This window comes from Mucilaginibacter litoreus, from assembly GCF_042676805.1.
Lineage (GTDB): Bacteria > Bacteroidota > Bacteroidia > Sphingobacteriales > Sphingobacteriaceae > Mucilaginibacter > Mucilaginibacter litoreus.
The window spans coordinates 403,700-514,786 of sequence record NZ_JBHTHZ010000014.1 but is presented as its reverse complement, the minus strand read 5'-3'; the positions used below and the strand labels follow the sequence as shown (position 1 = coordinate 514,786).

The following is a 111,087-nucleotide window of genomic DNA, read 5'->3' as shown; positions in this document are numbered from 1 at the left end:
TATTTAAGCTTAGTATTGTAATATCAGTTACCTGTTGGGCATAATGCCTGATATCCAATATTTAATATATATTTTACAAGCTTTTTTACTATCCATTTAATAATTATACCACCTGGAATAATACTTGCTATTGCTTCCAAAATTTTGTCTATAATATCAGATGCGGTAGAATCTGCCGCTAAAAAGCCGCATATAAATTTCCGTATCCTTTCAAAGATAGTTTCGCCCATATTAGCGGCTTTGTATGCAAGCGATTCCATTTGATAAAGTCCCTTCTCCTGGGCATCTGCCTGTACATAATAATCCGCCAGGTCTGACTCAAGCTCCTGTTGTTCAGGCACAGCTATAGTGTCTAATCCTGTAAGTAATTCTTGTTTTAATGCTGCAATTTGAGCTTCGCTCAATTGCTGAAGGTTTTCGTCGTATAATAACATGGCCTTGTTTTCTGTTGCCTACTCTTATCCGTTTTCGGCTTTCCCGGTAATTATAACACAACAAAATTGGCGCATTCTATAAGCAACACAAACAGGCCATTCGCCCTAAATATATCTGTAAAATAGCGTGTAAAACACCGTGTTTTCACGGTCTGTTTAATATCATACCGGGCATATCTTAGCCATTGATTACAAGTATTTACGGCTTAATTATTAATGCTTATATTTATCATAAATAATATTTAACCTTAACCTTATTACAATGAAAAAAAACCTATGGATTATTATCGCCGTTGTCTCGGCGTGTTTGTTTGCTTTTACCGGCTGTAAAAAAGATAAAGATGATTCCTCGCCCAATGCCTCTAAAAGCAAAATTGTTGGCAAATGGTATTACGACAGAAGCATTGAGCGGGATAAAGATGACAACGAAACAGATACCGAGGTATTTACAGATGGCGAATACCTGATGTTTAACGAAGACGGTACGGCATACGACAGTTTTGATGGCGATTATGCCAGTTGGCGTGTATCAGATAATCAGCTGATTTTGACAGTGGCTGGCGATCAGGCCGTGCTCGAGATCAAAAAACTTACAAACAATCAGTTAGTACTATATCACAATAGCTCGGAAAGTGAGGGGACTTTATATTTAAAACGATAATTAATAAATAACCCTAATAATTAACTACTAAGCCCTTAACCACATGAAAACGATTTATGCAATGGCCAGCGCAATGCTGTTTTTTGCCGCCAGTACCGGCTGCGGTGACAATGGAAAAAAAGCATCATCTGCTACAGACACTACAACAACGGCTGGAGCCCGATCAACTGCTACTGTTCACAAAAAAACGCTTAACGGAGTTGACCAGCAAACTGCCGGGCAGATGATCAGAAACTTCGAACAGCAAATGACTACCCTGCAACAAGCGCCAATCACATTCTTTATTAATAAAGACATGGTTGCAAAAATTGTAAAGGTATTAGATGCCGACGCAGCAAGCACACCTGCCGGATCACCAAAGCCAGACGGTGTAAGAGTTTATTTTGCAAAAAAATCGGCAGCAGAGCCTTTAACCTTATTAATAATTGCGACAAGGGAGTTCAAATCAGCCGCACAACCAGATAAAACCCATGATGATTATTATGAGCACTCATCGGCAGCGGCAGATGTACTTTTTAACCCGCAGCAAACAAAACTTGAAATAAAAGCGACATATAACGACCCTGGAGCAACGCTGTTTAAACGGTGCACTACCTGCACAGATGACACATCTTGCGGAGAGGATGCTCATTATCTGAGAAGAAAGGATGCTGAAGACATGGTAGCAAATTATACCGCTCATCCTTTTAATACCCGCGCGGAGTGGTTTGATACCGAAATGCTAAGAGATATGGTAAAAGATCAGCAATGCGATGGCATACGTGTGTATTTAGCGCGCCACTTACCAAATGATCAGGTTGCAAGGAACAGAAACAGAGATACCTTTATTTTAACCACTACAAAACTGGTAACGCCAGGGAATTATTATGAAGATTACTTTGACTGCCATACGCTGAAAAACTTTGTTAAAAAATATGAGGATAAGATTGGCCATGGTATGTTCCCGCCTCCTTTTGATAACGGAGAACTATGCCCAACCAACTGTAACTAATTAAAAATGCTGTTCTACTTTACGATAAATACTATTGTTGAGCTGCTATGTCTGATCATGGCCATTGGTTGCCTGTACAGGCAACCAGATACCGTGTGGAAAAACATGATTTTTTTCATGCTGGTTATTGTGGTTGCTGAGTTTACAGGCAGGCACGTAAAACGTATTTATCTGCAGGATGTGCAGCATAATTTAAGTAATGCCTGGGTATATAATGTGCTTTTAATTGCCCAGGCATTATTTTTCTCTGTTCAATTTAAATATCTTATAGGCAAGCATAAGGCAGCGACTTATGTAATAGGCTGCGGGCTTGCACTTATTGCGGTATTATACGGCTTTGAGCTGCATAAACATGGCTTTTATGTATTTAATAATGATACTTACACAGTGCTGTTGGTAATGCTTATTTGCTACAGCTTATATTACTATTACCTGCTGCTTAAAGATGAAGATTACATTGAGCTAAAAACATCTGCTGGCTTTTGGTGGGTTACAGGCATATTATTTTTTTGCTTTGGTACAATAATATCCACGTTATTCAGAGATAAGTTATCCGCTATATTGGTTACATCTCATAATCCTTTAACTTATTATATTTATAATGCGCTGAACGTTATTTTATACGGGTGCTGGAGTTATTCATTTTTATGTAAGAGATGGCAAACACCGATATTAAAGAGCTCATACTGATAGCAACCTTTATTTTTTTATTAGCGCCGGCATTTATTGTGCTTTATGTAAACCTGTATAATCAGCGCAAAAAAAGGCATATAGAAGAGAAGGCTTTGCTCGAATCAAAATATCAGCAAGAGCTTTTAAAAGCACGTACGGAGATCCAGGAGGAAACCCTTACGCATATCAGCCGCGAGATACACGACAACATCACCCAGGTGCTGTCATTCGTTAAGCTAAACCTGGCCTTACCGGCCAAATCCACCAAGCAGCAAACCGAACAACGGATTGAAGAAAGCCGTGCATTGGTAGCCCAGGTAATAACAGATCTGCGCGACCTTTCAAAGAGTTTAAGCCTTGAGCATATCATGCATTTGGGCCTGGTAAAAACTATTGAGCTTGAGGCCGAGCGGATCAATAAAATCGGCATCATCAATGTAGATATTTCTGTGGGGGGCGATGCCCATAGTTTAGGCGAACAACGCGAACTGGTTCTGTTCCGTATTTTCCAGGAAGCTTTAAATAATGCTTTTAAACATTCGCATGCAACAGACCTGAAAATACGTTTGGATTATTTTGACCATTTGTTTAATTTAACCATCCAAGACAACGGGGTTGGTTTTTATGCCGGTGCACTTCCTAATAGTGGATCGGGCCTTAAAAATATAGTGAACAGGGCTGCCTTGATCGGTGCCGAAGCTGCAATTGAAAGCTCGCCGGGAGAGGGTTGTTTTATAAAAGTAACTATTGATCCGCTTACCAGGTTTACCCATGCCCACGGAAGTTAAAATTGCCCTTGTTGATGACCATCGTCTTTTCAGAAGCGGTATGGTTTCGCTGATAGGAAATCTTTCCGGATATAAGATCCTTTTTGAAGCCGCTAACGGCGAAGAACTCACGCGTAAATTATCTCCAAAATTTAAACCGGACATTATTTTACTGGATATAAATATGCCGGTAATGGATGGTGTAAATACAGCACAGTGGCTGCAAAAAACCTATCCCGAAATTAATATCATTATACTTTCGATGTTTGAAGATGCCGAGAAGGTACTTACAATGGTGAGATTAGGCGTTAAAGGCTATTTGCTTAAAGATGCCGAACCGCAGGAATTTGAGCAGGCGCTAAAAAAAGTGTCTCAAGGTGAGCTATATTATCCTGAGTTTGTAATGCGGCACCTTGTACATAATTTCAATAAAAATGCAGAAGCTGTTAAGCTGAACAGCCGCGAAATTGAATTTTTAAAACTTGTTGGAACAGAACTTACTTACAAGGAGATTGCCGATCAGATGTGCATAAGCGCCCGAACCGTTGATGGCTATCGCGATCAGCTTTTTGAAAAACTGCAAATAAAAAGCAGGGTCGGCCTGGTTTTGTATGCCATAAAAAACAATTATATACAGTTGTAATTTGCTAAAAATATTAGCAAATTTGCTGTATGGCACATGAGGATAATCCGGAGTTTTTTAAGGGCAGAGGGGCACAGGTAAACACACATAACAGGTTTCTGCAAAATAAATATGTTACCGAGCACATAGAAGGGCTTGATGAACAATTGCTTGAAAATACCCGCACACAACTTTTTGAGGAGAGCCCGAAAAAGATAGTAAGCGAATCTAACAGTCCAGACCTTAGCCATTTTGTATCCATTAACCCTTACCAGGGATGTGAACATGGTTGTATCTACTGTTATGCCCGCAATAGTCATGAGTACTACGGCTTTAGTGCCGGGCTTGATTTTGAGCGGAAAATAATTGTAAAACGTAATGCGGCCGAGCTGCTTGAAAAACACTTCAATAAAAAAGGCTACAAGCCAGTGCCTATTGTATTATCCGGAAATACAGATTGTTACCAACCTATTGAGCGCAAATTAAAGATAACACGATCATTGCTTGAAGTTTTTCATCGTTACCGTAACCCGGTCAGTATCATCACAAAAAACAACGTAATACTGCGGGATATTGATATTTTAAGCGAAATGGCCCAATTGCGGCTTGCGCACGTAAATATTTCCATCACATCACTTAACGAATCGTTAAGGCAAAAGCTGGAACCCCGCACAGTAACCGGCATGAGCCGCCTGGGCGTTATACAAAAATTATCTGAAAAAGGCATTCCGTGCAGGGTAATGGTTGCGCCAATTATCCCGGGTTTAAACAGTAATGAGATACTCGATATTATTAAGGCCGCTGCAGATAGGGGGGCTGTTTCTGCTGGGTTTACTATTGTAAGGTTAAACGGCGCTATTGCCGAAATATTTACCGACTGGATTCATAAAGCTTTTCCGGATAGTGCTGAAAAAGTACTTAACATGATCAAATCCTGCCATGGCGGCAACTTAAACGATAGTGATTTTGGCAGGCGGATGAGTGGCGACGGACATATAGCCAGTTCAATTCATCAATTGTACCGCATGGCTTGTGTGCGCTTTTTAGCAGGCAGAGATATGCCGGAATATGATTTGAGCCTATTCACACCAAAGGGTGGCAAACAAACTGCTTTGTTTTAACTTGTTGTTACATCCTTAATCTTAAGGATACCGACCGCCCTAAAGCCTGAATAAGATCAGCGTCGAGCTGCAGGTCGCCATCTTTTAGCTTCCAAACTGCATTTTCTTTCGCAAGTATAACTTTTTCTCCATTGAGCATCAGTTCAAGCTCGGTGGTATTTTTGTTTATTAAGTTGCTGTTTATTATCTGATAAACGTAATCCTGTTCGTTAAATGTCATCCTCAGCGGCAGTCCCATATCTCTGTAATTCTCTTTGTAAAGATAACAGCCGGCGCGGATTGAAAAAGTTTTATTTTAAAATTAAAAGTGGGTTAATGCTGACGCTGAAATCGACATAATAAATATGGCTTTACATGGTTGATATCACTTTAAACAGTATATTTATTAAAAAAACTAAAAAATGGAAGTGACAACGGTACTTGGCTATATTCTGTTATTTTTTCTGATCATTGTTATTTTTTCCTCTTTCGTTACCGTAAAGCAAGGTACAATTGTGGTAATAACCGTATTTGGCAAATATCGCCGTATACTTACGCCAGGCCTTAATTTCAAGATCCCGTTAATAGAAAACATTTATTCAAAAATATCCATACAAAACCGCTCGGTAGAACTGGAGTTCCAGGCCGTTACTTACGATCAGGCCAATGTTTACTTTAAAGCCATGCTGCTATATTCGGTATTGAACCAGGCAGAAGAAACCATAAAAAACGTTGCCTTTAAATTTGTTGACGAACGGAACTTGATGCAGGCGTTGATACGTACCGTAGAAGGATCGATACGTGCTTTTGTAGCTACAAAAAAACAAAGCGAAGTACTTATACTACGCAGGGATATCGTAGAACACGTAAAAGAACAATTAGATGCTATACTGGAAAGTTGGGGCTATCATCTGCAGGACCTGCAGCTTAACGATATCACGTTTGATGATGTGATCATGAAATCAATGAGCCAGGTTGTAGCATCAAATAACCTTAAAGCGGCTGCCGAAAACGAAGGACAGGCATTATTGATCACCAAAACTAAAGCGGCCGAAGCAGATGGAAACGCAATCAAGATATCGGCAGAGGCCGAGCGCCAGGCTGCGCAACTGCGCGGGCAGGGTATCGCCCTCTTCCGTGAGGAGGTGGCAAAGGGTATGACTATGGCCGCCAAAGAGATGCAAACGGCTAACATGGATACCTCTGTGATACTATTTACCATGTGGACAGAATCTATCAAGCACTTTTCTGAAAACTCCAAAGGAAACGTTATCTTCCTGGATGGCTCGAGCGATGCCATGCAACGTACCATGAAAGAAATGATGAGCTTAAACCTTCTGCATACAGACGCAGTCAAAAAGTAAAGTTTTACTTTACTAAGGTTTAGATGATTTATAAGATTTTTCGGACAATTAGCCTGATTGCCTTACTGTGCTTTACAACTAATTTGATATCGGCGCAACCGCATCTAAGATTAACGGAGGCTGATTTTTTAGGAACGCCAAAGCCAAACGGCCGTGGTGTTGTAGCCTATACTAACTGTACTATTGATTTTAAGTTTCAGGCGAGTCGTCGCGGCGGCGATTATCTGCTGCACTTCAACGTACGGTTATTTATGAACAAAGACAGATCGTGGATTGACCGTAGCCGCATTGTTAATGCTTCGCAAATGGCAGAAATATTGAAACACGAACAAGGGCATTACACCATAGCCTATCTGGAACAGCAGGAAGTGCTGCGAATCATGAGTCAAACACGGTTCAGCGCTAATTACCAGGCCGAGGCTATGAATATCTTTAACAGTATCGACAATAAATATAAGCAGCTAAACCGCGACTACGACGAAGATACCGCCCACATGGTTAACCGCCAGCAACAACATAGCTGGGATATTTATTTTGCCAAACGGCTGCAGTTTATGCCGCAGGAAAGCGCAAGTTTATAACAAAGGAGGGGAGGGTTTATCACCCTCCCCTCCTTTGTTACATGTCCATCATGCTATGGTTCATCTTCTTTCTTCCACCCATTTGCATAAGAGCAGGCGTTATGCGCAGGTAAATCTCAAAGCCGAGTGGCGCAGTGCCATATAACGGCTTTAATGCTTGTGGCGAGAAGTTAAGTGTGCCCTGTAGGCCTGCTGTAAAGTTGGTATGCTTAACGGTAGTAAGGATGCGGTTAACGCCAAGTGTAAGAGCATTAATGTTAAAGTTTGGATTAGTTGGAAACATTGCCTCCAGATCTAACTCGCCTGCATCCTTTTGCACAAACTCATACCGGCCATAAACCGCAGTTTTATTTAACTGCAAGCTGTTTTCTAACAACACAGCGGGTTGGGTCTGTCCATGATGCCTGTTTTGGCCATACACAAGGGTTGTTGCGATATAACTGTTGCTGCCCAGCATTTTGGTATGTATGGCTGATGCTGTAAACCTGTTAACATTTTCGTCCGGCTCGGCTTCCTCCGGGCTATGCAGCCAGCCATTTGACACCTGCAAAGCCCATTCTTTTGAAGGGTTTACAGATAGACGAACGGAATAAGAATCAAATTTTGACTTATCAAAATCATAACGATGTTCGTCAGGTTCTCTTCCGGTGAAAACAGAACCTTCCAGTTTTACATTTTTATACCTGAAACCAAGCGTTGCCGTACCAAATGTAATGTGGGTAGCATCGGCATAATGATGGCTTAAAGGAGCGTCAGGCGTATTCATGGCAGATAAACGGTGCATAAATACCGGTGGCCCGAGCGCCGGTTCGCCGGGCATACCTACACTTAAATATACATCCGTGTTTTTTGCTATGCGCTGGGTATAAGCAAGGCTTAGTTCGGCAAACAGGTCGTGCGGGTGTTGTTTATCTACAAGTTTTCGGCCTTTATATGATTCTCCTGTTTGGTACAAAAGCGGATAACCGCCGGCACCAACCGTAAAAGGATCAAAAGAAAGCATGGTGTTTATGGCAAATAAACCGTTAGTGCCAACTTTGCGCTGGGCCATATACATAAACCAGTTTGGCGCGTCAAATTTGTTAGCGCCTCGGCTGCCTTTGTTAAACAGATCCTGACTATTGTAGCGGGCGAAAACGCTTCCATGAAACATGTGCATCCATTTTTTACCGTGTACCATATACATATACATGGGCGTTTCATCAGGTACCCATGATGTTCCGGAACCATCACGGTTCATCGGGAGATCACGCGAAAATTGGCTGCTCATCATTGGTTCCCTGCTGGTGTCCTGATGCATTTCTGCCATCATTTTAGCGTGATTATGCTTCATAGGCATCCTGGCTGCAGTGTCAGTTTGAGCTGATGATACAGTCGCTATTGAAACTGTAAATATTATCAGAAGAAGTTTTTTCATAATTCAAAAAAGTTATACTCAAAACGCAGTAGATACATGTTTGCACTGTTGCGCTGCATTTTATTGTAGAGTGGGGTACGGTAAGAAAAATCTATGCGACAGGTACTGTTAATGATCAATTGCAACGCAGGTGCCACATCAAGGTAACTTTGGTTATATCCCGGATTGGATTTACCTAACAGCTCGGCATATATATTTAAGTTAAGTTGTTCATAGCTTCTGTAGGCTTTAGGTAATAGCAGGTACCCGGCAGATAAAGTGTATGCAAGCGATTCTCTCGATCCGGTGATTGCACCTCTGTCATTGGCGCTGTTAAGCCCACGCAGGTAACTTGCCGAACCCGATACGGCCAGCTTATGTATCAGTTGTGTAAATACAATGCCACCCTGCAAGCCGGAATTATCTCCTTCTAAAGCAATTTCCTGCATCCCATATGGATTACGACTGACAGCAGCCTTGGCAAATACAGATCCCCTGAAATGTTTCTGAACACTGTCAACCGATAGAAAGCGGTATTTAGCATAAATACTGCCACCTTCAAAGCGTTGCTGTGGTTGATAAAAATCAGAAAGATAAGCCGAACCGTGCACCATCACTTTTCCGGATACACCATACATTGCCTCTAAAGTTGTACGATTTTTATACGATGGCGAAAAGAACCCCTGGTTCTCCAATCGTACCCCGAGCGAGTGCGCGGCCATATTGCTGGCAGGTTCTGTATTTACATACAGTTCCTGGCCAACAGCAAAGCAGGCGCATGCCATAAGGCATAAAGCCAATATTATTGCCCTCATTATTAAAAAATAAAAGGGCCCTTAAATAGCTAAATGATAGGTGCGGCCGCCTGATGTAGCAGTTTCTGCAACGTCCTTCCCCAGATGTTTTTTTACAACCGAGTTTGGTGCAAAACCTTTATCAACAATGGTTACTACTACAGGTCCGGTCAAAGGCTTATCGGCATTAAGCAGCTTATAAGTATTGCCGCCATAAGTAAACGCGTTGTCGGCCACTTTGATCTCATCGAAATTAAAGGTCGGCTTTAGATAATTAACAAAAAAGCCCGAGCTTTTCACCTTTTTGCTTATCTGTTCAAAATCTACCGGGACATCATTTTTAAAAGTGATCATGTAAACATTGCGGATAAGATCTGCTTTGATATCACTGATGAACGGAAGGGCTTTTAATGACTTTTCGGTTGTTTTAGCACACAACGAGCAGGTTAAACCGCTCACCTGTAATTCGGCTTTTGTTGGTTGTGCTTTGGCAGCAAATGCTGATATAAGAAGAATAACGAATATTTTTAAAGTTTTCATGTTGTTAAAAATTGAAGATAATTGAAATAGACTTGAATATGGAGTCAGGTCTTTTCAAATCCTTAGATTGCAATTTTTTATGAAAACAGAAACAGTTGGCTTACTAACGTCCGGAGGCCCTCTGTCAAATAACTTTTCCATTATTGCCTGCTGTATAGGCAGAAAAAAATCATCAAAAGAAAGTTTGGGAACTTCAACGGCCGGGGCTTTAAGTAGTAAAGTGTTAGCCTGTGCTTCGTGGCTATCCTTTACTTTGACGCTTATTTTATTATCCTTACAACATCTGTCCTTGCTTTTTGCCATTGGCTTAGCACAGCTTTTAGCAGGAGCGTTGATTTTTATATCGGCTATTGTATTACCGCAGTAATGCAGGTTCAGGCTAAAGCCGGAAGCCGTAACCGTGTACAGCAACACCAAAAGCAATATACCTGTCCTTTTCAACATATAGCAAATTTACAGTTTAAGTTATTGATTACAAACTATTAAATATTTTACAGGTAAATTTTTGGAAGAAAAAATTTTATATCGTTACTTTGTTTAGAATTAATCTAAATTAAAATGAAAAAACTCATCCTTATCCTTTCACTGGGGCTATCTGTACTTACAGTAAGTGCTCAATCAAAGCTCGACCAGGACCGTGCGGCTATCAAATCGCTGGCCGGGTATTATAAAGTTACCTTTAATTACGCAGAAACATTTGCGCCTGATACCGCTTACAAATTTCATCCGCGCTACCATTCCTGGGGTTATGAGTGGGCAACTATTGTAGAAGATTCTCCAAAGAAAATAGCTATTCAGCACCTGCTTGTAGTTGGCGACAGTACAGTGATCAAACACTGGCGCGAAGACTGGGTATATGAGCAGCCAACCATCCTGCAATATGATAAAGACAATACCTGGAAAAAAGTAGCTCTTAAACCATCAGAAGTAAAAGGCCGCTGGACCCAGAAGGTTTACCAGGTAGATGACAGCCCGAGGTACGAGAGTATTGGCACCTGGGTACATGTAGATGGCCGTCATGAATGGCAAAGCAAAGCAGACTCGCCACTGCCGCGCCGCGAGTTTACCAAACGCAATGATTACAATGTACTAAACCGTGGCAACCGTATTTACCTTACACCGCAGGGCTGGATGTTTGAGCAGGACAACAACAAAGTGGTACGCTCTGCGGACGGCGACAAAATAATCGCCCAGGAAAAAGGCTATGAGGAATTCACCAAGGTTGATGAAGCCAAATTTGCTTTTGCTAAAAAATGGTGGGCTGGCCAGCAAGGGTATTGGGCAGATGCACGTGCTGCCTGGGATGATGTATTCGCCAAAAACGGCACCATAAAATTAGCAGGCAAAAAAGATGGCAAACTGCTTTACGAACAGTTGTTTGACCTGGCTGAAAAATCTGAAAAAGAAAAATGGAACTCCGCCAGGAATAAAGCCGAGACCATAAAAATCATCAACGGGTATATCTCAGCATCATAATAATAGTACGTATTTATAGTTAGTAGTAACGGGCGTGGATAACCACGCCCGTTTTTGTTTTTGAGGTGTTTGTTGCCCACAAAAACTATAAACGCTACTTTAGCTTTATGCCGGCATTAAATTTAAACCTTAGTAAGCTTTTTAACATCGCCCAAAAAGAAGAAAGGCTTTGCATTGGCCTGATGTCGGGCACCTCGCTTGACGGGCTCGATATTGCCTTATGCCGATTCAAAGGGCATGGCATCGGCACACAATTCCGGTTGCTGAATTTTATGACCATACCGTATCCGGATGTATTTAAGGACGAAGTAAAGCAGGTATTTGCTAAACGCAATGCCGACCTGGAAAAGGTTTGTTTGCTGAACGATTATATTGGCGGTTATCACGCTGATTTAATATTGCAGGCCTTAAAACAATGGGAAATTGCACCTGCTGATGTCGATTTTATTGCCAGTCATGGCCAGACTATTTATCATGCGCCACAGCATCAGCATAAACAGGCCGGACATGGTAACGCTACGCTGCAAATTGGCGACGGCGACCATATAGCCGTAAAAACCGGCATTATTACCATAAGCGACTTTCGGCAAAAGCACGTTGCTGCTGGTGGAGAAGGCGCGCCGCTGGCCCTCTACGGCGATGTGATACTGGGCAGCAAAACCGGTAAAGACAGGGTGTTATTAAATATCGGCGGCATCGCTAACCTTACTTACCTGCCTGGCGACGGGGATCTGGCAAAGGTCATGTCTACAGATATAGGCCCAGGGAATACTTTGATCGATGCAGCCTGCCGCGCTTATTTCAATAAACCTTTTGATGAGGACGCGGCAATAGCCCTATCTGGTGAAGTAAATGATGTTTTATTGGAGGCATTATTACAACATCCCTTTTTTAACGAACAGCTACCTAAAACTACAGGCCCGGAGCTATTTAATCTTGATTATGTTGCCGATGCGCAGCAGGCAACCCGTACCCTTAACATCAACAAAGCTGATCTGATTGCTACACTAAGTGCGTTTACCGGCAGAAGCATTGCTCAGTTTATTGGAAAGAATTACCATTCAAACAGGCTTAAGATATTTGCCAGTGGTGGGGGCGCCAGGAATCCATATATACGCAGTTATCTGAAAAAAGCCTTGCCTGCTGCCATAATTACTGATACGGATGAACTTGGAATAAACCCCGATGCCAAAGAGGCCATATTATTCGCTTTGCTGGGTAACGAAGCCTTATGTGGCGAGCCGCTTAATATTGGCAGGAACCCAGCTATCCTCATGGGCAAGTTTAGTTTCCCACTTTAATAGAATTATTAAAAATGTTGTTTATTCTTCCTCTCCTTAATGAGAGGGCTGGGGTGAGGCAAAATTTATCCTTATATTCGAAGCAAATTTACGCTCATGAACGCTTATAAGTTTTTTCTGGAATTTCATTCCGGCCTAAGGTATATCGTCCTTGTTTTAATAGTAGTAGCCATTTTAAGGGCCTTTGCTGGCTGGCTGGGTAACCAAAGTTATACTGACGGAAACCGCAAATGGAACTTGTTTACCATGATATCGGTACATACGCAATTTTTGCTTGGTTTGATATTGTACTTTTTAAGCCCCAATGTAAAATTTGTTAGTGGGTTTATGAAGGATGCTTCTTTACGTTACTGGGCGGTGGAGCACATCAGCATGATGCTTATTGCAGTAGTGCTTATTACCATCGGGCACAGTAAATCTAAAAAGGCGCTTAACCCTGCAAACAAGCATAAAGCCATAGCAATATTTTATACCATTGCTACGGTGATTATTATTGTAGCTATAGCACTAATGACCAAAGATGTACCCGGCCGTACATTTTTTGGGATTACCCACTAAAAAAGTAGTCGAAAACTTTGCAAATTCAATTTTCTTTATAAATTTGTTGCCGCGATGCAAAAAACTATCTACAATAAAAGTTGGTGGCACCATGTAAATACATGGCAGCCGGATAATTTTTTGCATATGCAATACTAATCAAATGTAAACCTATTTTAAAAACCCGGCGACAGCTCAAAGCGCCGGGTTTTTTTGTTAATAACAGTTCCAGATTCAACAAATGAAAAAATATAAAATAACTACTACTTATAAAAAACTTCTTGCCGATACCACTACCCCGGTAAGTATCTATCTGCGCCTGCGCGATGTGTTCCCTAACTCACTGTTACTGGAAAGCTCTGACTACCATAGCCGCGAAAACAGCATGAGCTTTGTTTGCTGCGCCCCGTTTAGCGGCATTGTGCTTAATGAGGGCTTTTTAAAAAAGCATTTCCCGGATGGCACGGAAGAAGTTAAAAATGCCGTGGCATTTGAGCTTACGGAAGAAATCAACAGTTTTATTAGCTGCTTTGAGGTAGAAAGCAACAACTCAAAAGTGCTATCTAACGGGCTATTTGGTTATTTTACTCATGAGGCGGTTGAGCACTTTGAGACCATTAAGCTTAAAAGTGTTGAAGCCGACCCGCGTAAGATACCGGTGATGCAATACCATATTTACAGGTACATTATCGCCATAGATCACTTTAAAAACGAGCTATATATATTTAACAATGAGTTAGAGGGCCATGACCATACGGGTGGCTTATCGCGTGTTGAGGATCTTATCAAAAACAAAAATTTCCCTGAATATAGTTTTACTGGCAGCAATGCAGAGCAAAGCAACCTTACTAACGAGGAGTTCATAGCTATTGTAGAGAAAATGAAGCAGCATATTTATCGTGGCGACGTTTTCCAGATAGTGCCGTCAAGGGCTTTTTCAAGGCAGTTTCAGGGCGATGAATTCAATGTTTACCGTGCCTTGCGCTCTATCAATCCATCACCATATCTTTTTTATTTTGATTACGGTGACTTCCGGATCTTTGGATCATCTCCCGAAGCGCAGATCACTATTAAGAACAATGTAGCAAGCATTTTCCCTATTGCCGGCACCTTTAAACGCAGCGGCGACGATGAGAAAGACGCCGAGATTGCCCGCCAGCTGGAAAACGACCCTAAAGAGTCGGCAGAGCACGTAATGCTTGTAGATTTGGCGCGTAATGACCTGAGCCGCCATTGCGAAAATGTAACCGTAAAGGCGTTTAAAGAAGTGCAGTTCTACTCGCATCTCATCCACCTGGTATCGCATGTTAGCGGTACTTTAAAAAAGGGCACTTCATCGTTTAAAATAGTGGCCGATACTTTTCCTGCAGGTACCCTGAGCGGGGCGCCAAAATACCGCGCGATGGAAATCATAGACGAGAACGAAAAAAGCAAACGCAGCTTTTACAGTGGAGCGATCGGCTTTATGGGTTTTAATGGCGACTTTAACCATGCCATCATGATCCGCTCGTTCCTGAGTAAAAACAATACGCTACATTACCAGGCCGGGGCTGGCATAGTAGCAGGGTCGGTAGCCGAAAGCGAACTAAAAGAAGTTGATAACAAAATAGCGGCGCTGCGCAGGGCAATAGAATTAGCACAAGAGTTGTAAAACTCCTATACATAGGAGGTGAATTAAATTAAAGACAATGAGTACACAGGAAAATATAAACGCCACCAACTCCCCTTTTAATGGGCAGGAGGGGAAACACATCCTCATCATAGACAATTATGATTCTTTTACCTATAACCTGGTACATCTGGTTAATGAATTGGGTTTGGAGTGTGAGGTTTGGCGGAATGATCAGTTCAAACTGGAAGATATAGACAGGTTCAGCCATATTATTCTTTCACCAGGGCCGGGTATACCTTCAGAAGCAGGGCTTTTGCTCGATGTGATCAAAACATACGCGCCTACAAAAAGTATGTTCGGCGTGTGTTTAGGCCAGCAGGCTATTGCAGAAGTTTTTGGCGGAAGCCTTTATAACCTGCCGCAGCCTATGCACGGCATTGCCACGCCCATAAAGGTGACGAATGGTTTGGAACCATTATTTAACGGCTTACCAGATACTTTTAAAGTTGGGCGCTACCACTCATGGGTAGTAGAGAAAGAATTACCTGAGGAGCTGGAAATAACCGCGATTGATGAACAGGACGGATCGGTAATGGCGCTTAGGCATAAACAGTATAATGTGCGCGGTGTACAGTTTCATCCTGAGTCTGTACTCACAGAGCACGGAAAACAAATGTTGGAAAACTGGCTGAACGCTTAATCATTGGAAATGACGATACTTGATAAAATAGTAGAACATAAGAAAAAAGAGGTTGCCGATAGTAAACAGCAGAGGTCCATTGCTCAATTGGAAGCATCTGCGCATTTCGGCAGAACGCCCTATTCGTTCAGGGAGTTTTTGCTTGCTCCTGACCGTACCGGCATAATTGCAGAGTTTAAACGCCGTTCGCCCTCTAAAGGTATTATCAATGCGGATGTACTGGTTGAAGATGTTACCCAAGCTTATGCGGCGGCCGGAGCTTCAGCATTATCCGTTCTTACCGACGAAAACTTTTTTGGCGGAAACAAGCAGGATGTGATAGCAGCAAGGACGGTTAACAATATACCTATTCTTCGCAAGGATTTCATGATAGATGAATACCAGGTGATAGAGGCAAAGTCTATCGGGGCAGATATCATTTTGCTGATCGCTGCGATACTTACACCTGCAGAAATAAAGCAGCTTGCAGCACTCGCAAAAAGCCTTGGATTAAATGTATTATTAGAGGTACATAACCTTGAGGAATTAGAAAGGAGCATTGATGATAACCTTGATGCCATCGGCGTGAACAACCGTAACCTGGCTGATTTCACGGTATCGGTTGAAAATTCATTTAAACTTGCAGCGCATATACCCGATAGTTTCATGAAGATATCAGAAAGTGCTATTAGCGATACTGAAATTATTAAGGACTTAAAACAGGCCGGTTATAATGGTTTTCTTATAGGCGAAACCTTTATGAAGCAACCCGATCCCGGGTTGGCCATGAAAGCGTTTGTAAAGGGGCTGTAAAAGAAAAGGCGCATATGTTATTGCGCCTTTTCAACTCTTAATCCGGCATCGGTAACCTCTCTTAGCGGGTTATCGCGCATATTTTGTTCTATCTCAAAATGCCATGTCCCAGCAGCCGGAAACTTGAAGCCTTTGCGCAGAGGTATTTGGTAACTATACATATTACCACTGCCGCTGCCCAGCCATTGCCCATCGTTATTGGCCAGTTTAAATTCATACCGTGTGGTCAATGTTTTTTTGCCCGGCGATGTCATTTTTACCAAAGCGAACATATTTGAATACCGGTAATTGCCTGTAACCCTTACATTAAAGTACAAATTATAGGGTACTGTATTATCCTCTATTTTCACATTATATTTTACCCTGTTAACGTATGTCCAGTTATGGTTCGGTATCTCCATGTTCTGGTCTATAACCATTGCGGGGTCACTGCAACCCTGCAGGGTAAAACATGCAACAGCTATAAATCCTGTTAATAATGATCTGATGAGCTTCATTATTCTGGCCGCGCTTGGTTATTGTTCCTTTGATCGCCCCCTCTGCCACGGTTTCTCCTGTTACGGTTGCGGTTATTGCCGCCTCCTTCAGGACGTTGTACAGGCTGGCCCCCTTCTGGCTTAGCTGCCTGCTGTTGCGGGCGGTTATTACCATTAGGCTTATTATTTTGCTGTTGGGGCCGTGGCTGGCTGGCTGGCTCTGCTTTAGGCGCCGCCTCGGCGTTACCGCCACCTTGTTTGTTGCGGTTGCGATTTTTGTTCTTGTTTTTATTTTTATTGCGGCGTTCGTCCAGGCGGGTCAGGCTGTCCTGGCCAACAACATTTTCATAATCAAATGCTTTTGCCGGTTTGGTTTCCACCTCTATTATTTTACCCAGGTCTTCCGGTAGTACACCCTCCCGGTTCATTTGCTGAATTTCCTTAACCCGATTGATCGGCAGGGGCACCCATGATTCTTCACCAGGGTAGCTAAACCACATCACACGTTTAAAAATGTCCGTTTTTTGCAAACGGGCATCGCCTTTTTCTGTACGAAGCAAATTAACATTATCCGGAATGTGCTTAAGCGCATCCATATAAGTATCAAGCTCGTAGTTAAGGCAGCATTTTAATTTACCGCATTGGCCGGCAAGCTTAAGCGTGTTTAACGACAGGTTTTGGTAACGTGCAGCCGCCGTAGAAACGGTTTTGAAGTCGGTAAGCCAGGTACTGCAACACAACTCGCGCCCGCAGGAGCCAATGCCTCCCAAGCGGCTTGCCTCCTGGCGCATGCCTATCTGCCGCATTTCTATGCGTATACGAAAAGCCTCGGCCATTTTTTTGATCAGTTCCCTGAAATCCACACGCCCCTCGGCAGTGTAATAAAACGTCGCCTTGGTTTTATCGCCCTGGTAATCTACATCGCTTATCTTCATGGATAAGTTAAGATTAAGCGCCAGCGTACGCGAGCGGTGCATGGTTTCCCACTCCAGGTCTTTAGCAGCCTTCCATTTATCTACATCTGCGGGTGTAGCACGACGGTAGATCTTTTTTACCACATCGGCCTCTTTTACGTGGCGCTTATGCATTTGCATACGCACCAGTTCGCCGGTTATAGAAACATGGCCGATATCATATCCGCCGGTTGTTGTTTCAACGGCAACAAGGTCGCCGGCTTCCAGATAGATGTTATCGTTATTATGATAAAATTCTTTTCTTGACCCTTTAAAACGCACTTCAACAATAGAAAAGGGCTTATAATTAGTTGGCATATCCATATGCGACAGCCAATCGTGAACATCGAGTTTGGCGCAACCATTAGTAAGGCACGAGCCATTACTTTTGCACCCTGCCGGCGTACATCCGCCGGATGAGCAACTTCCGCATCCCATATTAATTTGGTATATAATGATTCCCCTGGGGGACAATTTTTAAATGTAATATTTTTATAATCTGCAAAGATACGTCTAAAAACAAGATTTTAGGATTTGCATTTCTTTCTATATGATAATGAGCTTTTTCCAGCTCGCTGATAACCGCCTGGGCCATGGGCATATTAATAACCGCCGACATTTTCCGGGCTGTTTCCATCTCGCTTTCGGGCAGTTTCACAATTCGTTCGGCACCTGCACGCAGCAGGCAACATTCGCGTAAAAAGCTGATGCCATAGCGTATAAAATTCTTTTGGTTCTCACGGCCCATTTTTGCAGCCTGTTCAACAAAACTCAATACCTCAAGCCCCTTGTTTCCAACACATAAACGCAGCCACTGTACAAAAAGTGTATGGTAGCTTTTACCATCCTGCTGCAGCATGGCTAATGCCTCGGTCATATTGCCATTGCTTAAATAGGCAATCTCTGCAGCTGCGGTTTCGGTTTGATGGTGATGGCTGATCATCTCCGTTTTGATGTCCTCAAAATTCAAACAAGGCACTTTAACAAGCTGCGTACGCGACAAAATAGTATTCAGTATCTGGTCTTGATTTTGGGCAACTAATAAGAACAGCGTGTAAGGTTGCGGCTCTTCAATCACCTTAAGCAGCGCGTTTCCCTCTTTATCCAGGTACTCGGGCAGCCATAATATCAATATTTTGTATGCCGATTCAAACGGTTTGAAGCTTAACTTTTTAATAATCTGATGGCACTCTGCAATATTAATGTTGGCCTGCTTATTCTCGGCATCCAGGTAACCCCGCCAGGTATCCAAATTTAAATATGGATTGGATATAAACGCCTCGCGCCATTGTTCAATAAAAGTCAGGGCGTTATCGTCCTTATGCTTGGCAAAAAAAGGATAGGAGAAATGCAGGTCGGGGTGCATCAGCTTTTGATATTTACGGCATGATGCGCAAACGCCACAGGAGTCGACCGGCTGCTTATCCTCGCAGGATAAATATTGCGCATAAGCAACAGCCAAGGCCAACGCCCCGGATCCCTCCGGTCCTAAAAAAAGCTGCGCATGGCTCACCCGGTTCTCTGTCACCGAGTTGATCAATCGTTGCTTTACTTCGCTCTGCCCTATAATCTCTTTAAATTGCATTTGTTGCAAGGTAAAAATTAGATGTGAGATTTGAGATATGATTTGAGACCAGACATCGATTCCCGTATCTTTGCTCAAATTATTAAGATTGAAATGACAAACTATCTTATATCTCAAATTTCATATCTCCTATCTGCGAAGCAATGCGCGTAATGGCCTTCGACTACGGTACCAAACGTATAGGTATTGCCGTTACCGACCCCATGCAGATCATCGCCACAGGGCTGGATACCATACACCCGATGCACATTATCGACTACCTGAAAAAGTATCTGCAAACAGAGGCTGTTGAACGGTTTATTGTAGGGGAGCCAAAGCAAATGGATAACACCCCCTCGCAGTCGGCCATGCATGTTAAAGGGTTTGTAACTTTGCTGAAAAAGAATTTTCCGGATATGCCGATCGAGATGCTGGACGAGCGCTTTACATCAAAAATGGCATCAGCGGCTATCGCCCAAAGCGGCATGGGTAAAAAGGCGCGCCAGAATAAAGCCCTGGTTGATAATATATCGGCAGTGATACTTTTACAAAGCTGGATGGAGCAACAGCGCTTTTAGCTTACTCTAAAAAAGTTAATAACGCGTGCTGGCTTGCCGTATGTATATCGCGCCAAACGCGATTAATTTCGGTATCCGGCGATGCAGCTAACAACCCGCAGTAAGGGTACAGTTCATCAACGCACTCGCGTGATACTTTGGCGAGCATACGGCTTGTACTGCTTACAGTTTCTAAAATTTTTTGATCTTCCGGCTGCTGCCAGGAAACTTCTATTGCTTTAAAAAATGATAACCTTGCCTCATTAAGCAAAGTTGTGGCATCCTTTAAAGCGCCGTACATCGCTTCAATATTTTTTGCGTTTACCCTGCGGACATTTGTTGCCTTGTTGGCAAAAGCAGGCTCACACAGATCGATAAAATGCAGCGCCATACCAGAGAGGTTGGCGGCTAACGTAGCCTCTGCGAGCTGAAGAAACGGATAGCGATAAATGGTTGTGTTTACCACAGCCGCTTCAGTGTCAATCTTAAAACAGCGGTTTTTGTTAACAAAAAGATTATTTACTGTATAAGCATCGCTGCCGGTGGCAATCATGCCCATATACTTCCAGCCGCTTTGCAGTTCAACGTCGGCTCTGTCTAACACAAATGGTAAAATCAAGGAGCCGCCGTCTTCCGTTAAAAGGTTTTCTCCGTCATTTACTATCTGGCAATTTACAGTGATATGCGTGGCGTGGTGTACACCACTTGCGTATTTCCAGTTCCCGTTAATGATATACCCATCGCTCGATACTTCGGCAGTTCCAGTAGCTGCGCCGCTGCCGGCAAGGCATACTTTTTTATCACTAAAAATTTCGGCTGCGATGGTTTCATCAAAAAATCCGCCAAACCAGCCCGCCCCGCAGCATAATGTAACCACCCAACCCAGGCTACCATCGGCCCAGCTTAAGGCTTCTTCTGTTTTGATCAAGTCAGGCAAGTTTGTTTGTAAACCGCCGTAACGGGCAGGAGCAAGTAAATTAAACCACTGCTGATCGTAAACAAGCTTAAGTTGTTCGGAGTGTAGCTTGCCTGAGCGTTCTGCATCGGCAGCATAAGCGCGGATGGTTTCGACCCATTCAGGTTTTAGCACCTCTGTAGGATGATGTATTAAACTCATGCTTTACCAAATTTTGCTATCCTGCGCCAATCGTAATAACCAAAAATGGCGACGATGAACAGGATCAAAGTTAATACAGAAAACATTGCCAGGTGCTTATGGAAAAGCAACGGGATAGCAAACAGATTGCTAAGATTAAGCAGCAGCCAGTTCTCTACCTTTCGCCGGGCCAGCAGCCACATGCCCGCCCACGCTGTTGACGACACCCATGCATCCCATACCGGCACTGTAGACGGTGTATAATGCGCCAGCAATAAGTATAATATGCCCCATCCTGCAAAAACTATTAATAAAGTAACCACCCGCTCTTTCCGTGTAGTAAACGTGACTTTAACCTCCGGCTCGTTACGCTTTTTAACCCAGTGGTACCAACCATAAACGCTCATCACCACATAATAGCCATTTAGCAGGCACTCGGCATATAAAGCGGCTATCCATAGCAAGTAGATGGATATTAAAGTAGCGGCTATACCTGTTGGGTACAGCCACACTTTGTTGGCCCGGGCCAGCAGTACTTCGGCAACGCCTAATATCACTGCAAACCACTCTAAAAGGGTTGTTGCTTTGAGCTGCTCAATAAACAAATCGGCCCAGCTTTGCATTATCAAAAACTTAGGGTTACTGAGGCCATAAAGTTGCGTTTTGCCTGCGCAAAAAAGTAATTGTAGTTAATTACCTGTCCGCCTTCTATGTCAGGGTAAGTTGCACCGTTTGCTTCATACTCTTTGTTAAAGATATTGTTAACCTGTAAGCCTAAACCAATGTTTTTAACATGCTTAACTGCAAAACTGTAACGCAGGCGCAGATCACTCACAAAGTAATTTTTTAATAACCTGTCGCGCACATAACGGTTATCGCCGGTTACCGGGAAGCCATTGGGGTTGGTATTCATTGTATTGTCCAGGTATTGGCTGCTGATGTATTTGCTAAGCAAAGCGATTTCGCCACCCTTAACCGGACTGTAAGCGATCTCTCCTGAGCCAATGAAAGATGGCGAATAAGCGATATCCGTTTTTTTCAAAAATATCGGCACCAACGATTCGTCGTCCCAATTGGTCAGATACTGTGTGTAATTTTTTATCTTGTTGGTGCTTAAAGTGGCTGTTGCAGCAATGCTTAAATGTTTTGTTGCCTGTACACGCCCATCAAACTCAATACCTGCTCGGTAGCTTTTATCCACGTTTACACGAACAGGCGTACCAACATCATTTAGCGCACCGGTTAATATCAACTGGTTATTATAAAGCATATAAAACAAGTTTACTCCGCCTTTAAACACATCGCCGCCGGTGCGGTAGCCTGCTTCAAAATCGTGCAATGTTTCCGGCTTCGGCCTGTTGGCAGGAGTGGAGTTGGTGTAGTCATCGCGGTTAGGCTCATGGTTGCCAACAGCGTATGATGCATAAACATTGCTGTTCTCATCAATAACATAAGTTATACCTGCCTTTGGGTTAAAAAAGTTCAGGGTGGCGTTTTGTTGAACATTGTTCAGGTTGCGATCTAAACCAAAAAACGAATAATATATGCGGCGGTATTGCAGGTCTGCATTCAGGATAACATCACCTAAGCGCCACTCCCCGCGGCCAAAAATATTGAAGTCTGTTTTCTTTGCATCATCACGGTAGTACTCATAATTAGGGGGGATACCGGCGCTTTGCTCGGTATACAAAATATTGCCGTAATGCGCGCCCTTGTATTCATTATAAGCACCGCCCAAAGTAAAATTCAGGTTACTCTCTGGCTTGTATTTTAAAGCGTAAGTTACACCGTAAAAATGGTTATCCAGCCAGCGGCGGCGCACAAGATTTGTGCTGTTGATAGTTTCATCTCCATATTTTACCGGCGTAAGGCCATAATCGGTTACATCTGCATCCTTTTTATATTCTTCATAATAGCCTTTTCCGCGGGTATAATGTAAAGCGCCGCTAAAAGATAGCTTGTCAGATAAGGTTTGATCATACAGTAACTGATAATGGTTTTGCAAATAATCATCTACCTGGTCGGGGTAACGCTTACCGTTTGGCATCAGGCCAAGTTCATTGTAGGTACGGTGGTTGGGCAGCGTATTGTCGCTGATAATATAGTCGGGGATACCGTTCCATGCCTGGAAAGTACGCTCCTTACCCGAAAAGATATTGGCTCGTAAAGTGTTATTTTTCCCGTAATATGCACCGCTTACAAAATATGATTTCAGGTTGGATGAAGCATCATCGATATAACCATCAGATTTAATTTGTGACAAACGGCCATCAACCGAAAATTTGCCGCCAAGTAAGCCGGTGCCCAGGTTTATAGTGTTCTTAAAAGTATTATAAGAGCCTGCAGAGCTGCTGATATCTGTGTAAGCCGTATCACGGCGTGTGGTGGTTTGGATATTTATGCTGCCACCAAAAGCACCGGCACCGTTAGTTGAAGTACCCACACCCCGCTGCACCTGTATGTTATTGATAGATGAAGCGATATCTGGCAGGTCTACAAAAAAAGAGCCCTGGCTTTCCGAGTCGTTATAGGGTATGCCGTTAATGGTAACGTTGACGCGGGATGCATCGCTCCCCCTGATGCGTATGCCGGTATAGCCTACACCAGCGCCGGCATCAGATGTAACTACTACCGATGGGGTCTGATTAAGCAAATACGGCAGGTCCTGCCCGAAGTTGTTTTTCTGCAGGTCCTTTTTACTTACGTTAGTAAAGGCTGTTGGAGATGTTTTATTGGCGCGCGTTGCTGTAACGGTCACTTCTTCAGCCCCTATCGGGCTGCCTTCCAATACAAAATCTGCGGTTGTGCTGCCCTTTAAATTAATTGTTTTGGTTAACAGCTGATAGCCTACATAACTTGCTTTAAGCGTATAGTTACCCGCCGGCAGGTTAATAAGCTGATAAGCCCCCTGCGCATCAGTTTGCGTGCTGATGCTGGGGTTTGTTATGCTAACGGTTGCTCCAGGTAGCGCCTGGCCGGTTTGATTGGTGACTTTCCCGCTGATGGAAAATTGTGCCGACGCCATATAAGGCAACAGCAGGGCAATGATTGCCGCGAATAAATTTTTCAAAATGTTGAACAATAAATGAGTTAAACTTACTGCGCGCCAGGGTAAAGCCGCAGAATACTTAACTTTTTACCTCTCCCTACGCCGGCATTACCCGGATCAGGTGCATGTTAAGTCTTTATTCGTAAGTTTTTAGTCAAAAGCCGGACCCCGACTTAGAACTTAGAGCTTTGAATTCAGTACTCAACAATGGGTATGATCTCAGCCTGTCTTTCAGTTTGATGTTACTCAAAGCAAGGCACCCCTTGAGAATTATTGCGCAAATATAGTTTTTGCTTTTGTAAATGCAAGTATTTGCAATTTTTGTTATGCGATGTAAAACGCCGGTATCAGGTAAATTGACTACAGATTTACCTTGACAGATCAATTATGGGAATTTATATAATATCCCCAAGGCAAGCCCTTCGGTGCCTTGCAGGTCATTTATACCTGTATTTTTATCAAATAGCAACGTCCCATTAATAGATACATTTATCAACCGGTTAACTTTGGCTGCCAGTACAGCATCTAAACGGTGGCGGGTATAGCTAAGCGGTTGCCCATAAGGAATAAACATTTCGTAACGGGCGTTAAGGTGCATGTTTTTGGCAATGTCTTTATCAAATATACCCACTATTTGGAAGGCTATATCAGTACGGACGCTTTTATCCCGCTTTACCCCATAAGCCTCCAGTTGGTCGGGGGCATAAACATTATCGTCCAAAACAAACGTCTGGCGGGCAGTACCAGTACCTAAGCGCAAATCAAAATAAGGAACGGGTTTATACTCAAAACCGATAGACTCGGTAAGATAACCTGGCGCCATAAAGTTTGATATTAAAGTAGGTGGCAGCACGTTGTTAGGGTCATAGTTATAACCCTTATCGAATTGCGACTCAAAGCTTAACGAACCGAAGAAAAACCAATGGGTAGACATTTGGGTAGCCAGCTTGTTATCCCAAAATATACGATCGTTTGTTTTGCGGGAAGACTGTCCTTTATTTTTTGATTTACCGTATTGTAAATTTAGCTCTGAGGTATAGCTAAGCGGGGCTTTATTGTACTCCAGCCGGTATACAAACGTTGAACCCAGCGCTACCGATGATACACCGCCCGCCGCATAGTTATTGCTAAAAGCTGACTGATTAAAGTTTAATCCGAATGTAACAAACTTACGCCAGTAGCTTACTTTATAATCAAGCATGGTAACCGGTATCAGCTCCTGCTGAATTTGCAGGGGTGTTGGCGGAACGGGTATAATGTTTCTTCTGGTTTCTATCCGGTATTTGTTAAGGATAGCCGTATCAATTTTTACCGTATCTTTTTTTACGGTGTCAATTTTTACGGTGTCTGTACGGAGCGAGTCTGTTGTTTGCCCTTGTGCTGTTAACGTGATGATGAACGACAGTAAGAAAAAAAGCCTGATACCTGTTCTTAACATATAACACAAATAAAAAGCAAAATTCTGTTATTTCATTACTTTAATTAAAAATACCTCAACCAGCTAAAAGCCTTACGGCTATTCAGATAGCTTAAGTTTTGCTCATTGTTATACGCTTCTTTTTCAAAAGCAATGTGTAAATACGCCTTGTTGTGCTGCCCGTATCTGCCCAGATTAGCCAGATAGTTTAACAGATAGAGCACATAAAACGGCAGTACCAAAAGCTCGGCCTGCTGGCGCAAATGAATCCGCTCATGGTTAATAAGCGCCTGGTCGTGTTTCATCCGCTGATCTTTAACCAGGATAAACGGAAAAAGCGCCATGCCGCTAACCTTCATGAACGGGCATACTACTATCAGTTGTTTTCCCATTTTACTGGCGGAAGCGCAGGAAGTTCATAAGCTTTTGGATGGCGCAGATAGCGTTTAAGGTTTGATTTTATATAACTGATAAATTCATAGTCGCCGGCGGTAGTCACCAAAAAGTAACCCGGCCGGTATTTTTGCATAAAATCAGTAAGTTGGGGCTCCTTTAAACGGGTTACGCCTTGCACAAAGGTTTTGTTAAAGCGGTAATCGATTATTTTTTCCCGGTATTCCGCATCGATAATGTTACGCAGCTTTTCCGCGTTATGCGCCGATTTACTAAAAGCATTGTACAGCGCGTCGATGCTGAAACCCACCCCTCCGGGGCCAACATTCAACAGGTCGGGGTTGGCACTGCTTCCATAAATCTTACTGTATTCGCTTTTTGTTTTGGCTAATTGTCTTTCTGGAGATAAAAAGCTATCACGAATAGTAACCTCTGCCAACGGTATTGCTTTTGGTTTTAAGTAAACCGCAAGGGCCTGATAGTCCTTTATTTTGATAGTATCCGGATAGTAATCGGCTTTGTTGCAAATTAAAAAATCGCCAGGCTTCACCTCAATGCTAAACTCGCCTTTAAACGTATTGTAAACAGCCTTACCTGTTGCAGTATTGGTTATGCTTACTTTCGCAATCCTGCCTTTGGTGTTACTGTCAAACACAATACCGGTTACAGCACGCTCCTGAGCAAAAGCGCTTAAACTACAAACACATAAAATGGTAAAAAACCATAACTTCATTGCAAGCATTAAAGTTATAGTTTTTAAACAGGGATTATACTTCTTTAACAATCTTTAACACGCTATTTCACTACCACAAGTTTCTGGCCTATACGTATATCATTACCTGGTAACTTATTAAGCTCCCTAAGGTCATCAACTGTGATACCAAAACGCTTGGATATATTATATAGTGTATCGCCCTGTTTTACGGTATAAATCTTATCATCAGGCGAGGCCTGGCTTGTCGTATCTTCTGAAGGGTTGTTTGCCTTTTCGCTGATCTCTGCCAGTACCCGGTCTTCACGTTTGATCTTGGCAATTTCACCTTCAGGCCTGTCGTACTGATCTAACTGATACTTATTAATGATATTAAGCAGCAATTGCGGATATTTTGGATTGGTTGCATAACCGCAGGCTTTTAAGCCATACGCCCATCCGGTAAAATCATTCCTGTCGAGCTCAAACAGGCGGGCATAGTTTTTCTTCTTCAAAAATTCTGAATGGTCCCGGAAAGATTCTTCGGCACTGTTGTAGACCCTAAAACAATCGTTCTCATTATCATCATTTTTGTAGTAGGATTCTCCGGCCCAGTTAAATCCGCATTTTATACCAAAATGATTGTTGGCAACCTTAGCCAGTTCGCTGTTACCACTGCCCGATTCAAACAGCCCCTGTGCCAGTGTGATACTTGCCGGTATGCCGTATGTATTCATTTCCTGAATGGCAACATTCTTATAGAGTTCGATATACTCTAACGACGAAAGGTCTTTATGCGCTGCTATAGTAGCCCGGTTCCGTTTTTGTATGGATTTGTTGTTTTTGCGGGCTTTGCTGCTGCTTATGGCGCCTTTGTGGGCCGAACATGATGTAAAACAGAAAGCGGCAATTAATAACGTAACTATCCTGCGCATGCTTTAGCTTATAACTGAGCCAAACTTAAAGTAAAAAATACAATTATTAATCGTTACTGGCTATTTCCTGCTTCCTGGTACTATCAGGAACAGGTGAATTATCCAGCTCGTTAAGGTCGTACTTTTTGATAATGCCCATTACCTGCGCCGACCATTTTCTGCTGCTGGCATAACCGGCACGCTGAATGCCGCGGGCCCAGCCTTTATAATCATATTGGGTTAGCTTATCAGCCAGGTGGCTGAATTGCTTGCGCTCTGTCATGATGCGTGCAAAATCCTTGAAAGAATCTAAAACGCTATCGTACCGTTTGTACGCGCTGCGTACTTTTTTATTGTTTTTGTAGTACACGGCACCACCGCCGCCTTTAACTCCAAACTGATTGTTAAGATTTTTTGCTATGGCGCTTTTGCCACTTCCCGACTCGTGCATGGCAACACCAAGAATAATGCTTGCCGGCACCCCGGTTTCATGCATGATACGAATGGCATTATCTTTGAACTTATCGATGTAGGATTGTGAAGCGCTCTGAGCTGAAACAGCTGAGGTAGATGCAATAAATACTAAAACTGAAAAAATAGTAACAGTTAAGAGTTTCTTCATAATTTACTTTTTTCTGATGATCAAGAGGCCATCCCGCACAGGCAGAATTAATTTTTCAACCTGTGTGTTAACAGCTATTTGTTCATTTAGTTTGCGAAAACTTTCTGTATCGGCATCTTTTTGATGCTCATCATACACTTTTCCTTTCCACAAAACATTATCAATTATTATTAACCCTCCGGGCCTTACTTTATCAAGTATTAACTCAAAGTACTTAAAATTATTTCGTTTATCCGCATCAATAAACACAATATCGAAGTTATTATACTCAAAATCAGCTATAACAGCCTCGGCAGCGCCAATATGCAGCTTTATTTTTTTATCCACATTTGTTAGCTTGAAATGTGAATTCAGCATCTCCTCATACTCTGCGTTCACTTCAATAGTGTGCAGCACCCCACCTTCTGCAAGGCCTTCAGCAAGGCAAATTGCGGAATAACCTGTAAACGTACCTATCTCTAATATGAGTTTAGGCTGCATCATTTTGCTGAGCATGCTAAGTACGCGACCCTGGTAATGCCCCGAAAGCATGTTTGCTTTCAGCATTTTCAGATGAGTTTCCCTGTTGATTTTTTGCAAGCCGGCGGGCTCGGGGTCGCAATGGTTATCAAGGTAAGCCTGTAAAGCCGTGTCCAGAATTTCCATGCTACAAATGTAAGCATTTTATTTTCAACCCTTTTTAGGGCAGTAACTGTCTAAAAAACAGCACAAATAAAAAGCTCTGCATCAATTACGACGCAGAGCTTGCAAGAATATTTATAGAATTATCTACCACCCGGAGGGCAGTGTTCTTTTATATAATTAGTATATAGCGTGCGCAAATGCGTGGTGGTACCCGGCCCTTCAGATATACCATGTGTGCGGTTAGGGTACGACATCAGTTGAAACTGCTTATTGTATTTAACCAACTCGTTGATCAACTCTTCCGCATTTTTATAATGGACGTTATCATCGCCGGTGCCGTGGATGTAAAGTAAATTACCTTTTAAGTTTTTTGCATAGGTAATTGGCGACCCTTTAATGAAAGGCTCACGGCCTTCGGGCGTTGTAGGCACACCCATATAGCGCTCCTGGTAAATGTTGTCGTAAGTTAGCTGATCGCCAACTGCTGCCACGGCAATGCCTGTTTTATAAATTTCAGGATATTGGAACATCAGGTTAAGCGTAGACGACCCGCCACCGCTCCAGCCCCAAACCGCTATCCTTGTGCTATCAACAAACGGCCATTTCATAACTTCTTTTGCACCCATCGCCTGATCTCGGATATTGATAGTTCCTATATTCTTGTAAATAGCCTTGCGCCATGCCGCGCCTTTAGGTGCAGGGGCGCCGCGGTTTTCTAAAGACATATAAATATATCCGTCGGCAGCCATATCACCGGTGTATAAAAAGTTTCTGCCGGCGCCATATGTATCGGTAACTGTTTGAGAGGCCGGTTCACCGTACACGTAAAATACAACAGGATACTTTTTATTCGGATCAAAATTGGCCGGTTTTTTCATCCAGCCATCCAGCTCAATACCATCAACTGTTTTTACTTTAAAAAACTCGGTTTTATTTTGGGCATTAGCATCTAAAGCAATAGCTTCGCCGGCAATATGCTGATGATCGGGCAGGCTGATCACTTCGCTTTGCGGACGTGTATAAGCATTTGAAAAATTGTGGATGGCTAATTTCGCGTTAGGCGATACTTCATAACCATGTGTGCCCGGTTGGCTGCTCGGGGACAGGCGCTCCTCTTTGCCGCCTTTTATTTTGATGCGATACAGATAATTTTGAGTAGCGTTGTTTGGCGAGGCATTAAAGTATATATAGCCGCCGGTTTCATCTATCAGTTCTATACCGGTGATGTCATAATTGCCTTTGGTTATCAGGGTTTCCTTACCTTCGCGGGTAATTCTGTAAATGTGCCTCCAACCATCTTTTTCGCTCACCCACAAAAATTCTTTACCATTATTAAGCCACTCCCAACCTACCGGATTGCCATTGTTCCAACGCGATTTTCCGTCTATCCAGGCGTTGTTGTTTTCCTGATGTATGGCCCTGCTGGTGCCATTGGATATGTTGGCAATAAATATCTTGCTTTCTGTTTGGGCGCGGTTCAGTTGTTCTAATATAATTTCATTCGGGCTTTTAGTCCACTCCATGCGGGTTACATAATGTTGCACAGGGTCGCCGGGGATATTCATCCACTTTGTAATCGCGGTATTTATATCAACTACGCCAATTCGGCACCGGCTTGGGTCTTCACCTGCAACCGGATACTCCACCGGTACAGTAAATGAGTAAGTAGAGTCGGTAGTGTTCAGCATCAAATAATTCTTTATTTTGCTTGCATCTATCTGCCAGTAGGCGATGTTGCGTCCGTCCGGCGCCCAGCGAAAACCGTCGCGGCAATCAAACTCTTCTTCATAAGCCCAGTCGAACGTGCCGTTAATCAGTCTTTTGGTGCCATCTGTAGTTAGCTGTTTAATTTTGCCGTCGGCAAGGTTTTCTACATATATATTATGTTCGCTAACATATGCTACTTTGCTGCCATCCGGAGAAAACTTGGCAAACATCAATGATGATGCCGGCAAGCCCTTGCCCAGCTTAACCAAAGTTTTGCTGTTTGTATCATAAACCCAGTAATCGCCGCGAGTATCGTAGCGCCATACCCTTTTTGTATTGTTGTTGATCAGCACTTTCTGCCCATCGTCGGAAAGTCTGAACCTGCGGACAGCAATTGGCGATTGCCCCTGCGGCGTAAGCATCTGCCTGGTTATCCAGGTTGTTTTCTTGCTATCATCGCGGGCATCAACCAGCATTATTTCGCCATCTTTAATTTTATAATACTGGTTGCCATCTTTTGTCCAGTTTGTTGCCTGTGCGCCGGCTGTACCATGCCAAAGCACTGCCAGCAATAACGCTACAGAAAATAATCCTGTACGGTAAAACTTTATATTCATACTGTTTATTTAAGAGTGGTTATAAATAACCGGTAAATTTTGCGTTAAATTAGCATTTAAAAGCCTTCTGTATTATTTCTCATGAAAAAATTACATATCCTGTTAATCTCTCTTTTTTCAGCATCAGTACTCAACGCCCAAAACATCGACAGGAGCAAGTTTATTACCGACAGCCTTGATAATTATATTAACCGGGCGCTCACTAACTGGCGCGTACCCGGAGCGGCGGTTTGCATTGTAAAAGACGGAAAGATTGTGTTGATGAAGGGATATGGGGTAAAGGAGTTGGGCCTGACCAATAAAGTTGATGTAAACACGCTATTTATGATAGGCAGTAACACCAAGGCTTTCACAGCAACTGCTTTGGCTATGTTACAGGCCGAAGGTAAGCTTTCCCTGGATGAGCGGGTAACAAAATACATTCCTGAATTTAAACTGGACAACCGCCTGGCAGGGGAACAGGCTATAGTTAAAGATCTGCTGTGCCACCGACTTGGCTTTCGTACGTTTCAGGGAGATTTTACTTTTTACAATAGCAACCTGAACAGACATGAGGTGATAGAAAAGCTTGGAAAAATGAAAGCTACCTATCCGTTCCGTACCACCTGGGGATATACCAACTCGGCTTTTTTGACAGCCGGCGAAATAATACCCCGTGTTACCGGTAAGCAATGGGAACAATATTTAAAGGAAAGTATCTTTTCTCCACTTGGCATGAACAATACGCTGGCGTTAACCGCAGATATGCCTAAAGCGCTCAATCGTACCGCTGCCCATACGCTGGTTGACGGACGCTTAACCGCCATTCCATACTGCAACATAGATGGTTTAGCACCGGCTGGAAGTATAAGCTCATCGGTAAGCGATATGGCTAAATGGGTAATGGCACTGCTTGATAACGGCAAAGTAGGCAACAAACAGGTAATACCTGTTGCGGCAATAACAGCTACCCGCCAACCCCAGGATGTGGTAGGAAACGTTAATCACCTGAACGGCGACAGTGGCTTTCAGCTATATGGCTTAGGCTGGTTTCTGCAGGATTATTGCGGCCGCCGCATCGTTATGCACGATGGGGGCGTAAATGGCTATGTATCATCAGTAACCTTGGTACCTAAAGAAAAACTGGGTATTGTTATACTCACAAATACTGACCAAAATGCATTGTACGAGGCCTTAAGATGGGATATAATGGATGCTTACTTTAAAAACAAGAACTACCATTACAACGATACCTATCTTCAATTTGATAAAACTAACACTGCACGAGAGCTTGCCCGGGATAAAAAGATGCGGGATAGCACTTTGCTTAATTTAAAGCCGGCACTTAGCTTAGGAAAGTATACCGGTAAATACATGAATGACCTATACGGAAACATGGAGGTGACCAAAGGCGATGGCAATAATGAGCTGGAAATGCGCTTTGAACATCATCCACGGATGTTTGCCAAATTACAGCCGCTGGGCGGAAACCGTTTTTACGTAACGTTTTCAGACCCGACACTGGGTAAGGCGGTATTTCCATTTACGATAGCTAACGGCAAGGTTACCAGCATACGCGTAAAAGTAGCCGACTTTGTGGAATACAACCCTTATGATTTTAAAAAGATGGATTGATGTTGCTGGATTTCCTTATAAATCATAAGTAATCTGAAAGGGCGGCTTTTAAGAGAGCAATCAGATCCGGGTCATTGTACTGATATTCATCATCAATATTTAAAACAATAAGCGGTTTGACTTTAAGATTAAATTGCTGTTTCAGGATATCCCGGTGTTTATATTCCATCACCAAAATAATCTCGGCCCAATCCACCAGTTTTTGACTTACTCTTATACGCGCTTTATCACTTGTTCCTGCGGATCTTGCAGTGTGCTGATGATTGCTTTTAAACAATAGTTCGGCAGTAGGGCTACGCCATTTGTTTTTACTGCAGATAAAAAGAAGGTTGGCTAATTGGTGGTCTTTAAAACAGCAAAGAGATAAAATTAATTTTATCTCTTTGCTGTCAAATATTCTTTTAGATATTTATTCAACACTCTTTACCGTGACAGTGAATATAAGTATTGAGTTTGCAGGTAAAGTGCCTGTTTGCAAATTTCCATAAGCTAATCCAGAGGGAACAATCAATAATATTTTACCTCCGCTTTTTATTTTCGGCAATCCAATTTTCCATCCGTCTATGATGTTGCTGTTAATGGAAAGCCCGGTCACAAAACTATTATCTGCACCTAACTGCTTATCTTGTATGTTTTTTAAAATATAATCTGTAGTAACAATAGAGTTGGTTGTTACCTGTGCACCCGTACCAGGATCCAATATTTGAAAATACAAGCCAGTCTCATCTTTAGTTGCATTGATATTTTGATGAGTATCAAGGTATGCTTTTATCACTTGATCGTCTATTTTAGCCTGCTCAACCGGATCGAAAGCTTCAGGAGGCGTATCATCGTCTTTTGAACATGATGCAAACCCAAGTGCAAACATGCTTAATATCAGTATAAATCTTTTCATGTTACAATTAACGTACTAAAGACTGATTATGATACAACAGATTTAATTTTTAATTCATTCAGCTGCGCCTCGGCAATGGTTGATGGAGAGTCGATCATAATATCCCGCCCGGAATTATTTTTGGGGAAAGCGATTACATCGCGGATAGAATCCAGCCCTGCAAAGATCGACGCCAGCCTGTCAAAACCGAATGCTATACCACCATGCGGAGGTGCACCGTATTCAAATGCGTCCATTAAAAACCCAAATTGCTTTTGCGCTTCTTCGGGTGAAAAGCCCAGATGCTTAAACATGAGTGATTGCAACGCTCTGTCATGTATACGGATAGATCCGCCGCCAATTTCAGTACCGTTTATGACCAGGTCATAAGCATTGGCGCGCACATTACCCGGATCTGTATCCAGCATGGCTATATCCTCTGGCTTTGGTGAAGTAAACGGATGATGCATGGCATGGTAGCGGCCAGATTCCTCGTCCCACTCCAAAAGCGGAAAATCAACCACCCATAACGGCGAGAATTTATCTTTATCCCTTAATCCTAACCGGCCGCCAATTTCCAGTCGCAACTCGTTAAGTTGCTTACGTACTTTATCCGTTTGGCCTGCCAAAATCAAAATAAGGTCGCCCTTTTCAGTTTCAAATGCAGCCGACCATTTTGCCAGCTCTTCTTCGTTATAAAACTTATCTACTGATGATTTTATGCTGCCATCATCGTTATGGCGGGCATAAATAAGGCCGGTAGCACCAATTTGCGGGCGTTTAACAAACTCGGTAAGCTCATCCAACTGTTTACGCGTATAAGCGGCACAGCCTTTTGCGTTGATGCCTACAACCAATTCGGCATTATCAAAAACCCCAAAACCTTTTCCCTTAACAATATGGTTCAATTCAACAAACTGCATCCCAAAGCGAGTGTCGGGTTTGTCCGATCCATACAGGCGCATCGCATCGGCATATTGCATGCGTGGAAACTCATCAAGCTCCAACCCTTTTACCGTTCGGAACAATTGCCTTGTAAGCCCTTCAAAAATATTCAGAATATCCTCCTGTGTGATAAAAGACATTTCGCAGTCTATTTGTGTAAACTCAGGTTGTCTGTCCGCACGCAGGTCTTCGTCCCTGAAACATTTTACTATCTGGAAGTAACGGTCAAACCCGCTCACCATCAACAGCTGCTTAAAGGTTTGCGGCGATTGCGGCAGGGCGTAAAACTCACCAGGGTTCATGCGGCTGGGCACCACAAAATCACGCGCACCTTCAGGGGTCGACTTGATAAGCACGGGGGTTTCCACCTCAATAAAATCAAGCTCTGACAGGTATTTACGTACCTCCTGGGCCATTTTACTGCGGAGCACCAGGTTATTGCGTATCGGGTTGCGGCGCAAGTCAAGGTAGCGGAAGCGGGCACGCAGTTCTTCGCCCCCATCGGTTTCATCTTCAATTAAAAACGGTGGTATCTTTGCCGCATTAAGTACCTCGAGTTCTGTAACGGCAATTTCAATTTCGCCCGTTGGTATTTTAAGGTTTTTGTTAGAACGCTCTAATACTTTGCCTGTAACTTTAACAACAAACTCGCGGCCCAGTTCACGGGCCTGCTCACGCAGCTGCACATCAGTATCGGTATTAAAAACCAGCTGGGTTAAGCCATAACGGTCGCGTACATCTATAAACGTAGTGCCGCCCAGATCGCGCGATTTCTGAACCCATCCGCAAAGGGTGACAGTTTCACCTAAATTGCTGATATTTAATTGTCCGCAAGTATGTGTTCTTAGCATATCAATTTATTTGAAAATTCAGCAAAAGTACATTTTTGGCCCGAAAGCCAAAAGGTTTTTACCGTTAAACCCAAAACCAATTATTGCAGCTTCAAGCCCTAACCAATCAAAAATAACTTACATTTGATATATGATACAACAGCTTGTTTATGAAGACCAGCTTTTTGAAAAGCTCAATTTTGAAGGCAACCATGCAAGGCAAAAAGAGTATCAGAGCTGCACATTTAAAAATTGCAATTTTACAGAGAGTGATTTTATGCGCAGCCGTTTTTTAGATTGTGTTTTTGAAGACTGCAACTTAAGCATGGCAAAATTTGAAGGCACGACCTTGAATGATGTGCTTTTTAAAAATTGCAAAATGCTCGCAGTCAATTTTAGCAAATGCGATGATTTTTTATTCAGCACAGGCTTTGAATCATGCATTCTGGATTACGCCTCATTTGCAGGCAAAAAAATGGTTAAAACACTTTTTAAAAACTGCGCTTTAAAAGAGGCAAGTTTTACGCAAACCAATCTAACCGGTTCTGCCTTTGATAACTGCGATCTGGAAAACGCCGTATTTAACCGTACAGACCTTTCATCCGTAAATTTTGCATCGGCTTTTAATTTTATTATAGACCCAGAGATAAACGTGTTGAAAAAGGCAAAATTTGCATTGACCGGGCTGGAGAATCTGTTGACCCGCCATCAGATCAAAGTAGTATAAATCAAGCGCTATTCTCCTTTAAATTCCGGCTTGCGTTTTTCTAAAAATGCAGAGACGCCTTCAGTAAAGTCCGCTGTAGAGAAGCAGCCTGCAAATTGTTCAATTTCTGTTTCATAGCCGTTAACGCCATCTGTAAAGGCGGCATTTATCGCTTTGATTGCTGCAGACAGGGCAAGGGGAGCGCGTGTAAGCATTTTCTCCATGATCTCGTCAGCTTTGGGTAACAGATCGTCCGGAAAAGTGACGTGGTTAACCAACCCAAATTGGAGTGCGTCTGCCGCGGTGATCATATCAGCCGTCATGATCATTTCGAGCGCCCTGCCACGGCCAACCAGTTGGGTTAATCGCTGTGTGCCTCCGTATCCCGGTATCAATCCTAAAGTAACTTCAGGCAGGCCCATTTTCGCGCTATCAGCAGCAATGCGTATATGGCAGGCCAATGCCAGTTCTAAGCCGCCGCCAAGGGCAAAGCCGTTGATAGCTGCAATAACCGGTTTGCTGGCATTCGCTATCACATCAAATACTGTTGTTTGTGCATTCTGCGCGATTTCTTTTCCTGCGGCGGCATCCTGTCCTCCAAATTCTGCAATATCAGCGCCGGCAACAAAAGCTTTTTTACCGGCACCTGTAATAATGATACCGCCAACCGCTTTGTCTGCAAGGGCTGTTGTTAATGCCTCATGTAACTCGGCCAATGTAAAGCGGTTTAAAGCGTTAAGCTTTTTTTCACGGTTGATGGTGATATATTGTATCCGGTTTTTTACCTCAACAAGAATGTTTTCAAATTCCATTTAATGTCAGTTTAAAAATTACGGTGGGCGTATACCCAATTAGTAATATAGTCTACAATCCGGGCGGTACTTGTCCCGGGAGGAAAAAGCTCGCCCACACCCATTTTTTTCAGCTCGGCCATATCATCAGCCGGGATGATGCCCCCGCCGGTAATTAAAACATCATCCATCTGTTTCTCTTTTATTAAGGCAAGCACCTTTGGAAAAACAGTCATGTGTGCGCCGGATAGTATGCTGATCCCAATAACGTCCACATCTTCCTGCAGGGCGGTGTTCACTACCATTTCGGGCGTTTGGCGCAGGCCTGTATAAATTACTTCCATACCCGCGTCCCTTAGGGTAGTGGCTATGATACGAGCGCCACGGTCATGCCCGTCCAGGCCAACCTTGGCAACTAAAACGCGTATTGGGCGGTTAAACTGGGTATCACTCATTGTGAGCCGAAAATTGGTTGCTGTAAATGTAGGAATTTTTAAACCTGAGGCCAATTTATTCACTAAGCCTCAACCAGCGTGTTCACGAACACACAGGTGAACACCGTGAACATGCGTAATTTGCTAATAATCAGAGCCATTTAATTTCAGGTGACATGACATTGTCAGTACATGTTCTGCTGCCGGGGAAAACAAGGGCAAACAGGGAGCGCCTTACATGCAATCCTTTTTAAAACACATTTATGTTTGGGAATGACGGGTTTGTATAAAAATGTATAATTCTGCGTACTTTTACACCTCTTAGTATTATCATGAGCGAAGAAAGATCACTTAACTTTATAGAAGAAATTGTTGAAGAAGACTTAGCCAATGGCAAGCATGCCGGCAGGGTGTTAACCCGTTTTCCGCCGGAGCCTAATGGCTATCTGCATATTGGCCACGCAAAATCTATATGCCTTAACTTTGGGCTGGCGCAAAAATATAACGGCAAAACCAACCTGCGTTTTGACGATACCAACCCCGTAAAAGAGGATGTTGAATATGTTGACAGCATCAAGGAAGATGTAAAGTGGCTGGGCTTTGAATGGGCACAGGAGCTTTACGCCTCCGATTATTTTGATAAACTTTACGATTTTGCTGTTGAGCTGATAAAAAAAGGCCTTGCCTATGTTGACGATAGCACAGCTGAAGAAATTGCCGCACAGAAAGGCACCCCTACAGAGCCTGGCACGGGTAACGAATACCGAAATCGCAGCGTAGAGGAGAACCTGCAGCTTTTTGCCGATATGAAAGCCGGTAAATATGCAGATGGCGAAAAAGTACTCCGCGCTAAAGTAGATCTGGCATCGCCAAATATGCACCTGCGCGACCCGCTGATGTACCGCATCAAGCATGCGCATCACCACCGCACAGGCGACAAATGGTGTATTTACCCCATGTACGATTTCGCCCACGGCCAAAGCGACGCGATAGAAGAAATCACGCATAGTTTATGCACGCTTGAGTTTGTTCCCCACCGCCAGCTTTATGAGTGGTTTATAGAGCAGCTGGAAATTTTCCCAAGCAAGCAATATGAATTTGCCCGCCTTAACCTTAACTATACCGTGATGAGCAAGCGCAAGCTGCTGCAACTGGTAGAAGAGGGACATGTTGACGGGTGGGACGACCCCCGCATGCCTACTATCAGCGGATTGCGCCGCCGGGGTTACACACCGGCCAGTATCCGCGAATTTTGTGAGCGTATAGGCGTTGCCAAGCGCGAGAACATGATTGATGTGAGCTTACTGGAGTTCTGTATCCGCGAGGACCTGAACAAAACCGCATGGCGCCGAATGGCTGTGTTAGACCCTGTAAAACTGATTATTGATAATTATCCCGATGGCCAAACAGAAACTTTTAGCGGCGAGAATAACCCCGAAGCAGAAGGCGGCGACGGCAGCCGTGAGTTTCCATTTAGCAAAGAGTTATGGATTGAGCGTGACGACTTTATGGAAGCGCCAACTAAAAAGTACTTCCGCCTGGGTGTAGGCCTGATGGTACGCCTCAAAAATGCTTACATCATCAAAGGCGAAAGCTTTACCAAAGACGCAGAAGGCAATATTACGGAGATACATTGCAGCTACCTGCCCGAATCAAAAAGCGGTAACGACACCAGTGGTATCAACGTAAAAGGGACCATCCACTGGGTAAGCGCGCAACACGCTAAAACAGCCGAGATACGCCTGTACGACCGCCTGTTTAAGGTAGAAGACCCAAGTAATGAGGAAGGCGACTTTAAAGATTACATTAACCCGGATAGCCTGCAAATCATATCAACTGCCTATATAGAGCCTGATCTGGCGAACGCTGTTGCAGGCACCCCTGTACAGTTTATGCGCAAGGGCTACTTTACACTGGATAAAAATTCGACGCCAGACAAACTGGTGTTTAACCGCACGGTGACGCTAAAAGATAGCTGGGCGAAAAAATAGTGCAGTTATTAGTATGCGGTTAGCATTGAAAATATTGCTAACCGCATTTACAAACTGCTAATTCACAACCATTAACGTCGATCTCAATATTTCTTATAAACATTATACAGTACATCCAGGTCAAACTGGGTTAGCCGGGATGAACCCTCGCGTTGCACAAAATGTCGTTTAAAAGCGCCGATAGCGGCAGGCAGGTTGCTGGTGTCATAACCTATCAGGCGCAAGGCCGTAGCGTAATCAAAATTAACCGGCGCGGGAACGATAATAATGTCCGAGTAATAACCAAAGCCTTTTTGAGCTAACAATTCCCACGGAAACCGTAACCCCGGGTCTATTTTTCTGCCGGGGGCAACATCGCTGTGTCCAATAAAATTAGCGGTTGGTATGTTGTAATCTTTCTTGAGCTTTGCCAATAAAGCCAGCAGGCTGTTGATCTGGGCTGTTGAGAACGGCTCGTTCCCTTTGTTATCAATCTCGATACCAATAGAGCTGCTGTTCATATCTGTAACATTTCCCCATTTACCTGCGCCGGCATGCCAGGAGCGCATATAATCGTTCAGCATATGTATCACCTTGCCATCTTTGCCAATCACATAATGAGCGCTGACCTGCGGCTTAACCATTGTAAAGGTGCGTATGGTTTGCTGCACCGAATCCTGCGCGGTATAATGAATAACTACATAGTTTGGCTTACGCAGGTTGAAGTTTACCGTCCCGATAAATTCTGATGGAATTGGCCGGCCAGCGCTGTCTACCAATGTAGCAGGCGTTTGCGCCAGGATCATACGGCTAAGCGTATCGGCATGCTCGGTATAGATCTTGTTGGTCGATGCATACGGCGAAACTACCTTTTTTGAGCACGATGATAATATGGCTGTACCCCCCAGCGCCAGCAACAGTAAGAGTTTTTTCATAAGCTGCTAAACTACGCAATTTTTGTGCCTTGTATGGGTTGAAGAACACTTAGCTTTTACTCTTGTCAATTACAATTTAATACCTTGATACATCCCTTTTATAAGCCAGTAGAAAATATGATTAATCCATAATAGCTCTTAAAAAGCCCATCAAATCATATTCGCCTATTTCATTCGTCAATTCGACGCTATCAAACTCATGCCAAGGGTGGTCAAGCTCGCTATCCCAGGTATTAAAATGCAGGTCGGGCATGTGCCATTTATCTGCATATAACCACACTCTATCAATCAGCTTTCGGTGAATGAATTTTTCGGCTTCTACTAACGGAATGCTTGTCGGATTATTGAGAATAATGAAACTATGGTTTTTATAATTAGAAGCATCACGATACAAGTATGAAAATTTGATGTTAGGCATACGGCTAAAATAGCCGCATTATGAAATATGTCAATCGGATATAAGTGAATTCAGGGTTTGAATTTATCATTATGCCTTCTCAAAAAAGCAGCTTCTGGAGAAAACTTTTTGGGCTGTATTAAATTCTTACCATTAAAGGCAATAAAGTTATCACAGATACTTGGCACAGAACTATTTAATAAGATTGATGATACTTTGATTTTAAGATCTTCTGAAATTGTTATCAAACCACGTTCAAACGCTTTATCGTGCAACGCATTTAAGGATAATCCATTGCGAGGATTAAGCCGATTGCCAGCATCTTCGCTCCATGGTAAAATGTGGCTTGCGATAAGTAATTCTGGCTGGTCTATTCCTGTTATACAACATTTATAATTGAAGTTGCTTAGCACCATCTTTCGAAACACCGTTTGATTCAACCGTACGAGTATAGGCCTTAATTCTTCACGACCCAACAAAACATCTTGCTCATATTGTTCTGTTGGATTTAATGCTTCAATCGTAGTATTCTTTTTTTGGGCAAGCAGTTGTTCACTCTCTATAAATAATTCATCCCAATTGTTAGTATACTCCTGCCAAATCTGTTTGTCTAACTTGCTTACATTCTCTAATCCTTTAACTCCACGAGCTTGCAGCTTTGGATCAAAACTGGCAAAATTTCCGAGTTTTCGTGCAACAGCCGATGGAGAACGGCCAATTATTGCGGCCAACTCTCGCACATCTTTATTACTTGCATGCATCTGGCCAAACCGTATTTTACTGTAAAGATTTACAGTAAGTAAAAGTTCTTCTTTTGTCCAGAGTGTTTGACCAGGCTTCATATTCAGCAGCTAATATTGCAAAAGAATAAGAACTTACAAAGCTGTTAATACACTACCTACATGTATATCTTTTACGGTCTGATTTAATGCAGTTCCAACTTTACTTCCTCAATACTGCCCTATACTCAACAATACCAACGTACAGGCATAATCTGTACTGATGCCGTTTTCATGGGCCATTCGCCGAAGCTCTGAGTTTTCGGTCCCGGGGTTAAAGATGATGCGGCGGGGCTTGGTTTTTATGATATAGTCATACAGAGCGGTCTGGTTTTGCGGTCCAACGTACAATGTTATGGTGTCAATATCGGTATGGATCGTTTCTGGCTTTTCTATGGGCACACCAGCTACTTCCCCGGTTTTGATGCCTACGTTAACAATGCTGTGCCCGTGCCCCACCAATCGGTTTGCTGCAAGGTAAGCGTATCGGCTTGGGTCGGGCGTGGCGCCTAATATGAGTGTTTTTTTATCAGCCATACCAGTATAACGTGAAAAAGCGGGCGATAGTTTTGGGAAGCGGGAGAGGGTGGCGCGCGAGCCTGTTTACTGTTGTTGGTTGCAGGGAATGAGGTACAGAAGTATCCCGGCACACAAAATTGATCAGGACATATAATAATCATCGTATCCGGCACCCCGCAACGGGCAACCGGCAACACAAACAAGCCTTATCAACAAAAATTAAAAAAGTTTAAAATGTTTTACAATGGCAGTCGTCCTTATCTTTATAAACAACAATACAATTGGAAGCCGCGATAATGCCTCAGGATAAAAACAGCCACATCATACAAACAATAGCGTCGTATGGTAAAAGCCTGTTAGGTTTTATACGCAAGCGGGTAAAAAACGATGCCGATGCCGAAGACATTCTGCAGGATGTTTGGTACCAGTTCAGCAACGTTGTAAATGCCGGCCCCATAGAGCAAACCGGCGCCTGGCTGTATCGCGTTGCCCGCAATAAGATCATCGATAAGCATAAAAAACATACCGAAAGCCTGCTTGATGACCTGACACCAACCAGCGAGGACGATGATGAAGCGCCTGACTTTGCCAGCATATTGCTAACAGAAGCCACTACGCCCGAAACGCAATACATACGCAACTTATTTTGGGAACAGCTTTTTGTAGCGCTTGATGAGCTGCCCGAAAACCAGCGACAGGTATTTATCTGGCAGGAACTTGATGATATCCCGTTTGAGGAGATTGCACGCCGGACAGGCGAAAATGTAAACACGCTGGTATCACGCAAGCGATATGCTGTACTGCACCTTCGCAAGCGGCTTAAACAATTGTATAAAGAGATCAATGAATATTAAAGACAAAAAAGACAATGGGAACATATAATAACCGTCACCGTTTTAAATTTCTGATACCGTTTGGTATTGCCGCCCTGTTGGCATTGGTAAGCTTTGTGGTAATGCAGCTGTGGAATAACCTTTTACCGGATATTCTGCATGTAAGCACTATAACGTTCTGGCAGGCCATGGGCATATTTATATTGTGTAAAATTCTGTTTGGTTTTGGGGGCGGCCCGCGGGGTGGCGGAGCTCCCTGGATGCGACGTAAACGCATGATGGAAGAAAAATTCAGGAATATGTCGCCAGAGGAACGGCTTCGCTTTAAACAACACTGGCAGGATCGCTGCGGATGGGGTAAGCGCCGGGCCGACTGGGCAAACGAATTTAAAGAAGAGCCTGTAGCTGCGCCACATCAAGACGAAGCAAAAACAGAATAACATCATACTTATCCCCTACATCAACCACAAAACTTAACAATATGGATGTGCTGGTTTTTAAAACAAGCGTGGCAAGCCGGAAGGAGGCAAGCCGGGTAGAACTGTTGCTTACCGCCATGAAAGATATCAGGCAGTATAATTTTGACCTGGAAGATTGCGACAATATCCTGCGGGTGGTAAGCAGCGGGCTGGAGCCACAAACCATTAGCCATGCCCTTAATATGGCTGGTTTTGAATGTGAGGAGTTGCCTTATTGAGTTGGCGGTTTTCAGCATGCAATTGGCAGGCTGTATTAAGATGCAAATCACAACCGCAGACTGATTTATCCGCTTACAATTCTGTTTAATAAAGCTATTTGCCCGCTATGATAAATATGGTGTTGAATAAGGCCCTCTATAAGCGCCTCGTACGTTACACCATTACCAAGAGATGGATCGCGGTGATCGTTGGTTAGCTGCGACCATCTATCCGCCGGAAAACCATTTATAACGCCCTCAAGGGTTACATTAGCTAATTTAAAATCATTCTGAAGCTGCTGCCATTTGTGTTCATCCGGGTGTCCGGGCTTTGGCCAATCGCCACCGGCAGGTTCACTTGCTTCTTTACCATGCAGGCGTTCAGTCACTTCGTGCGTCCAGCTAAGCATGTGCAGCATAATACCTGCGATGCTATGAATTGATCCGGGCGGAGTTTCGTAAGCAGCATCAAATGATACCTGATTGAGGATGTCATAAGTGGCCGGCCCATACCAGGGGTCGCCGGTAAGTACGCTCTGCAGCGAGGCTATAAGTTTTTCGGTAATTATCATTTACTCCTAACAGCCATAACCCCTATTAGTGTTCGCCAAAACAAAAAGAGCATCTTTCACGGATGCTCTTTTGTTTATTTCTGCCTGAACCAAACCTGTATTGGCGCTCCGGTAAACTCAAAGTTTTCGCGCAGTTGGTTTTCAATGAACCGGTAGTACGGATCCTTAATATATTGAGGCAGGTTACAAAAGAAAGCGAACATTGGTGTAGCGCCCGCGATCTGCGTAATGTATTTTATCTTAACGTATTTACCTTTAATGGATGGTGGCGGATAGTTTTCAATAATGGGTAGCATTACTTCGTTCAATTTGGAAGTTGGGATTTTACGCGCTCTGTTCTCGTAAACCTTATTAGCTACGTCAATAACTTTAAGCACCCTTTGTTTTTCTAATACTGATGTGAATACGATGGGTACATCTGTAAATGGTGCTACCTTCTGGCGGATCTGTTCTTCAAAAACTTTAACGGTTTTGCTGTTCTTTTCAATCAGGTCCCATTTGTTAACAACAATCACAATGCCTTTTTTATTTTTCTCGGCCAGGTGAAAAATATTGATATCCTGCGATTCGATGCCTTCCACCGCATCAATCATTAAAATCACCACATCAGCCTCTTCCAGGGCCTTGATGGTTCGCATTACTGAGTAAAACTCGATGTTCTCTTTTACCTTGGTTTTTTTGCGGAGGCCTGCGGTATCTATCAGCATAAAATCATGCCCGTACTGGTTGTAATGTATGTGGATAGAGTCGCGGGTAGTGCCTGCAATTGGCGTAACTATATTACGCTCTTTACCTATTAAAGCGTTGATTATGGATGACTTACCAACATTAGGGCGACCAACAATGGCGTATTTTGGGCGGTTGTTCTCTTCTAAAGGAACATCTTCAAAGTGTTTTACCACTTCGTCCAGTAGCTCACCCGTACCGGAGCCCGTCATGGAGGATAGAGTATAGATCTCACCTAAACCCAGGCTATAAAACTCGGTAGCATCTGATACCTGCGAGGTATTATCAACCTTATTTACTACAACAAAAACGGGCTTATTCCCTTTACGCAGCAGGGTAGCAATCTCATCGTCCAGATCGGTAATGCCTGTAGTTACATCAACCACAAACAAAATAACGGTCGCCTCTTCAATGGCAATCATCACCTGCTCGCGAATGGCAGTTTCAAACACATCTGCCGAGTTAGCCACATAACCGCCCGTATCAACTACCGTGAACTGATGGTCGGTCCACTCGGAAGTGCCATAATGCCTGTCGCGGGTCACGCCGCTAAAATCGTCTACAATAGCTTTACGGCTTTCGGTTAAACGGTTATATAAGGTACTTTTGCCAACGTTGGGCCTGCCTACTATTGCTACTATATTACTCATGGTGATTAGAATCAAGAATTAAGAGCCAAGAACCAAGACGACGCAAAAATCGTGAACTTCTCCTAAATTCTGTATTTATGTATTAATTTTCTTGAATCTTGATTCTTACATCTTGATTCTGTTAGCTTTATTCGTACCCGAATTTTTTAAGATAATTTTTTTTACTGCGCCAGTCGGGTATTACTTTAACAAACATTTCGAGGAAAATTTTACGCTGGAAGAAGTCTTCCATATCCTTGCGGGCATATGTGCCTACAATTTTTAGCATCTCGCCCTTATTGCCTATAATGATATTTTTTTGCGATTCGCGCTCAACAATAATTTCGGCGCTTATGCGGTGCAGCTTCTCGCCCTCTTTAAACGCCGTAACAATAACCTCCGTGCTGTAGGGTATCTCTTTTTTGTATTGCTTAAATACCTGCGCACGTATCATCTCAGATGCAAAAAAACGATCGTTACGATCGGTAAGCGCATCTTTTTCGTAATATGGCGGATGCTCGGGCAGGTTCTCTAATACGAATTCAAATATGCCTTTAATATTATGATCATGCAGGGCAGATATGGCAAACACCGCTTTCGGATTCAGCTTTTCCTGCCAGTAAGCCGCTTTCGCACGAACTTCTTCCTCGTTGCTCAGGTCTATCTTGTTGATGAGTATAGCCAGCGGCGCTGTTGACCTTTCCAGCTTTTTAAGCACATCCTCTTCGTCGTACTCCTCTTTGATATCGGTAACCAGCAAGATCAGGTCGGCATCTACAATGGAGCCTTCAACCTGGTGCATCATGCTTTCATGCAGGGCATAATGAGGTTTAATAATACCGGGTGTGTCAGAAAACACGATCTGATAGTCCTCATCATTTACTATACCTAATATACGGTGGCGTGTTGTTTGCGCCTTTGGCGTAATGATAGACATCTTTTCGCCCACCAAGGCATTCATAAGGGTTGACTTACCCGCGTTGGGTTTACCAATTATACTTACAAAACCAGCCTTGTGCGACATAAAAAAATTATTTAAAAATATTTTTGGACTGCAAAGAAACGAATTATATCTTTGCAGTCCAATAAAACGGAGAGCAAATTTGCTTTTTTGCTAATTGGAAGAAACATTTCGGGTTTATGACCGTTATGTATATACCAACAACAATAGTGCGGGATGGAGCAGTTGGTAGCTCGTCGGGCTCATAACCCGAAGGTCGTAGGTTCGAGTCCTGCTCCCGCTACCCAAGAGGACAAAGAGGCATAATTCAGATTTAATTCTGGTATGCCTCTTTTCTTTTTAGTCATAATTTGCTGTAAATAAGCAAGATACAAAAAGACGTTATTTATTCTTTTGGTTCGACACCCGTCCGTTTTCCTATCATAGTTAATACCCTCAGGAAACAACAAAAACTGGATTTGCTGCCTAACTGCATAATCCCCAGAAAGCCACTTTAAACGCATTTTAGACGCGAAATTGACCGCTAAATCAATGCATTTATCAAGGTTCGACACCTCATTTAATCCCTGGTACATTTCTCTCTCCAATTCCTTCTTTTCCTCCAAGTATTTTGAATAGTATTTATGGTAAAGTTCGGCGTTAATCTCTTCCTCGATGAATCGCTCTTCCAGGCGGCCCATTTTGGTATTAAGCTCGATTATTCGCAATTGAAGTTGCTTAACCGAATCCTGTTGATCTTTCGTTAACTGGTTGAAAGTTGCTATCATCTGAGTTTTGAGGAGATTGATGACGTCCGCAGATATGTTTAAGTTGAAATAATTTAGGATCGATGCGAAGCGCTCGTTGAGCACTGAGGCGCTTCTGTTGTTACAGCAACCGGCTGTACAGCACTTATAATAGTAAATGTTTTTTTTCTTGACTATGTAACCCCTCAATAATTTACCACAGGTGTGGCAATGAAGAAACCGCTTAAGCGGTATAGCGTCGTTTTCTTCTAATACCTTATATCCCTGTACATGCTGCTCTATAATGCCGTTGACTCTAAGAAATAGATCTCTTGAAACAAGTTTCTCTTGATTTCCATTTACTACTCGGCCTTCTAACATATTATGCGTTAGCAAGCCGCAATAGAAAGGATTTTTAAAAATCTCTGAGATGCGTTGCTTATGAAGCATTAAGCCCTTTTGGCGCAAGCGAAAGCGAATGGATTCATTAGATAAACCTTCATCGGCCTTCCAATGAAAAGCCATCTTCAAAAGTTTGCCTTTTTCATTGACAACAATTCGTCTTTCACCATTGATACGGATACTGTCGTAGCCCATAGGTGGATTTGTCGGCCAATTACCACGGAGTAACATTTCTTTCATACCAGCCACACATTTCTGCTTACGCAGCTGATTGTCAAACTCGCCAAAAAGGAACAGCATCTTCTGTTGCATCTGACCAGAGGGGTTAGACGTGTCAATCGGCTGAGTAACTGACACAATCTCTATCCCGAGTTTTCTTAACTGGTTACTTAACCAAATGGAATTATCATTACGAGAAAAGCGTTCCAAACTGTAAACAAGTATATGTGACACCTTTGCTCTGGATTTTTTAACATAGGAAAGCATAGCGGTAAATTCTTTACGTTCATCATTTTGCGCGCTTTCATAGGTGCCGCCAAAATCCGCAAGAATATTAAACCCCTGCCTCTCGGCATATTGATTACATGCCTTCTTCTGGGTTTCAAGACTTAAATTTTTGTCAGCCTGTTCTTTGCTGCTTACACGGGTATAAATTACGCAGTTTGAGCCTTTTGTCTTTGTCAGCTGCTGTGCGCCTTTGGCAAAGGAATTAAATAGCAAATTTTCGGACATGACATTTAGAGTTAAGTATCTGACTTATTGCAATTTATGAAAATAAATTCTTAAATCAAATATCTTTACGTTGGTTCCGCTGAAAAAAATTAAACATAATCACAGTGAAATTCTTAAATGCCGAAATCACTTCTAAAGCTTGTTCGTCCGTGAGCTGTGCAAAAGCTTTACATGATCTTACTTCCTCTATAGTAAGGTCCTCCTTTCGTTGAGGACTTTGCTTCTTTTCTTTCATTAGCCACCCTTCACCATTCAAGCCACTTGTCGTCATCTTAATTAAGTTTAAATTAGACACGATGGAAATCGGTAGACAAAATAATAGCAGAGCTTGCACAACGTAAAGTCCAATTCAGGGTACAACTTAATTTGTATTCCATAATGCATTAAAGAAATTGGCTTGATATCAGGAAGGCACCTTAGTTTGAACATTAGCTTTTTCGAATTTTAGCCAGTAGAAATTTGTGGCGGATTAGAATCGCCTGACTCTCTTCAGCATCTTGTGATTGTTATTCTTTCAAGGTTTTAGTAGATTTGACGCTATGGAAAAAGTGTTTTTGTGCAAGTGGGGATCATGGGATGAGTATGCTTTGAACTCTTACGATCCAGATAAAACTCAGGAAGTAGGTATTGATTTTTTCTCTCAAGATAACGGGTATGAGGAAGAGGATCTTGACGCCGTCCACAATTTGAAAGTCGGCGAAATTTATAATGAGGTTTATGGGAACCACACGATTGAACGTTTGATGTAGTTCCATCTGAGTCCAACCAAATTAAGAACAACTATAAGGAGCGAAATTTCTACGGCTGCTTGTCAACCTTCAATTTCGAAAACAAGTTGTAAGTAAACAGTTTTCGGTTACTTCTTTGATTTACGCCTACCCTCCCATTCACAAAACAAAACGCATTTCATATGTGCTTATTTGTTCATAAAGTTTGATGGTAACCGAACAAAGTCGGTTGTGTATTAGACTTGATGATCCCTTTTTCGATTTAGTTTGTTTAACGAAAACAGCTGCCTGCTCATGAAATTTAATAATATGAGATTGTTATATTTGCTGGCCATACTTTCAATTTAACTCATTTGGGAAGCACAAAAAATCATAGTCCATTAAGATATCCCGGGGGTAAAGCATGTTTATCTGGGTTTATATCAAATATTGCCCAACAAAATGGATTGGTTGGTGGTACCTATTGCGAACTTTATGCAGGTGGTGCTGGCGCTGCTCTTAATTTGTTATTTGATAATACATTTAATCAAATTCATATTAACGATGCTGATTATAGCATATATGCATTTTGGTTTTCTATTTTAAATCACACAGATCTATTTATTCAACGTTTAAGAGATGTCACCGTCGATATCAATGAATGGCATCGTCAAAAAAATATCTATCTTCAAGGTAGAAATGTCAATATAATAGATCTTGGATTTTCTACGTTTTTCTTAAACCGCACTAACCGTTCCGGAATAATTCACAAAGCAGGGCCAATTGGAGGCCAAGAGCAAAATGGCAACTATTTAATAGATGTGCGTTTCAATAAAGAGGAACTAATCAGAAGAATTGAAAAGATAGCTGCTGCGCGTGACCAAATTACGCTGACAAATGAAGATGCAGTTAGGATAATTAGAAATATAAACGAATTTCACCCTCAAGTAAACGATTTGTTTATTTATCTCGATCCCCCCTATTACAATAAAGGAAAATTATTATATTTAAATAATTACGATCACTTTAATCATCAAACGTTAGCAGCTGCGGTAGAAAATCTTATTGATGTTAGATGGCTCATTTCCTACGATAATGTTCCACAAATCATTGAAATGTATAGAGGATACAGAATGTCTTCTTTCAATCTTAATTACACTCTGCAGAGTAAGAAGTTTGGTAGTGAACTATTAGTGTTCTCACCTGATTTAATAATCGGTAATGAGATTAAGGTCAATAGCAGAAATAGTGAGTTAGTGCTTTTTTAAATCCCATGAATCAAACAATCACGGAAATTGACCCAAGGGATCTACATTTTGATCCTGAAAACCCTAGGATAGCTGAATTTAGCGCTGGTCACAACCTATCTGAACGTGATATCGTCCAGATATTATGGAATGCAATGGGCGTTGAAGAAATAGTTCTTTCAATTAAAGCGAGTGGCTTCTTCGAACATGAACCTCTTATCGCTACTGCTGAGAATGATAAGCTAATAGTAATCGAAGGTAATCGAAGGTTAGCCGCCATAAAATGCATTCTTGACCCATCCTTGGCCGATTATATTGGTATTAATAAAAACGCCTTAATGGTGCCTGAGGAAATAAAAGCTTCCTTGAGAACTGTGCCGGTAATAGTGGTTGGTGCTCGTAAAGATGCCTGGAAATTTATTGGCTTCAAACATATAAATGGTCCGGCAAAATGGGGAAGCTATGCTAAAGCACAGTATATTTCTTTAATAAAGAATGAATACCAAATTTCATTAGAGCAAATTGCGTCTCAAATTGGTGATACACATAAGACAGTTCAGAAACTGTATCAAGGCCTACAGGTCATTGAACAAGCAGAGCGAGTTGGGAAATTTGACAGAGCTGACATCAATGCACCACGACTTTATTTTTCCCATCTCTATACAGGATTATCATATGAGGGAATTAGAGATTTCATAGGCATTAAAGATGTATCTGAAGAAGTTAGCAATCCGGTTCCCGAAGATAAACAGGATAACTTAGGAGAATTACTACTGTGGTTATTTGGGAGCGCAAGCAGTCAAATGGAACCGGTGATTCAATCACAAAATCCCGATTTACGACGACTAGAAGCTATCGTTAAAAATAAAGAAGCAACTTATGCCCTTAGAGATGGTGTGCCTCTAATTGTAGCTTATGACATTAGCCAACCTAAAGATGAAACTTTTGAGCAGAGCCTGCTGGAAGCGAAACGGGCCTTACAAAAAGCTCAGTCTTATCAAACGGAGGGCTTCGACGGGAAAGACGAATCGTTGCTTAAATTAGCTTCGTCAGTAGCTAACATTGCCGACGAATTATATGACGGGATGGAACAGAAATGGAAATCTTTGCAAGAAAATGCGGGTACAAAAAAACGCTTGTTTAGCGAAGACTGATTATGTTTAAACTTCCCGATCAGATTCCGACATTGCGAAGCTCAACACAAGAATGGGCTGATTATGCAGAATATCTAGCTCTGAAAAGCGGCCAAATTTCTTTATATAATTTGGTTAAGCGACCTATGATGGTTTCTGATGAAACGATTGTAAGTGGAATTGAAGACTCGACGGATCGCTTTAATGATAAGGCAGATGAAATTGCAATGGAAATTAAAAAGCGAAAGGTAATTTCTAGAGAGCGATACCCGTATTATGCAGCCAACTTAGGTTATTCAATTAACTACGAAAGGAATGACGACCAGCATAATTGGATATACCGATTTTTATTATTGAGTACAAGGTTGAACATGACCAACCATAAAGTGCAGAATGGACTTGACGGTACACAGTTATTTGAACGCCTTTCTGCTGAAGTAGCAAAACAGTTTTTTGGTACTAATGCCGAAGCAGATATTCTAGGAACCAGTAAAGCTCAAGCTGGAGGTTTTAGAACCAAATTAAAGGAGTTGACAAAAAGAATTGGAGAAGGGGGCGAGCCGCACAATAACGCTGGCTATCAGCCACAGGACGATAATATCGATGTTATACTTTGGAAAGGATTTACCGACAAACAGCCCTCTCAGATTATAGCTTTTGGTCAATGCAAAACGGGAACTTCGTGGTCGGATCGTTTATCGGAATTGAATGTGGATGCTTTTATGAAAACATGGTTTTCAATGCATCCCGTACTCACTCCTATAAGAATGTTCTTTTGCGCACAATATTTCCCCAAGGAAATTTGGCGGCCCAGAGCAAACGAAGCAGGCTTGGTTTTTGATCGATTCAGAATTTTAGACTACTTGCCCGAAAGCCTACCAGTGGATTTAATGAATGACATCAAATCTTGGTTATTGGGCGCAGAAGCATTGAATTAAAGCTATTCCCTTTACAACACTTCTTTTATATAAGGTTCCAATTTATCATAAATGTCAAGTAAATCCTGTTTCGTAAAGATGAAATCTGGGTTATGAACGATTTCGTTAAGCAAGAAGAGAACATTGTGAGGCCCCTTCATAGTAAGGTGTTTATTTAAAGCACTCATCGCAGTGGAGGGCAATCCAAATTTCTTTCCCCCACCGGCTATCCGATTTAGCATTGCAAACAATTCCGGCGTCCAGTAATCCCGTAGTTTTTGACCAGGCTTTAATTTTGCCTGAGCTTCAGATTCCATTACTACGTCTTCTCCATGGCTCTTGATAAATTCATGTGTGATGATGTCTAATAGTGTCCTTAAAAGAACACCCGCAGAATTTTTGAATCTGTCAGCATCAATTTTCTTCAGCTCAGTTACTATGACAGTCACTCTCTGCTTTGAAAAGTTTCGAACAACGGTTACATCTTGAAATATAATTGACGTTCGCTTTCTCGCCTTTGGCTTAGGCTTGGGTTTCGGCGTAGGAGTTGGCGCAGGAGCAGGTGGTGGCGCAGGCGGCGTTCCTGGAACTGGAGATGGTGGTGCAGGACTAGGTGTGGGTGTTGGTTTGGGTGCGGGATTCGGAGTTGGTGTAGTACCAGGGGCAGGAGTTGGAGGTGCGGGGGGAGGTGGTGCTACAGTATAAATATCATCAAGGCTTTTCAACGTTGTTGTGTAAGCAATAACATCTCCAATACTTTCCTTTACAATCAAAGACTGATTAGGTTTGAACTTTTCGTTATAGCTATTAAAATACGTTTCTATCTCAACAGCAGTATTCGCTATCCTCGAATTAAAATCTTCGCTTACAATATCTAGAATCAGCTTTGCAAACGGCCTTAGAAATTCCTTTTTATCATAAGATAGGTATGCTTTACCATCTGCATCATTAAATTCTAATTTGAATAGACCAGCGCCTGTACTGGAAGCAATCGCGCGAACTAGATTACTTAAAGTAAATTTATTTTCATCTGCGATTTTTTCCTTTATAGTGGGTTCAAATGGCAATGCGAGTGCAAGATTATACAGTTGCAATGTTTCTAAATCACTTCTAAGGGAAGAGACCTCAATTGATAAAGCATTTGCGACTTCCGGTAATGTTTTTCCCGCCGTCATAAAACTGGTTGTATAATGCGCTTTCATGATCATTTCCCAAGGCCTAAGTTTGGCTGGATCATTTGTGTGGCGCTTAATCAGTACTGGCGCTGCGGCCAATCGGTCGTTATAAACGATAACATTTAAATCAGACAGTTCAGAAAGATCAGCATTTGTTGAAGCTTCCTTGAATTTGTTTTGGTGTTTAATAGCAAGACTCGGATTAGCTAGAAGTTTCATAGCAACTAGCCTCCTATTTCCTTCAATCACACTATGTATTCCATCTTCCTCAACCGCAATTAAAGGTTCACTTGGAAATATGCCGTTTTCAGCAATTGATTCAGCAACTTCCAAAATGTTCTCACGCTCTTGAAGATAATCCATTACTGATGTGGGATCAATAAACGCTCGGCTTTGGGGAAGTCTTGGATTTTTTAGATCAACCTGAAGGTCATTGACTGAAAGTGTTTTGAAGGTGTAGGATTTCATTAATTGTATAATAGTGAGAATAAATGTGCACAATATTCTTTATATTAAATATTTATACAAATAAAAATATAGAAAATCATGAATTTATTCCTGTGAGTACAGCGCAAATGTTCTTACGTGATTAGCATCTATTTTTTTATAACCAAATGCATCAATGCAGGATCGCTCAGCAACCGTTCCATTTCCAACTGAATGATCCGCTGTACGTCCTGCTTGATCTCTATATAGTTTCGCTGAACAATAGCATTGTCCAGCTTGCGAACCAACGGTATTTCTTTATACCCGTCAATCTCTTTTTTAAGCGCGTCATGGTCGTTGATAATTTCGGAGTGAAAGGCTTTCAACTCAATCTTACAGTCCGGGTTATCAGCTACCATACCTACAAACTCACCAGAGCTTAACGAAGAGATCCGCGACGGCGGCACTGCTGCTTCCAACTGTTTTGATTTACTGATTGACGTATCAGACCTATTAATGGATAAGCTCTCGCGATCCTGCATGATCTTACCAACCCGCTCTGAGATTTGTTTCGCCGTATCACCGGAGACCTGACCTGCAGCAATGTTACCAACGATATTCATGATGACGTCGGCTTGTTCCTTGCCATAATCCTTCCGCAACTGGCTGGCATCCTGTATGCCCAGGCAGGTACTGATTAGGTTACTTCTGCCGGTAGCAATGGTCGGGATAATGTCCGTGGTCAAGGTGGGAAACTCATCGAACACCAAGCTGCATTTCAGCTTGCCTTTTTGATTGATATTTTTCAACAACCGATTGGTAAACAGCGATAGTACAGCTCCATAAATTTGAATCTTCTGCGGGTTGTTGCCCATGCAAACGATCTTGGGTGCAGCGGGATTATTGATGTCCAGCGTGAAGTCGTTACCTGACAACACATAGTAGAGCTGTGGTGAAGCAATCCGGGCCATCGTGATCTTCGCCGATGCGATCTGCCCCTCCAGTTGTTCTACCGCGTCACGGAGGTAAGCACTGACAAAAGGATTGATCAGTACTTCAATTTCTTTTTGAGTACGTAGAATAGTAAACAGGTCGTCGTACTCCACTTGCATCAGTTCAATCACGTGGGGCAGCGTACAAAATTCGCCGTCCTTATATTTCCGGAGATACCAAATGATGGCCGTTAAAAAGTTGATGGGGCTTTCCACGAAGAAATCTCCTTGCTTTTTGATCCACTCCCGGTTCAGCCCTAATAAGATGGTACGCGCCGATTCTACCGCGTCGGTAATGTCAAGCATGGCTGACGGATCCAGCGGGTTACAGCGATGGCTATGAGAAAGGTCATCAAAGTTAATGGAATAGAATTTCGGTTCCACCTTGTATTTATCCTTGTTGTTCAGCCAGGTATTATAAGCAATGACAGAAAGATCCGGCATCTTAAAGTCATACACGAACATCGCAAATCCCTTCTTGATGTGCTGGGTGATCACATGCCGAATAATGAAGTAACTCTTACCGGAGCCGGGTGAACCCAGTACCAGCAACGCCCGAAACATGTTGATATAATTGATCCAAGAGTTGCGCACTTTCCCTTTGAGCTTGTACCGGGCCGGCAGGTTGATGGAATATTCATTTTCAATCAGCCGTTCCTCCTGTGGGAAGGTTTGATTTTCGGTGTTGAAGATGTCGTCTTTGAGCTTGTCCCGGATAATGCGGGACAGCATGGTGCCGCCACTTAAAAACAGCATATAGCCCAGGGTAGTAATGGCCATATACAAAAGCGCTACGACTGATACCTCCAGTTTGACCAGCAACACTAAGCCACTGATAAAATAGAATACCAAGCCAGTCAGCAGGTAAATACTAGCCGTCTTGAAGGTCTGCTTTTCGTCTTTTTTACCCTGTACACCGATCAGCGCGATCATCAGAAACCCTAACGCGATCAGCTTCGCTTTGTAAAAGTTGCTGAACAGGCCTGTCCGTATGATATTCTCCAGCAGGCGGTCGGTCAGGGTTGACACGAAATGCCACCCTGCAAATGCCGCATAGCACTCCTTGTAAAAATGTAAAATCAAAACCACCAAACTGATCAGCCTGGTCATGTCCAGGATCTTGCGCATGGCCTGATCGTTTTCTCCTGTCTGCATCTTTCCTCCCTTTTTTAATCGTTCATTCCTAAGACGGCTCAATACGCGGCCGCTTCTTTTTCTTCTTACTCCGTGATAGCTGCCAGTCCATCCGCTCCGACTGGTCTTCCGGCTGCAGCAACGCATCTGCCAGATTCATTAGGCCGGGCAGGCCTGTAGCTGTGTCCCCACTTGCAGCCCCTTTTTTCACACCGGGTTCAACCGCCTGCTTATCCTGCGGATCTGCCCTGTCATCCGTTACCTGACCCGGCACCAATGCTTTCGTTTTTTCCTCACCGGCCTGCCGTGCTGAACACCGTTCCAGGATCGCTTTGGCACTGTATGTTTTTCCAAGGGCACTACCATTAAATACTACTTTGGTACGATGGTCAATAAAGGTGATCCCATAGATCAAGCCGGCCTCATTCTGCCTGATGACCGTATCAATGCCCTCCATTTTCAGCGCGGCTACCAAGCCCTTTAAATTTGTACGGCCATGCAGCAAGGCCCTATCTATTGCATTTTTAATCCTTGCCCGATGAGGTTCCTTGGCTGTCATGTTCAAGCCGAAGCGCTGCTCCAATAATTTAAGGGTAGGCTTATTGTAAAAGTCACTGGCCTTAATGGGTACACCTACCTTGTTACCGGCTTCATCAAGCACCCGGTAAACCAGACCATGATGCTGAAAAACCCGTGAACTTTCACTTCCCCGGTCTGCTACTACATTATACTGCTGCAGTATTGCATTCAATTCAGGCAGCGAAGCAAACTTGTAATGCGGCAGCACCGTTTCCAGTACGTTACCAATCGCCCGTTTCGTTTCCGAACGGCCGTACTGCACTCTTGCGGCATTGACCGGTTTGAGCCGGAAAGCCTCTTGCCGCTGGCTGTCTTCCGCTTTGACCAAGCTAAATTTCTGCTCAATTTCTTTACGTATTCTTTCCGATTCATTGCGGCCAATGTTTTGCGTATTTACCCGGCTGCCGTCCGCTCTTACTTTTACCGAAACAATATGAATATGCGGATGCCCGGCATCGAAATGCTGGTACATCAGGTAAGGCAAATCATCAAAGCCAATACCTTTCATATAAGCATCGGCTATCTCTCTTAACCGTTCCTCAGCATGGTTTTCCGACGGATCAAAATTCAATGAAATGTGCACACTGTTACGGGTCACATTTTCATTTAGCGCCGCCTGATTCACCAGCCTAGCCAACTTCTGCTGGAAGGATAGATCTGCCGCTTCCATCGGATAATTTTCGGCGCCGATACAGACGGCAACACCTTCCTTCACCTTGTTCTCATTATAGTTCAACAGGCGCAAAATGGAATGCCCGGTTTTGATCACTGCAACCATTGCCCGCCCATTTTTTTAATGACTATTTTGATAGCTTCCATCTGGTCAGAAAGCAGGTGTTTGTCACGCTCAAATCCGACCAACCAATGCTGCATTTGCGGCAGATGATCCAGCGTATGCAAGCGGTGCACGGCCTGATTAAAGTTGTTGCCGATCGCATTCAGTTCTTTGCGCAAAACGATGAGTTCAGCCATCAGCTCATCCATGGAACGGTTGCGGTAAGAACTGACTAATGGCTTACCGAAGATCAGCCGACGAACGTAATCGCTCAGCTTACGGCAATTGCTTTTCTTCCATTCTTTCTCCAAACCGTCATATTCACCGGTCGTCAGCCGCAGGCCGATAATGCGGCTTCTTTTGGTATTCTCCTGTTCCATCACTCATCTCCTTCACCATTAAATCGTTTACGAATTCAGCACTTTCCAAACCGCCCCCGACTTCGGAGGGGGCGGCCAGATACGGTTGTTGTTAAACAACCGGACATCTGGCCGATTGCGGAGGAGGCAATCTTCCTCCAGCTTTTGGCCCTGAAACCTATAGTTATAAAAAGCCTCTGTTATCCGTCCAGGCGCTGCTTCATCTGCTTTTTGGGCACGGCGCCTTTACCGCTCAGCCACTCATTCAAATCCTTGTGCTGGCTGTACAAGCTGCTCTGATCCTGGAAGCCTTCATTTAAGGAAAGTGCATATTTGGTATAAGCTTCGCCGGTCGTATCATGATCCAGCCAAAGCTTTTTGACAGGATAACGGGCCATCATCGGACGTGCCCGTTCAAACATGGCTGCGCCGTTAAGCACCAAAATATCATCGTCCTTATGCTGTTCTTTTGGGTAAAGTGTCCGGAAGGAAAGGAAGTCGAAAAAGCCTTCGAATATGTGCAGTTCGCTGCCGTCCTTTCCGATGTGGGTAATGTCCTTTGGAGCGCTGCTGCATTTGAAAAAAGCATTGCGGATTTCGTAGCCACCGGCATCATTTTTAAAGCCGATCCCATAATAATTCCGGCCGTCCAGTTCGTATCTGATCTCACTGCAATATTGCTCTGCAACGGAGAGCGGAATGTGCCTTTCATGCAGGTAATGAATGAGCGGATAAGCAAACAAGGGACGCACAGTTTGCACCTGGATTCTGCTTTCCGTTTCGGGGTGCTTATCCGGCTGATGAAAAGATATTCCGGCGTGCTGTTGAACGGTAAAATCAGGACCAAATCTCTCCATCAATTCCCGCACGGTACAGTTATAATATAAGAGACCGAAGTCAATGAGATTGCCGCCTTCTCCTAACCCGTGATCATACCACCTGTTCAGGTGCCTGTTCACTTTAAAACTGGCTTCACCTTCTGAACGTAAAGGCGACAAATACCAGTAATCCACATCCCGTTTGACCCGCTCCGGCTGGTAGCCGAGTCTGGCTAAGTAATCGACCATATCAAGTTTCCTGATCTCTTCCAACGAGAGACCTGTGTTGCTGAATTCCATATCCCACCAAATCAAGTTCAACCTTCAGTATAGCACGAAAGTAAACACAGCAAAAGGTTAAAAACGATGCCCGCTATATTTTGATGAGGATCGGTATCTATAGTCTAAAAACAAATCTGCTAAAAGCGCTCTCGCAGGAGAATCAGATCAGGCTATCAGGCCGAGACGCAGCAGTAGACCTCGTGCAGGTGCATGTCTCCGGGGGACATAAGGGCGAAAGTTTTCAGTAGCAAAATCATCAAGTTCGGTATAAGCCTGATAAAGTTTCTTCAGATCAATATCCCATTCAAAATCCGTATTCGCGTCCAGCCGGACAATGATTAACACCTCATCTATAATGCCTTGGATTTCATACCTCCTGCCCTTAGCGCTTGTGAAGTGTGTTTCCAGCGCTACCCTGGCCAGAAAATCGGTATAAGTAATGAGTGGTAAGTTTTTCTTGTAGGGCATAAGACGGTTTTGAATATTGTAAATTTAAGTTATGAGTTCTATTTATGCAGCGATTATTTTATCTTTAGTTTTGAACGGCATCAGTCAGCAAACGTCCGCTTGTTTTATCTGAGATTTAAGTTTTATGGTTACAGTAGGATAATGAACCTTAGAACAATTTTGGCTGACGCGGCCAGCATTTAATATACACATTGATTACGAAATTAGCTTACGAATATATACTGTTAAAGATTCACCAGTTTTGCTGATAACATAATTCAGGCAAGTCATGTCTTCAACAAATGATTTGTAATTTTAAAAACAGTAAACTTTAGGTAATGGATACACAAGATTCACATCCAAAAATAGACTTTAAAGAGTTTCAAAAGGTCAGCGAGCGATTTTTCTCTGCTATGGACCAAATTGTAGCACAGCATGGTTATGAGAAGCTGACACCCCTTAATGTTTCTAATCAGGCTAAGCTACCTGAAGAAAGCATTCAGCGATACTTTAACAGTTTCGAAATGCTTTGTAAAATGTACGATCATTATGTTGTGCTTAATCAGCAGTTGCGGCTTGCCTCTGGCCAGACAAAGTTAGATTAAGGACAGCATTGATGATGTGTTTGTTGCCAAAGGCTGGCTGTCCGCTTTCTTTCCATTACGGGATCAGTATAACTTCTCGACAGGATCAATGATAGGTAAATATAATTTGCTAAGCTTTAATGACCTTGTATAGGTCAAAGGTAATATGTTTATTCCCCGCTATATTTTGATGAGGATCGTTTCCAGGCAGCCGCCTACCTTTACAGGATTAAAAACTTAATAATATGGATATGGCAACGAATGTAATGGAGAAGGTTTATGAAACCTTAATGTGCAGCCCGGGAATGAATGAGGCCGTGAAAGTTGATCTGAAAATAAACCGAAAAACGATTTTATTACTAAATAACGTAATCGATAATAGCCTGAATCCCGATGCTGAAAACCAGACGGGAAGCCTGCTAAAGATGCTTCCCCAGGAAGCAGCAGCTGAACTGAAGGAGTTGGCAGAAGAATGTTTGAAAAAAGCAGGCCTTACCGAACTTAGTGAAAAAATTAAAAGTCTGAGCGTTAAGTAAGTGATTGGCCTGGTTGTAGATATCGACGACGCTCATTTCTAGGCTCACCACTTACACAAAAAAGCAAGTGCGCGCGAAGCAGTGCTCTTGCTTTCATCTTAACTCGTGAAGAAGGATGCGGGCGCATCGCGCTGGCATTCTGATGGACTGGCCTGGTCGCCTCAGCAGTCATGTAGCAGGACCGGTAAATCTTCAGCAAACGGCAATATCTTTAACAGATGGCATCACCGGTTGCATATCGCAGGGATTGGTATTGCTGAAATATAATATTTCTATATTTGAACTATATGGCGCACCGGCGTCATCTTAAAGAAAGAAGTTTATTTATGGAAAAATTAGCCGAACTGAAAGCGCTGGTAGAGACAGCGGAGAAAGAAGGAACTGCCTTCTACGAAAAACACAACAATGCAGCCGGAACACGTTTGCGCAATGCCTTGCAGCAGATCAAAGTGCTGGCAACGGACTTGCGTAAGGATGTTACGGAAACAAAGAATGCCGCCAAGGCATAAGGCTAGGGCCTGCCTCAACGGTGGGCCTTCTTTAATTTCTGGTCCACAAAAAGGCTGGCAGACATTAATGCGTTATAAGCATTTAGCTGCTTCAATATAGAATATAAAAAAGCCCCGAAGGGCTTTGGTTTAAGTAGTGCGTTGTTCGTATTGCACATTTAGGATGTAATCGGCGGCTTTCTGTGCTTGTCCTGCAGCTTTCAGGATCAGTGATTTATCATTTTTAAGTGCTTTCAGCCAACCTTGCAGATAAGCGGCACTATTTTCCAAGGTCTGCTGCCCGACACCGGTAATTCCACAGAGAAACGCTGCGGTAAGTTCTGCCGTAAGTTCCTCCCTTGAATAAGGCTCGCTGCCAAATTTATTAGGTTCTATGATTTCCTTCCGTCCAAGTCGTTTTTGGTGTCCGGTACTATGGGCCAACTCGTGATACAAAGCACAGTAATACTCTTCACAGGAGTTGAAGTTTTGCTTGTCCGGAACCGACACCTCATCCCTTAACGGATAGTATACCGGATACTGTCCCTGAAGGTTCAGCGCAGGCGGGTTAGGCATATTTCGGATCACCTCTTCACACGCTTCAATTTTTCCGATGGTGGTGTGATTTGATCCGAGCACCTCCGGAAACTCAACACCCTCAGTCTGCTCTACATTAAATACCGTATAGACTTTAGGAACCATCCTGGATCTTACACTAGCCTCATCTATAGACAAGGGGTCACCGGCTACATCTTCAGCCGTTCCTGTTTTGATGCTGGCCCAGTAAACAATTTTCACTCCGCTTTCCCCTTTGCGGATCGTTCCTCCTAAATGCTGTGCTTGCTTGAAGGTGATATAGCGCGGCGTTTGATAACCTTTCAACATGGTGTGAAAATTGAGCCAGAAAACATTCCAGCCACGGTAGCTGACTCCGGTTGTTACATTGGTAGGAAAGCCTGTTTCGTTCCAGCTGCAACGCCAGACTATATTGCCTTTTTTCAGTTGCTCAATTACTGCGTCAGTTACTTCCTGATAAGTGTCTTTGAAATTCTTGTAAGTTTCCATAACCTAAAATTTTAAATGAGTAAAAAATTAATTATGGCGGCTACTCCGCCTGCAGGGCGCAATAAGGGCAAGGTGGAGATCGGAAAAATGCGGAGGCTCCCGATAGGGATACCCATTTTTCCGATACTACCTTGAATGCCGTTGAAAAAAATAATAGAAATCCCGTTTGCGGACTGACGGGCGAACTTTGCTGCAAATGATTAATGCTTACTTATTTATTATTAGTCTTCTCGAATCGTAGAAAGCTGACTCCTAGCATCAGCAGGACAATTACTAAAAATTAAGGGCTTTAATGGCAATGAATTAGCGTTAATTTAAGCGGACTACCTTGCTGAACGATAGGTAAATAATTTCATAAAAATTTACTATTTAAATTTCACCAATTGGAGAAATTTAAATAACTTACTCTAAAAAGAAGTAATATGGATACGCCAGTCAATTTTGCCAAAGCCAGCTTCAAAGATTTTGAGGAGATTCCAAACATGAACGCTTTTGAGCGTGCGGAACTTTTTTATGAGTTTACTGACTACATGCTGGAAAATGGTCATATGAACTACCGGTTCATGACCACGAACGGTTGCAGCCCGGAGATGTGGGTAACTTCACCATTTAATAAAGAACCAAAAAAGTGTGTAAGCCTGGTTTCTAACGATTACCTGAATTTTACGCAACATCCTAAAGTTAAAGAAGCAGCGATCGAAGGTATCCGCAAATACGGTACCGGTGCAGGCGCATCGCCACTGATTGGTGGGCATCATGAATACCATGAAAAATTAGAACATAAGATATCGGCCTTCTTCGGCCGCACACCGGATTCAACTATTATCTATACAACAGGCTACACGGCAAATAGTGCGACCTTACTTGCGCTTTTGAATAAGACAGATGTGGCAATTGTGGATATGGCCGTGCATGCCAGTGTGTATGAAGGCTGCAAGAACACCAATACTAAAATGTTCCCGCATAACAACTTGGAAATGCTGGAGCGTGCGCTGAAAGAAGTACGGGAAAAATACCTTACCCGCATCGTTGTCATTGATGGCGTCTATTCCCAGGACGGCGATCTGGCGCACATGGATGAAATCTATAAATTGACGAAGCAATACGGTGCTTTCCTAATGGTAGATGATGCCCATGGTATTGGCGTACTTGGTGCTACCGGCCGGGGAGCCATTGAAAAATATAATCTTTTGGACAAAGTTGACCTGATTTCCGGAACATTGAGCAAAGCTTTTGGGCATATCGGCGGCTTTGTGGTGGCCAATCCTAAGATGATCAATTACCTGAAATTTCAATCAAGACAACAGGTGTTTTCTTCAACCTCTACACCTGCCTCTGCGTGCTTACTCAAAGCGCTTGATTTAATTGATGAGGAGCCGCAATGGCGGCAAATGCTGGATGCTAATGTGCAGTATTATAAAAAAGGATTATTAGATATGGGACTGAATATCGGCATCACAGAGTCAGCCATTATTCCTGTAAAAATTGGTGATGCACATAAAACGGGGGATGTTGCCCGGTTGCTTTTAGAGGCGGGTGTTTATACTAATGCCATCGTGTATCCCGGTGTCTCCAGGAAAAACGCCCGGATCAGAACCAGTCTGATGGCCACACATACCCGTGAACATCTGGATAAGGCACTGAACGCATTTGATTATGTAAACCAAAAATTGCATATTTCCCATACCAATTAGGGAAACCATGACAAGAAAGAAGTATCAGGGCGCTGTCAATGATAAGGAGCGTTCTATGCAAAAACTGATTGATGCTGTTGGGGTCATCATCAAGACCAAAGGTTATACAGGACTAGGGCCGACTAACATCGCCAAATGCGCAGGTCTGAACAAAAAGCTCATCTATCTTTACTTTGGATCGGTAGAAAATCTGATTGAGATCTATGTAAAAGGTAAGGATTATTGGGTAGCTGCTACTGGAAACGCGGGGGAACTAATGGAAAAAAATAAAGGCAAAAATACTAAAGATATCCTTGAAGCCCTGCTCGTTAACCAGTTAGACTACTTTTATCAAGAAGAGGAAATGCAAAAGATCGTATTATGGCAGATCAGTGAACGGACGAAAATCATGTATGACGTTTGCGAAGAACGGGAGCGGTTAGGCGATAAATACTTTGAGTTAGCCGATCAGGAGCTCAAAAACTCAAGCGTAGACATCCGAGCAATTGCAGGACTATTAGTGGGCGGCATATACCACATGGTGTTACACGCAAAATCAACGGATAGCCTCTTTTGTCAAATTGATGTAAATCAGGAAGATGGCAAAACACGAATCAAAACCGCGATAAAACAGATTCTTAATGCAGCCTATTCACCTGATTTTGAATTAGGTGATTGATAAAGAGATAAAGGCTTTATTTGTCAACGTATATCACATCAACAATAGAACTACTTCAAACTCAATTTACGTATTTGATTTAAGACTAATGCTTTTCAAATCATCAAGTGGGTTTTTAATAATCACCTTGTTTTTAATAAAGTCTTTAAAGTTCTTTACATGATTATCATATATTAAATCCCCGATACTACTAAGTGTGGCTTTAACACAATCCTTGTCGATATATACACCCCACTGAGCAGTTACACGTCTTTTATAGATCTTATCATCGAAGTAGACCTCGCCAGAACGTGGAGTCAATCTATTAAAAGTCGCTACGAAAATATCATTCTCGATAGGAGTGGTTTCTAAGTCTTCAATAAACTTATTCTGTTTATGGATCAATTTTATGTTCTTATTTACTGACATTTAAAAGCGTAGTATTTATAAGCATGAAATAAAAATATTAAATTATTCACGGTGAAACAGTGAAGATTAATCTTAGTACATAGATACATCCCAGTCAATACCATTATATGAATATCGGAGTACCCCCGTTATAAAGACAAGGCATGATATTACAGGTTTGCACTTTTCTTTAACGAGCCTGAAACATTAGCTATGATCCTTAACTTTTTTAAACAGCCGTTGAATGTCCGCTTCATTCAGTGTTCGAAAATCAAATAACTTATCGATACTATCTAGTTTTAAAACCTTGGCTATTTCCTGAATGATATCTGCTCTTGGATTTGCACCCTCATTTTCATACCTATTTATAAATTGTTTGTCTTTATTCAAGTTCGAGGCCAAAACTGCTTGGTCTATCTCTTTCTCCACCCTCAATTGTTTAATTCGCAATCCGAATTTTATTCTGAATAACAGAGTTTCATCTTTCATTCAACGAAACTCTATTACAAACAAAATACCTGGTCAACAAATTTGTTTACTATTGATATTTAATTTATATTTGAATGAATAAAATTTAGTAATAAGAGTCTTGCGATTACAATATCTGACGCCGTGACGTAAGACAGCAGTTATTTCCCATGTCTATGTGTAGATGTGTTATATTAGCACGTTGAAATAGATGTGGGGGCTGCTGTAATTCCATGTCACGTAAGGCGTCAGAAACTTTTATGTAATCATGGTCGGCAGTCCCCACATTTATTGGTAATTGCTCTCTTCCAAGACTCGTATCAAATACGAGTATGTACGAAGCATTAATTCACTTTTCTATAATGAATTTATCCCCTCAAAGGGATTTGGTATGCTTTTTTTACTTGTTAGATAAAACTTGTTATTCCTATAAACTTTTTTTCAAAAACATTATTAAAGCGCCGGTTTAACTTAAAGATAACCTGAAAGGCTTCGAACTTGTAGCTAGCTACCAATTCTTACTTTACACCGAATTGTTCCATTAGACTTCTTATTGACTGAATTTCATGAAAAAAACTACACTGAATATAGTGCTGGCCGTGCATTGCTTTTTTTTCAGCGCAACGGCACAAGATAAATCCACTGCCAGCGGGCTCAGAATTGGCGATCAGGTTCCTGACGTCATTATAAACAATATCATCAATTATAAAGATGCAAATGGCCAACCCGCTACCACTGCTAAAATATCCGATTTCAAAGGCAAACTTCTCATACTTGACTTTTGGGCCACCTGGTGCAGCCCCTGTGTGGCCATGATACCTAAGATGGATAGTCTGCAAACGGAATTTTCGGGAAAACTACAATTCCTATCAGTCACTTATCAATCGGAAAAAGAATCCATTTCTTTTCTGAAAAAATTAGAAAAGCAAAAAAGCCACCACTATAATTTACCCAATGCCGTTGCTGATGAAAAGTTAAGCAAGCTATTTCCGCATACTTACTTACCTCATTATGTGTGGATTGATGCCAGCGGCAAGGTAAAAGCTATAACTGGATTTCAGGAGGTCAGTTACAACAATATTAAAAAGGCTATCGAAAAACAATATACCCGTCTTGCTGAAAAAACTGAGGCGCCTCAAGTTGCTTTTGACAAAAGCACTCCTCTTTTAATAGACGGAAATGGAGGCGACAAGAGCAAATTGCTTTATCATTCCATTCTCTGCCCATATATCGACGGCCTTGAACTAGCAGGAGATTTTTCGGCTGACAGCCTTCATGGTAGAAAGATATCGATCAGGAACGCAAATTTAGCCTGGCTTTATCAGGTAGCCTATTCTGAAAACGGGCATGTCTTCAATGAAATGAATACGGTATTCGCTGTAGCCGATTCCTCCAGATTAACATCCTCAAAAGTCGGTAAAGCCTATCGCGATTGGTTACAGGCAGGTAACGGATTTTGTTATGAATTAATTATACCCCCTGCAATTATGAAGCAGGGGAACAAAATCATGCAACAAGACCTGTTGCGTTATTTCAGCAGGTATTCTGCTCAGATAGAGCAAAGAGAGGAGTACTGCCTCGTTTTAAAACGCACTTCCAGCACCGATAAGTTAAAAAGCAGTGGCGGTAAGCCTCATATTGATCTTGACAGATTTGGATATCAGCTTCATAATACAACCATCGGTAACCTGCTTTACCGATTAAACTTCACGCAAAGAACTCCCTTGTATCTGATTGATGAAACGGGATATAACGGTAAAGTCGATTTAACTATTCAGGCAAGTTTACCAGATGTGTCAGCCGTGAATAAAGAACTCGAAAGGTATGATCTGACTTTTGAAAAATCGAAAAGAAAAAGAGAAGTATTGGTGATCCGGGATACTCAATAATCTTCCTAAGCAGCGCTCTGCATTTTTATCACTTCCTCATTACCATGAATTATGAAACAAATTATATTCATTACAATATTTCTGTGCTATGCTTTTTTTGTATTCGGCCAGCATCCCATTACCGGCAGGGTATATTCCGGAAAAGATAGCATCCCGTTACCCGGCGCAACTTTATATGCCGAGCCTACACACGTTTTAGTACGTGTTAACGAGAAAGGACAGTTCCGGATAAGCGATATCGGAACGAAAAACAAGCTTGTCATTTCTCATATGGGTTATGTAACGTCTGTGGTCAACCTTTCACTGAACCCCGAAAATCATTTTGAAATCTATCTTAAGGTAGCTTCCAACCAATTAAACGAGGTGGTGGTAAGTACCGGTTATCAACTCATTCCTCAGGAACGTGTAACCGGGTCATTTGTACAAGTGGACAATAAACTACTCAACAGATCTTTAAGTATGGACATTGTATCACGATTGGCTAACGTAGTTCCAGGTTTAACTTTTAATAATGTTGGGACCGGATTTAATAATCAGACGCAAATTAGCATACGTGGTCAAAGTACCATTTCCTCCAGAACCGATCCTTTAATTGTAATAGATAACTTTCCGTATGAGGGTGATGTAAACAACATTAATCCGAATGACGTAGAAAACATTACCATCCTTAAAGATGCCGCGGCTGCCTCGATATGGGGGTCAAAGGCCGGTAATGGTGTCATTGTAATTACCACAAAAAAGGGAAGATATAATGGAGCGCCAAAAGTTTCCTTCAATTCAAATATCACTGTTGGAACAAAACCCAACTTGTTTTACTTACCGCTCATCACCCCAGCAACCTATATCGATATTGAAAAAGATCTGTTTGCAAAGGGCTTCTATGCTAGTCGTGAAACGTCGGACAATAAGACTGCACTAAGTCCTGTAATAGAAATATTGATTGCCAAGCGTGATGGTAAAATTAAGGCGGGTGCCGCTGATGCACAAATCGAGGCGCTAAAAACGTACGATCTGCGTAACGAATATGAAAAGTACATTTACCAAAATAGCATCAACCAGCAATACGCCTTCAACCTAAACGGAGGCAGCAGCAACCAGCGGTATTTCCTTTCAGCAGGGTATGATAAGAATTTAGCTTCATTAAAAGGGAATGCCTATGACCGCATCACCTTAAATGCCAATAACACCTATAACCTCCTTAAAAACAAGCTGAGTATAACTACACAGGTTTATTATATAGAAAGCCGGGACCAGCAAAACAATAATCAGGGTATAAATTCATCTGCTTATAACCGGCTGTATCCTTATGCAAGGCTTGCAGATGAATCTGGTAACCCGCTTGCTGTAGCCGTGGATTATCGCAGCAACTTTACTGATGCAGCAACTGGCAAAGGATTACTGAACTGGCAATACAGGCCGCTGGAGGAACTCCGCCTGGCTGATAACCAAACTAAAATAACGGATTATAGGGTGAATGCAAACGTTGGATATAAGCTATTCCCGGAGCTGAGTTTAGGATTATACTACCAGTATGGACGCAGTATTAATGCAGGACGTAACTATCAATCGCAGGAGGCTTATTACACCAGGGATCTGATTAATACCTATACTGCTGATGGTCCGGACGGTAGCCTGACCAGGCCTGTCCCAATGGGGGGAATACTAGATCTGGCTGCTACCGACATCCGCAATCATAATATACGGGCCCAGGTCAACTATGATAAGAACTGGGGAGCCCGGCATGTCTTTACCGCCATCGCAGGGACAGAACTTTCAGACAGGCATAGCTTGAATAATAGTTATAGACTATACGGGTATAATGATGAAAATGCCACAAGCCAACTGGTCAATTACACCAGCAACTTCACCTCATACGTTAATCCATCCGTCACGTATCTTCGTATACCAAACCGGGACGGACTGACAGATTTATCCGACCGGTTCTTTTCTTATTATGCCAATGCTTCTTATACGTTTGACAACAGGTATACCATTTCAGGAAGCGGCCGAATGGACCAGAGTAACCTTTTTGGGGTCAATGCCAATCAAAAAGGCGTACCGCTTTATTCGGCCGGGATCAGCTGGGATATCAGTAAGGAAAATTTTTACAGGTTTGACTGGCTGCCGTATCTGAAGGTTCGGGTAACTTATGGCTATAATGGCAACGTTAATAAAAGTTTATCTGCTTATACAACGGCCTACTATTATGGCAACAATGGTTACGGTCTGCCATATGCAAATATTCAAAATCCACCCAACCCGGAGTTGCATTGGGAGCGCGTAAAGATTACCAATTTTGGCGTTGATTTTGAATCCAGGAACCAGATTGTTAAAGGAACTGTTGAGTATTACAACAAGCGGGGAATTGATCTTATTGGCACTACGCCTTATGCGCCTCAAACCGGCATCAGCACATTTACCGGTAATACCGCCAATACCAGCGGCAATGGTGTCGATATTACTATCAGTTCAAAAAATATTGACCGGACATTCAAATGGAGCAGCGACTTCCTGTTCACCTACATTCAGGATAAGGTTACACGCTACCTGGCCAAGAGCACCAATATTTCAAACTATCTAAATGCTTACAGTAACGTTCCGACAGAAGGTAAGCCTCTTTATGCGATTTACAGTTATGCCTGGGCGGGGCTCGACCCGTCGACAGGAAATCCGCAAGGCTTCCTGAACGGGAATGTCAGTACTGATTATGCCGCGATCATTGCGGCTGCAACCGCAGAAAGCCTGGTGTACCATGGATCAGCCCGTCCTACTTTTTTTGGGGCGGTGAGAAATACGTTCAGATTTAAAGCCTTATCCGTTTCGGCTAATATCAGCTACCGTTTAGGTTACTATGTAAGACGGGAATCCGTAAATTTTGACAATGTACTTAACGGCAACGGAGGGCATGCCGATTATTACCAACGCTGGCAGCAGCCGGGTGATGAAGTTATCACTCAAATTCCTTCCTTGCCTTTAGCAACCAATGCTAACCGCAATACATTTTTCACCTACTCTTCTTCACTTGTTGAGAAGGGAGATCATATTCGTTTTCAGGATGTGAATGTAAGCTATGACCTGTTTAAGAACCAGTTCCGCCGGATGCCTTTTTCGCATGTGCAGCTTTATGCTTACATAAATAACCTGGGAATCATATGGAAAGCCTCAAAGTCAGATTTAGACCCTGACTATCAAACGCGGTATGCTTTACCGCCCGTGAGAACTTACGCATTAGGTGTTAAGGTTGACTTTTAATATAACAAAATGAACATGAAAAAATATCTGACTATTGCCTATATGATTCTGACCGGAGTGATTATGCCCTCCTGTAAAAAAGAATTTTTAGATAAGAAGCCCAATAAAGCTTTACTGGTACCCACCACCTTGGAGGATTTCCAGGCGTTACTCGATTATGCGGAAGTGATGAACGCAACGGTTGGCCTAAGCAATGTTGCTGCTGACGACTTGTATCGGACAGATGCTAATCTTTCGAGCCTGGAAGCAACTGAGCGGAACAGCTATTTATGGAACGCTGATATCTTTGAAGGAGCCTCAAGCAAAGATTGGAGTACTCCTTACCAAGCCATTTTCCAGGCCAACGTGGTACTTGATGGTATAAGAAATATAGCGCGTAATCCCGGAAACCAGCAAGATTGGGACAGAATCAAAGGAAGCGCCCTTTTCTTCAGAGGATTTGAATTATATCACCTATCACAGCTTTTTGCGGTGCCGTATGACGTGAATACTGCCTCTTCAGTATTAGGGATACCTATCCGCCTAAGTTCTGATGTCAACATTATAGCTGGACGCGGAACGTTACAGCAAACTTATGACAGAGTGTTACAGGACTTAACAGACGCCGCTACGCTTCTTCCTGATAAAAGTTCAGCTGCCAACCGCCCGAACAAAGCAGCCGCCTATGGCTATCTTTCCAGGGTTTACCTGACGATGGGGGCTTATGATAAAGCGGTCCAATATGCGACGTCTTATCTTGGGATCAGCAATGTCCTGATAGATTATAATACACTGACAGCAAGTACTGCCCGACCTTTGCCCAATGGAAATACAAACGCCAATGCTGAGGTTTTGTTCGTGGTAATGCTTAACGGTTATACCTTCGTTTCATCAACAACGACCTTTGTAAACCCAGCGCTTTATGCCCAATATTCAGACAATGACTTGCGTAAGACCTGTTTTTTTGCCAGTCGTAGTAATGGCAACTATACCTTTAAGGGTAGTTACCTGGCCTCCGCAACTTCTTTTGGCGGGCCGGCAACAGATGAAATGTATCTGACCCGTGCGGAATGTTATGCCAGGCAAGGAAAACTTACGGAAGCGATGCAGGATCTTAATACCGTAATCAGTAAGAGATGGAAGAAGACGGCTGTGTTTCCTGCGTTTACTGCAGCAGACCAAAAGGACGCACTGAACAAGATTTTAACAGAAAGAAGGAAGGAACTGATCAACAGAGGTGTACGTTGGATTGATCTTAGAAGATTAAATAGAGATCCCGTTTATGCAATCTCTCTTCAAAGGTCTTATAATTCAACAAGTTTTATATTGCAGCCTAATAGTAACAGGTACACTTTCCCGATCCCTAATGATGAAATTATGTCGAGCGGCATTGAGCAGAATAATAGATAGAAGAAATTTACTTAAGTATAATGGGATGTATTTGATCAACACATCCCATTACATTTTTTACTCTACGACAAATCCTTGTGTGTAGGAGCCGATAGCTGCGTTTTGATTTTCGGTATCGGTGTGCATACTTGGATCATAGTTATCCGGAAAGGTGGCCCTGCATATACCGGACGATGATTCACAGGAGCCGGAAACGTTTGCGTTCCGCCATTCCAGTTCTTCATCTTCATTCAGTACGCGTGTCCACTGACTGGCAGCAACAGTTGAATTGTTGGCAGGTTTAAATGCAAAGGCAGTCGTGCCTGCTAATAGAAGGGCCATTAAGCCGAAGTTGTTGATTTTTTTTAATAAAGTACGCATGGTAATAGTTGTTATGCTTTGTTATTGATTGCTCTTTAACAAAATGATTCGCCGTTCGACTCCCCGGAGCCTGTGTCTTCACGGCCAATATTTTTTTTATCTTTTTCGCAGGGTAAGCTCTGATCCCTGCTTTCTCGGGTCATTCAATTGCCTGCAACCTCCTTCCTTTTGTGTTAAACCTTCGGTTATGTATACTCCATCCTTTCTCTTGAGCGATGCCCCAAATGGCTATGCCGATAAAAAAAAGGTTAAAGATCAAATGGGCACCGTAACTCATGTGCTTTAAGATGCCTCCGCAACTGCATGGCACACGGCCAAATATTCCGGTCATCGTAATAGTGATATAAATTGAAAAAAGACATAAAAGGACTAGCGAAGCATATAAGGCTATCAACCGTGTAGGTTGATAGACCAATAAAAAGGATAGATTCAATTCTGTCAAAGGAACCACCCAAAGTAGTACGTCAGCTACAGGGACTGGAAATACCTGATTACGCATTTCCTGCCGGGACTGGCTAAAATCGGTTAGCTTGCTGACCGCTGCATAAAAAAACATTGCTGCTATTAGTCCGGCAATAATTTTAAGTAAGCTATCTTTTCTCATCTTGCAGTCGTAAATTCACATATAATTTTTAGTTGCTTCACCCAGTTTCTGATGCCGGTCCGAAATAGATGACCTTATGCCACCGGTTCGCCCGGAAATCTGATATCCAGACCTTTAAAAAGTCAATCAATCTGGATGCTATTCACTGGCAACAGTATTATGTAGTAAAGTTAGCAGCGACAGATGTACGTGTGCATTGCGCTACCTTATGAAATCAAATGAATACCTTATTAAATTAAGCGAAGTTCTCCTTCTTAAACAGTGAGGTAAATCAATAAGGCAAGCCCCTGTTCAATCGGCTGAAAGTTTCCCGCGTGACATTCAAGTAAGAAGCTACAAGGTAATGGGGCACACGCCGGAGCAGAAAGGCTTCATGAATGGCCATGTAGCTATAGCGCTCACGGGCTGCAGGCAAGCGAAGCAATTTTTCGCGGTATTGACTTTGTCGCCTGGCATCTTCCTGAAGTAAAAGGATCAGGTCCTGCGCCTGAGTATATTCAGACATGATCTTTTCGAGTTGGGTAAGAGGGAGTACCAGCAGCGTCGTATTAACAATTGCACTGATATACTCTTCAACCGGTTGCCTTGTAAACAAGTTTTGCGGCAACAGGAAGCCACCTTCGGCGATAAACCAGGTTGATATTTTTTCATGGGGACCATCAATTGCGCCCCTAATCATGCCGCTTTCTACGTAATATAGTGCGTTAGGAATATGGCCGGGGGAAAGCAATATCTCCTGAGCTTCCAATCGATTAACCCGTAATGCCTGATTAATCGCATCTGTCACTTTAAAGGAAGTTGGCCGGAACTGATTGATCCGGTTAATAAATGCTGTCCTGTCTATCATATTAAGCAAATGAACTGCAAATTACCAGAAAGAAAAACCGGTCGTCAAGTGGCACTGAATGGCATTTAAATAGCCACCACGCGTAAAAAACTTAAAAGAACGACATTAAGTATAAAGAAATATTTAAATTTCACCAAATGGTGAAATTTATGATTATATTGCATTTAGATACACATTGTAAAGGAATGTTATAGCCTCTACCCGCAATTTCCGGACGAAGATCCGGTCGTAAGTTTTAGCCAGAAGGGATCAGTCGTATGGTGAATACATTAATTAAAATAAAAGCGGCTACATTTATCGTTGCCGGCTACGGTGATGAGGAACTGACCGCCCGGTTGCCAGAAGAACTAACGGGCATCATAGCGGAAGACATCAGTCAGATGATCCTGCATATTGAAGAGCAACTTTTCAGCTATGCCCAAGAAGGGGACAGAAAAGCTTATCTGGCTGACGTTCAGTTCCATTTAACTGAATTGGCTGATCAGCTCTCCGCACTCAGCCGCGACAGTAAACCGTCTGAAGCGCTTTCCAGCTTATTCCAGGCAATGGCCGAAAAAGCCATTACTTTACTTGACTATCTTTTTAACCATTTTATAAGATATTTCAATCTTAGCGGGAAATTACCTGCAGGGTATAACCGAAGTGCTATTTTACCAGAAACAGAAAAGCTGCAAACATTGATCGGCAAACTGCATACCATGGAAATAGACCCGGATCTTGTTCATGTATTGAGCACCTATGTGCTTGATGAGGGACAAGAGGAACTGTATCCGGTACATACCTGGCAGCAATGGCAGTACCAGCAGGAGACCGTCAATTGGCTGGATCAATTCACCCAAACAAAATCTGATGTAAAAGCTGACTGCAGGATTTTGTTGGAGTTGATTGCCCGGAATTTTAATAGTATCCGTCTGTATTCCTATTTTCTTAGGTATATCGCCCGCATCACGAAGGCTGACATGTCGTTTCAGGATCAGCAGGAGGAACTGCTCTACCTGCTTAAGTTATTAAAACAGGTATTGGTTGATCCCAACCTGGCTTATGAAGCACACGTGCAACCATTAAAGCAAACCTTGATCGATTGCCTGACAACGGAGCTGGAATACGTAGAACAGCGGGAAAAGCTGTTCGTGGAACATTATCGAAGTACGATGAATACACCGTCCAGGTTCTATTTTGATATAGCAGTGACGCTGGCGGAACTGATGTTCTTAATTAAAGTTTGGCTGGAGACTGGTTTCATCAGTACCAGGTTCAAGTCTTATGTGTATGAGTTCATTTCCAATCATATCCATACGAAGCGGACCGACAATGCGTCAAAGAAAAGTATGCGAAATCACATGAGCAATCAATATCTGCCGGACCGGCTGGTACAAAATGTCAGGAACTGGCTAAGCAAAATGATTGCGCACATCGATCTTCATTACAAAACCTGATGCTTCATTGTATATACCGCCTAATGCTTTTCCAACATGTGCAGCAGGCGGCAATCTTCCAGAAGCCGCACGAGTTCATTAAACCACAGATAGTCGAATTGCTCATGCTGCTGTAGTGCACCCCATCCTTTAGCAGTCACCTGGCGAAGTGTCTCAAAACCCATCGCCTGCGTTTTTTTTACAAATCCCGAACTAGCACCGAGTTGGCAAACCGGCATGCTTAAGATTTCCTGTTGTTCTTCTGATATTTTCATCTTTAAAAAAGTAGCGTGGTACATCAGTCTTCTGTTTACAAGAGGTACCGCTAAGAACCTACACACAGGATCAACCAATGCCCACGCATAACGCGGACGATCAGTCTATTTCCCCCCTGTGTGTGTGTTTGAAATTTAGCGGATTTCTTGTAACAAGGTTAATAGCATCGCCATTAAATATTTTATGTCAGTCAATTTTTAATTCATGTCTCAAAAGTAACGATAGCGTCCAAGTATAGCAAGCGGTTTATATTTTCCAATCTTTTTAAAAAAATATGAGTGCAGCGGGTGGCTTTTTAAAATCGTGTTATTCTCTCTGAACGGCGCTGAACTAAGAGGATGGTGGCAAGTGCCGATGCCATGTAAGCCACTTTACACCCCCTTTTTAAAAACCGAAACTTGCTGATAATAAATCAGTAACCAATGAAAACATCACACAGGATACCAGGCTACCCGTTCGAATGGATGGATGAAATTATCGAAGTCACACTTAATCCTCAACTATCCCGTATCGAGGATCTGACACAAGAGCAACTTGTTCAGCTGCAATTGCTCTTTGAGCGGGAGGCAGATCAAATCTGGAAAGAGCTCAAATCATTTACTTTTGCGTTGTGCCCTCCCGAACAAATCAGTTTTATTGTCGGGCAGTATGATACAGCTATATCGCTATTACTGGAACAGGCGGCAGCTAATGTAAAGTCTTCTACTCAAAAAGGTGAACTAAGCCTGCATTTGGCTGCAATAACTGCTTGCCTTGCAACATTGAAATATCGGTTGCATACTCGCTTTGAATCATTACTGCAAGATCGGCTTACAAATTATAAAAAGCTATCGGTTGTACAGCAAGAAGCCTTACCGAAGATTACCTGCACCCTTACAGTTGATCAGATAGGCATTATTCTAAAAGCTGCGGATGATAACCGGCTCATCATTTCTCCCTCTTTAAGTATGGTTTTCAGATTAATAGTGCCTTATTTGTCAACCGCAAATAAGCAGGAACTTTCGTGGGATAGCATGCGTAGTAACTCCTATCATCCTGAAAAGCGGGACAGGGAAGCTGCAATCCAAGCACTCGAAAAACTTATCAAAAGAATTAAGGGTGATTGAAAGCTAAAATAGATCAAATTTTCTTCAACCCCCAGTTGATTAAGGATCTAATCATTCTTTCATAGGCTTAAAAACTATGCTTTAAACAAGGATTAAATCTATTTCTGTTAAACGTGACACTTTAGCTACGGATACAGACATTCGATATCTCAAAGTAAACTTTCATTTGATTTTTTTATTAAATCAAACGGAAACGGCTAATTTTGTATTTTAGAAATTTGATAATTCAAAACTGACCTATTGAAAAAGAAAGTACTGATTGCCGAAGACGATGAAGATATCCGGAACATTGTCGGTTATATATTGGAGGATGAAGGTTATGAAGTGATCGGCTGCGACTGTACACTGAGAAACATTGCCGCAATCCAGGCCGATCTGATCTTGCTGGACGAATGGATCAATTTGAAAGAAGGCCCAATGCTGTGCAAAGAAATCAAGGCAATAGAACAACTTGAACAAGTCCCAGTTATCATTTTTTCAACTTCTTCGGATATTGCAGGGATAGCGGATAACTGTAAAGCTAATGGCTATGTGCATAAACCCTTCGACCTCGATAAACTCATCTCGGAGGTTCGCAAATTTTTGCCGCTGGATAAAACATATGCCAGAGCCTAACCTGGAGCCGGCAAGGTAAACCAGAAAGTGCTGCCTTTCCCGGGGGCACTGTCAACGCCGATCTGTCCGCCATGCTTTTTGATGATCTCTGCGGAAATATACAGGCCCAATCCTAAGCCCGCATATTGTTCGCCACATTCGTTCGCCCGGTAGAACCGTTCAAAAAGATGCGGGATCTTGTCCGCCGCGATGCCGGGACCGCTATCTATAACTGAAACTCTGACTTGTTCCGGTTCCTGCTCTATTCGTATGACAATATCTTTGGATCGTGAGGCATACCTGACCGCATTGTTTACAAAGTTGGCGATCACCCGCTGAATACGTTCGGCGTCCGCCTCGACTTCTAAGTCTTGTATGCCTTCGGTCAGGATATGATGTGTTCCGGCGGCGGCGATGTGGAGGCAGCACTCGTCGATAGCTGTTGAAAGATTGAACCGCGTTTTCCGGAGGTGCAGCTGCTGGCCCTCACTCATCCGACTGGCATTCAGCAGATCATCGACCAATACGGTCACCCGGTCCATGCCTTTACTGGCCTGCTCAAGCAGCGCCGGCATTTTAGGCGTCGGCGCGTCTTTCATCTTTTCCAGTAACTGCAGTGAGCCTTTCAAGGAGGTGAGCGGAGTTTTCAACTCATGGCTGGCAATAGTAATGAAGTCCTCTTTTTCCTTTTCCGCCAGCTTATCACGAGTAATATCATACAGCGTTCCGAGTATCCTTACTTTTCCATCCGGTGTTCGTTCGGCCCGCCCCTGCAGATTGATCCACTTGATCGTTCCTGACGCAGTGCGGATACAGCCTTGGAAATCCAGCTGACGTTCAGGGCTGATCATGTCCAGCATTTCTTTAAGCTTTAGGCGGTCTTCCGGTAGGAACATGGCCAGAAAGTTCTCTTCGTCCCAGCCCTTTTCTGTCACGGGCTCGCCGAACAACTGGTCGAAACCGTCTGAACGGCTAATGGAACGGTCGGTCAGGTCCAACTCCCATACCGCCAAGTTGGAATATTTCAACGCCATACTCAAGCGCTGTTCGCTCTCCTGCAGTTTTTTCCAGTCGGTAAAGTCGTCCAGTATGGTATAAGCATACGGTATATCATCTTCTTTGAAAACGATCGTGGTGACATGCACCCAAGCCAGGCTGCCATCCTTTTTTTTGATGCAGGCGTCCAGCTGGAAATTCGGTTTACCCTGGTGCCACATAGCATCCTGCAGTTCGTGCCAGTGCTGCTTATCTTCCTCACAAGCATAATCCATGATCCGGGTTCCGACCAGCTCATTATCGCTATAGCCGAGTAATTCCGTTAAGGCCCGGTTCACCTTCAGGATCTTCAGGTTGCTGTCAATGATCTTGCTCGCGGCTGTTGTTAGCTGAAAGATCGCATCAAAGCCCGCCTTGCATTCACTAAATTTATTTTCAAAATCCGTTGTTGATACGTTACTTTCCATAGCTCTACCAAAAACAACAGCAAACTGTTTTTATGGTTTTCCGGATTAGAAATTGACTTTTGGGATCTATAGAAATTTTATTTTTTTCTTAGGGCAGCATGAAGAATAATCCTTAATGATCTACTCTGAAAGAATACGGCACATTTCAAATTACTTAAGACAGGAATGTCACAGCACTATAATGCAAATAAATGAACCCAAAAATCTAGGCACCGGAGTGTCACCTCATCCCTTATTTTCTTTTTATATTGTAGCGTAACTTGGCACAATTTCACCTGCCGGTATAAGTTAATAAATGTTATTATAACCTACTGAAAATAAACAGATTAATAGGATACAAATGGATACAACATTCTAGTTGGACTTGTACACCCCAGCGTTTCAAAGTTTTTTTGTAATAGAAATCAGCGCCAACATACCGGCGATGATCTAAAAGAAGCTACAGAAAACTTTAAACGCACATAATCATGTTAAATCACCTTTCCTGGACCAGTTACTTCGAAGCTGTTGCGCTCCTGCTGGTCATTTACTACATCTTCATCGGTATACGCTTTTACAGCGACGATGTCAGAAAATTCTTCGAACAACAAAATCCTAAACCATCCCAGGATGAGCCGGAACAGCCCGGGTTTGAAGAGACGGCACCCCTCCAGGCAGAACCGGAAATTTCTGACCAGTATGTACAGGATAACTATCCTGATGCCGATATCCGGGAAACTGATGACCTGATCGCCGAGGCGAAAAGCCTGATCAATGCCGCCGCCAACAAAGCCTACAGCCCCGAGTCGCTGATTATCCGGCTCAGTGAGCTATTTAGCAAATATACTTCTTTAAAGATCTCACCGTACCGTCCGGCTATCAACGAACTGGTAGTATCGGAGTGTGAAAGAACCGGGGTGGCCGCGCTGACTGAAGATGAAGTAGATGAGTGGTGGAGTGATTAGCCGGCACCTCAGCTCCCCGCCCGGCGTCCGCATACTGCGGTCCCGGGCACCGGGGAAGCCATAACAATAATGCTATGTACTGCTAGTCAGCCGTGACCTTCTAAACTAAAGGATATCGCTAATAGCCTGCCTCTGACCCACTGCGCATCAAGCGGAGGCAGGATTGGAAAACTAATGCCAGAATTTTTAACCAAAAGATAAGTGAAGATGAAAAAGTGGAGTGAAAAATTTAAAAAAAGATTTCTTAGAACAGGCAGCGCGCTAGTCATGCTGCTCATGGTGTCAATGGTTGCCAGAAGCCAGGATGGAAACGCAGGTATTGACGAGGCCAATACACAAGTCCGAAGCTATTTCGAATCGGGCACCAACCTAATGTACGGCATTGGTGCGATCGTCGGCCTGATCGGCGCGGTCAAGGTTTACCAGAAATGGAACGGTGGCGACCAGGATACCAGTAAAGTGGCAGCAGCATGGTTTGGCTCCTGCATCTTCCTGGTGGTGGTCGCTACCATTATTAAATCATTTTTCGGGATATAGCCATGAAAGAGCATTTAATTAACAAGCTGCACCATTTCCTGATGGATAATCACCTGGATCTGCTGATTGCCCTGCAAGAAGAGCATCGGCTTACCCATTACCTCCGGCATAAGGTCGATTCCGTAATGGAAATCTGTGAAGAGCTGCAGGCGGAAAACCGCCCGGAGTATGTGATCGAAGCCCTGTGCATGGAGGAACTGACGAGGGACTTGCGGCCATCACGGTATGAATACATTAGGGCCCTGCTGGAAGAAGAATTCAAAAGCGAGTTCGAGCGCATGGCGGCCAGCGGCATTCTGACTTATGAGATCATCAGCCTGATCGGCGCATGTGAACCCATTTTTGAAGTCTTCGCATTTGGAGAAGAAGGTGAAGATGGGCGCGAACTCCGCTCGGCTATAACCGCGATGATAACCGAATACTTCGAACGATAGAACTGTACTACAAATGTTAAGCCTGGAAGGGTGCCTTAAACTGTTTGCAGGACCGGAGACCCTCAATTTTCAAAATGATGAACAACAGCATTTATCAGATCAACAAAGGAATTAACAAAAGCATCGAATTTCAGGGCTTGCGCGCGCAATACATCTGGTACTTCGGCGGTATGGTTCTCCTGCTGCTGGTTTTGTTCGCAGTCCTGTATATCGCCGGCGCCGGCACGATCATCTGCCTGGCCGTGGTTGGCGGCAGCGGCGTTTTTATCAGCATCAAGATATTCTCGCTGAGTCACCGGTACGGCGAATACGGTCTGATGAAGGCCATTGCGAAAAAACGAGTACCTAAAGTACTGAAGTCCTACAGCCGGAGATCATTTCAGCATCTTTCCAGTACGGAGGGTGGGATATGAAACCGTTCAGGGAGGCACCGATCTATGTGATCGAAGGAACCAGTTTTCTTGTCGATATCGACCGTCAGGTTCTGCGTCAGACGAACGACCTGGATAATGAGATCTCTTTCATTAACCAGATGCAGGACCATGGCAGCTTCTACCGGCTGCTTTATGACCCTGATGCGCGCCATGCGGCCGACCACCTAACTGACCAAAACCGTGTAATGGTCATAGATGTCCCGCAGATGACCGCTTTGGATCCGGAAGGGATGTCGGAAAAATTTGGCATACCGGCAGAACAGCTGGCAGGAAAGGCTGACTTTGATGTGATCGTCAATGCTGAACTGCTGCAGGAAAGGTTATCGGGACAGCTGCCTAAGATTGAGATTGCCAATGAGCTTTTCACCCTCGACCTGCGTTTACGGGAGTTCCGGCTTGTGCAAGACCCTTTTATTAAGATCAGCCTCCGGTCATTTAACCTGTCGCAAAATGGTGATCAATATGAAGCAGCCTACAACCCGTTTCTAAGGCAGGTTGTAGCGATAGACCCAAAGTTAACTGAGTTTCCGGACGGGGTAATTATGATTCGGTTTCCTAATGAAATTGGGCTGGATCCGGTCAGCGTTGCCAGGCAATATGGGATCGATGAAAAGGAATTTCTCCGGCGATATCCTATTCAAAGCGGCTTGAAAGCGGAAATTATTCCACTCAGTGAAACGAATGTCCCGGCAATGATCCGGCGCAACCGCGAACAATTGCAACAAGAACACAATGATATTAAACAGCGCACGAAGGTCAGGCACCGGCCACAGTTTTAAGAACTGAAAAAGATAAGCGAGATGGAAAAGGAATTAAAAAATATATTACCGATACTGGGCATAGAACAGGATTGTATTCTGTCGAAGCAGGGCGACTTCACTATCGTGTTCAAAGTCAGCTTGCCCGAGGTCTTTACTTTGTCGGACGAGGAATACGAAAATCTGCACCAGGCCTGGGTTAAAGCGGTAAAAGTACTGCCAAACGGAACGGTATTACATAAACAGGACTGGTTCACCGCAAGCAACTACAAAGGAAATGCGGCTAATACCGGCAGTTTTCTGCATGCCAGCAGTGAACGGCATTTCGAAGGGCGGCCATTTCTGAATCATGAGTGCTATATCCTGCTAACCAAAAAGCCGGCCGGGCGCAAAGCCAGTAATTCAGTATTCTCCAACCTGATCCGATCCTCACTGGTTCCGGTGGATACATTGAACCCATCGGCACTGCATGATTTCCTGGGCCTGGCAGGCCAGTTTAAAAGATTACTGGAAGACAGCCACCTGGTGCGTTTAGACCAGGTCAAAACCGCTGATCTGGAAAGTCAGCCGCGTAAAGCAGGCCTCATCGAGCGGTATTGTTACCTAACATCACAGCCTGAAGAAATCACTTACAAAGACATCACCTTTGGCGATGATATCCGGATCGGCGATCAGCAGGTAGCCATCTACACACTGGGTGATGCCCTGGATTTGCCATCGCTTTGTGGTTCCAGAGTTACCTATGACCGCTATTCTACAGACAAGACCCGGTTTCCGCTCAGTTTTGCAGCCAGCTTGGGCTTGTTGCTCCCCTGCAGTCATATCTATAACCAGTTCATTGTGATCGGTGATGCCCAGCAAACCCTGAAGCAAATGGAGAAAAAAAGACTCCGTCTGCAATCGCTGTCTGCCTATTCCCGGGAAAACGCGATCTCCCGGGACGCCACGAATGACTTTTTGAACGAGGCGCTCAGCAGGCAGCGCCTGCCGGTCAAGGCGCATTTCAATGTCATGGTCTGGTCTGATAATACGGAAGAACTGAAGGTGATGAAAAACCAGGTGGCTTCTGCGCTGGCCGGAATGGATGCTGCGGCTAAACCTGAGACAGCCGGCGCGCCACAACTCTGGTGGGCAGGGATACCCGGCAATGCGGCGGATCTACCCGCCAACGACACGTTCGATACATTCGCTGAGCAGGCCTGCTGTTTTCTAAATCAGGAAGGTAATTACCGAAGTGCGCCACCGGAGGCGGGCATCCGCTTCAGCGACCGTCTTTCCGGCAAACCGGTATTTGTCGATCTCTTTGACGCCCCGCGGGCAGCAGGTATAGCGTCCAATATGGGGGTGCTGGTATGCGGAACTTCAGGCGGCGGCAAGAGCATGACCGTAAACCATATGCTGCGCTCACTTTTTGATCAGGGTGCTCACTGTGTTACTGTAGATATAGGCGGCAGCTACCTTGGCTTGTGCGAGCTGGTCGGCGGCTACTACTTTACCTACACGGAAGAAAAGCCGATCCGGTTTAACCCTTTCTTTATCAAAGATGGTGAGCTACTCGATACGGAAAAAAAAGAAAGCCTGAAAGCGCTGTTGGTTTCCCTCTGGAAACAGGAGAACGACGGCTTCAACCGGTCGGAGTATGTGGCTTTGTCGAATGCCATCCAGGGATTTTACCAACAAATAGGACAAAACAAAGACATCTTCCCCTGTTTCAATACCTTTTATGAATACCTGGAAACGCATTATGTAGAAATACTGAAAGTGCAGCGCGTCAAGGACCGCGACTTTGATATCGATAACTTCCTGTATGTGCTGCGGCCTTACTATGCGGGCGGGGAATTTGATTACCTGCTGAACGGCCGAGAAAATCTCGATCTGCTGGATCAGCCTTTCATCGTCATAGAACTCGACAATATCAAGGATCACCCGATCCTCTTTCCGGTGGTGACCCTGATTATCATGGAACTCTTCATCAGCAAGATGCGCAAGCTGAAGGGGATCCGTAAAGTACTGACCATTGACGAAGCCTGGAAAGCGATCGCCAAATCCGGCATGGCCGAATTTCTGAAATATGCCTTCAAAACCATCCGGAAATTCAATGGCATCCCGATCGTCATTACCCAGGAACTGGACGACTTGATTAGTTCACCGATCATTAAGGATGCCATCATCAACAACGCAGATATCAAGATCCTCATGGATATGCGCAAATTCCAAGGGAAGATCGAAAAGTTGCAGGATGTGCTGGGCATGTCGGAGAAGGGCAAAACGATTTTACTGTCGGTCAACAAGGACCATCGGGAGATCTTCATCGATATCGGCGGTCAGGTCATGAAAGTGTATAAGAATGAGCTATGCCCGGAAGAATACTATGCCTACACCACGGAGGGTAAGGAACGGGTGAAGGTCATGGAACTGGCAGCCCTTCATGGCAGCATACAAAAGGGCATTGAAGCTATGGTCGAACAGGTCAAACATCAAAAATAGCGATATGGAAAAGCAAAATTTGATCAGCCGGACCTGGCAGCTGTTACGCCTCGTAAAAGGTTATCTTTCACGGCATGCCGTCAGCCTGAAGGCAATGCAGGCGGAATACTTTACCGTTTGCAATGAATATGGGCCAAATGCTGGCCTTATCATCAAGATTTCAATTGCTCCACTAGGGCACTTGTACAAAGTAACGCAGGTGTTCTACAAAGATGGCCAGTATTCCCATGAACAAAGCTGGCTGGCCACTTACGGCTGGCAATGCAACGGGCACCTGATAGCCATTGGCAGTCACCGCCTCCTAATCTTCGATCCGCCTAATCAAGCGCTTTACCTCGAAGAATGGCTGGATACCCCTGATGAAGTGGTCACCTTTTACAAACAAACCAACGAAAGCATATGAAGAAAGCACTATCGACAGCAGGTCTGATTCTGATATTGGGACTGCAACCACAGCGATCCGATGCCCAGATTCCGGGTGTAGGACTGGTTACCGGTATAATCAAGAAAGTCATCATCGCCCTGGACCTGAAGGTTCAGGAATTACAGAATCAAACCCTGAAGGTTCAAAACCTCCAGCAGCAACTGGAAAACAAACTATCCATGGGCAGCCTGAACGATATTTCCGGCTGGCTGAACAAAGAGAAAGAGCTGTATCAGGGCTATTATCAGGAACTCAATACCGTCAAGGGAATTATAGCAGGTTACCGGGAAGTCAAAGCGATCATTCGGCGTCAAAAGCAACTGCTTGACGAATACCGGACGGCTTATGCCCTGTTTCGCAGGGACCGTCATTTCCGGACGGAAGAACTGCAGTACATGGACAATATCTACAGCGGAATTCTGGAAGAAAGCTTGCGCAACCTCGATGATCTGACGCTGGCGGTCTCCTCGTTCCGCACACAAATGACCGATGCGGAACGAATGCAGCGCATTCATCAGGCCTCCGGAACTATGCAGACTAACCTGGATCACCTGCGCCAGTTCAACCAGCAAAACAAAATGCTTAGCCTGGCCAGGTCGGCCAGTGAGCAGGACAGGCAGGGTGTCCGGAACTTATACGGCCTTTAAATCGATTCTTTAAACGAAAGGAGTAGCTATGAAAAATCACACCTTATTATTTCTTTTCATCAGCCTGACGTTTGCGCAGGCCAAAGCACAATTCCTCGGTGGCATTTTCAGCCAGCAGGAGAAGAAAGAAAAGCTCTTAAAAGAGCAGATTGCGCAATTGTATATTCAACATTCCCTGCTCACAAGCGGGTATAATGTCAAGGATAGCGGCTTAACGACGGTTCATGCCCTAAAAGACCAGTCTTTTGAACTCCATGCTGATTACTTCAACTCCTTTGAACAGGTTAATCCGGCAGTAGCGAAGAATCCGAAGGTAAAAGAAATCTATGACCTGCAGAACCGGATGGCAGGTACATTTAAACGGGAATTGGACTGGCAGCACAAAGAACAACAGTTAAGCAGGGAGGAAATGACTTATCTCAGCCGCGTTTATAATCATCTGCTTGCAGAAAGCCAGCGGGACCTTAACGAATTGACCGAACTGCTGACCAAAGACAAGTTACAGCTAACAGACCAGCAGCGCATGGCCATGCTGGACCAACTTTATGCCGGGATGAAAGATAAAAACGCATTTGCCGGCTATTTCACCGGGAAATGCCGAAAGCTAGCCATGAGCCGGAAGCAAGGCAGCCAAGAAAAGTCAGCAATTAAAAAGTTATATGGCATTCATTAATCACTATCCTAATGAAAAAAGCAATTTTATATACGATTGCATTACTGGCATGGACGTCAGTCCCTTCCTCCGGACGGGCACAATCGGTGGCCGACTGTATTAAACAACTCACGCTGGATTATGAAAAGCTAGCTAGTTTGAAAGGCAATCTCAATCAAATGTATCACGGATTTGATGTGCTGAGCCAGGGATATGGTATGGTTAAAGATATTTCGAAAGGTAATTTCAGCTTACACGAAACATTCCTGAACGGCCTGCTGGCTGTGAGTCCTGCGGTGCGGAAATACCCAAGGGCGGCGGATATTATCACCAATCAAGCCAGCCTGCTTAAAGAGTACAAGGCCGCCTCCCGTAAATTTCTTCAAGACCCGCATTTCAGTCCGCAGGTATCCGCTTATATAGTTGAGGTGTATGATCAACTTTCTCAGGCAAGTCTTAAGAATCTCGATGATTTAGCGTTGGTCATGACGGACAGCAAACTGCGGATGAGTGATGCCGAAAGACTGGCGGCAATCGATCAGCTATACTTCGAAAGCCTTAGCCAGCTGAGCTTTTTGCGGCGGTTCAACGATCAGGCTTCAAAATTTACGCTCCAAAAGTCATTTAACACGAACGAGCGGAACGCGCTCAAAAACCTTTACGGTATTAAATAACAGCTATGAAAAATCAAATACTCAAGGCCGCCTTTCTGGCGGTTGTAGCCACGTTTTTGCCTTTATTTTCTCATGCCGAAGGGGTTGCGGATGATCTGCATAGCCTGCATGGTATACTTCGTAAGCTCTATGACGAGATGATGCCGCTATGCAGCGGTATGATCGGGGTGTCCCGGGGTATTGCAGGTTTTGCGGCGTTGTGGTACATCGGTGCCCGGGTTTGGAAACATATTGCTTCAGCCGAACCCATTGACCTCTATCCGCTGCTGCGTCCGTTCGCTATGGGATTCTGCATTGTATTCTTTCCAATGGTGCTTTCCCTGATCAATGGGGTTTTACAACCTGTTGTCAGCGCAACTGAACATATGGTAGACACCTCGAACCATGCAATTGCCAGGGTGCTGGAAGACCATGCCTCGGAGAATGCGGAAAGCCAGGAACCGGTACCTGCAACCGGCGACCCAGACAAATGGTATCAGTACAGTCATCCGGATTCAGACGGTGCAGGCAAAGGTAGTTCCAATCCAATCGCTGATGCTTTCTCCGGCTGGAGCATTAAGAACTGGGCAAGAAAGTTTATCGCAGAAGTGCTGAATGTATTGTTTCAGGCCGCTGCCCTGTGCCTGGATACCATCCGAACGTTCAAATTAATCGTGCTGGCTATACTCGGTCCGCTTTGTTTTGGACTGAGCGTATTTGATGGTTTTCAGCATACGTTGAAACAGTGGCTGGCCCGCTATGTCAACGTCTTTATGTGGCTGCCCATTGCCAATATATTCGGTGCCATCATCGCCCGGATACAGGCGAATATGATCCAGGCAGCAGATTCGGGCAACCTTCCGGGCAACGAGATCGGCAACAGTAATACTGCTTATCTCATTTTTCTGCTGATCGGGATCGTGGGTTACTTTACCGTGCCGAGTATTGCCAATTATGTCATGAACGTTGGCGGGCATGCGCTGTCAGCAAAGACCTCTGCATTAGGTTCAATGGCAATGAACTATGTTTCCGGTGCACTATCGCAGGGCTTTTTCAACAGTAATGCTCAAAACCCGCAAACTCCTCCGGCAACACCGCCATCAGCCGCAGACAACAACACGGTTTCTAAGGACAAGTTAACGGGGAAAGGCACTTAACCTCAATTCAAATAACGGATAGATACCAAATAAAATAAGGAGGCACACCATGTTTCAGAAATTCAAAAACATCGAGACCGCATTCCAGCATGTGCGGGGATTTACGATCATTATTACCATAGGCTGCTTTTTAGCGATCGGCTATATCGAATACCAGAATAAGTCATTGGTTAAAACTATTCAAAGCCGCTTATATGTACTCTACAACGGCAAAGTGCTGGAGGCCATCGCAACAGACCGGCAGGATAACCTTGCGGTAGAGGCGCGTGACCATATTAGGACCTTTCACGAACTATTTTTTACGCTTGCGCCGGACGAAAAGGTTATACAGACTAATCTTGCCAAGGCCCTCTACCTGGCTGACGCTTCTGCCAAAGATGAATATGACAACCTTCGGGAGAATGGGTATTTCGCCAATATGATCGCTGGTAACGTCAGCCAGGAACTGAAGATTGATAGTGTTGCCGTTGACCTGCGCAGCTACCCCTACCATTTCCGGTGCTATGGGGTACAAAATATTGTCCGGACGAGCAGCACGGTAAGCCGCAGCCTGATCACAGAAGGAGAATTAAGAAGCATTTCGAGGAGTGACAACAACCCTCATGGCTTTCTGATCCAGCGATGGCATACCATCGAGAACAAGGACCTGAAAGTGGACAATCATTAATAGAATTCCAATAAGCAACAAACAAATCATGATATGAAATCAACAACAATCTCTGAAAAAGAAATGCGCCGGCGAAAGCTTTTGCTGGTGCTGCCCATCGCCATGCTGCCCTTTATTACCTTATTGTTCTGGGTAGGGGGCGGCGGGAAGGCTGAAGCTGTGCAGGCCGGAATATCAAAGCCCCAGGGCCTGAACACCAAAGTACCTGATGCGAAATTAAAGGAAGATTCTGCACTAAATAAGATGGGCTATTATGACCGCGCTGCATCCGATTCGGCTAAACTCCGGCAGCTGATGAAAGCTGATCCTTATTACAAAGAGCATTTAGCAACTGACTCGATGGCAGTTAATTCAGCCGTTCCGGACATTGGCGGACAGGGGCTGATAAACGAGCGATCTACTACGGTCACAAGTCAGGGCACACAGGCAGTCGAAACAGCGCTAAACCGTAAACTGGCCAGGCTGCAGGCAACGATCGACCAGCCAACTACCCGGCCGGAACCAGTCACCACTGCCTATCCTAAAGCCTCGCCTGCGGAACAGATCTATGCCGGCTATGCAACAAACCGGGAAGATCCCGAACTCAAACAGATGAATAGCCTGCTGGAACGGATCCTGGATATTCAGCACCCGGAACGCGTTATGCAAAAAGCTGACTCTAACGCAGCATCGATTGAAAATTTCCGGTTCAAAGCAATTCCGGCAGTGGTTGACGGCAAGCAAAAAATAACAGAAGGAACCGTTGTTCGACTGAAATTGCTGGATACCGTCACCATTAACGGGCAGCTGATCCCAAAAGGACAGTTGCTTTACGGGACTGGGCGTCTGTACAACCAACGACTGGCATTGACCATCAAGTTGATCCGGATCGGTAATATGATCTTACCGGCTGACCTTACCGTATTTGACATGACGGATGGCCTCGAAGGCATTTCGGTGCCTGAAGCAATTACGGACGATGCGGTGAGGAGCGGCGCTGCTAACGGCGTTCAAAGCATGGAGTTCATGAGCCTTGATCCATCATTCAGCGCACAACTGGCCGGTGCAGGGGTCAACGCGGCAAAGGGTCTTTTTAATAAGAAAGTTAAGCGCATCAAAGCCAAACTGAGTGACGGGCATCTGCTCCTGCTGAGGGACAATACAAAATCAAAGGCACTCCGGCAATAACTTGCCGGCCTTGACACAGCTAAAGGAAAATTAAATATCCACTTAAAATCGATCAACATGGAAATCAACATGAAAAATTATGATTACCTGAAAAACCAGGTAAAGTACACCGGCTTTGGTGAAGGTTTCGACGACGAACTAAAATCCAAAATGGCACAGCAACCTAAAGAGTTTACGTTGTCACATTCCACTAAATTCGGGAATGATGAAGTGAATTCCACACTGAATTTTGAGAAATCCAAGACCGGCGAGTTGTATTTCTTCAACAGCTATGAAATGGCTATGAAACAGGCCCAATCGGAAGAAACCCTGAAGCAGACCTTTTTTATTGGCAAAGAGAATAACATCACATTGAAAGAACGGTATAATCTGCTGAATGGCCGGGCGGTGTTTAAAGAATTTAACAAACTGGAAAAAGTAGGTGAAGGAGAGCACGCCCGGTTTAAGCCAACGGACGAGACTTACAAATCCTGGGCGGTGGTCAACTTTAAGGAAAGTGACGCACAGGGAAATTTCCTGACCCGTAAAGTGTTTTGGGACCACGAAAAAACGCTGGAAAAATTCCCGGTGAAAGAACTGGAAGATGCTTATGATAAGGCCAGGCTTACCGCCTCGCTTGAAAAAGGCAATGTGCAAAAAGCGACAGTCGTTCAGGATGGTCAGGAGGTTAAAGTGTCCATTGCGGCTAATCCGCTCAACAAGACCTTTGATTTTTATGATGCGAACATGGTCCGTATGGAGGTAAAGCCGGTGCAAAGCCAGAAACAGGCACTGGGTGAAAATGTGGCACAGGCAGAGACCGGCACGCTCCGGCAGGACAACAAAAAAGCTGAAAAGCAAACAACTGCCGAAGATACCAAACCTAGTAAAGCTGAAAAGGCTAAGCAGCGGGTTCGGGTATCCTGAAATGACCAGTCTTGTCAAGCATGGAAAGGATTAAGCCGTTATCGGATTTTTTCGCAGCCATTGAAAACGATGCGCGCATAAGTATCACCCATATTGGTATTTATGCCGCATTACTCCACTATTGGCAACTGTATGGGTGCCAGAATCCGCTTTGCGCTTACAGTTACGAGATTATGCGAATTGCTAAAATTTCAGCGCCAGCGACTTATCATAAAACTGTTAAAGAACTGAATGACTACGGATATATTCAGTACGAACCTTCCTTCAAGCGGAATCAGTCTAGTAAAGTACACCTGCTTTTGGTACAAAACCGTAGCTTTAAGGATTAAAATCGTCGAGTACTTAAAGCAGCAGGGGCCGGAATAACTATATTCTTTCCCAGTATATGCATTGATTTCAAAGTTGACTTATGCTTCCTTTATTACCGTGTAACTTTGAAAGTTGTAATTTTTGCTACTGGAGTTTCAATTTTTCTGCAAGTTCTTTGATACGGTAAAGCCAATAACCTGCTTCTGCATATACCGCCAGTTGAAAACGAGATGCCTGACGCCACCCGATCAGGCGGTGTAACTCTTGCAGGTTTTCGTTAACACATTGAATATAACACTGCGGATTGGCATCAAAACCCTTTACAGTTAATTCGTTATAGAGTGCCTGGAGCAAACGGGCATATTCAGTCATGTAAACTAATTTAATTCAAAAGGGCAAGTATCATTCCAATGTTTTGAAAGGCTTAAACTGGTTGGCTGGAACGAATTCTGTAGAGTTAATTACTCAACCGCTGATTTAATAGTACAATGAATTTGATCGTTAAAGTCAGCAAATCCTGTTAGTATAATACCAGCTGGCTAGACGCTCAGGTAATAGAACTTTTAACTATATTTATCCGTAGATCATCCCAAATTAATTATGCCCTTAAGAGAACTCGAACGGCTGGCAGCAGTGAACCGCTTTTTGAAACTGGAGATCAGCAAAGATAAAGAACTGCAGGAAATTGTGGAGCTGGCCGCCAGGATCTGCGGCACGCCTACGGCATTGATCACGCTGATCGATGCGGACTCGCAATTTATTAAATTCAAAGTGGGCTTCAGGCCGGATACGACTTCACGGGAAGATGCTTTTTGTACCCATGTGATCGAACAATACCAGGTGATGATGGTGCCGGACGCGCATCTTGATGAGCGCTTTGCGGGTAATCCGCTAGTAACCGGTGATCCGAATATTCGTTTTTATGCCGGCTCGCCGCTGACCACACAGGACGGGTTGAACCTGGGCAGCCTGTGCGTGATCGACCAGCAGCCTAAGGAACTGAACGATCTCCAGCAACAAATGCTGGCCGCTTTGTCCAAACAGGTGATCCAATTGCTGGAATTTGACAGCAGCATCAAGATCCTGAAGGACCAGTTCATCGCCGCCAAACGTTCGGAGATCGAGCTACGTTCCTTTTTTGAAAGTTCGATCGACTGCCATTTGTTGTTGGGAAAAGATTTCGAAGTACTGGCCTTTAACAAAGCGATAGAAAGAATCGTTGCTGCCGCTTATAACAGAACCTTGGTTAGGGGTAACGAGATGACCGAATACCTCAATCCGAAATTCAAAGATGATTTTTATAAGAATTACCAGAAGGCGTTGAAAGGCACCGCTGCGTTCGAGGAAAGGAAAATCAATTATGGCGACCGGCAGATCTGGTGGCTGATCAAATATGAGCCGGCCTTTAATCCTGATGGAGAGGTTATTGGGGTTTCCGTAAATTCGACAGATGTAACGGCAAGAGTAGAACATGAACAAACTGTTACTGCTCAAAACGAATCGCTTCGCGAGATCGCTTTCATCCAGTCGCATGAATTGCGCAGGCCGGTAGCTTCCATTATGGGCTTAATGAATCTTATGAAAAGCGATGAGCGGGTATCCGGTATAGAGGAACTGGAGTTGATGGAAAAAGCGGTGCTGGAGCTGGATGAAAAAATCCACATGGTGGTGGGCTATACGGCGAATGATCACTCCAATGCAGACAGTGGTCTGCATCCGGAACTTTAAACCTTGACTCTCCGGCAACAGCTCCAGATTGGTCAGGACTGCTTTAATTTCGCTTCCATGCTTTGTGTAGTATGCGGCACCGCCCGCAGCCGCTCCTTGGGGATCAGCTTGCCGCTCGTACGACAGATCCCATACGTTTTATTCTCGATCCGGACCAGCGCAGCTTCCAGCTGCTCGACGAACTTTTTCTGCCGGCCTGCGAGCTGGTTGATCTGCTCTTTTTCATAAGCGGCCGAGCCATCCTCCAGCGCCTTGCCGGCAATCACCTCTTCGTCGCCGTTGGCATTGGATAAACTTAAGCTGCCTACCAGGTCCAATAGTTCTTCCCGGGCTATGCGGATCTTGTCCAGGATCAGTTCCCGGAACTCCTTTAATTCACTGTCACTGTATCTTGTCTTAGTGCGCTCTTCCTGCATCATCGTTTACATTCATTAAAAACAACAAAATTACGATAATTCTTTTGTAATAGCGTGCATCAAAATAGTGTTGTAATTTCGCAAGCGTTCGGTCTGCTGTGCATAAGAAAACTTCTTTTACGCGGTTTCATTACCACTAGACGAATCAGAAGAAAGAAATATTTTAAGATCATGAGTGGGACCTGTCCCAAATGTGAACGCGAATTACCCTGGGCGGAATACCGGCATTATTGCGTGCGGGTCAGCCTGGACAGTTTGTTCAAGGGAAGCTCCGCAGAACTGGTGCTGGTATTTGATAAGATCCTGGCAAAAGTGGCTGACTGGCCCAGGGTGCTGGTCGGCGTTACGCCGAATTGTATTGTCTTTACGCAGCGTGTACGGTTCCTATCATCCGTCTTGCAGCTAGCGTTATGCCGAGTTATTCGGGTTCCCGTCTACAACGGGACTTACACAAGGATCTGGTGTGCCGATCTTTCCCGTGTAATGAACTGCCGGTTATAAAATCTTTCCGCATAGTTCAGCAGAGTTTCCAGCTGGGAGATAATGATCTCCTTGCTGAAATTGTCAATATTGCCGTCATACTCTTCCCTGATGTTCTGAATGATCGTATTGATCTTCTTTTCCTCTTTCTCCGACAGAAAAAGTGCTTCGTTAATGGAATAACCAAAATATTTGTATTTTTTCATCGATACCGCAAGGCTGGTGTTCCAAAAAAAATCCGGGTGAACAAATAAGATCCACCCTGACCGGTCTGCTGAAATTTGTTCTTCAGTCAATCTCAAAACCTGGTTTGGCGCGGTAAAGAACATCACGCCTTCGTCAAAGTCGTATTCCTCGTGCCCGTAGAACAACTTACCAACGGCATCTCTTTTAATAGCGATCGAATAAAAATCAAATACAGCGCTTACATTGGCGTTATCTGCGGGCAAAAATTTGATATCCGCGTAATCAACGAGCGTGATCAGCGGATGAGCAGGTTTCGGCAAGCCCCTCCACTTCAGAAATTCACTGATCGTCTTTATACGTACAGGCGTCATGTTAGCTGTTGTTTTTAAGCTTGGCTTTCTTTTTTAATTTCCCCTTTTCAATGGTACGGTCAAAAAAGTCCAAAAAGAAATCCGGTGCGATCCGGCTGATCAGTTTCAATATTTTTTGACATACCGGGTTTTATCTCAAAGTTATCCTTTAAAATTCCTTTAATGGCCTCACTCACTAATTTTTCCACTTTCATGACCGGCCCGGAGCCATCCGGATCAAGGTCCGAAAATTCATTCAATAAGGGTGTTTCGGTCTGAGGCGGTGCCAGCTCAAACACTTTTATGCTTGTATTTTTAAGCTGCAGCCTCAGAACACGGGTATAGGCATGTAGCCCGGCTTTCGCCGCGCTGTAAATTGGTGATGGCGGAAAGGGAATAAAGGCCAGGCCGGAGGAAACGTTTACGATGGCAGCAGATGTCTGCGCCCTCAGGTGCGGCAGAAATCGATGGAACATATGTATTGCGCCCGAAAGGTTCGTTCCTATTTCCCGGGTGATATTCTCCATGTCACGTGAGGTATCCTGGAGATCGATACTGCGCATGATCCCAGCGTTGTTGATCAGGATGTTCAGTGCAGGGAATTGCTGAACGACCTGCTCATGAAGATGCTCAATTTCATGGCTTGCTGCCACATCACTTTTTATAATATGGACCTGCGGATATTTTTTTTTAACCTCTTCTAATTTATTCAGGTCGCGGCCTGTGATGATAATGGTCGCATCTTTCAGCAGTAATTGTTTGACGAATTCTAAACCGATCCCGCTTGTGCCGCCAGTTATGAGTATGGTGCTTTTATGTAATTTCATTTTGTTGTTTTATCAAGCAAAAATGCGGTTCAATAATAGCAGAAATGCGACCAAAACGCCTTTTGTTGTAGTTAAAAGCGCAGTGAGTTACCTGCCGGACAAGGCCATCTTATCTTTCCGGTTTTTAAAAAATTGCAGAGCGAAAGATCAAATTTTAATTAACCTATGTTAAGACTTTAGTATTGAACAGCTATTGCTTAAAACTGATCACTACTTTAGTTTATTTATAATAATGAAGTATTGGAACAGCATAAAATAAATTATGGCACAAAGCATAATGGTCAATAAAATAAAAGTTCTTCTCTTATTTATCCTGTTTATATCGCATATCATAGCGAGTGCGCAACAAACCCCGGACCTCACGGTAAGTACAAAGAAGAATATTACGGAACGTGAATCCCGGACATTTAACTGGCATGATCTTTTCCGTATTCGCCGTACATCTGATCTGCAGTTAAGTCCTGACGGGCGATCTTTGATTTACACACGTCTGCAAACTGACAGCATAACTGATCGTAGTATCGCAACGGTCCGGATTATTAATACAGCGACCGGTAATGATCAGCCATTGTCAAAGGAACAACTGTTTTCTCCGCGCTGGTCACCTGATGGTTCACAGATCGCTTACCTGTCAACCACGTCGGGAACGACGGTATTAAAAATTGCAAAAATACAGCGACCGGATGCGGCCAACGTAACATTAGCGGAAAATGCCGAAGACATCAGCTGGTCGCCGGATGGAAAGTTTATTGCCTTTACAAAATTTATCAGGAATAGGCCGGATACGACCATCGCGCTGTTCGAAAAGCCAAAAGGAGCTCAATGGCCGGCAATGCCGAAGACCTATGAGCGTAAACATTTTTTCAGTGATGCCGGAGGAGAGATCGCACCTGGCGTTACACACATTTTCATCGTTCCTGCAGCCGGAGGAGAAGCCCGGCAAATAACTTTCGGAGAGTATTCTGAAAGAGGCAAACCACTATGGAGTAAAGACGGGCAAACGATCTATTTCATTTCCAGCCGGGTAAAAGAAAGGGAAATCAGTCTTTATACAGAAAGTTTGTTCAGCGTGAATATTGAGAACAAGACAGTAAAACGCCTGACCGAATTCCCTTACGCGGTCAGGGAGCCGGCCCTTTCGCCGGATGGAAAGACATTGGCGTTTCTTGGTACCCGTGAGCGATCGAAGGATTACGAAAAAGGCGAACTTTTCTTATTGGGGACCGATGGCCGCGACCTGAGATCGATCAGCAAAGACCTTGACCGCGAGATCGGTTATTTAGAATGGTCTGCTGATGGTAAGCAGATCGAGATCGTTTACGAAGACCACGGAGTCACCAACCTTAGCACCCTGGATCTGAACGGGCACATTAAAGTGCTTACAGATCATATCAATGAGCTGTCAAAATTTGCCGCGAACGGATCGGTCGCGGTCTCCCGGACCGATGGTGATCGTCCGGCAGAGATCATGCTGCGACTTAAAAATGGGAACATGAGAACCCTGACGCACTTAAATGACAGTTTGATCGACCAGGTGCGGACGGGCAAGGTCCGGAAATTCAAATTCAAGTCAAAACTTGACGGAGCAAACGTCGGAGCCTGGCTAACGCTGCCACCAGATCATGTTTCCGGACGCAGGTACCCGCTGATCGTTTCATTGCATGGCGGACCGCATGGGAATGACGGGCCTGCCTGGTCTTCAGAGGCCCAATTATTTGCGTCAGCGGGGTACATCGTCATGAAGGTCAATTACCGTGGATCCACATCGTACGGTTTTACATTTGCTGATCAGTCCCACGGTAATATTACCGGCCCTGCTTATGAGGACGTGATGAGTGCTACAGATGCAGTGATTGATGCGGGCCTTGCTGACAGCAGCAGATCATATGTGACAGGCGGATCTGCGGGAGGCCTGTTAACGGCGTGGATAGTCGGTAAGACCAGCCGTTTTAAAGCGGCCGCGGCCGTCAAGCCTGTGATCAATTATTTGTCACAAGCGTTGAGCAATGACCAATATGTGGCTAATTCCAGGTACATCTTCAAAAAAAATATATGGCAGGACCCACTGGCGTACTGGCAGCATTCACCGCTTTCACTTGCGGATCAGGTTACCACCCCGACACTTTTAATGGTCGGAGAGAACGACAGTAGGACACCTGTAAGTGAATCGCTTCAATTCTACCATGCCTTACAGCTCAGAGATATCCCGACAAAACTGGTCATTGTCCCGGGAGCCACCCACAGCTCATTAAGTTCATCAGCCGGTCAGCTGATCCAAAACACTTATATCATTCTGGATTGGTTCGCACGGTTTAAGGGAAACCCGGTAAAATAGCGGACATATCGGCGCTGCTTTCAATAATAAAACTGAATGAAACGTTCCACTTCATGATACATCCGGATGATCTTCGTCGCAGTCGATCCAGGGAACTTTTGAAATCGTAGCACTCAGGTTTAATATCGTACTGAAAACGATACCGGGTACACCGGCAGCCTTTGCCGCCCAGATAATATTTTTAGCCTGTCTGATCTCTGCATTAATATCGAAGCAGCCCAACTCGTAGTTCCAGGGTTGTGTCAAGCCGAAAATACCATCTGCTCCGTTAAAAGCAGCTTTAAGGGAATTCATATCCCGCAGGTCTGCCTTAACAATATGGGCACCCCGTACAGCGAGGCTGCGGGCCGCTGCCGATCCGGGATCTCGCGTCAGTGCGGTGACGGCGTATTTCTCCTGCATAAGCAGTTCGGTAACCACAGCGCCTCCCTGGTTTCCGGTTGCTCCGCATACGGTTATCTTTTGCTTGCTCATACCAAAATATTCGGGGGTAAATAATAACGACGCTTCACAGGGTCTCACCCCAGGAAAGCAGTTTATTTCCGGATCTCAAAAATACTGACAAGCGTCAGGTCGGGTCATGACATAGGTTAAGACTTTCTGAAAAATGAAGAGGGCTTTGATATCCCGTTCCGATCTTGGCCATTCTGCTGCACAACCTGGTGAAAATACCTTAGCTTTACGTTCAGTATTTTAAGGTCAGTTTGGGTATTATGTTCACAACATCACTTTTCGAATATTTCAGCAGCTATATCCCGCTCAGGCAAACCGAGCGGGATGCGCTTACTGAGCGGGTGATTGAAAAAACGGTCAGGAAAAAGGGCATGCTGCTAACTGCCGGAGAGGTTTGTGAACATTATTGTTTTGTAAAAAGCGGTCTCCTGAAAATGTATACGACTGATCCGGACGGGGCGGGGCATAATATACAATTTGCAGCTGAAGGCGACTGGATCACAGATAATTCAAGTTTTCATTCCTGTCAGCCAAGCCCGCTGAACATTGAGGCGTTGGAAAAGTCTATCGTGCTATCCATCGGTCGGAAAGAATTAATTTATCTCTTTCATCATTTTCCAAAGTTTGACCGGATATTCCGGGTGATCGTTGAAAATAAATACCAGGACCTGCAGGCCAGGATGCTGCAAAACATAAGTTTTACAGCAGACCAGCGCTATGAATCTTTTCTGAAAAGCAGCCCGGCCCTGGCTAACCGGCTGCCCAATACCGAGATCGCGTCATACCTGGGCATCACTCCTGAATTCCTGAGCAAGATCCGGCGCAAGCTCGTCGGTAAATAGCTATCGATATTTCATTTCTTAAACTTGTTCAAGGGTAGGTTTGCCGGGAGCATCGTTATTTTGCTTTAATAAAAAAGCGAAAGAAATGTCAGAAAATAAACAAACGGCAGAGATCAGTAAACTCATCGCTGCCTACACCGAAGCCATTAACAATGCCGACCATGATACCCTGACTGGCATGTTTTCAGAAAATGGCGTCCTGATGCCTCAGGGTGCGCCGGCAGTGACAGGCGGCCTGAATATCCTTGCGGCATACCAGAACATGCTGTCCGCATTTAAACTTCAGGTCAGCTATGAGATAGACGATATCGGCGGAGACGATAGGCTGGCCGTAGTACGGACCCATTCCACCGGGTCGTCGAAAATCAAGTCCAGCGGTACCGTTTTGCCGGTAAATAATAAGGAGATCTTTATTTTGGAAAATATGGCCGGCCAATGGAAGATCAACAGTTATATTTTTAATAATAATTCAAAGCCATAAACAACCATTTTTATGAAATACACGATTACCGGCTCAACCGGTAATATCAGCAAGCCGCTGACCCAAAAACTCCTGGATGCCGGCCACCAGGTGAGGATCATCACCAGCAGGGAATCACACATCGCTGAGATTGAAGCGCTTGGAGCTGAGACGCTGACAGGATCAATATTGGATACAGAATTCCTAAGCAAAGCGTTTGCAGGCGCTGACGCCGTTTATACTATGATACCGCCAAAAATGGATGCTGACAACTGGCAGCAATTTATTTATTCGGCGGGACGAAGTTCCATTGAAGCGGCCGTTCGGGCAGGGGTTAAAAAAATAGTTAACCTGAGCTCTATGGGTGCTCATTTAAAAAAGCGGCGGAGGGCTGGTAAGCCTATACCACCATGTGGAAGGATTATACAACCAGTTAAGTGCTGACGTTGTCCATCTCCGCCCGGGTTCCTTCTACACCAACCTGTTCGGCAATATCAGCATGATCAAACACTTGGGGGTTTTGGGCAACAATTATGGTGGTGTCATTCTACCATGGCGCATCCAGAAGATATTGCACAGGCAGCCTTTGAAGAACTTTCTGAATTGGCCTTTACCGGGAAAAGCGTCCGTTATGTAGTGAGCGACGAAAGGAAAATCTCGGATATAGCAGCGATCATCGGAAAAGCGATCGGCAAGCCTGACCTGAAGTGGGCTACTTTTACAGACAAAGAGGCATTCGAAGGCATGGTCGGTGCTGGCTTAGGGGAAGATGTGGCCCGTAACCTGGTTGATATGGGAAAGGCCGTTGCTGACGGCAGATCCAGAGAAGATTATGACCGCCACAAGCCGGCGTTCGGAAAGGTCAAACTGGAAGACTTTGCGCGCGATTTTGCCAAAGTTTACGCCCATGAATAGCCAGAGTGTTTCCTAAACCATTCCATAAATATGAAAGTTCAAAAAGTCAGGTTTTGATATCTCAAAGTCTTAACCATTGTTAAGACTTTGAGATATTTTAGTTTTTAAGGAGCACTGATATTGATATTAGTAGAAAGACACAGCCGGAACATGAAAAAAATATTGTTGCTTTCCACATTTCTGATGAATTTTCTTTCCGGGTCCGGACAGGAAAGCCCTAAACAGCATTTAAAACCTGCCGACCTTTTTGCCCTGGAAAAGGCTGCAGATGTGCAGATAAGTCCCGATGGCAATTCCGCCGTCTACGTCAGGATAACGCCGGATGCGATGACAGACCGGTTATCCCGTCATATTTGGCTGATCAATGTAAATACCAAAAGGCAGGAACAGCTTTTACCCGCCGAAAGCTTTCAGCCAAGGTGGTCGCCTGATGGAAAATATCTTTCCTTTATCTCCAATAACACACTTATGGTAATGGAGATCAAAAACCGAAAGACACATATCGTTACCAAATTAGAGCATGGTGCGGGAAAAATGGCCTGGTCACCTGATGGTCGTATGATCGCTTTTTCAGGTTTTGTTCCGTTATCAGATGCTCATAAGGTACCGAAATTTGACCATTTGATCCGGCCTGAAAGAGCAAATTGGGCAGAACCCCTTAGATATATAGACAGTATTTACTGGGAAGCAGATGGTGCCGGATATATTGAGAAGGGGTACAATCAAATATTCAAGATAGCGATTACCGGCGGAAAGCCAAAGCAACTGACCGATGGCCGTTATAATGAAAATGATGATTTCTGCTGGATGCCAGATGGCAGCGCCATCGTATACAGCGCCAATCATATGAAGGATGCTTCAATTAATCCTGTAAATTCAGAGATATTCAAGATCGACCTTGCGAGTGGCCGTGTCAGCCAGCTTACCAGCCGTTCCGGGCCTGACCAGTCACCGGCTGTTTCGCCCGACGGCAAATGGATCGCCTATTTAGGGTATGACGAAACTTTTAAGTCTTTCACCGCGCCTGGTTTATACCTGATGTCTGCTGATGGCAGCAATAGAAAAGAAATCCTTACCGGCTTTGACCGGGAGCCACAGCATCCGGTGTGGTCAGCTGATGGCAAAAACATTTACTTTTCCTTCGATGATAATGGCAATACCTGCTTAGCATCGGTCAGGCCCGGTCTCAAACCGGTCATCATTTATACCGGATTAGGCGGGGACCGTGAATTTTCTGTTTCCAGGGATGGCAGATTTTGTTTTGAGGATGATGAGCCCACCCGCCCGCCTGAGGTTTCTGTCTATCAAAACAACAAAAAGTCTACACTTGTGCGGATCAGTGACAGCCTGATGCGTCAGCGCTTAACAGGGAGCGTAAGAAAGCTTAATTTGAGATCTAATTACGACGGGCAAGCGGTCAGCGCCTGGATGGTCACTCCGCCCGGGTATGAACCGGGGAAACGCTGTCCTGCGATACTCTATATACATGGCGGACCTTACGGAAGTTATGGGAAAGAGTTTTCAGCGGACTTTCAGTTGCTGGCAGCGGCAGGATATGTGGTTATTTACGGCAACCCGCGCGGCTCTACCTCTTACGGCCAGGGTTATGCAGATCAGATAGCCATCAATTTCCTTCGCACGATTATGATGACCTCATGAGCATGGTTGACGAGGCTATCAGGGCAGGGTTCGCGGATCCGGAACGGCTATTTGTAATAGGAGGTTCAGCAGGCGGGCTGCTGACTGCATGGATAGTGGGCAAAACGAACCGGTTCAAAGCCGCTGTAGCACAAAACCTGTTATAAACTGGATCAGTCACGATCTGGCTACAGACCAATTCAACGGGATCCGTTACAATTTTTCCAAGATGCCGTGGGAAGATCCTTTGGGCTACTGGCAGCGGTCGCCGCTGTCACTGGACGGTAATGTACAGACCCCTATTATGCTCCTGGTAGGCGATGCCGATAAGCGTACTCCGGTAAGTGAATCCGCCCAGTTCTACCGGGCATTAAAGTTACGCGGCGTCCCTGCTGCACTGGTCATCGTGCCCGGAGCAAGCCACGAGGGGCTTGCCCGAAGGCCTTCCCAGCACGCGGCAGAGATGGGGGTAATACTGGAATGGTTTGAAAAGTTCGGAGGGGTGAAGCGCTGAAGCTTTAAGCTATTTTTTCATCTATGCGGTTTCCTCCCGAGGCCTCAAGCAATTTTATCCGGCTCAGTGACTCGGGCTTGATGCCAAGATAGGATGCAATGTGATATTGCGATACAAGCTGTTCGATCCCGGGATAGTTGCTGAGCATATCCTCCATTCGTTCATTCGCTGAAAGTTTCAAGAATGATATTTCCCGCTTGCACTTTCGTATAAGAAAAAATTCTCCGACATATTTGCTGAACCTAAGCCAGTTTGTATCCTCTTGTATCAATGTATTCAGTTGCTCCAGGGATAAACAGTAAATTTCCACATCGGTCAGTGCCTGGATCGAATGCTCGGTAGGCAATCGTGTCACCACACTGGAATAAGCGCTTACAAAATAATTTTCAAAGTAAAAATCCGTATTATGCTCGGCGGCTTTTCCCTGGACATAGGAGCGCATCAGGCCTGAATTAATAAAACCTATATAGTTACAAACAGATCCGGCTTTTATGAAGTGATCTTTTTTTTCGATCGTTTTCAATTGTGCTGTTTGTATAAACGTTTGGTAATGTGATTCTTTCAAACCCATTTGCCCGGTAAAGATTTCTTTGAGTACTGTCATTGATCATATGTTAGATATTTCCGCCGCCGCCCGGCACCATTGGTATCCGGTTTTAATCCCGAAGGTAAATAAAGGATATATTCTAAATGATATCATAGCACATTTCTTAACTTATGTTAAGTTTTTTGTCTTAACGAAACTCCGAAAAAGCAGCACATAAGACTAAATAAGTGATCCCGGTCGTAACGATGTGCGCTCGATCTAAAGTCTTAACGTAGGTCAACACTTTGAAATTTATTAATCGAGATATTTGAATTTGCGCCTTTTATGGCTGCAAGTAATAAGCCTATGGAAAAGCAAAAGACTTTCGTTTTAGTTCACGGATCATGGCAGGGAAATTTTGCCTGGGAAATAATTAAACTTAAGCTGGCTCAGAGCGGCCACGAAGTTATAAATATCGAGCTTCCCGGGCATGGTGCGGAAAGAGGGTTTTCTGGAAATCTGACGATGACTGATTACCGGGACTCGGTCATCAGTCAATTGATGCGTATCGATGGACAGGCAATCCTTGTTGGTCATAGTATGGGCGGGATGGTCATTTCAGCAGTCGCCGAATCCATTCCTGTCAAAATTGAAAAGCTCGTATTTCTTGCGGCATTCGTTCCGGCCAATGGCGACTCGCTATTGAAACTGGCCATGCAGGACACCGAATCATTGGTCATGAAAAAAGTTGTTTTATCTGAGGATCAATCGGTGCTGCGATTTGACCAGAAGGACCTGGCAGAAATATTTATTCAGGATGCGAAGCATTTTGCTGACTTGTTTATAACACAATACCAAGACGAACCTGCTGAACCGAACAGAACCGCACTTACCCTGACCGCTGAAAGATTCGGCGCAATACCCAAATATTATATTTATACGCTGCACGATAATGCAATCAGCATTAATCGTCAACAGGAAATGGCAAAATTTGCCGGAATAAAAAAAACCTACGAATTAAGCAGCGGGCATACCCCGCAACTTTCCAAACCAGATGAACTAACGCACATACTGTTATCTATTGCTGGTAATTATTAACAGGTGATACGGAATCGTGATTGCCCTGCATTTACTTATAGTCCTTCTGGCTTTGGTAATCGTTATCTAGAAAAACTGTTTCAGTATCTTTTCTTTCAATGGTCAGGTTTACACTCCTGTCCGTTTTGGGACGGGTTGAGTGGGCTGTTTTACCGGGGATAGTAAGACACATACCAGGGGATAGCTCAAAAACTTGCTGATCAGTTTCTATGATCACGATACCTTCAACCCCGATAAATATCTCATCTGAATTGGGATGAACATGCCTTGGGTAGCGTTCGGTCATAACAGCAAGCCTGACGATATGGTCATTGACCGCACCGATCAATTCATTATGATTATTTAACTCATATGTTTCGCCTAATTTTTGAAAATCCAGCAGATCGATCATTTCCGGCATTTTTTAAACAGTCAATTGTAATAGAATTAAATCCTAATAGTATTTAATAAGTAAGCCCGGCTTTAAAAAGGACTCCAATCAAATATCTATATTTTATAAAGCGCAATGGTGGCAATACAACATTTCCATCTTGATCGTGCGAATATCTATATAATATTTTAAGAATGCGGATTTATACTAAACCCTTAACATACATCAAGGGATAAGCGTATTCAAGATCCGAAATTTGTTATAAGGAATTTGTCCAGATCTTTGAAAAACAATTAACTACCTTTCATGAAAACAGAAAAAACGATTGGCGTCGGCATCATTGGCGCGAGCGAGGGAAGCTGGGCTGTGCGCAGCCATCTGCCTGCTTTAAAAATGCTTGATAAACACTTTACCGTTACCGCAGTCAGTACCCGCAATGCTGAAACCGCCCGGAAAACTGCAGATCAATTCGGGATCCCGGGGGCTTTCTCTAATGCCGACGACCTCATAAATAACCCCGATGTCGACCTGGTAGTGGTTGCGGTGAAGGTATCAGGCCATGCCGAACTGGTTGAAAAGGTATTAGCTGCAGGAAAAATGGTTTATTGCGAATGGCCGCTCGGGAACGGACTGAAAGAATCAAAAAAACTTAGGGATGATGCAAACACCAGAAATGTCAGGACCTTCTGCGGACTACAGTCGACCAGCCTTCCCGAACTCCGGTTTCTCAAAGCTTGGCTTGGTGAAGGAAACTTGGGAAAGGTACTTGCCACTACGGTCACCGGCGGCGGGAACAACTGGGGCACAATGCTGCCGGATGAATCCCTTGGTTACCTGATTGACCCGGCGAATGGAGCGACCATGCTGCACATTCCTTTCGCACATCTTCTTGATGGATTGCAGTACTGCATTGGAGGGGTTTCATTGTGTTCGGCTTTCCTGGCAAGAACGAACAGCGAGGTTGCAATTACAGGCACTAATAAAATTATCCCGCAGCTGACCAACGATCAGAGTGTTGCGAACGCTATTCTCGCAGACAGAGTGGTTGCAGTCATCTATTTTCACGGAGGGGAATATGGAGGAGAAAATCTCAGATGGGAAATCTACGGTACAAAGGGTAAGTTAACGATAACATCACCTACCGGCCACCTGCAGTTCGGTAAGCTACAAATGGCGGTAACTTTCGGTAGTCAAAAGCCGGAAACACTGAGTATTCCCTCGGAATTTGATCCGGAGGACGGAGGTATCCCGGGTTATGAAGCCGAACCTTCCCGCGGCCTGTATTATGCTTACCGTCAGATCGCTGAAGATATCTGTTCACGTGACGTAACCTATCCCAACTTTGCATACGCGGTTAAACACCATGAACTTATTGCATCGATAGAACAACGGGCGCTGCGCCCGGAAAGCCTCAGAGCTGATATTTCAAGATCTTAGAATCCGTCAGGTTTAATACATTGATCATACTTGTTTAAAGAAAATTGGCCAGCGTAAGCCGACAATAAACTAATAAAAATGAAAAAGTTTTTTTTAAGTCGTTTAATTTTAATTACCGCCATTCTGATACCCGCGGTTGAGAGTTACAGCCAAAGCCCTGCGAATACGGATATAAGGCTTTATGCCCTCGACGGGGGCCATCTGTATTTTAAAAATATGGGAATTTTTTACGACACCGGCGAACACGAGAATGAGCCCGGAGAAATGGCAGTGCCCTGTTACCTCATCAAACATGGCAAGGACTGGCTTCTTTGGGACACGGGCAACGGGGACGCTATCGCCAGCCAGCCGGCGGGTGTTAAAAAACTGGGCATCCAGTTCACTGTAAATAAAACGCTTGTTTCCCAGCTCAAACAGCTTGGGCTTAAACCTTCGGATATCAGGTATGTAGCACTTTCCCACCTGCATCCTGACCATTCAGGCAATATTGCGTTGTTTCCGACGGCTAATTTCCTTATTTCAAAAAATGAAATGAAATGGGCTTTTTCATTGCCAACCCCGTCAAGCGTCCAGCGTAAACTGATCGAACCCCTTAAGTCGGCAAAGGTCATCACCCTGGAAGGTGATACCGATCTGTTTGGTGACGGATCATTGAGGATCATCCGTACACCAGGGCACACACCTGGCCACCAGTCACTGCTCCTTAAGCTTGCCGGAGCCGGTAATGTAATGATCACGGGTGATCTTTATCATACTAAAGAGACCTACGAGAAAAAGCTGGTTGATGCCGGAAATTATAGCCGTTCTGATGAACTGGCCTCATTCGACCGGTTTGACAAGCTTGTGAGAAACCTGAAGGCGAGGGTCATTTTGCAGCATTCCCCTGAAGATTTTTCCACTCTCCCGCTTTTCCCCAAATATCTTGAATAGTTGTGGGCATAATTTCTTTTATTCCCATTAGACGGGCCGGGGCCTGCAAACCTTGCCGTTTATCCGGCTATGGCAGACATCGAAAAATAAGCCACTTATTGTTGCATTTTATCGTCTTTATATCCGCAGCCGCTTCTGCACAGGACCCGAAACTCCCGGGTGTAAATTTTGGTTTGACAAATCTGCAGGCGGGGAAAGCCAAACCACCCGGACTTTATTATCTGCAGCATATCCAGATGTTCCAGCCTTCAGGTAATACAAACAGCGAAGGCAAGGCAGTTTCCGGATCGCCGTTGACCAGCTATACACTTTCGCTGCAGCAGCTGATGTATATCAGCCGTGTACGCGTTTTAAAAAGCTACCTTGGTTTTAATTTACTGGTTCCCCTGGTCAGAAATAGCAGCGCAAACGAATTTAAGCAAAGCATCAACCCTAATCCGTTGGGCGATGCCGCGCTCGGGGTATTTTTGCAATGGTATGACCAGCATATCGGAAAGCTACCTGTATCTTTTCAGTTAGGGGGCAATTTGGTAGCCCCAACGGGGTCTTTTTATCACCGCTATGACATAAACCCGGGAACGAATAGGTACCGTTTTATTGCACATTTCGAGTTCACTGCAGAGCCACTTGACCGATTTGCAGTTAGTGTAAAAAATAATTTCTATTTCTATACCAGACAGATTGATCAGCCGGACAGACCCGGTCCCGCTTACAACCTGAATTATGCTTTGGAGCTCAAGTTATCGGACAAGATAACCTTGGAAGCGGCCGGTTATTATCTTGCCCAGCTGGGTGAGGACAGTTATAATGGCGACAACCGTTATTACCAGCATCAAATTGGTATCAATGATACCCGGGAAAATATTCTCGGGATAGGCCCGGGAATCGGTATTGCCGGAGCCGGAAAATCTTCTATGGAGATCAAATGCTTTTGGGAGAGCGAAGCAAAAAACAGGCCGAAAGGATTCAGGATGACGATCTTGCTGGGCCTTCCGCTCTGAAACTTACATCTAAGAAAATAATAGAAGACCATGGGCCCGAATGATAAAAATATCCTTATTTATGGATACAATGCCAAAGGTTCGTGCCAGCTTATTAGCTGGCGAATAAAAACTATTTTACGTTATTATAAAATATGAATAAACAGGAACTTAAAACGCTTGCTACAGAACTGGAAAACCAGCGTTGTGCAGCAATGGAAACAGGTGATTTAGACGAGTTAAAAAAATACTTTTCAAAAGACCTTTTTTATGGCCATGCCGGTGGATTTGCTGATAATTTTGATTCATTTCTTGAACGTTTGAATTCCGGTTCTGCAAAGTACAATCAGGTTACTGTTAAAGTAGATGATGTGATCGAACTTGGGGAAACAGCATTTACTTTAAATGGCAAAGTTTATGTGGAGGCCGAGATCAATTCTTTACCCGTAATCTTACATTGCGTTTATGCAGGGGTTTGGAAACAGGAAGATTCCCAGTGGAGGTTTGTTATGCACCAAAGTGCCAGATTACCTCAATAAATATTTCAGGCTGTTATGTTAAAGGTCATGGGAGGCTTGCTGGAAACCGCCTATCCTGTGATACATAGCTTAGTGCGGCTTGGCAGATTTAAAAGTCAAATATGGATATGGAGTTGGGGCGGTCGCGTAACAGGAATTAAAACAGGGAGGCATCATCAAATATCCTTAACACTAAAGTACCTCCGAAGGGACGTACCATGTGAATGACTTGGAAGAAACAATGTACGATTTCATAAATTCATGGCTGAATGAAAATATTTTCCAAACCCTGGCATTACAATAATTTTTTCAGGATCCTGTACTATGACCAACGTCAACGAACAGCGGTTCCAGAATTTCCCGGTGGGTTTCTCCCCAGCGTGCGGCTACCTCAATGACCGGAATAAGAGTTTCGCCCAGAGATGTCAAGCTGTATTCAACTTTTTTTGTTTTTTGATCATAAACTTTTTTGTTGATAATGCCATGGCTGACCAACTGGCTCAAGTGAGAATCCAGTAATCGCCTTGAAGCTCTTGCTATCTGCCGATGTAATTCGGCAGGACGATTAATACCGGAATGAATACTCCATATCAGATCGATCTTCCATTTCCCATTCATAATTTCCATAAAAAGGTGCAGGCCGCAGGATAATTCTAAAGGTAGTTTTCTGTTATACATGCGGACAAATTTAAGTCATTTGAGCGTCCTATGTTATACGGCTGAATTTAGCCCTTATTGATACAGTATAGTAATTGTTCGATTTTGGCTAAATGAAATATCAACTTTTTGGAAAACATACCGGATTGCCGGTTAGCCAAATTATATTAGGTGCCGCAAATTTTGGCGCGCGGAAGGGATACGGTGCTTCAGCTGAAGAAATACCTGCAATTTTAGGTACCTATGCCGATGCAGGAGGCAACTTTATAGATATTTCCGATCGGTATCAATTAGGTGAAGCAGAAGAAAAAGTCGGGGAGTTTATTAAATCACAGCGGAACAACTTTGTTGTTTGTTCAAAATATACGAGAAGTAGTGAGTCCGATCCTAAACCTGCGAATCTCGGTAATCATCGGAAATCGATGCAACAGGCGGTAGATGGTAGTCTGAGACGGTTGCAAACAGATTACATAGATATCTATATGCCACATTACGACGATGGGCTGACGCCATTGGAGGAGATAGCGCGCGGTTTAGAAGACCTTGTAAAAGCAGGAAAAGTATTATACACGGGTTTGGCCAATTTTCCGGCCTGGAAAGCAAGTATGGTTGCCCAAATGGTGCCTTTAGCCGCCTTACAAATAGAATATAACCTGACCCAGCGTACCGCTGAGCGTGAGTTGCTACCCATGGCCGGTCATTTAGGCATTGGAACGATGTTTTATTCGCCTTTAGCGGGCGGGCTGCTGACCGGTAAATATCGGCATGGTGAAACCGGCAGGCTTCTGCGATCCAGAGACGATGTTGTCCGTGAAGACGAAACCACACACGGTATCTTAAACAAATTGGAGACAATTGCCACCGAAACGCATTCAACCTCCGGTCAGGTAGCTCTTGCCTGGACGTTCGATCGTGGCGGCTTTCCTATTATAGGGGCCCGCAAAATAAACCATTTGTCAGAAGCCCTTAATGCTTTGGAACTAAAATTGACCGATGAGCATATCAGCGAACTTAACGTATTAAGTGAAATTTCGCTTGGCTATCCACATGATCTTCTTAAAACAGTTCAGATATCCTATTAACTAAAGGTCGTTCATAGGTATTTACTATGAATAAATCGAGATTTTATTTGTCTAAGACTGCCGTAAGCATTAGTAAAATGAGAACATTAAAGAATACCCGCGAATCTTATTTTATTTCTATAGTGTTCCCGCCGGACATTCGGATTAACCGTGTTTGAGGTTTGAAAAGCAATCTTGACAGAGCGATCTTTTGAATAGATTAACTACTTTTAAAATGAAATCTTGCCTACAGCTTTGAAATAGGGTAATCAGTGATGACATTTCTGGCCCCCGGCCAGATATTAGCGCCCATCCGGCACCACCCAAGTTCGGGGTGGCTTTTATATGTTCACACCGATTTTTTGAGAGGCCAGCCGTTAGTGCGTTTTTTAAAAGCAAGACAGGCCAGACACTTTTAGCTATCGGGAAAGTTTCCGGATTCTTTAAAAAGTATGGTTTTGATATAATATAAACCGTCCGATTACTATTATATGATCCTTAAAAGTTTTCTAAGCAACTTATCTATCTGAAATGTTGTCGACGCACAGGATTATACAAATCTTAACAATTGTTATTTTTCATCCGAAAAAAGTTAAGGAGTTTTGAATCCGCTGTTATCACCAGGGAAACTTAACATGCTTAATTTAAAGCTTAAGATAATTGATTTGAGAGTTTATGAATTTTTAAATCAAAATGTAATTGAGAAATACCTGGCGCAAATATTATTTTATGTATAAAGTTCCTCAGGTTAAAAAGTTTAATTACGATCGTCCTGCTGGCTGATGCTCTTACTTTTTTATTCATTAAAAATTAATTATGGCATGACAACGAAAAAAACAACGTCTCCTAAAAAGTTACCAAGACCTAAAATAATAAATGTTGAGGGTTTAAATATTCTATATTATGACCAGGGTAAGGGAGAAACTATACTTCTTCTTCACGGCTGGCCGCAAACTGCTTACACATGGCGTTTTATTTTCCCGGAATTAACGAAACGATACCGTGTAATTGCACCTGATCTGCCCGGAACCGGCGGCAGCGACTCAGCTAATGGTTATGATACCAGGTCTGTAGCCGGGCTGTTCGCCCGTTTCCTTAACGCTTTGGATACAGGGCCCGTACATTTTGTGGGCCACGATATAGGCGCGTGGATCGCGACATCGTTTGCTTTATACCATGAATCACAATTGAAGAGCCTCACGGTAATCGATGCAGGTATTCCTGGGTTTATGCCTGAAAGTGTTTTTTTTCCTCAAAACGCAGCTAAAGTCTGGCAATTTTATTTCCATGCCATAGAGGGTATGCCGGAACTGCTGACAAGGGGTAAGGAAAAGGATTATCTGGGATGGTATTTTACAACAAAATCATTTGTAAAAAACGCGATCAGCGAAAGCGACCGGAAAATTTACGTTAAGGGTTTTCTCAAAAAAAAGGGGTTTGAATATTACCGCGCTTTTGTTGAAAGCGCAGAATTAAACATGGCGGCTGAAAAAAAAATCGAGGTGCCCGCCCTTGCGATAGGTGCACAATATGCGATCGGGGACGGCATAGGTATTGCAATGGCAAAGATCACTGACTATCTGACAGCTGTGAACATACCGGATTGCGGACATTACGTGCCGGAAGAGCAGCCGTTTGAACTATTGAATTTACTTACAGACCACTTTAAAAGAGTGACCGGTTAACAAAAAGGTTGCGCAAATAATATGGTTTAAGAAGATCTGTGTTTTTAAATTTAAACTCTTAACATAGATCAATTTACATCGGCGTCCTTAAATAGTAACTTGCGTTCTTTTTAATCGCAAAACTTCTAACATCAACCAAATGGAATTTCAACAAAAAAAAGACTTGATTTATCATGCCTATTCCGCGTTTAATGCCCGGGATATAGATGCCATTTTAAAGGTCATGCATCCAGATATCAAATGGTCGAGAGCCTGGGAGGGCGATTATGCAAAAGGGCGCGATGAAGTCAGCGCCTACTGGCAAAGACAATGGAAAGAAATTAACCCGAGAGTAACGCCTGTTGCATTTCATGAACGGGAAAATGGCTT

121 protein-coding genes, 1 tRNA gene and 1 pseudogene (1 of these 123 running past the window's edge) are annotated in these 111,087 nt (G+C 43.8%); 69 read left to right on the top strand and 54 right to left on the bottom strand.

What is annotated here, in order from left to right:
- Nucleotides 1-23 precede the first annotated feature (23 nt).
- On the bottom strand, nucleotides 24-434 hold the full coding sequence (locus ACFQZX_RS18120; RefSeq protein WP_377118052.1) for a hypothetical protein: 411 nt from the start codon (nucleotides 432-434) through the stop codon (nucleotides 24-26).
- A 262-nt stretch (nucleotides 435-696) separates the two neighbouring features.
- Here ACFQZX_RS18120 and ACFQZX_RS18115 point away from each other — a divergent pair, with 262 nt between their 5' ends.
- From ACFQZX_RS18115 to ACFQZX_RS18090, 6 genes are read left to right on the top strand one after another with little or no spacing between them, the layout of a single operon-like run.
- On the top strand, nucleotides 697-1,095 hold the full coding sequence (locus ACFQZX_RS18115) for a lipocalin-like domain-containing protein (protein WP_377118050.1): 399 nt from the start codon (nucleotides 697-699) through the stop codon (nucleotides 1,093-1,095).
- Between the two features lie 43 nt (nucleotides 1,096-1,138).
- Nucleotides 1,139-2,086 (top strand): hypothetical protein, encoded by a 948-nt coding sequence (locus tag ACFQZX_RS18110; RefSeq protein ID WP_377118048.1) that lies wholly within the window; start codon nucleotides 1,139-1,141, stop codon nucleotides 2,084-2,086.
- A 6-nt stretch (nucleotides 2,087-2,092) separates the two neighbouring features.
- Nucleotides 2,093-2,776, top strand: coding sequence for a hypothetical protein (locus ACFQZX_RS18105; RefSeq protein ID WP_377118046.1), 684 nt, complete (start codon nucleotides 2,093-2,095; stop codon nucleotides 2,774-2,776).
- On the top strand, nucleotides 2,743-3,546 hold the full coding sequence (locus ACFQZX_RS18100; protein ID WP_377118044.1) for a sensor histidine kinase: 804 nt from the start codon (nucleotides 2,743-2,745) through the stop codon (nucleotides 3,544-3,546). Before ACFQZX_RS18105 ends, ACFQZX_RS18100 begins: the two co-directional genes overlap by 34 nt.
- Complete coding sequence (locus ACFQZX_RS18095) at nucleotides 3,530-4,168, top strand: response regulator transcription factor (RefSeq protein WP_377118042.1); 639 nt, start codon at nucleotides 3,530-3,532, stop codon at nucleotides 4,166-4,168. The genes ACFQZX_RS18100 and ACFQZX_RS18095 overlap by 17 nt, the downstream gene beginning before the upstream one ends.
- A 29-nt stretch (nucleotides 4,169-4,197) precedes the next feature.
- On the top strand, nucleotides 4,198-5,268 hold the full coding sequence (locus tag ACFQZX_RS18090; RefSeq protein WP_377118040.1) for a PA0069 family radical SAM protein: 1,071 nt from the start codon (nucleotides 4,198-4,200) through the stop codon (nucleotides 5,266-5,268).
- 7 nt (nucleotides 5,269-5,275) lie between these two features.
- Here the strand turns inward: ACFQZX_RS18090 and ACFQZX_RS18085 are convergent, their stop codons facing one another.
- Complete coding sequence (locus ACFQZX_RS18085) at nucleotides 5,276-5,488, bottom strand: hypothetical protein (protein ID WP_377118038.1); 213 nt, start codon at nucleotides 5,486-5,488, stop codon at nucleotides 5,276-5,278.
- Between the two features lie 181 nt (nucleotides 5,489-5,669).
- Here ACFQZX_RS18085 and ACFQZX_RS18080 point away from each other — a divergent pair, with 181 nt between their 5' ends.
- Both ACFQZX_RS18080 and ACFQZX_RS18075 read left to right on the top strand, forming a co-directional pair.
- On the top strand, nucleotides 5,670-6,611 hold the full coding sequence (locus ACFQZX_RS18080) for an SPFH domain-containing protein (protein WP_377118036.1): 942 nt from the start codon (nucleotides 5,670-5,672) through the stop codon (nucleotides 6,609-6,611).
- A 23-nt stretch (nucleotides 6,612-6,634) separates the two neighbouring features.
- Nucleotides 6,635-7,192, top strand: coding sequence for a DUF922 domain-containing protein (locus ACFQZX_RS18075; RefSeq protein ID WP_377118034.1), 558 nt, complete (start codon nucleotides 6,635-6,637; stop codon nucleotides 7,190-7,192).
- A gap of 37 nt (nucleotides 7,193-7,229) precedes the next feature.
- Here ACFQZX_RS18075 and ACFQZX_RS18070 read toward each other — a convergent pair whose 3' ends face one another.
- The 4 genes from ACFQZX_RS18070 to ACFQZX_RS18055 are packed head-to-tail and all read right to left on the bottom strand — an operon-like array spanning nucleotide 7,230 to nucleotide 10,366.
- Nucleotides 7,230-8,609 carry a hypothetical protein gene (locus ACFQZX_RS18070; protein ID WP_377118032.1) on the bottom strand — a complete coding sequence of 460 codons (1,380 nt, stop codon included), beginning with the start codon at nucleotides 8,607-8,609 and terminating at the stop codon, nucleotides 7,230-7,232.
- A complete protein-coding gene (locus ACFQZX_RS18065) occupies nucleotides 8,606-9,403 on the bottom strand; it encodes a hypothetical protein (protein ID WP_377118030.1) in 798 nt (265 codons plus the stop codon). The genes ACFQZX_RS18070 and ACFQZX_RS18065 overlap by 4 nt, the downstream gene beginning before the upstream one ends.
- Nucleotides 9,404-9,424: 21 nt before the next feature.
- Nucleotides 9,425-9,922, bottom strand: coding sequence for a heavy-metal-associated domain-containing protein (locus ACFQZX_RS18060; protein WP_377118028.1), 498 nt, complete (start codon nucleotides 9,920-9,922; stop codon nucleotides 9,425-9,427).
- Between the two features lie 54 nt (nucleotides 9,923-9,976).
- Nucleotides 9,977-10,366 carry an HYC_CC_PP family protein gene (locus tag ACFQZX_RS18055; protein ID WP_377118026.1) on the bottom strand — a complete coding sequence of 130 codons (390 nt, stop codon included), beginning with the start codon at nucleotides 10,364-10,366 and terminating at the stop codon, nucleotides 9,977-9,979.
- A gap of 114 nt (nucleotides 10,367-10,480) precedes the next feature.
- On the opposite strand from ACFQZX_RS18055, the gene ACFQZX_RS18050 reads away from it, so the two are divergent.
- The 6 genes from ACFQZX_RS18050 to trpC all read left to right on the top strand — a co-directional run bounded on the left by ACFQZX_RS18050 (nucleotide 10,481) and on the right by trpC (nucleotide 16,340).
- Complete coding sequence (locus ACFQZX_RS18050) at nucleotides 10,481-11,398, top strand: DUF6607 family protein (RefSeq protein WP_377118024.1); 918 nt, start codon at nucleotides 10,481-10,483, stop codon at nucleotides 11,396-11,398.
- Between the two features lie 107 nt (nucleotides 11,399-11,505).
- Complete coding sequence (locus ACFQZX_RS18045; RefSeq protein ID WP_377118023.1) at nucleotides 11,506-12,699, top strand: anhydro-N-acetylmuramic acid kinase; 1,194 nt, start codon at nucleotides 11,506-11,508, stop codon at nucleotides 12,697-12,699.
- A 96-nt stretch (nucleotides 12,700-12,795) separates the two neighbouring features.
- Nucleotides 12,796-13,257, top strand: a complete 462-nt coding sequence (locus tag ACFQZX_RS18040; RefSeq protein WP_377118021.1) for a cytochrome B — start codon at nucleotides 12,796-12,798, stop codon at nucleotides 13,255-13,257.
- 220 nt (nucleotides 13,258-13,477) lie between these two features.
- Nucleotides 13,478-14,887 carry an anthranilate synthase component I family protein gene (locus ACFQZX_RS18035; RefSeq protein ID WP_377118019.1) on the top strand — a complete coding sequence of 470 codons (1,410 nt, stop codon included), beginning with the start codon at nucleotides 13,478-13,480 and terminating at the stop codon, nucleotides 14,885-14,887.
- Nucleotides 14,888-14,924: 37 nt separating this feature from the next.
- The gene (locus ACFQZX_RS18030; protein WP_377118017.1) at nucleotides 14,925-15,548 is read left to right on the top strand and encodes an anthranilate synthase component II; all 624 of its coding nucleotides are present in this window, start codon (nucleotides 14,925-14,927) and stop codon (nucleotides 15,546-15,548) included.
- A gap of 9 nt (nucleotides 15,549-15,557) precedes the next feature.
- Complete coding sequence (gene trpC, locus ACFQZX_RS18025; protein WP_377118015.1) at nucleotides 15,558-16,340, top strand: indole-3-glycerol phosphate synthase TrpC; 783 nt, start codon at nucleotides 15,558-15,560, stop codon at nucleotides 16,338-16,340.
- A 17-nt stretch (nucleotides 16,341-16,357) separates the two neighbouring features.
- Here trpC and ACFQZX_RS18020 read toward each other — a convergent pair whose 3' ends face one another.
- Genes ACFQZX_RS18020 through ACFQZX_RS18010 form a run of 3 tightly spaced genes read right to left on the bottom strand, consistent with a single transcriptional unit; the run spans nucleotide 16,358 to nucleotide 19,354 of the window.
- Nucleotides 16,358-16,837: a gliding motility lipoprotein GldH gene (locus ACFQZX_RS18020; protein WP_377118013.1), complete on the bottom strand. Its 480-nt coding sequence runs from the start codon at nucleotides 16,835-16,837 to the stop codon at nucleotides 16,358-16,360.
- Entirely contained in the window at nucleotides 16,837-18,207 is a 1,371-nt protein-coding gene (locus ACFQZX_RS18015) for a PSP1 domain-containing protein (RefSeq protein ID WP_377118011.1), read from the bottom strand. The genes ACFQZX_RS18020 and ACFQZX_RS18015 overlap by 1 nt, the downstream gene beginning before the upstream one ends.
- 1 nt (nucleotide 18,208) lies before the next feature.
- A complete protein-coding gene (locus tag ACFQZX_RS18010) occupies nucleotides 18,209-19,354 on the bottom strand; it encodes a DNA polymerase III subunit (protein ID WP_377118008.1) in 1,146 nt (381 codons plus the stop codon).
- A 143-nt stretch (nucleotides 19,355-19,497) separates the two neighbouring features.
- Here ACFQZX_RS18010 and ruvX point away from each other — a divergent pair, with 143 nt between their 5' ends.
- Nucleotides 19,498-19,911: a Holliday junction resolvase RuvX gene (gene ruvX / locus ACFQZX_RS18005; RefSeq protein ID WP_377118006.1), complete on the top strand. Its 414-nt coding sequence runs from the start codon at nucleotides 19,498-19,500 to the stop codon at nucleotides 19,909-19,911.
- A gap of 1 nt (nucleotide 19,912) precedes the next feature.
- Here ruvX and ACFQZX_RS18000 read toward each other — a convergent pair whose 3' ends face one another.
- The 10 genes from ACFQZX_RS18000 to ACFQZX_RS17955 form a co-directional block, all read right to left on the bottom strand.
- Nucleotides 19,913-21,007, bottom strand: a complete 1,095-nt coding sequence (locus tag ACFQZX_RS18000; RefSeq protein WP_377118004.1) for an acyl-CoA dehydrogenase — start codon at nucleotides 21,005-21,007, stop codon at nucleotides 19,913-19,915.
- The gene (pnuC, locus tag ACFQZX_RS17995) at nucleotides 21,004-21,609 is read right to left on the bottom strand and encodes a nicotinamide riboside transporter PnuC (RefSeq protein WP_377118002.1); all 606 of its coding nucleotides are present in this window, start codon (nucleotides 21,607-21,609) and stop codon (nucleotides 21,004-21,006) included. Before pnuC ends, ACFQZX_RS18000 begins: the two co-directional genes overlap by 4 nt.
- A gap of 2 nt (nucleotides 21,610-21,611) precedes the next feature.
- On the bottom strand, nucleotides 21,612-24,056 hold the full coding sequence (locus ACFQZX_RS17990) for a TonB-dependent receptor (RefSeq protein ID WP_377118000.1): 2,445 nt from the start codon (nucleotides 24,054-24,056) through the stop codon (nucleotides 21,612-21,614).
- Between the two features lie 364 nt (nucleotides 24,057-24,420).
- Nucleotides 24,421-25,473: a DUF3078 domain-containing protein gene (locus ACFQZX_RS17985; RefSeq protein ID WP_377117998.1), complete on the bottom strand. Its 1,053-nt coding sequence runs from the start codon at nucleotides 25,471-25,473 to the stop codon at nucleotides 24,421-24,423.
- Between the two features lie 44 nt (nucleotides 25,474-25,517).
- On the bottom strand, nucleotides 25,518-25,844 hold the full coding sequence (locus ACFQZX_RS17980) for a hypothetical protein (protein ID WP_377117996.1): 327 nt from the start codon (nucleotides 25,842-25,844) through the stop codon (nucleotides 25,518-25,520).
- A complete protein-coding gene (locus ACFQZX_RS17975) occupies nucleotides 25,829-26,578 on the bottom strand; it encodes a hypothetical protein (RefSeq protein WP_377117994.1) in 750 nt (249 codons plus the stop codon). Before ACFQZX_RS17975 ends, ACFQZX_RS17980 begins: the two co-directional genes overlap by 16 nt.
- 62 nt (nucleotides 26,579-26,640) lie before the next feature.
- Complete coding sequence (locus tag ACFQZX_RS17970; RefSeq protein ID WP_377117992.1) at nucleotides 26,641-27,471, bottom strand: glucosaminidase domain-containing protein; 831 nt, start codon at nucleotides 27,469-27,471, stop codon at nucleotides 26,641-26,643.
- A gap of 46 nt (nucleotides 27,472-27,517) precedes the next feature.
- Nucleotides 27,518-28,072 carry a glycoside hydrolase family 73 protein gene (locus ACFQZX_RS17965; RefSeq protein ID WP_377117990.1) on the bottom strand — a complete coding sequence of 185 codons (555 nt, stop codon included), beginning with the start codon at nucleotides 28,070-28,072 and terminating at the stop codon, nucleotides 27,518-27,520.
- A 3-nt stretch (nucleotides 28,073-28,075) separates the two neighbouring features.
- Nucleotides 28,076-28,717 carry an O-methyltransferase gene (locus ACFQZX_RS17960; RefSeq protein WP_377117988.1) on the bottom strand — a complete coding sequence of 214 codons (642 nt, stop codon included), beginning with the start codon at nucleotides 28,715-28,717 and terminating at the stop codon, nucleotides 28,076-28,078.
- A 119-nt stretch (nucleotides 28,718-28,836) separates the two neighbouring features.
- Entirely contained in the window at nucleotides 28,837-31,020 is a 2,184-nt protein-coding gene (locus ACFQZX_RS17955; protein WP_377117986.1) for a S9 family peptidase, read from the bottom strand.
- Between the two features lie 81 nt (nucleotides 31,021-31,101).
- On the opposite strand from ACFQZX_RS17955, the gene ACFQZX_RS17950 reads away from it, so the two are divergent.
- Nucleotides 31,102-32,634: a serine hydrolase gene (locus ACFQZX_RS17950; RefSeq protein WP_377117984.1), complete on the top strand. Its 1,533-nt coding sequence runs from the start codon at nucleotides 31,102-31,104 to the stop codon at nucleotides 32,632-32,634.
- Between the two features lie 22 nt (nucleotides 32,635-32,656).
- On the opposite strand, the gene ACFQZX_RS17945 is transcribed toward ACFQZX_RS17950, so the two are convergent.
- From ACFQZX_RS17945 to aspS, 3 genes are all read right to left on the bottom strand, one after another.
- Nucleotides 32,657-32,911, bottom strand: a complete 255-nt coding sequence (locus ACFQZX_RS17945) for a protein tyrosine phosphatase (protein ID WP_377117982.1) — start codon at nucleotides 32,909-32,911, stop codon at nucleotides 32,657-32,659.
- Between the two features lie 132 nt (nucleotides 32,912-33,043).
- Nucleotides 33,044-33,529, bottom strand: coding sequence for an FKBP-type peptidyl-prolyl cis-trans isomerase (locus ACFQZX_RS17940; protein ID WP_377117980.1), 486 nt, complete (start codon nucleotides 33,527-33,529; stop codon nucleotides 33,044-33,046).
- A gap of 26 nt (nucleotides 33,530-33,555) precedes the next feature.
- Nucleotides 33,556-35,304, bottom strand: coding sequence for an aspartate--tRNA ligase (gene aspS, locus ACFQZX_RS17935; RefSeq protein WP_377117978.1), 1,749 nt, complete (start codon nucleotides 35,302-35,304; stop codon nucleotides 33,556-33,558).
- Nucleotides 35,305-35,434: 130 nt separating this feature from the next.
- Here aspS and ACFQZX_RS17930 point away from each other — a divergent pair, with 130 nt between their 5' ends.
- Nucleotides 35,435-36,010 (top strand): pentapeptide repeat-containing protein, encoded by a 576-nt coding sequence (locus ACFQZX_RS17930; RefSeq protein WP_377117976.1) that lies wholly within the window; start codon nucleotides 35,435-35,437, stop codon nucleotides 36,008-36,010.
- Between the two features lie 8 nt (nucleotides 36,011-36,018).
- On the opposite strand, the gene ACFQZX_RS17925 is transcribed toward ACFQZX_RS17930, so the two are convergent.
- A complete protein-coding gene (locus tag ACFQZX_RS17925) occupies nucleotides 36,019-36,801 on the bottom strand; it encodes an enoyl-CoA hydratase/isomerase family protein (protein WP_377117974.1) in 783 nt (260 codons plus the stop codon).
- A gap of 11 nt (nucleotides 36,802-36,812) precedes the next feature.
- On the bottom strand, nucleotides 36,813-37,235 hold the full coding sequence (locus tag ACFQZX_RS17920; RefSeq protein ID WP_377117972.1) for a cobalamin B12-binding domain-containing protein: 423 nt from the start codon (nucleotides 37,233-37,235) through the stop codon (nucleotides 36,813-36,815).
- 311 nt (nucleotides 37,236-37,546) lie between these two features.
- Here ACFQZX_RS17920 and ACFQZX_RS17915 point away from each other — a divergent pair, with 311 nt between their 5' ends.
- Entirely contained in the window at nucleotides 37,547-39,205 is a 1,659-nt protein-coding gene (locus tag ACFQZX_RS17915) for a glutamine--tRNA ligase/YqeY domain fusion protein (protein ID WP_377117970.1), read from the top strand.
- 83 nt (nucleotides 39,206-39,288) lie between these two features.
- Here ACFQZX_RS17915 and ACFQZX_RS17910 read toward each other — a convergent pair whose 3' ends face one another.
- The 4 genes from ACFQZX_RS17910 to ACFQZX_RS17895 all read right to left on the bottom strand — a co-directional run bounded on the left by ACFQZX_RS17910 (nucleotide 39,289) and on the right by ACFQZX_RS17895 (nucleotide 41,832).
- Entirely contained in the window at nucleotides 39,289-40,119 is an 831-nt protein-coding gene (locus ACFQZX_RS17910) for an N-acetylmuramoyl-L-alanine amidase (RefSeq protein WP_377117968.1), read from the bottom strand.
- A gap of 121 nt (nucleotides 40,120-40,240) precedes the next feature.
- Nucleotides 40,241-40,537, bottom strand: coding sequence for a hypothetical protein (locus ACFQZX_RS17905; RefSeq protein WP_377117966.1), 297 nt, complete (start codon nucleotides 40,535-40,537; stop codon nucleotides 40,241-40,243).
- Nucleotides 40,538-40,587: 50 nt separating this feature from the next.
- Nucleotides 40,588-41,358 carry an HNH endonuclease gene (locus ACFQZX_RS17900; protein WP_377117964.1) on the bottom strand — a complete coding sequence of 257 codons (771 nt, stop codon included), beginning with the start codon at nucleotides 41,356-41,358 and terminating at the stop codon, nucleotides 40,588-40,590.
- A gap of 108 nt (nucleotides 41,359-41,466) precedes the next feature.
- The gene (locus tag ACFQZX_RS17895; protein ID WP_377117962.1) at nucleotides 41,467-41,832 is read right to left on the bottom strand and encodes a CoA-binding protein; all 366 of its coding nucleotides are present in this window, start codon (nucleotides 41,830-41,832) and stop codon (nucleotides 41,467-41,469) included.
- Nucleotides 41,833-42,095: 263 nt separating this feature from the next.
- Here ACFQZX_RS17895 and ACFQZX_RS17890 point away from each other — a divergent pair, with 263 nt between their 5' ends.
- Genes ACFQZX_RS17890 through ACFQZX_RS17880 form a run of 3 tightly spaced genes read left to right on the top strand, consistent with a single transcriptional unit; the run spans nucleotide 42,096 to nucleotide 43,344 of the window.
- Nucleotides 42,096-42,668: an RNA polymerase sigma factor gene (locus ACFQZX_RS17890; protein WP_377117960.1), complete on the top strand. Its 573-nt coding sequence runs from the start codon at nucleotides 42,096-42,098 to the stop codon at nucleotides 42,666-42,668.
- A 14-nt stretch (nucleotides 42,669-42,682) separates the two neighbouring features.
- Entirely contained in the window at nucleotides 42,683-43,087 is a 405-nt protein-coding gene (locus ACFQZX_RS17885) for a hypothetical protein (protein ID WP_377117958.1), read from the top strand.
- A gap of 41 nt (nucleotides 43,088-43,128) precedes the next feature.
- Nucleotides 43,129-43,344: a hypothetical protein gene (locus tag ACFQZX_RS17880; protein WP_377117956.1), complete on the top strand. Its 216-nt coding sequence runs from the start codon at nucleotides 43,129-43,131 to the stop codon at nucleotides 43,342-43,344.
- Between the two features lie 65 nt (nucleotides 43,345-43,409).
- On the opposite strand, the gene ACFQZX_RS17875 is transcribed toward ACFQZX_RS17880, so the two are convergent.
- From ACFQZX_RS17875 to era, 3 genes are all read right to left on the bottom strand, one after another.
- The gene (locus ACFQZX_RS17875) at nucleotides 43,410-43,895 is read right to left on the bottom strand and encodes a hypothetical protein (RefSeq protein ID WP_377117954.1); all 486 of its coding nucleotides are present in this window, start codon (nucleotides 43,893-43,895) and stop codon (nucleotides 43,410-43,412) included.
- Between the two features lie 74 nt (nucleotides 43,896-43,969).
- Complete coding sequence (der, locus tag ACFQZX_RS17870) at nucleotides 43,970-45,271, bottom strand: ribosome biogenesis GTPase Der (protein WP_377117952.1); 1,302 nt, start codon at nucleotides 45,269-45,271, stop codon at nucleotides 43,970-43,972.
- Nucleotides 45,272-45,398: 127 nt separating this feature from the next.
- Nucleotides 45,399-46,274: a GTPase Era gene (era, locus tag ACFQZX_RS17865; protein WP_377117951.1), complete on the bottom strand. Its 876-nt coding sequence runs from the start codon at nucleotides 46,272-46,274 to the stop codon at nucleotides 45,399-45,401.
- A gap of 147 nt (nucleotides 46,275-46,421) precedes the next feature.
- Between era and ACFQZX_RS17860 the strand changes: the two genes are divergently transcribed.
- Nucleotides 46,422-46,498: transfer RNA gene (locus ACFQZX_RS17860), tRNA-Met, on the top strand.
- On the opposite strand, the gene ACFQZX_RS17855 is transcribed toward ACFQZX_RS17860, so the two are convergent.
- Nucleotides 46,454-48,070, bottom strand: coding sequence for a recombinase family protein (locus tag ACFQZX_RS17855; protein ID WP_377118621.1), 1,617 nt, complete (start codon nucleotides 48,068-48,070; stop codon nucleotides 46,454-46,456). The genes ACFQZX_RS17860 and ACFQZX_RS17855 overlap by 45 nt on opposite strands.
- A 539-nt stretch (nucleotides 48,071-48,609) precedes the next feature.
- Between ACFQZX_RS17855 and ACFQZX_RS17850 the strand changes: the two genes are divergently transcribed.
- The 4 genes from ACFQZX_RS17850 (at nucleotide 48,610) to ACFQZX_RS17835 (ending at nucleotide 52,095) form a co-directional block, all read left to right on the top strand.
- A complete protein-coding gene (locus ACFQZX_RS17850; protein ID WP_377117949.1) occupies nucleotides 48,610-48,819 on the top strand; it encodes a hypothetical protein in 210 nt (69 codons plus the stop codon).
- A 332-nt stretch (nucleotides 48,820-49,151) separates the two neighbouring features.
- Entirely contained in the window at nucleotides 49,152-50,045 is an 894-nt protein-coding gene (locus ACFQZX_RS17845) for a DNA adenine methylase (RefSeq protein ID WP_377117947.1), read from the top strand.
- Nucleotides 50,046-50,050: 5 nt separating this feature from the next.
- Nucleotides 50,051-51,178, top strand: coding sequence for a hypothetical protein (locus tag ACFQZX_RS17840; RefSeq protein ID WP_377117945.1), 1,128 nt, complete (start codon nucleotides 50,051-50,053; stop codon nucleotides 51,176-51,178).
- 2 nt (nucleotides 51,179-51,180) lie between these two features.
- Nucleotides 51,181-52,095, top strand: coding sequence for a hypothetical protein (locus ACFQZX_RS17835; protein WP_377117943.1), 915 nt, complete (start codon nucleotides 51,181-51,183; stop codon nucleotides 52,093-52,095).
- 11 nt (nucleotides 52,096-52,106) lie between these two features.
- Here the strand turns inward: ACFQZX_RS17835 and ACFQZX_RS17830 are convergent, their stop codons facing one another.
- The 6 genes from ACFQZX_RS17830 to ACFQZX_RS17805 form a co-directional block, all read right to left on the bottom strand.
- On the bottom strand, nucleotides 52,107-53,717 hold the full coding sequence (locus ACFQZX_RS17830) for a ParB/Srx family N-terminal domain-containing protein (RefSeq protein ID WP_377117941.1): 1,611 nt from the start codon (nucleotides 53,715-53,717) through the stop codon (nucleotides 52,107-52,109).
- A gap of 128 nt (nucleotides 53,718-53,845) precedes the next feature.
- Nucleotides 53,846-55,822, bottom strand: coding sequence for a conjugal transfer protein MobC (mobC, locus tag ACFQZX_RS17825; RefSeq protein WP_377117939.1), 1,977 nt, complete (start codon nucleotides 55,820-55,822; stop codon nucleotides 53,846-53,848).
- Between the two features lie 28 nt (nucleotides 55,823-55,850).
- Nucleotides 55,851-57,158, bottom strand: a complete 1,308-nt coding sequence (locus tag ACFQZX_RS17820) for a relaxase/mobilization nuclease domain-containing protein (protein WP_377117937.1) — start codon at nucleotides 57,156-57,158, stop codon at nucleotides 55,851-55,853.
- A complete protein-coding gene (locus tag ACFQZX_RS17815) occupies nucleotides 57,146-57,535 on the bottom strand; it encodes a plasmid mobilization protein (RefSeq protein WP_377118619.1) in 390 nt (129 codons plus the stop codon). The genes ACFQZX_RS17820 and ACFQZX_RS17815 overlap by 13 nt, the downstream gene beginning before the upstream one ends.
- Nucleotides 57,536-57,714: 179 nt before the next feature.
- Nucleotides 57,715-58,512, bottom strand: a complete 798-nt coding sequence (locus tag ACFQZX_RS17810) for a toprim domain-containing protein (RefSeq protein WP_377117935.1) — start codon at nucleotides 58,510-58,512, stop codon at nucleotides 57,715-57,717.
- Between the two features lie 267 nt (nucleotides 58,513-58,779).
- The gene (locus ACFQZX_RS17805) at nucleotides 58,780-59,082 is read right to left on the bottom strand and encodes a hypothetical protein (RefSeq protein WP_377117933.1); all 303 of its coding nucleotides are present in this window, start codon (nucleotides 59,080-59,082) and stop codon (nucleotides 58,780-58,782) included.
- Between the two features lie 317 nt (nucleotides 59,083-59,399).
- On the opposite strand from ACFQZX_RS17805, the gene ACFQZX_RS17800 reads away from it, so the two are divergent.
- From ACFQZX_RS17800 to ACFQZX_RS17785, 4 genes are all read left to right on the top strand, one after another.
- Nucleotides 59,400-59,666: a hypothetical protein gene (locus tag ACFQZX_RS17800; RefSeq protein ID WP_377117931.1), complete on the top strand. Its 267-nt coding sequence runs from the start codon at nucleotides 59,400-59,402 to the stop codon at nucleotides 59,664-59,666.
- A 224-nt stretch (nucleotides 59,667-59,890) separates the two neighbouring features.
- Nucleotides 59,891-60,181, top strand: a complete 291-nt coding sequence (locus ACFQZX_RS17795; RefSeq protein WP_377117929.1) for a hypothetical protein — start codon at nucleotides 59,891-59,893, stop codon at nucleotides 60,179-60,181.
- A 115-nt stretch (nucleotides 60,182-60,296) separates the two neighbouring features.
- Nucleotides 60,297-60,491 carry a hypothetical protein gene (locus tag ACFQZX_RS17790; protein WP_377117927.1) on the top strand — a complete coding sequence of 65 codons (195 nt, stop codon included), beginning with the start codon at nucleotides 60,297-60,299 and terminating at the stop codon, nucleotides 60,489-60,491.
- A gap of 16 nt (nucleotides 60,492-60,507) precedes the next feature.
- A complete protein-coding gene (locus ACFQZX_RS17785; protein ID WP_377117925.1) occupies nucleotides 60,508-60,690 on the top strand; it encodes a histone H1 in 183 nt (60 codons plus the stop codon).
- Between the two features lie 129 nt (nucleotides 60,691-60,819).
- On the opposite strand, the gene ACFQZX_RS17780 is transcribed toward ACFQZX_RS17785, so the two are convergent.
- Nucleotides 60,820-61,734, bottom strand: a complete 915-nt coding sequence (locus tag ACFQZX_RS17780) for an ArdC family protein (RefSeq protein ID WP_377117923.1) — start codon at nucleotides 61,732-61,734, stop codon at nucleotides 60,820-60,822.
- Between the two features lie 422 nt (nucleotides 61,735-62,156).
- On the opposite strand from ACFQZX_RS17780, the gene ACFQZX_RS17775 reads away from it, so the two are divergent.
- Together ACFQZX_RS17775 and ACFQZX_RS17770 are read left to right on the top strand one after the other, a co-directional pair.
- A complete protein-coding gene (locus ACFQZX_RS17775; RefSeq protein WP_377117921.1) occupies nucleotides 62,157-63,428 on the top strand; it encodes an aminotransferase class I/II-fold pyridoxal phosphate-dependent enzyme in 1,272 nt (423 codons plus the stop codon).
- Between the two features lie 7 nt (nucleotides 63,429-63,435).
- Nucleotides 63,436-64,086, top strand: a complete 651-nt coding sequence (locus ACFQZX_RS17770; RefSeq protein WP_377117919.1) for a TetR/AcrR family transcriptional regulator — start codon at nucleotides 63,436-63,438, stop codon at nucleotides 64,084-64,086.
- A gap of 66 nt (nucleotides 64,087-64,152) precedes the next feature.
- Here the strand turns inward: ACFQZX_RS17770 and ACFQZX_RS17765 are convergent, their stop codons facing one another.
- Complete coding sequence (locus ACFQZX_RS17765; protein WP_377117917.1) at nucleotides 64,153-64,494, bottom strand: hypothetical protein; 342 nt, start codon at nucleotides 64,492-64,494, stop codon at nucleotides 64,153-64,155.
- A 186-nt stretch (nucleotides 64,495-64,680) separates the two neighbouring features.
- The gene (locus tag ACFQZX_RS17760; RefSeq protein ID WP_377117915.1) at nucleotides 64,681-64,962 is read right to left on the bottom strand and encodes a helix-turn-helix domain-containing protein; all 282 of its coding nucleotides are present in this window, start codon (nucleotides 64,960-64,962) and stop codon (nucleotides 64,681-64,683) included.
- Between the two features lie 545 nt (nucleotides 64,963-65,507).
- On the opposite strand from ACFQZX_RS17760, the gene ACFQZX_RS17755 reads away from it, so the two are divergent.
- From ACFQZX_RS17755 to ACFQZX_RS17745, 3 genes are read left to right on the top strand one after another with little or no spacing between them, the layout of a single operon-like run.
- Nucleotides 65,508-66,830, top strand: coding sequence for a TlpA family protein disulfide reductase (locus tag ACFQZX_RS17755; RefSeq protein WP_377117913.1), 1,323 nt, complete (start codon nucleotides 65,508-65,510; stop codon nucleotides 66,828-66,830).
- Nucleotides 66,831-66,881: 51 nt separating this feature from the next.
- A complete protein-coding gene (locus tag ACFQZX_RS17750) occupies nucleotides 66,882-70,082 on the top strand; it encodes a SusC/RagA family TonB-linked outer membrane protein (protein ID WP_377117911.1) in 3,201 nt (1,066 codons plus the stop codon).
- A gap of 15 nt (nucleotides 70,083-70,097) precedes the next feature.
- Nucleotides 70,098-71,471 carry a RagB/SusD family nutrient uptake outer membrane protein gene (locus ACFQZX_RS17745; protein ID WP_377117909.1) on the top strand — a complete coding sequence of 458 codons (1,374 nt, stop codon included), beginning with the start codon at nucleotides 70,098-70,100 and terminating at the stop codon, nucleotides 71,469-71,471.
- Between the two features lie 57 nt (nucleotides 71,472-71,528).
- Here the strand turns inward: ACFQZX_RS17745 and ACFQZX_RS17740 are convergent, their stop codons facing one another.
- From ACFQZX_RS17740 to ACFQZX_RS17730, 3 genes are all read right to left on the bottom strand, one after another.
- On the bottom strand, nucleotides 71,529-71,831 hold the full coding sequence (locus ACFQZX_RS17740; protein WP_377117907.1) for a hypothetical protein: 303 nt from the start codon (nucleotides 71,829-71,831) through the stop codon (nucleotides 71,529-71,531).
- 139 nt (nucleotides 71,832-71,970) lie between these two features.
- Complete coding sequence (locus ACFQZX_RS17735) at nucleotides 71,971-72,435, bottom strand: MauE/DoxX family redox-associated membrane protein (RefSeq protein ID WP_377117905.1); 465 nt, start codon at nucleotides 72,433-72,435, stop codon at nucleotides 71,971-71,973.
- A gap of 271 nt (nucleotides 72,436-72,706) precedes the next feature.
- Complete coding sequence (locus ACFQZX_RS17730; RefSeq protein WP_377117903.1) at nucleotides 72,707-73,282, bottom strand: Crp/Fnr family transcriptional regulator; 576 nt, start codon at nucleotides 73,280-73,282, stop codon at nucleotides 72,707-72,709.
- 257 nt (nucleotides 73,283-73,539) lie between these two features.
- Here ACFQZX_RS17730 and ACFQZX_RS17725 point away from each other — a divergent pair, with 257 nt between their 5' ends.
- The gene (locus ACFQZX_RS17725; protein WP_377117901.1) at nucleotides 73,540-74,718 is read left to right on the top strand and encodes a hypothetical protein; all 1,179 of its coding nucleotides are present in this window, start codon (nucleotides 73,540-73,542) and stop codon (nucleotides 74,716-74,718) included.
- A 20-nt stretch (nucleotides 74,719-74,738) separates the two neighbouring features.
- Here ACFQZX_RS17725 and ACFQZX_RS17720 read toward each other — a convergent pair whose 3' ends face one another.
- Complete coding sequence (locus ACFQZX_RS17720) at nucleotides 74,739-74,996, bottom strand: hypothetical protein (protein ID WP_377117899.1); 258 nt, start codon at nucleotides 74,994-74,996, stop codon at nucleotides 74,739-74,741.
- Nucleotides 74,997-75,395: 399 nt separating this feature from the next.
- Here ACFQZX_RS17720 and ACFQZX_RS17715 point away from each other — a divergent pair, with 399 nt between their 5' ends.
- Complete coding sequence (locus ACFQZX_RS17715; protein WP_377117897.1) at nucleotides 75,396-76,079, top strand: hypothetical protein; 684 nt, start codon at nucleotides 75,396-75,398, stop codon at nucleotides 76,077-76,079.
- 240 nt (nucleotides 76,080-76,319) lie between these two features.
- Nucleotides 76,320-76,694, top strand: a complete 375-nt coding sequence (locus tag ACFQZX_RS17710; protein WP_377117895.1) for a response regulator — start codon at nucleotides 76,320-76,322, stop codon at nucleotides 76,692-76,694.
- On the opposite strand, the gene ACFQZX_RS17705 is transcribed toward ACFQZX_RS17710, so the two are convergent.
- Nucleotides 76,691-78,136 carry a PAS domain-containing sensor histidine kinase gene (locus ACFQZX_RS17705; protein ID WP_377117893.1) on the bottom strand — a complete coding sequence of 482 codons (1,446 nt, stop codon included), beginning with the start codon at nucleotides 78,134-78,136 and terminating at the stop codon, nucleotides 76,691-76,693. The genes ACFQZX_RS17710 and ACFQZX_RS17705 overlap by 4 nt on opposite strands.
- A gap of 467 nt (nucleotides 78,137-78,603) precedes the next feature.
- On the opposite strand from ACFQZX_RS17705, the gene ACFQZX_RS17700 reads away from it, so the two are divergent.
- The 15 genes from ACFQZX_RS17700 (at nucleotide 78,604) to ACFQZX_RS17630 (ending at nucleotide 90,332) form a co-directional block, all read left to right on the top strand.
- The gene (locus ACFQZX_RS17700; RefSeq protein ID WP_377117891.1) at nucleotides 78,604-79,080 is read left to right on the top strand and encodes a hypothetical protein; all 477 of its coding nucleotides are present in this window, start codon (nucleotides 78,604-78,606) and stop codon (nucleotides 79,078-79,080) included.
- A 267-nt stretch (nucleotides 79,081-79,347) separates the two neighbouring features.
- On the top strand, nucleotides 79,348-79,617 hold the full coding sequence (locus ACFQZX_RS17695) for a DUF4134 domain-containing protein (RefSeq protein ID WP_377117889.1): 270 nt from the start codon (nucleotides 79,348-79,350) through the stop codon (nucleotides 79,615-79,617).
- A 2-nt stretch (nucleotides 79,618-79,619) separates the two neighbouring features.
- Nucleotides 79,620-80,051 (top strand): DUF1896 family protein, encoded by a 432-nt coding sequence (locus ACFQZX_RS17690; protein WP_377117887.1) that lies wholly within the window; start codon nucleotides 79,620-79,622, stop codon nucleotides 80,049-80,051.
- A gap of 74 nt (nucleotides 80,052-80,125) precedes the next feature.
- Nucleotides 80,126-80,464, top strand: a complete 339-nt coding sequence (locus ACFQZX_RS17685; RefSeq protein WP_377117885.1) for a DUF4133 domain-containing protein — start codon at nucleotides 80,126-80,128, stop codon at nucleotides 80,462-80,464.
- Nucleotides 80,461-81,264: a hypothetical protein gene (locus ACFQZX_RS17680; RefSeq protein WP_377117883.1), complete on the top strand. Its 804-nt coding sequence runs from the start codon at nucleotides 80,461-80,463 to the stop codon at nucleotides 81,262-81,264. The genes ACFQZX_RS17685 and ACFQZX_RS17680 overlap by 4 nt, the downstream gene beginning before the upstream one ends.
- A gap of 21 nt (nucleotides 81,265-81,285) precedes the next feature.
- A complete protein-coding gene (locus ACFQZX_RS17675) occupies nucleotides 81,286-83,730 on the top strand; it encodes a TraG family conjugative transposon ATPase (RefSeq protein WP_377117881.1) in 2,445 nt (814 codons plus the stop codon).
- Nucleotides 83,731-83,734: 4 nt separating this feature from the next.
- Nucleotides 83,735-84,133, top strand: coding sequence for a hypothetical protein (locus ACFQZX_RS17670; RefSeq protein WP_377117879.1), 399 nt, complete (start codon nucleotides 83,735-83,737; stop codon nucleotides 84,131-84,133).
- Nucleotides 84,130-84,801, top strand: coding sequence for a conjugal transfer protein TraI (locus tag ACFQZX_RS17665; RefSeq protein WP_377117877.1), 672 nt, complete (start codon nucleotides 84,130-84,132; stop codon nucleotides 84,799-84,801). The genes ACFQZX_RS17670 and ACFQZX_RS17665 overlap by 4 nt, the downstream gene beginning before the upstream one ends.
- A 28-nt stretch (nucleotides 84,802-84,829) precedes the next feature.
- Nucleotides 84,830-85,474 carry a hypothetical protein gene (locus tag ACFQZX_RS17660; protein WP_377117875.1) on the top strand — a complete coding sequence of 215 codons (645 nt, stop codon included), beginning with the start codon at nucleotides 84,830-84,832 and terminating at the stop codon, nucleotides 85,472-85,474.
- Between the two features lie 11 nt (nucleotides 85,475-85,485).
- On the top strand, nucleotides 85,486-86,127 hold the full coding sequence (locus ACFQZX_RS17655; RefSeq protein WP_377117873.1) for a TerB family tellurite resistance protein: 642 nt from the start codon (nucleotides 85,486-85,488) through the stop codon (nucleotides 86,125-86,127).
- A gap of 5 nt (nucleotides 86,128-86,132) precedes the next feature.
- On the top strand, nucleotides 86,133-87,263 hold the full coding sequence (gene traJ, locus ACFQZX_RS17650; RefSeq protein ID WP_377117871.1) for a conjugative transposon protein TraJ: 1,131 nt from the start codon (nucleotides 86,133-86,135) through the stop codon (nucleotides 87,261-87,263).
- A 49-nt stretch (nucleotides 87,264-87,312) separates the two neighbouring features.
- Complete coding sequence (gene traK / locus ACFQZX_RS17645; RefSeq protein ID WP_377117869.1) at nucleotides 87,313-87,930, top strand: conjugative transposon protein TraK; 618 nt, start codon at nucleotides 87,313-87,315, stop codon at nucleotides 87,928-87,930.
- A 33-nt stretch (nucleotides 87,931-87,963) separates the two neighbouring features.
- Nucleotides 87,964-89,097, top strand: a complete 1,134-nt coding sequence (locus ACFQZX_RS17640; protein WP_377117867.1) for a conjugative transposon protein TraM — start codon at nucleotides 87,964-87,966, stop codon at nucleotides 89,095-89,097.
- A gap of 57 nt (nucleotides 89,098-89,154) precedes the next feature.
- Nucleotides 89,155-90,003 (top strand): hypothetical protein, encoded by an 849-nt coding sequence (locus tag ACFQZX_RS17635; protein ID WP_377117865.1) that lies wholly within the window; start codon nucleotides 89,155-89,157, stop codon nucleotides 90,001-90,003.
- A 20-nt stretch (nucleotides 90,004-90,023) separates the two neighbouring features.
- Nucleotides 90,024-90,332, top strand: a complete 309-nt coding sequence (locus ACFQZX_RS17630; RefSeq protein ID WP_377117863.1) for a hypothetical protein — start codon at nucleotides 90,024-90,026, stop codon at nucleotides 90,330-90,332.
- A 124-nt stretch (nucleotides 90,333-90,456) separates the two neighbouring features.
- Here ACFQZX_RS17630 and ACFQZX_RS17625 read toward each other — a convergent pair whose 3' ends face one another.
- A complete protein-coding gene (locus ACFQZX_RS17625) occupies nucleotides 90,457-90,684 on the bottom strand; it encodes a hypothetical protein (protein WP_377117861.1) in 228 nt (75 codons plus the stop codon).
- 228 nt (nucleotides 90,685-90,912) lie between these two features.
- Between ACFQZX_RS17625 and ACFQZX_RS17620 the strand changes: the two genes are divergently transcribed.
- Nucleotides 90,913-92,040 carry a GAF domain-containing protein gene (locus ACFQZX_RS17620; protein WP_377117859.1) on the top strand — a complete coding sequence of 376 codons (1,128 nt, stop codon included), beginning with the start codon at nucleotides 90,913-90,915 and terminating at the stop codon, nucleotides 92,038-92,040.
- A gap of 32 nt (nucleotides 92,041-92,072) precedes the next feature.
- Here the strand turns inward: ACFQZX_RS17620 and ACFQZX_RS17615 are convergent, their stop codons facing one another.
- From ACFQZX_RS17615 to ACFQZX_RS17605, 3 genes are all read right to left on the bottom strand, one after another.
- Nucleotides 92,073-92,456 (bottom strand): TraR/DksA family transcriptional regulator, encoded by a 384-nt coding sequence (locus ACFQZX_RS17615; RefSeq protein ID WP_377118617.1) that lies wholly within the window; start codon nucleotides 92,454-92,456, stop codon nucleotides 92,073-92,075.
- A 446-nt stretch (nucleotides 92,457-92,902) separates the two neighbouring features.
- Nucleotides 92,903-93,493: a hypothetical protein gene (locus tag ACFQZX_RS17610; RefSeq protein WP_377117857.1), complete on the bottom strand. Its 591-nt coding sequence runs from the start codon at nucleotides 93,491-93,493 to the stop codon at nucleotides 92,903-92,905.
- Nucleotides 93,494-93,552: 59 nt separating this feature from the next.
- A complete protein-coding gene (locus tag ACFQZX_RS17605; protein WP_377117855.1) occupies nucleotides 93,553-94,299 on the bottom strand; it encodes an SDR family oxidoreductase in 747 nt (248 codons plus the stop codon).
- A 262-nt stretch (nucleotides 94,300-94,561) separates the two neighbouring features.
- Here ACFQZX_RS17605 and ACFQZX_RS17600 point away from each other — a divergent pair, with 262 nt between their 5' ends.
- A complete protein-coding gene (locus ACFQZX_RS17600; RefSeq protein WP_377117853.1) occupies nucleotides 94,562-96,634 on the top strand; it encodes a S9 family peptidase in 2,073 nt (690 codons plus the stop codon).
- A gap of 51 nt (nucleotides 96,635-96,685) precedes the next feature.
- On the opposite strand, the gene ACFQZX_RS17595 is transcribed toward ACFQZX_RS17600, so the two are convergent.
- Entirely contained in the window at nucleotides 96,686-97,108 is a 423-nt protein-coding gene (locus tag ACFQZX_RS17595; protein ID WP_377117851.1) for an NmrA family NAD(P)-binding protein, read from the bottom strand.
- A gap of 239 nt (nucleotides 97,109-97,347) precedes the next feature.
- On the opposite strand from ACFQZX_RS17595, the gene ACFQZX_RS17590 reads away from it, so the two are divergent.
- The 6 genes and pseudogenes from ACFQZX_RS17590 (at nucleotide 97,348) to ACFQZX_RS17565 (ending at nucleotide 101,456) form a co-directional block, all read left to right on the top strand.
- On the top strand, nucleotides 97,348-97,929 hold the full coding sequence (locus ACFQZX_RS17590) for a Crp/Fnr family transcriptional regulator (protein ID WP_377117849.1): 582 nt from the start codon (nucleotides 97,348-97,350) through the stop codon (nucleotides 97,927-97,929).
- A gap of 85 nt (nucleotides 97,930-98,014) precedes the next feature.
- Nucleotides 98,015-98,410 carry a YybH family protein gene (locus tag ACFQZX_RS17585; RefSeq protein ID WP_377117847.1) on the top strand — a complete coding sequence of 132 codons (396 nt, stop codon included), beginning with the start codon at nucleotides 98,015-98,017 and terminating at the stop codon, nucleotides 98,408-98,410.
- 12 nt (nucleotides 98,411-98,422) lie between these two features.
- Nucleotides 98,423-98,833 (top strand): SDR family oxidoreductase, encoded by a 411-nt coding sequence (locus ACFQZX_RS17580; RefSeq protein WP_377117845.1) that lies wholly within the window; start codon nucleotides 98,423-98,425, stop codon nucleotides 98,831-98,833.
- A gap of 108 nt (nucleotides 98,834-98,941) precedes the next feature.
- Nucleotides 98,942-99,304 (top strand): hypothetical protein, encoded by a 363-nt coding sequence (locus tag ACFQZX_RS17575; protein WP_377117842.1) that lies wholly within the window; start codon nucleotides 98,942-98,944, stop codon nucleotides 99,302-99,304.
- Between the two features lie 150 nt (nucleotides 99,305-99,454).
- The gene (locus ACFQZX_RS17570; RefSeq protein WP_377117840.1) at nucleotides 99,455-100,963 is read left to right on the top strand and encodes a S9 family peptidase; all 1,509 of its coding nucleotides are present in this window, start codon (nucleotides 99,455-99,457) and stop codon (nucleotides 100,961-100,963) included.
- Nucleotides 100,960-101,456: pseudogene (locus tag ACFQZX_RS17565) on the top strand (prolyl oligopeptidase family serine peptidase). The gene ACFQZX_RS17570 and the pseudogene ACFQZX_RS17565 overlap by 4 nt, the downstream one beginning before the upstream one ends.
- A gap of 4 nt (nucleotides 101,457-101,460) precedes the next feature.
- Here ACFQZX_RS17565 and ACFQZX_RS17560 read toward each other — a convergent pair.
- Nucleotides 101,461-102,060: a Crp/Fnr family transcriptional regulator gene (locus tag ACFQZX_RS17560; protein ID WP_377117838.1), complete on the bottom strand. Its 600-nt coding sequence runs from the start codon at nucleotides 102,058-102,060 to the stop codon at nucleotides 101,461-101,463.
- A 288-nt stretch (nucleotides 102,061-102,348) separates the two neighbouring features.
- On the opposite strand from ACFQZX_RS17560, the gene ACFQZX_RS17555 reads away from it, so the two are divergent.
- Nucleotides 102,349-103,080 carry an alpha/beta fold hydrolase gene (locus ACFQZX_RS17555; protein WP_377117836.1) on the top strand — a complete coding sequence of 244 codons (732 nt, stop codon included), beginning with the start codon at nucleotides 102,349-102,351 and terminating at the stop codon, nucleotides 103,078-103,080.
- Between the two features lie 31 nt (nucleotides 103,081-103,111).
- Here ACFQZX_RS17555 and ACFQZX_RS17550 read toward each other — a convergent pair whose 3' ends face one another.
- A complete protein-coding gene (locus tag ACFQZX_RS17550) occupies nucleotides 103,112-103,471 on the bottom strand; it encodes a cupin domain-containing protein (RefSeq protein WP_377117834.1) in 360 nt (119 codons plus the stop codon).
- A gap of 285 nt (nucleotides 103,472-103,756) precedes the next feature.
- Between ACFQZX_RS17550 and ACFQZX_RS17545 the strand changes: the two genes are divergently transcribed.
- From ACFQZX_RS17545 to ACFQZX_RS17530, 4 genes are all read left to right on the top strand, one after another.
- On the top strand, nucleotides 103,757-104,887 hold the full coding sequence (locus tag ACFQZX_RS17545; RefSeq protein ID WP_377117832.1) for a Gfo/Idh/MocA family protein: 1,131 nt from the start codon (nucleotides 103,757-103,759) through the stop codon (nucleotides 104,885-104,887).
- Between the two features lie 78 nt (nucleotides 104,888-104,965).
- Complete coding sequence (locus tag ACFQZX_RS17540; protein ID WP_377117830.1) at nucleotides 104,966-105,817, top strand: N-acyl homoserine lactonase family protein; 852 nt, start codon at nucleotides 104,966-104,968, stop codon at nucleotides 105,815-105,817.
- A 101-nt stretch (nucleotides 105,818-105,918) separates the two neighbouring features.
- Nucleotides 105,919-106,818, top strand: coding sequence for a SphA family protein (locus tag ACFQZX_RS17535; protein WP_377117828.1), 900 nt, complete (start codon nucleotides 105,919-105,921; stop codon nucleotides 106,816-106,818).
- Nucleotides 106,819-106,952: 134 nt separating this feature from the next.
- Nucleotides 106,953-107,336 carry a nuclear transport factor 2 family protein gene (locus ACFQZX_RS17530; protein ID WP_377117826.1) on the top strand — a complete coding sequence of 128 codons (384 nt, stop codon included), beginning with the start codon at nucleotides 106,953-106,955 and terminating at the stop codon, nucleotides 107,334-107,336.
- 288 nt (nucleotides 107,337-107,624) lie between these two features.
- On the opposite strand, the gene ACFQZX_RS17525 is transcribed toward ACFQZX_RS17530, so the two are convergent.
- Nucleotides 107,625-107,993: a winged helix-turn-helix transcriptional regulator gene (locus ACFQZX_RS17525; protein WP_377117824.1), complete on the bottom strand. Its 369-nt coding sequence runs from the start codon at nucleotides 107,991-107,993 to the stop codon at nucleotides 107,625-107,627.
- Between the two features lie 92 nt (nucleotides 107,994-108,085).
- On the opposite strand from ACFQZX_RS17525, the gene ACFQZX_RS17520 reads away from it, so the two are divergent.
- The 3 genes from ACFQZX_RS17520 to ACFQZX_RS17510 all read left to right on the top strand — a co-directional run.
- A complete protein-coding gene (locus ACFQZX_RS17520) occupies nucleotides 108,086-109,054 on the top strand; it encodes an aldo/keto reductase (protein ID WP_377117822.1) in 969 nt (322 codons plus the stop codon).
- An 800-nt stretch (nucleotides 109,055-109,854) separates the two neighbouring features.
- Nucleotides 109,855-110,718 (top strand): alpha/beta fold hydrolase, encoded by an 864-nt coding sequence (locus ACFQZX_RS17515; RefSeq protein ID WP_377117820.1) that lies wholly within the window; start codon nucleotides 109,855-109,857, stop codon nucleotides 110,716-110,718.
- Nucleotides 110,719-110,857: 139 nt separating this feature from the next.
- Nucleotides 110,858-111,087, top strand: partial view of a nuclear transport factor 2 family protein gene (locus ACFQZX_RS17510; RefSeq protein ID WP_377117818.1) — the 5' portion only. The gene runs 127 nt beyond the window's last position; the window shows 230 of its 357 coding nt (coding positions 1-230); the start codon lies at nucleotides 110,858-110,860; its stop codon lies beyond the right edge, outside the window.

What these genes read in the sequence shown, in the direction of transcription:
- ACFQZX_RS17740 (WP_377117907.1), bottom strand. Translation starts at nt 71,831, where the DNA reads ATGCGTACTTTATTAAAAAAAATCAACAACTTCGGCTTAATGGCCCTT.
- ACFQZX_RS17770 (WP_377117919.1), top strand. Translation starts at nt 63,436, where the DNA reads ATGACAAGAAAGAAGTATCAGGGCGCTGTCAATGATAAGGAGCGTTCT.
- ACFQZX_RS17880 (WP_377117956.1), top strand. Translation starts at nt 43,129, where the DNA reads ATGGATGTGCTGGTTTTTAAAACAAGCGTGGCAAGCCGGAAGGAGGCA.
- ACFQZX_RS17835 (WP_377117943.1), top strand. Translation starts at nt 51,181, where the DNA reads ATGTTTAAACTTCCCGATCAGATTCCGACATTGCGAAGCTCAACACAA.
- ACFQZX_RS17520 (WP_377117822.1), top strand. Translation starts at nt 108,086, where the DNA reads ATGAAATATCAACTTTTTGGAAAACATACCGGATTGCCGGTTAGCCAA.
- ACFQZX_RS18015 (WP_377118011.1), bottom strand. Translation starts at nt 18,207, where the DNA reads ATGGGATGCGGAAGTTGCTCATCCGGCGGATGTACGCCGGCAGGGTGC.
- ACFQZX_RS17930 (WP_377117976.1), top strand. Translation starts at nt 35,435, where the DNA reads ATGATACAACAGCTTGTTTATGAAGACCAGCTTTTTGAAAAGCTCAAT.
- ACFQZX_RS17850 (WP_377117949.1), top strand. Translation starts at nt 48,610, where the DNA reads ATGGAAAAAGTGTTTTTGTGCAAGTGGGGATCATGGGATGAGTATGCT.
- ACFQZX_RS17690 (WP_377117887.1), top strand. Translation starts at nt 79,620, where the DNA reads ATGAAAGAGCATTTAATTAACAAGCTGCACCATTTCCTGATGGATAAT.
- ACFQZX_RS18040 (WP_377118021.1), top strand. Translation starts at nt 12,796, where the DNA reads ATGAACGCTTATAAGTTTTTTCTGGAATTTCATTCCGGCCTAAGGTAT.
- pnuC (WP_377118002.1), bottom strand. Translation starts at nt 21,609, where the DNA reads ATGCAAAGCTGGGCCGATTTGTTTATTGAGCAGCTCAAAGCAACAACC.
- ACFQZX_RS17695 (WP_377117889.1), top strand. Translation starts at nt 79,348, where the DNA reads ATGCTGCTCATGGTGTCAATGGTTGCCAGAAGCCAGGATGGAAACGCA.
- ACFQZX_RS17555 (WP_377117836.1), top strand. Translation starts at nt 102,349, where the DNA reads ATGGAAAAGCAAAAGACTTTCGTTTTAGTTCACGGATCATGGCAGGGA.
- ACFQZX_RS17545 (WP_377117832.1), top strand. Translation starts at nt 103,757, where the DNA reads ATGAAAACAGAAAAAACGATTGGCGTCGGCATCATTGGCGCGAGCGAG.
- ACFQZX_RS17525 (WP_377117824.1), bottom strand. Translation starts at nt 107,993, where the DNA reads ATGTATAACAGAAAACTACCTTTAGAATTATCCTGCGGCCTGCACCTT.
- ACFQZX_RS18110 (WP_377118048.1), top strand. Translation starts at nt 1,139, where the DNA reads ATGAAAACGATTTATGCAATGGCCAGCGCAATGCTGTTTTTTGCCGCC.
- ACFQZX_RS17660 (WP_377117875.1), top strand. Translation starts at nt 84,830, where the DNA reads ATGAAAAATCACACCTTATTATTTCTTTTCATCAGCCTGACGTTTGCG.
- ACFQZX_RS17675 (WP_377117881.1), top strand. Translation starts at nt 81,286, where the DNA reads ATGGAAAAGGAATTAAAAAATATATTACCGATACTGGGCATAGAACAG.
- ACFQZX_RS17685 (WP_377117885.1), top strand. Translation starts at nt 80,126, where the DNA reads ATGATGAACAACAGCATTTATCAGATCAACAAAGGAATTAACAAAAGC.
- ACFQZX_RS17745 (WP_377117909.1), top strand. Translation starts at nt 70,098, where the DNA reads ATGAAAAAATATCTGACTATTGCCTATATGATTCTGACCGGAGTGATT.
- ACFQZX_RS17875 (WP_377117954.1), bottom strand. Translation starts at nt 43,895, where the DNA reads ATGATAATTACCGAAAAACTTATAGCCTCGCTGCAGAGCGTACTTACC.
- ACFQZX_RS17735 (WP_377117905.1), bottom strand. Translation starts at nt 72,435, where the DNA reads ATGAGAAAAGATAGCTTACTTAAAATTATTGCCGGACTAATAGCAGCA.
- ACFQZX_RS17585 (WP_377117847.1), top strand. Translation starts at nt 98,015, where the DNA reads ATGTCAGAAAATAAACAAACGGCAGAGATCAGTAAACTCATCGCTGCC.
- trpC (WP_377118015.1), top strand. Translation starts at nt 15,558, where the DNA reads ATGACGATACTTGATAAAATAGTAGAACATAAGAAAAAAGAGGTTGCC.
- ACFQZX_RS17615 (WP_377118617.1), bottom strand. Translation starts at nt 92,456, where the DNA reads ATGCAGGAAGAGCGCACTAAGACAAGATACAGTGACAGTGAATTAAAG.
- ACFQZX_RS17670 (WP_377117879.1), top strand. Translation starts at nt 83,735, where the DNA reads ATGGAAAAGCAAAATTTGATCAGCCGGACCTGGCAGCTGTTACGCCTC.
- ACFQZX_RS17915 (WP_377117970.1), top strand. Translation starts at nt 37,547, where the DNA reads ATGAGCGAAGAAAGATCACTTAACTTTATAGAAGAAATTGTTGAAGAA.
- ACFQZX_RS18055 (WP_377118026.1), bottom strand. Translation starts at nt 10,366, where the DNA reads ATGTTGAAAAGGACAGGTATATTGCTTTTGGTGTTGCTGTACACGGTT.
- ACFQZX_RS17595 (WP_377117851.1), bottom strand. Translation starts at nt 97,108, where the DNA reads ATGAGCAAGCAAAAGATAACCGTATGCGGAGCAACCGGAAACCAGGGA.
- ACFQZX_RS17755 (WP_377117913.1), top strand. Translation starts at nt 65,508, where the DNA reads ATGAAAAAAACTACACTGAATATAGTGCTGGCCGTGCATTGCTTTTTT.
- ACFQZX_RS17760 (WP_377117915.1), bottom strand. Translation starts at nt 64,962, where the DNA reads ATGAAAGATGAAACTCTGTTATTCAGAATAAAATTCGGATTGCGAATT.
- ACFQZX_RS18100 (WP_377118044.1), top strand. Translation starts at nt 2,743, where the DNA reads ATGGCAAACACCGATATTAAAGAGCTCATACTGATAGCAACCTTTATT.
- der (WP_377117952.1), bottom strand. Translation starts at nt 45,271, where the DNA reads ATGAGTAATATAGTAGCAATAGTAGGCAGGCCCAACGTTGGCAAAAGT.
- ACFQZX_RS17600 (WP_377117853.1), top strand. Translation starts at nt 94,562, where the DNA reads ATGGCACAAAGCATAATGGTCAATAAAATAAAAGTTCTTCTCTTATTT.
- ACFQZX_RS18070 (WP_377118032.1), bottom strand. Translation starts at nt 8,609, where the DNA reads ATGAAAAAACTTCTTCTGATAATATTTACAGTTTCAATAGCGACTGTA.
- ACFQZX_RS17635 (WP_377117865.1), top strand. Translation starts at nt 89,155, where the DNA reads ATGGAAATCAACATGAAAAATTATGATTACCTGAAAAACCAGGTAAAG.
- ACFQZX_RS18115 (WP_377118050.1), top strand. Translation starts at nt 697, where the DNA reads ATGAAAAAAAACCTATGGATTATTATCGCCGTTGTCTCGGCGTGTTTG.
- ACFQZX_RS17630 (WP_377117863.1), top strand. Translation starts at nt 90,024, where the DNA reads ATGGAAAGGATTAAGCCGTTATCGGATTTTTTCGCAGCCATTGAAAAC.
- ACFQZX_RS17730 (WP_377117903.1), bottom strand. Translation starts at nt 73,282, where the DNA reads ATGATAGACAGGACAGCATTTATTAACCGGATCAATCAGTTCCGGCCA.
- ACFQZX_RS18075 (WP_377118034.1), top strand. Translation starts at nt 6,635, where the DNA reads ATGATTTATAAGATTTTTCGGACAATTAGCCTGATTGCCTTACTGTGC.
- ACFQZX_RS18010 (WP_377118008.1), bottom strand. Translation starts at nt 19,354, where the DNA reads ATGCAATTTAAAGAGATTATAGGGCAGAGCGAAGTAAAGCAACGATTG.
- ACFQZX_RS17605 (WP_377117855.1), bottom strand. Translation starts at nt 94,299, where the DNA reads ATGAAATTACATAAAAGCACCATACTCATAACTGGCGGCACAAGCGGG.
- traK (WP_377117869.1), top strand. Translation starts at nt 87,313, where the DNA reads ATGTTTCAGAAATTCAAAAACATCGAGACCGCATTCCAGCATGTGCGG.
- ACFQZX_RS17900 (WP_377117964.1), bottom strand. Translation starts at nt 41,358, where the DNA reads ATGAAGCCTGGTCAAACACTCTGGACAAAAGAAGAACTTTTACTTACT.
- ACFQZX_RS17950 (WP_377117984.1), top strand. Translation starts at nt 31,102, where the DNA reads ATGAAAAAATTACATATCCTGTTAATCTCTCTTTTTTCAGCATCAGTA.
- ACFQZX_RS17515 (WP_377117820.1), top strand. Translation starts at nt 109,855, where the DNA reads ATGACAACGAAAAAAACAACGTCTCCTAAAAAGTTACCAAGACCTAAA.
- ACFQZX_RS17620 (WP_377117859.1), top strand. Translation starts at nt 90,913, where the DNA reads ATGCCCTTAAGAGAACTCGAACGGCTGGCAGCAGTGAACCGCTTTTTG.
- ACFQZX_RS17960 (WP_377117988.1), bottom strand. Translation starts at nt 28,717, where the DNA reads ATGGAAATTCTGGACACGGCTTTACAGGCTTACCTTGATAACCATTGC.
- ACFQZX_RS17985 (WP_377117998.1), bottom strand. Translation starts at nt 25,473, where the DNA reads ATGTTAAGAACAGGTATCAGGCTTTTTTTCTTACTGTCGTTCATCATC.
- ACFQZX_RS17590 (WP_377117849.1), top strand. Translation starts at nt 97,348, where the DNA reads ATGTTCACAACATCACTTTTCGAATATTTCAGCAGCTATATCCCGCTC.
- ACFQZX_RS17715 (WP_377117897.1), top strand. Translation starts at nt 75,396, where the DNA reads ATGAAAACATCACACAGGATACCAGGCTACCCGTTCGAATGGATGGAT.
- ACFQZX_RS17910 (WP_377117968.1), bottom strand. Translation starts at nt 40,119, where the DNA reads ATGAAAAAACTCTTACTGTTGCTGGCGCTGGGGGGTACAGCCATATTA.
- ACFQZX_RS17800 (WP_377117931.1), top strand. Translation starts at nt 59,400, where the DNA reads ATGGATACACAAGATTCACATCCAAAAATAGACTTTAAAGAGTTTCAA.
- traJ (WP_377117871.1), top strand. Translation starts at nt 86,133, where the DNA reads ATGAAAAATCAAATACTCAAGGCCGCCTTTCTGGCGGTTGTAGCCACG.
- ACFQZX_RS17980 (WP_377117996.1), bottom strand. Translation starts at nt 25,844, where the DNA reads ATGGGAAAACAACTGATAGTAGTATGCCCGTTCATGAAGGTTAGCGGC.
- ACFQZX_RS18085 (WP_377118038.1), bottom strand. Translation starts at nt 5,488, where the DNA reads ATGACATTTAACGAACAGGATTACGTTTATCAGATAATAAACAGCAAC.
- ACFQZX_RS18030 (WP_377118017.1), top strand. Translation starts at nt 14,925, where the DNA reads ATGAGTACACAGGAAAATATAAACGCCACCAACTCCCCTTTTAATGGG.
- ACFQZX_RS17920 (WP_377117972.1), bottom strand. Translation starts at nt 37,235, where the DNA reads ATGAGTGATACCCAGTTTAACCGCCCAATACGCGTTTTAGTTGCCAAG.
- ACFQZX_RS18020 (WP_377118013.1), bottom strand. Translation starts at nt 16,837, where the DNA reads ATGAAGCTCATCAGATCATTATTAACAGGATTTATAGCTGTTGCATGT.
- ACFQZX_RS18050 (WP_377118024.1), top strand. Translation starts at nt 10,481, where the DNA reads ATGAAAAAACTCATCCTTATCCTTTCACTGGGGCTATCTGTACTTACA.
- ACFQZX_RS17725 (WP_377117901.1), top strand. Translation starts at nt 73,540, where the DNA reads ATGGTGAATACATTAATTAAAATAAAAGCGGCTACATTTATCGTTGCC.
- ACFQZX_RS17575 (WP_377117842.1), top strand. Translation starts at nt 98,942, where the DNA reads ATGGCGCATCCAGAAGATATTGCACAGGCAGCCTTTGAAGAACTTTCT.
- ACFQZX_RS17750 (WP_377117911.1), top strand. Translation starts at nt 66,882, where the DNA reads ATGAAACAAATTATATTCATTACAATATTTCTGTGCTATGCTTTTTTT.
- ACFQZX_RS17775 (WP_377117921.1), top strand. Translation starts at nt 62,157, where the DNA reads ATGGATACGCCAGTCAATTTTGCCAAAGCCAGCTTCAAAGATTTTGAG.
- ACFQZX_RS17975 (WP_377117994.1), bottom strand. Translation starts at nt 26,578, where the DNA reads ATGAAGTTATGGTTTTTTACCATTTTATGTGTTTGTAGTTTAAGCGCT.
- ACFQZX_RS17610 (WP_377117857.1), bottom strand. Translation starts at nt 93,493, where the DNA reads ATGACGCCTGTACGTATAAAGACGATCAGTGAATTTCTGAAGTGGAGG.
- ACFQZX_RS17705 (WP_377117893.1), bottom strand. Translation starts at nt 78,136, where the DNA reads ATGGAAAGTAACGTATCAACAACGGATTTTGAAAATAAATTTAGTGAA.
- era (WP_377117951.1), bottom strand. Translation starts at nt 46,274, where the DNA reads ATGTCGCACAAGGCTGGTTTTGTAAGTATAATTGGTAAACCCAACGCG.
- ACFQZX_RS17905 (WP_377117966.1), bottom strand. Translation starts at nt 40,537, where the DNA reads ATGCCTAACATCAAATTTTCATACTTGTATCGTGATGCTTCTAATTAT.
- ACFQZX_RS17540 (WP_377117830.1), top strand. Translation starts at nt 104,966, where the DNA reads ATGAAAAAGTTTTTTTTAAGTCGTTTAATTTTAATTACCGCCATTCTG.
- ACFQZX_RS17795 (WP_377117929.1), top strand. Translation starts at nt 59,891, where the DNA reads ATGGATATGGCAACGAATGTAATGGAGAAGGTTTATGAAACCTTAATG.
- ACFQZX_RS18120 (WP_377118052.1), bottom strand. Translation starts at nt 434, where the DNA reads ATGTTATTATACGACGAAAACCTTCAGCAATTGAGCGAAGCTCAAATT.
- ruvX (WP_377118006.1), top strand. Translation starts at nt 19,498, where the DNA reads ATGCGCGTAATGGCCTTCGACTACGGTACCAAACGTATAGGTATTGCC.
- ACFQZX_RS18065 (WP_377118030.1), bottom strand. Translation starts at nt 9,403, where the DNA reads ATGAGGGCAATAATATTGGCTTTATGCCTTATGGCATGCGCCTGCTTT.
- ACFQZX_RS17855 (WP_377118621.1), bottom strand. Translation starts at nt 48,070, where the DNA reads ATGTCCGAAAATTTGCTATTTAATTCCTTTGCCAAAGGCGCACAGCAG.
- ACFQZX_RS17700 (WP_377117891.1), top strand. Translation starts at nt 78,604, where the DNA reads ATGTTAAATCACCTTTCCTGGACCAGTTACTTCGAAGCTGTTGCGCTC.
- ACFQZX_RS17720 (WP_377117899.1), bottom strand. Translation starts at nt 74,996, where the DNA reads ATGTACCACGCTACTTTTTTAAAGATGAAAATATCAGAAGAACAACAG.
- ACFQZX_RS17680 (WP_377117883.1), top strand. Translation starts at nt 80,461, where the DNA reads ATGAAACCGTTCAGGGAGGCACCGATCTATGTGATCGAAGGAACCAGT.
- ACFQZX_RS18060 (WP_377118028.1), bottom strand. Translation starts at nt 9,922, where the DNA reads ATGAAAACTTTAAAAATATTCGTTATTCTTCTTATATCAGCATTTGCT.
- ACFQZX_RS17560 (WP_377117838.1), bottom strand. Translation starts at nt 102,060, where the DNA reads ATGACAGTACTCAAAGAAATCTTTACCGGGCAAATGGGTTTGAAAGAA.
- ACFQZX_RS17815 (WP_377118619.1), bottom strand. Translation starts at nt 57,535, where the DNA reads ATGGAACAGGAGAATACCAAAAGAAGCCGCATTATCGGCCTGCGGCTG.
- ACFQZX_RS17820 (WP_377117937.1), bottom strand. Translation starts at nt 57,158, where the DNA reads ATGGTTGCAGTGATCAAAACCGGGCATTCCATTTTGCGCCTGTTGAAC.
- ACFQZX_RS17655 (WP_377117873.1), top strand. Translation starts at nt 85,486, where the DNA reads ATGAAAAAAGCAATTTTATATACGATTGCATTACTGGCATGGACGTCA.
- ACFQZX_RS17840 (WP_377117945.1), top strand. Translation starts at nt 50,051, where the DNA reads ATGAATCAAACAATCACGGAAATTGACCCAAGGGATCTACATTTTGAT.
- ACFQZX_RS17530 (WP_377117826.1), top strand. Translation starts at nt 106,953, where the DNA reads ATGAATAAACAGGAACTTAAAACGCTTGCTACAGAACTGGAAAACCAG.
- ACFQZX_RS17805 (WP_377117933.1), bottom strand. Translation starts at nt 59,082, where the DNA reads ATGCCCTACAAGAAAAACTTACCACTCATTACTTATACCGATTTTCTG.
- ACFQZX_RS18035 (WP_377118019.1), top strand. Translation starts at nt 13,478, where the DNA reads ATGAAAAAATATAAAATAACTACTACTTATAAAAAACTTCTTGCCGAT.
- ACFQZX_RS17925 (WP_377117974.1), bottom strand. Translation starts at nt 36,801, where the DNA reads ATGGAATTTGAAAACATTCTTGTTGAGGTAAAAAACCGGATACAATAT.
- ACFQZX_RS18105 (WP_377118046.1), top strand. Translation starts at nt 2,093, where the DNA reads ATGCTGTTCTACTTTACGATAAATACTATTGTTGAGCTGCTATGTCTG.
- ACFQZX_RS18080 (WP_377118036.1), top strand. Translation starts at nt 5,670, where the DNA reads ATGGAAGTGACAACGGTACTTGGCTATATTCTGTTATTTTTTCTGATC.
- mobC (WP_377117939.1), bottom strand. Translation starts at nt 55,822, where the DNA reads ATGCAGACAGGAGAAAACGATCAGGCCATGCGCAAGATCCTGGACATG.
- ACFQZX_RS17580 (WP_377117845.1), top strand. Translation starts at nt 98,423, where the DNA reads ATGAAATACACGATTACCGGCTCAACCGGTAATATCAGCAAGCCGCTG.
- ACFQZX_RS17785 (WP_377117925.1), top strand. Translation starts at nt 60,508, where the DNA reads ATGGAAAAATTAGCCGAACTGAAAGCGCTGGTAGAGACAGCGGAGAAA.
- ACFQZX_RS17970 (WP_377117992.1), bottom strand. Translation starts at nt 27,471, where the DNA reads ATGCGCAGGATAGTTACGTTATTAATTGCCGCTTTCTGTTTTACATCA.
- ACFQZX_RS17625 (WP_377117861.1), bottom strand. Translation starts at nt 90,684, where the DNA reads ATGACTGAATATGCCCGTTTGCTCCAGGCACTCTATAACGAATTAACT.
- ACFQZX_RS17780 (WP_377117923.1), bottom strand. Translation starts at nt 61,734, where the DNA reads ATGGAAACTTACAAGAATTTCAAAGACACTTATCAGGAAGTAACTGAC.
- ACFQZX_RS17570 (WP_377117840.1), top strand. Translation starts at nt 99,455, where the DNA reads ATGAAAAAAATATTGTTGCTTTCCACATTTCTGATGAATTTTCTTTCC.
- ACFQZX_RS17895 (WP_377117962.1), bottom strand. Translation starts at nt 41,832, where the DNA reads ATGGCTGATAAAAAAACACTCATATTAGGCGCCACGCCCGACCCAAGC.
- aspS (WP_377117978.1), bottom strand. Translation starts at nt 35,304, where the DNA reads ATGCTAAGAACACATACTTGCGGACAATTAAATATCAGCAATTTAGGT.
- ACFQZX_RS18090 (WP_377118040.1), top strand. Translation starts at nt 4,198, where the DNA reads ATGGCACATGAGGATAATCCGGAGTTTTTTAAGGGCAGAGGGGCACAG.
- ACFQZX_RS18045 (WP_377118023.1), top strand. Translation starts at nt 11,506, where the DNA reads ATGCCGGCATTAAATTTAAACCTTAGTAAGCTTTTTAACATCGCCCAA.
- ACFQZX_RS17790 (WP_377117927.1), top strand. Translation starts at nt 60,297, where the DNA reads ATGCGGGCGCATCGCGCTGGCATTCTGATGGACTGGCCTGGTCGCCTC.
- ACFQZX_RS17885 (WP_377117958.1), top strand. Translation starts at nt 42,683, where the DNA reads ATGGGAACATATAATAACCGTCACCGTTTTAAATTTCTGATACCGTTT.
- ACFQZX_RS18095 (WP_377118042.1), top strand. Translation starts at nt 3,530, where the DNA reads ATGCCCACGGAAGTTAAAATTGCCCTTGTTGATGACCATCGTCTTTTC.
- ACFQZX_RS17665 (WP_377117877.1), top strand. Translation starts at nt 84,130, where the DNA reads ATGAAGAAAGCACTATCGACAGCAGGTCTGATTCTGATATTGGGACTG.
- ACFQZX_RS17940 (WP_377117980.1), bottom strand. Translation starts at nt 33,529, where the DNA reads ATGAAAAGATTTATACTGATATTAAGCATGTTTGCACTTGGGTTTGCA.
- ACFQZX_RS17765 (WP_377117917.1), bottom strand. Translation starts at nt 64,494, where the DNA reads ATGTCAGTAAATAAGAACATAAAATTGATCCATAAACAGAATAAGTTT.
- ACFQZX_RS17965 (WP_377117990.1), bottom strand. Translation starts at nt 28,072, where the DNA reads ATGAAGAAACTCTTAACTGTTACTATTTTTTCAGTTTTAGTATTTATT.
- ACFQZX_RS18000 (WP_377118004.1), bottom strand. Translation starts at nt 21,007, where the DNA reads ATGAGTTTAATACATCATCCTACAGAGGTGCTAAAACCTGAATGGGTC.
- ACFQZX_RS17955 (WP_377117986.1), bottom strand. Translation starts at nt 31,020, where the DNA reads ATGAATATAAAGTTTTACCGTACAGGATTATTTTCTGTAGCGTTATTG.
- ACFQZX_RS17830 (WP_377117941.1), bottom strand. Translation starts at nt 53,717, where the DNA reads ATGAAATCCTACACCTTCAAAACACTTTCAGTCAATGACCTTCAGGTT.
- ACFQZX_RS17550 (WP_377117834.1), bottom strand. Translation starts at nt 103,471, where the DNA reads ATGATCGATCTGCTGGATTTTCAAAAATTAGGCGAAACATATGAGTTA.
- ACFQZX_RS17640 (WP_377117867.1), top strand. Translation starts at nt 87,964, where the DNA reads ATGAAATCAACAACAATCTCTGAAAAAGAAATGCGCCGGCGAAAGCTT.